At 70.1% G+C, this 107394-nt stretch carries 124 protein-coding genes and 1 pseudogene; 97 read left to right on the forward strand and 28 right to left on the reverse strand.

Annotation, left to right across the window (positions count from 1 at the left end; translation table 11 throughout):
• Nucleotides 1–91: 91 nt before the first annotated feature.
• Complete coding sequence (locus tag DDV73_RS10835; protein ID WP_109507267.1) at nucleotides 92–1600, reverse strand: potassium/proton antiporter; 1509 nt, start codon at nucleotides 1598–1600, stop codon at nucleotides 92–94.
• A gap of 103 nt (nucleotides 1601–1703) precedes the next feature.
• On the opposite strand from DDV73_RS10835, the gene DDV73_RS10840 reads away from it, so the two are divergent.
• Nucleotides 1704–3167 carry an FAD-binding protein gene (locus DDV73_RS10840; RefSeq protein ID WP_240617238.1) on the forward strand — a complete coding sequence of 488 codons (1464 nt, stop codon included), beginning with the start codon at nucleotides 1704–1706 and terminating at the stop codon, nucleotides 3165–3167.
• 53 nt (nucleotides 3168–3220) lie between these two features.
• On the opposite strand, the gene DDV73_RS10845 is transcribed toward DDV73_RS10840, so the two are convergent.
• Nucleotides 3221–3703 carry an ArsR/SmtB family transcription factor gene (locus tag DDV73_RS10845; RefSeq protein ID WP_109507268.1) on the reverse strand — a complete coding sequence of 161 codons (483 nt, stop codon included), beginning with the start codon at nucleotides 3701–3703 and terminating at the stop codon, nucleotides 3221–3223.
• 57 nt (nucleotides 3704–3760) lie between these two features.
• Here DDV73_RS10845 and DDV73_RS10850 point away from each other — a divergent pair, with 57 nt between their 5' ends.
• The gene (locus DDV73_RS10850; RefSeq protein ID WP_109507269.1) at nucleotides 3761–4606 is read left to right on the forward strand and encodes a S41 family peptidase; all 846 of its coding nucleotides are present in this window, start codon (nucleotides 3761–3763) and stop codon (nucleotides 4604–4606) included.
• Between the two features lie 4 nt (nucleotides 4607–4610).
• Here the strand turns inward: DDV73_RS10850 and DDV73_RS10855 are convergent, their stop codons facing one another.
• Nucleotides 4611–5741, reverse strand: a complete 1131-nt coding sequence (locus tag DDV73_RS10855) for an ATP-binding protein (RefSeq protein WP_109507270.1) — start codon at nucleotides 5739–5741, stop codon at nucleotides 4611–4613.
• Nucleotides 5742–5891: 150 nt separating this feature from the next.
• Between DDV73_RS10855 and DDV73_RS10860 the strand changes: the two genes are divergently transcribed.
• On the forward strand, nucleotides 5892–6440 hold the full coding sequence (locus DDV73_RS10860; protein WP_109507271.1) for a hypothetical protein: 549 nt from the start codon (nucleotides 5892–5894) through the stop codon (nucleotides 6438–6440).
• A gap of 57 nt (nucleotides 6441–6497) precedes the next feature.
• On the opposite strand, the gene DDV73_RS10865 is transcribed toward DDV73_RS10860, so the two are convergent.
• Together DDV73_RS10865 and DDV73_RS10870 are read right to left on the reverse strand one after the other, a co-directional pair.
• Nucleotides 6498–8717 (reverse strand): 3-hydroxyacyl-CoA dehydrogenase NAD-binding domain-containing protein, encoded by a 2220-nt coding sequence (locus DDV73_RS10865; protein WP_240617239.1) that lies wholly within the window; start codon nucleotides 8715–8717, stop codon nucleotides 6498–6500.
• A 35-nt stretch (nucleotides 8718–8752) separates the two neighbouring features.
• Entirely contained in the window at nucleotides 8753–9964 is a 1212-nt protein-coding gene (locus DDV73_RS10870) for an acetyl-CoA C-acetyltransferase (protein WP_109507376.1), read from the reverse strand.
• A gap of 109 nt (nucleotides 9965–10073) precedes the next feature.
• On the opposite strand from DDV73_RS10870, the gene DDV73_RS10875 reads away from it, so the two are divergent.
• Together DDV73_RS10875 and DDV73_RS10880 are read left to right on the forward strand one after the other, a co-directional pair.
• Nucleotides 10074–10814 (forward strand): MerR family transcriptional regulator, encoded by a 741-nt coding sequence (locus DDV73_RS10875; protein ID WP_109507272.1) that lies wholly within the window; start codon nucleotides 10074–10076, stop codon nucleotides 10812–10814.
• A 57-nt stretch (nucleotides 10815–10871) separates the two neighbouring features.
• Nucleotides 10872–11624 (forward strand): carbonic anhydrase family protein, encoded by a 753-nt coding sequence (locus DDV73_RS10880; protein ID WP_109507273.1) that lies wholly within the window; start codon nucleotides 10872–10874, stop codon nucleotides 11622–11624.
• Between the two features lie 179 nt (nucleotides 11625–11803).
• Here DDV73_RS10880 and DDV73_RS10885 read toward each other — a convergent pair whose 3' ends face one another.
• Nucleotides 11804–13321 (reverse strand): DEAD/DEAH box helicase, encoded by a 1518-nt coding sequence (locus tag DDV73_RS10885; protein WP_109507274.1) that lies wholly within the window; start codon nucleotides 13319–13321, stop codon nucleotides 11804–11806.
• A gap of 123 nt (nucleotides 13322–13444) precedes the next feature.
• Nucleotides 13445–14380 carry a DMT family transporter gene (locus DDV73_RS10890; protein ID WP_109507275.1) on the reverse strand — a complete coding sequence of 312 codons (936 nt, stop codon included), beginning with the start codon at nucleotides 14378–14380 and terminating at the stop codon, nucleotides 13445–13447.
• Nucleotides 14381–14426: 46 nt separating this feature from the next.
• Here DDV73_RS10890 and pdxR point away from each other — a divergent pair, with 46 nt between their 5' ends.
• Nucleotides 14427–15824 carry a MocR-like pyridoxine biosynthesis transcription factor PdxR gene (gene pdxR, locus DDV73_RS10895; protein ID WP_109507276.1) on the forward strand — a complete coding sequence of 466 codons (1398 nt, stop codon included), beginning with the start codon at nucleotides 14427–14429 and terminating at the stop codon, nucleotides 15822–15824.
• A 1-nt stretch (nucleotide 15825) separates the two neighbouring features.
• On the opposite strand, the gene DDV73_RS10900 is transcribed toward pdxR, so the two are convergent.
• The gene (locus DDV73_RS10900; RefSeq protein WP_109507277.1) at nucleotides 15826–16983 is read right to left on the reverse strand and encodes a CaiB/BaiF CoA transferase family protein; all 1158 of its coding nucleotides are present in this window, start codon (nucleotides 16981–16983) and stop codon (nucleotides 15826–15828) included.
• A 149-nt stretch (nucleotides 16984–17132) separates the two neighbouring features.
• On the opposite strand from DDV73_RS10900, the gene DDV73_RS10905 reads away from it, so the two are divergent.
• From DDV73_RS10905 to DDV73_RS10925, 5 genes are read left to right on the forward strand one after another with little or no spacing between them, the layout of a single operon-like run.
• Nucleotides 17133–17453: a WXG100 family type VII secretion target gene (locus DDV73_RS10905; protein WP_161962357.1), complete on the forward strand. Its 321-nt coding sequence runs from the start codon at nucleotides 17133–17135 to the stop codon at nucleotides 17451–17453.
• 1 nt (nucleotide 17454) lies between these two features.
• Nucleotides 17455–17766 carry a WXG100 family type VII secretion target gene (locus tag DDV73_RS10910; protein ID WP_109507279.1) on the forward strand — a complete coding sequence of 104 codons (312 nt, stop codon included), beginning with the start codon at nucleotides 17455–17457 and terminating at the stop codon, nucleotides 17764–17766.
• Nucleotides 17748–19121: a WXG100-like domain-containing protein gene (locus DDV73_RS10915; RefSeq protein ID WP_154402714.1), complete on the forward strand. Its 1374-nt coding sequence runs from the start codon at nucleotides 17748–17750 to the stop codon at nucleotides 19119–19121. The genes DDV73_RS10910 and DDV73_RS10915 overlap by 19 nt, the downstream gene beginning before the upstream one ends.
• A complete protein-coding gene (locus DDV73_RS10920) occupies nucleotides 19121–19507 on the forward strand; it encodes a DUF6188 family protein (protein WP_109507281.1) in 387 nt (128 codons plus the stop codon). Before DDV73_RS10915 ends, DDV73_RS10920 begins: the two co-directional genes overlap by 1 nt.
• Nucleotides 19504–19821: a hypothetical protein gene (locus DDV73_RS10925; RefSeq protein WP_109507282.1), complete on the forward strand. Its 318-nt coding sequence runs from the start codon at nucleotides 19504–19506 to the stop codon at nucleotides 19819–19821. Before DDV73_RS10920 ends, DDV73_RS10925 begins: the two co-directional genes overlap by 4 nt.
• A gap of 91 nt (nucleotides 19822–19912) precedes the next feature.
• On the opposite strand, the gene DDV73_RS10930 is transcribed toward DDV73_RS10925, so the two are convergent.
• Nucleotides 19913–20101 (reverse strand): DUF4396 domain-containing protein, encoded by a 189-nt coding sequence (locus DDV73_RS10930; protein ID WP_240617240.1) that lies wholly within the window; start codon nucleotides 20099–20101, stop codon nucleotides 19913–19915.
• A gap of 58 nt (nucleotides 20102–20159) precedes the next feature.
• Here DDV73_RS10930 and DDV73_RS10935 point away from each other — a divergent pair, with 58 nt between their 5' ends.
• The 3 genes from DDV73_RS10935 to DDV73_RS29595 are packed head-to-tail and all read left to right on the forward strand — an operon-like array spanning nucleotide 20160 to nucleotide 25424.
• Complete coding sequence (locus DDV73_RS10935) at nucleotides 20160–20714, forward strand: PadR family transcriptional regulator (protein WP_109507284.1); 555 nt, start codon at nucleotides 20160–20162, stop codon at nucleotides 20712–20714.
• The gene (locus DDV73_RS10940) at nucleotides 20711–22711 is read left to right on the forward strand and encodes an NADPH-dependent 2,4-dienoyl-CoA reductase (protein ID WP_109507285.1); all 2001 of its coding nucleotides are present in this window, start codon (nucleotides 20711–20713) and stop codon (nucleotides 22709–22711) included. The genes DDV73_RS10935 and DDV73_RS10940 overlap by 4 nt, the downstream gene beginning before the upstream one ends.
• 49 nt (nucleotides 22712–22760) lie before the next feature.
• Nucleotides 22761–25424, forward strand: a complete 2664-nt coding sequence (locus DDV73_RS29595) for a protein kinase domain-containing protein (RefSeq protein WP_109507286.1) — start codon at nucleotides 22761–22763, stop codon at nucleotides 25422–25424.
• Between the two features lie 14 nt (nucleotides 25425–25438).
• Here the strand turns inward: DDV73_RS29595 and DDV73_RS10950 are convergent, their stop codons facing one another.
• The 6 genes from DDV73_RS10950 to DDV73_RS10975 form a co-directional block, all read right to left on the reverse strand.
• Nucleotides 25439–26338, reverse strand: coding sequence for a dolichol-phosphate mannosyltransferase subunit 1 (locus DDV73_RS10950; protein ID WP_109507287.1), 900 nt, complete (start codon nucleotides 26336–26338; stop codon nucleotides 25439–25441).
• A complete protein-coding gene (locus tag DDV73_RS10955) occupies nucleotides 26335–27270 on the reverse strand; it encodes a glycosyltransferase (protein WP_109507288.1) in 936 nt (311 codons plus the stop codon). Before DDV73_RS10955 ends, DDV73_RS10950 begins: the two co-directional genes overlap by 4 nt.
• A gap of 164 nt (nucleotides 27271–27434) precedes the next feature.
• Nucleotides 27435–28412 (reverse strand): sulfotransferase family protein, encoded by a 978-nt coding sequence (locus tag DDV73_RS10960; protein ID WP_240617241.1) that lies wholly within the window; start codon nucleotides 28410–28412, stop codon nucleotides 27435–27437.
• A gap of 150 nt (nucleotides 28413–28562) precedes the next feature.
• Nucleotides 28563–29648 carry a sulfotransferase family 2 domain-containing protein gene (locus tag DDV73_RS10965; protein ID WP_109507290.1) on the reverse strand — a complete coding sequence of 362 codons (1086 nt, stop codon included), beginning with the start codon at nucleotides 29646–29648 and terminating at the stop codon, nucleotides 28563–28565.
• Nucleotides 29649–29847: 199 nt separating this feature from the next.
• Nucleotides 29848–30759 (reverse strand): diacylglycerol/lipid kinase family protein, encoded by a 912-nt coding sequence (locus DDV73_RS10970; RefSeq protein ID WP_109507291.1) that lies wholly within the window; start codon nucleotides 30757–30759, stop codon nucleotides 29848–29850.
• Nucleotides 30756–32330: an FAD-binding oxidoreductase gene (locus DDV73_RS10975; RefSeq protein ID WP_240617242.1), complete on the reverse strand. Its 1575-nt coding sequence runs from the start codon at nucleotides 32328–32330 to the stop codon at nucleotides 30756–30758. Before DDV73_RS10975 ends, DDV73_RS10970 begins: the two co-directional genes overlap by 4 nt.
• A 52-nt stretch (nucleotides 32331–32382) precedes the next feature.
• Here DDV73_RS10975 and DDV73_RS10980 point away from each other — a divergent pair, with 52 nt between their 5' ends.
• Together DDV73_RS10980 and DDV73_RS10985 are read left to right on the forward strand one after the other, a co-directional pair.
• Nucleotides 32383–32952, forward strand: a complete 570-nt coding sequence (locus DDV73_RS10980) for a TetR/AcrR family transcriptional regulator (protein ID WP_240617243.1) — start codon at nucleotides 32383–32385, stop codon at nucleotides 32950–32952.
• Nucleotides 32949–34508, forward strand: a complete 1560-nt coding sequence (locus DDV73_RS10985) for a glycerol-3-phosphate dehydrogenase/oxidase (RefSeq protein WP_109507293.1) — start codon at nucleotides 32949–32951, stop codon at nucleotides 34506–34508. The genes DDV73_RS10980 and DDV73_RS10985 overlap by 4 nt, the downstream gene beginning before the upstream one ends.
• 82 nt (nucleotides 34509–34590) lie before the next feature.
• Here the strand turns inward: DDV73_RS10985 and DDV73_RS10990 are convergent, their stop codons facing one another.
• Nucleotides 34591–34971, reverse strand: a complete 381-nt coding sequence (locus DDV73_RS10990; protein WP_109507294.1) for a VOC family protein — start codon at nucleotides 34969–34971, stop codon at nucleotides 34591–34593.
• Nucleotides 34972–35147: 176 nt separating this feature from the next.
• Between DDV73_RS10990 and DDV73_RS10995 the strand changes: the two genes are divergently transcribed.
• From DDV73_RS10995 to DDV73_RS11005, 3 genes are all read left to right on the forward strand, one after another.
• The gene (locus DDV73_RS10995) at nucleotides 35148–36128 is read left to right on the forward strand and encodes a sigma-70 family RNA polymerase sigma factor (RefSeq protein ID WP_109507295.1); all 981 of its coding nucleotides are present in this window, start codon (nucleotides 35148–35150) and stop codon (nucleotides 36126–36128) included.
• Nucleotides 36129–36168: 40 nt separating this feature from the next.
• On the forward strand, nucleotides 36169–36744 hold the full coding sequence (locus tag DDV73_RS11000) for a TIGR03086 family metal-binding protein (RefSeq protein WP_109507296.1): 576 nt from the start codon (nucleotides 36169–36171) through the stop codon (nucleotides 36742–36744).
• Between the two features lie 146 nt (nucleotides 36745–36890).
• A complete protein-coding gene (locus tag DDV73_RS11005) occupies nucleotides 36891–39665 on the forward strand; it encodes a helix-turn-helix transcriptional regulator (protein WP_276310113.1) in 2775 nt (924 codons plus the stop codon).
• A gap of 103 nt (nucleotides 39666–39768) precedes the next feature.
• Here the strand turns inward: DDV73_RS11005 and DDV73_RS11010 are convergent, their stop codons facing one another.
• The 3 genes from DDV73_RS11010 to DDV73_RS11020 are packed head-to-tail and all read right to left on the reverse strand — an operon-like array spanning nucleotide 39769 to nucleotide 49177.
• On the reverse strand, nucleotides 39769–40137 hold the full coding sequence (locus tag DDV73_RS11010; protein WP_109507298.1) for a DUF2185 domain-containing protein: 369 nt from the start codon (nucleotides 40135–40137) through the stop codon (nucleotides 39769–39771).
• Nucleotides 40138–40146: 9 nt separating this feature from the next.
• A complete protein-coding gene (locus DDV73_RS11015; RefSeq protein ID WP_154402715.1) occupies nucleotides 40147–40695 on the reverse strand; it encodes a hypothetical protein in 549 nt (182 codons plus the stop codon).
• Between the two features lie 43 nt (nucleotides 40696–40738).
• The gene (locus DDV73_RS11020) at nucleotides 40739–49177 is read right to left on the reverse strand and encodes a SpvB/TcaC N-terminal domain-containing protein (protein WP_109507300.1); all 8439 of its coding nucleotides are present in this window, start codon (nucleotides 49175–49177) and stop codon (nucleotides 40739–40741) included.
• A 232-nt stretch (nucleotides 49178–49409) separates the two neighbouring features.
• Between DDV73_RS11020 and DDV73_RS11025 the strand changes: the two genes are divergently transcribed.
• Together DDV73_RS11025 and DDV73_RS11030 are read left to right on the forward strand one after the other, a co-directional pair.
• A complete protein-coding gene (locus tag DDV73_RS11025) occupies nucleotides 49410–50228 on the forward strand; it encodes an AfsR/SARP family transcriptional regulator (RefSeq protein ID WP_161962358.1) in 819 nt (272 codons plus the stop codon).
• 26 nt (nucleotides 50229–50254) lie between these two features.
• Nucleotides 50255–51490: a low temperature requirement protein A gene (locus DDV73_RS11030; RefSeq protein ID WP_109507302.1), complete on the forward strand. Its 1236-nt coding sequence runs from the start codon at nucleotides 50255–50257 to the stop codon at nucleotides 51488–51490.
• Here the strand turns inward: DDV73_RS11030 and DDV73_RS11035 are convergent.
• Nucleotides 51487–52635 (reverse strand): annotated as a pseudogene (locus DDV73_RS11035) (MFS transporter); the annotation flags it as partial. The gene DDV73_RS11030 and the pseudogene DDV73_RS11035 overlap by 4 nt on opposite strands.
• A 93-nt stretch (nucleotides 52636–52728) precedes the next feature.
• Here DDV73_RS11035 and DDV73_RS11040 point away from each other — a divergent pair.
• The gene (locus tag DDV73_RS11040; RefSeq protein ID WP_109507304.1) at nucleotides 52729–54084 is read left to right on the forward strand and encodes a recombinase family protein; all 1356 of its coding nucleotides are present in this window, start codon (nucleotides 52729–52731) and stop codon (nucleotides 54082–54084) included.
• A gap of 58 nt (nucleotides 54085–54142) precedes the next feature.
• Here DDV73_RS11040 and DDV73_RS11045 read toward each other — a convergent pair whose 3' ends face one another.
• From DDV73_RS11045 to DDV73_RS11055, 3 genes are all read right to left on the reverse strand, one after another.
• Nucleotides 54143–54313, reverse strand: coding sequence for a hypothetical protein (locus DDV73_RS11045; protein ID WP_161962359.1), 171 nt, complete (start codon nucleotides 54311–54313; stop codon nucleotides 54143–54145).
• A gap of 305 nt (nucleotides 54314–54618) precedes the next feature.
• Nucleotides 54619–54801: a hypothetical protein gene (locus DDV73_RS11050; RefSeq protein ID WP_109507306.1), complete on the reverse strand. Its 183-nt coding sequence runs from the start codon at nucleotides 54799–54801 to the stop codon at nucleotides 54619–54621.
• A gap of 127 nt (nucleotides 54802–54928) precedes the next feature.
• The gene (locus DDV73_RS11055) at nucleotides 54929–55300 is read right to left on the reverse strand and encodes a hypothetical protein (protein WP_109507307.1); all 372 of its coding nucleotides are present in this window, start codon (nucleotides 55298–55300) and stop codon (nucleotides 54929–54931) included.
• 268 nt (nucleotides 55301–55568) lie between these two features.
• Here DDV73_RS11055 and DDV73_RS11060 point away from each other — a divergent pair, with 268 nt between their 5' ends.
• The 37 genes from DDV73_RS11060 (at nucleotide 55569) to DDV73_RS11225 (ending at nucleotide 73398) form a co-directional block, all read left to right on the forward strand.
• A complete protein-coding gene (locus DDV73_RS11060; protein ID WP_109507308.1) occupies nucleotides 55569–55826 on the forward strand; it encodes a helix-turn-helix transcriptional regulator in 258 nt (85 codons plus the stop codon).
• Complete coding sequence (locus tag DDV73_RS27895; RefSeq protein ID WP_154402717.1) at nucleotides 55826–55999, forward strand: hypothetical protein; 174 nt, start codon at nucleotides 55826–55828, stop codon at nucleotides 55997–55999. The genes DDV73_RS11060 and DDV73_RS27895 overlap by 1 nt, the downstream gene beginning before the upstream one ends.
• 282 nt (nucleotides 56000–56281) lie before the next feature.
• Nucleotides 56282–56599 carry a hypothetical protein gene (locus DDV73_RS11065; RefSeq protein ID WP_109507309.1) on the forward strand — a complete coding sequence of 106 codons (318 nt, stop codon included), beginning with the start codon at nucleotides 56282–56284 and terminating at the stop codon, nucleotides 56597–56599.
• 5 nt (nucleotides 56600–56604) lie between these two features.
• The gene (locus tag DDV73_RS27900) at nucleotides 56605–56757 is read left to right on the forward strand and encodes a hypothetical protein (RefSeq protein WP_206050818.1); all 153 of its coding nucleotides are present in this window, start codon (nucleotides 56605–56607) and stop codon (nucleotides 56755–56757) included.
• A complete protein-coding gene (locus tag DDV73_RS11070; protein ID WP_109507310.1) occupies nucleotides 56754–57065 on the forward strand; it encodes a hypothetical protein in 312 nt (103 codons plus the stop codon). Before DDV73_RS27900 ends, DDV73_RS11070 begins: the two co-directional genes overlap by 4 nt.
• On the forward strand, nucleotides 57062–57334 hold the full coding sequence (locus DDV73_RS11075) for a hypothetical protein (RefSeq protein WP_154402719.1): 273 nt from the start codon (nucleotides 57062–57064) through the stop codon (nucleotides 57332–57334). The genes DDV73_RS11070 and DDV73_RS11075 overlap by 4 nt, the downstream gene beginning before the upstream one ends.
• Nucleotides 57331–57678, forward strand: coding sequence for a hypothetical protein (locus tag DDV73_RS11080; RefSeq protein ID WP_109507312.1), 348 nt, complete (start codon nucleotides 57331–57333; stop codon nucleotides 57676–57678). The genes DDV73_RS11075 and DDV73_RS11080 overlap by 4 nt, the downstream gene beginning before the upstream one ends.
• On the forward strand, nucleotides 57675–57935 hold the full coding sequence (locus tag DDV73_RS11085) for a hypothetical protein (RefSeq protein WP_109507313.1): 261 nt from the start codon (nucleotides 57675–57677) through the stop codon (nucleotides 57933–57935). Before DDV73_RS11080 ends, DDV73_RS11085 begins: the two co-directional genes overlap by 4 nt.
• Nucleotides 57932–58165, forward strand: coding sequence for a hypothetical protein (locus DDV73_RS11090; protein ID WP_109507314.1), 234 nt, complete (start codon nucleotides 57932–57934; stop codon nucleotides 58163–58165). The genes DDV73_RS11085 and DDV73_RS11090 overlap by 4 nt, the downstream gene beginning before the upstream one ends.
• Nucleotides 58162–59217: a hypothetical protein gene (locus DDV73_RS11095; RefSeq protein ID WP_109507315.1), complete on the forward strand. Its 1056-nt coding sequence runs from the start codon at nucleotides 58162–58164 to the stop codon at nucleotides 59215–59217. Before DDV73_RS11090 ends, DDV73_RS11095 begins: the two co-directional genes overlap by 4 nt.
• Nucleotides 59217–60056, forward strand: a complete 840-nt coding sequence (locus DDV73_RS29155; RefSeq protein WP_240617244.1) for an HNH endonuclease — start codon at nucleotides 59217–59219, stop codon at nucleotides 60054–60056. Before DDV73_RS11095 ends, DDV73_RS29155 begins: the two co-directional genes overlap by 1 nt.
• 2 nt (nucleotides 60057–60058) lie before the next feature.
• Entirely contained in the window at nucleotides 60059–61237 is a 1179-nt protein-coding gene (locus tag DDV73_RS11105; RefSeq protein ID WP_109507316.1) for a recombination directionality factor, read from the forward strand.
• Nucleotides 61234–61491 carry a hypothetical protein gene (locus DDV73_RS28220; RefSeq protein WP_161962360.1) on the forward strand — a complete coding sequence of 86 codons (258 nt, stop codon included), beginning with the start codon at nucleotides 61234–61236 and terminating at the stop codon, nucleotides 61489–61491. The genes DDV73_RS11105 and DDV73_RS28220 overlap by 4 nt, the downstream gene beginning before the upstream one ends.
• Complete coding sequence (locus DDV73_RS11110; protein WP_161962361.1) at nucleotides 61488–62240, forward strand: exonuclease domain-containing protein; 753 nt, start codon at nucleotides 61488–61490, stop codon at nucleotides 62238–62240. Before DDV73_RS28220 ends, DDV73_RS11110 begins: the two co-directional genes overlap by 4 nt.
• Nucleotides 62237–62443 carry a hypothetical protein gene (locus tag DDV73_RS11115; protein ID WP_154402720.1) on the forward strand — a complete coding sequence of 69 codons (207 nt, stop codon included), beginning with the start codon at nucleotides 62237–62239 and terminating at the stop codon, nucleotides 62441–62443. The genes DDV73_RS11110 and DDV73_RS11115 overlap by 4 nt, the downstream gene beginning before the upstream one ends.
• A complete protein-coding gene (locus DDV73_RS11120) occupies nucleotides 62443–62835 on the forward strand; it encodes a hypothetical protein (protein ID WP_109507319.1) in 393 nt (130 codons plus the stop codon). Before DDV73_RS11115 ends, DDV73_RS11120 begins: the two co-directional genes overlap by 1 nt.
• 145 nt (nucleotides 62836–62980) lie before the next feature.
• Nucleotides 62981–63187 (forward strand): hypothetical protein, encoded by a 207-nt coding sequence (locus DDV73_RS11125; protein WP_109507320.1) that lies wholly within the window; start codon nucleotides 62981–62983, stop codon nucleotides 63185–63187.
• Nucleotides 63184–64233: a DUF5131 family protein gene (locus DDV73_RS11130; protein ID WP_109507321.1), complete on the forward strand. Its 1050-nt coding sequence runs from the start codon at nucleotides 63184–63186 to the stop codon at nucleotides 64231–64233. Before DDV73_RS11125 ends, DDV73_RS11130 begins: the two co-directional genes overlap by 4 nt.
• The gene (locus tag DDV73_RS11135) at nucleotides 64230–64448 is read left to right on the forward strand and encodes a hypothetical protein (protein WP_109507322.1); all 219 of its coding nucleotides are present in this window, start codon (nucleotides 64230–64232) and stop codon (nucleotides 64446–64448) included. Before DDV73_RS11130 ends, DDV73_RS11135 begins: the two co-directional genes overlap by 4 nt.
• The gene (locus tag DDV73_RS11140; protein WP_109507323.1) at nucleotides 64445–64684 is read left to right on the forward strand and encodes a hypothetical protein; all 240 of its coding nucleotides are present in this window, start codon (nucleotides 64445–64447) and stop codon (nucleotides 64682–64684) included. Before DDV73_RS11135 ends, DDV73_RS11140 begins: the two co-directional genes overlap by 4 nt.
• Nucleotides 64681–64887 carry a hypothetical protein gene (locus DDV73_RS11145; protein ID WP_109507324.1) on the forward strand — a complete coding sequence of 69 codons (207 nt, stop codon included), beginning with the start codon at nucleotides 64681–64683 and terminating at the stop codon, nucleotides 64885–64887. The genes DDV73_RS11140 and DDV73_RS11145 overlap by 4 nt, the downstream gene beginning before the upstream one ends.
• The gene (locus DDV73_RS11150) at nucleotides 64884–65135 is read left to right on the forward strand and encodes a hypothetical protein (protein WP_109507325.1); all 252 of its coding nucleotides are present in this window, start codon (nucleotides 64884–64886) and stop codon (nucleotides 65133–65135) included. The genes DDV73_RS11145 and DDV73_RS11150 overlap by 4 nt, the downstream gene beginning before the upstream one ends.
• A complete protein-coding gene (locus tag DDV73_RS11155; protein WP_109507326.1) occupies nucleotides 65132–65533 on the forward strand; it encodes a hypothetical protein in 402 nt (133 codons plus the stop codon). The genes DDV73_RS11150 and DDV73_RS11155 overlap by 4 nt, the downstream gene beginning before the upstream one ends.
• A complete protein-coding gene (locus DDV73_RS11160; protein ID WP_109507327.1) occupies nucleotides 65530–65895 on the forward strand; it encodes a hypothetical protein in 366 nt (121 codons plus the stop codon). Before DDV73_RS11155 ends, DDV73_RS11160 begins: the two co-directional genes overlap by 4 nt.
• Nucleotides 65892–66419 carry a DUF1643 domain-containing protein gene (locus DDV73_RS11165; RefSeq protein WP_109507328.1) on the forward strand — a complete coding sequence of 176 codons (528 nt, stop codon included), beginning with the start codon at nucleotides 65892–65894 and terminating at the stop codon, nucleotides 66417–66419. The genes DDV73_RS11160 and DDV73_RS11165 overlap by 4 nt, the downstream gene beginning before the upstream one ends.
• Complete coding sequence (locus tag DDV73_RS11170) at nucleotides 66416–66991, forward strand: hypothetical protein (protein WP_206050819.1); 576 nt, start codon at nucleotides 66416–66418, stop codon at nucleotides 66989–66991. Before DDV73_RS11165 ends, DDV73_RS11170 begins: the two co-directional genes overlap by 4 nt.
• Nucleotides 66991–67176, forward strand: a complete 186-nt coding sequence (locus DDV73_RS11175) for a hypothetical protein (protein WP_109507329.1) — start codon at nucleotides 66991–66993, stop codon at nucleotides 67174–67176. The genes DDV73_RS11170 and DDV73_RS11175 overlap by 1 nt, the downstream gene beginning before the upstream one ends.
• Complete coding sequence (locus tag DDV73_RS11180) at nucleotides 67173–68219, forward strand: hypothetical protein (RefSeq protein WP_154402721.1); 1047 nt, start codon at nucleotides 67173–67175, stop codon at nucleotides 68217–68219. The genes DDV73_RS11175 and DDV73_RS11180 overlap by 4 nt, the downstream gene beginning before the upstream one ends.
• On the forward strand, nucleotides 68216–68782 hold the full coding sequence (locus DDV73_RS11185; RefSeq protein ID WP_109507331.1) for a hypothetical protein: 567 nt from the start codon (nucleotides 68216–68218) through the stop codon (nucleotides 68780–68782). The genes DDV73_RS11180 and DDV73_RS11185 overlap by 4 nt, the downstream gene beginning before the upstream one ends.
• Nucleotides 68779–69009: a hypothetical protein gene (locus tag DDV73_RS11190; RefSeq protein ID WP_109507332.1), complete on the forward strand. Its 231-nt coding sequence runs from the start codon at nucleotides 68779–68781 to the stop codon at nucleotides 69007–69009. Before DDV73_RS11185 ends, DDV73_RS11190 begins: the two co-directional genes overlap by 4 nt.
• Nucleotides 69006–69248 (forward strand): hypothetical protein, encoded by a 243-nt coding sequence (locus DDV73_RS11195; RefSeq protein WP_109507333.1) that lies wholly within the window; start codon nucleotides 69006–69008, stop codon nucleotides 69246–69248. Before DDV73_RS11190 ends, DDV73_RS11195 begins: the two co-directional genes overlap by 4 nt.
• Entirely contained in the window at nucleotides 69245–69475 is a 231-nt protein-coding gene (locus DDV73_RS11200; RefSeq protein WP_109507334.1) for a hypothetical protein, read from the forward strand. Before DDV73_RS11195 ends, DDV73_RS11200 begins: the two co-directional genes overlap by 4 nt.
• Complete coding sequence (locus DDV73_RS27905; RefSeq protein ID WP_154402722.1) at nucleotides 69472–69978, forward strand: hypothetical protein; 507 nt, start codon at nucleotides 69472–69474, stop codon at nucleotides 69976–69978. Before DDV73_RS11200 ends, DDV73_RS27905 begins: the two co-directional genes overlap by 4 nt.
• A gap of 145 nt (nucleotides 69979–70123) precedes the next feature.
• Nucleotides 70124–71746 (forward strand): DnaB-like helicase N-terminal domain-containing protein, encoded by a 1623-nt coding sequence (locus DDV73_RS28225; RefSeq protein ID WP_161962362.1) that lies wholly within the window; start codon nucleotides 70124–70126, stop codon nucleotides 71744–71746.
• A gap of 400 nt (nucleotides 71747–72146) precedes the next feature.
• Nucleotides 72147–72686: a hypothetical protein gene (locus tag DDV73_RS11215; RefSeq protein ID WP_154402723.1), complete on the forward strand. Its 540-nt coding sequence runs from the start codon at nucleotides 72147–72149 to the stop codon at nucleotides 72684–72686.
• Complete coding sequence (locus DDV73_RS11220; RefSeq protein ID WP_109507336.1) at nucleotides 72683–72970, forward strand: hypothetical protein; 288 nt, start codon at nucleotides 72683–72685, stop codon at nucleotides 72968–72970. The genes DDV73_RS11215 and DDV73_RS11220 overlap by 4 nt, the downstream gene beginning before the upstream one ends.
• Nucleotides 72967–73398 (forward strand): SLOG family protein, encoded by a 432-nt coding sequence (locus DDV73_RS11225; protein ID WP_109507337.1) that lies wholly within the window; start codon nucleotides 72967–72969, stop codon nucleotides 73396–73398. Before DDV73_RS11220 ends, DDV73_RS11225 begins: the two co-directional genes overlap by 4 nt.
• Before the next feature lie 22 nt (nucleotides 73399–73420).
• Here DDV73_RS11225 and DDV73_RS11230 read toward each other — a convergent pair whose 3' ends face one another.
• On the reverse strand, nucleotides 73421–73657 hold the full coding sequence (locus tag DDV73_RS11230; RefSeq protein ID WP_109507338.1) for a hypothetical protein: 237 nt from the start codon (nucleotides 73655–73657) through the stop codon (nucleotides 73421–73423).
• Between DDV73_RS11230 and DDV73_RS11235 the strand changes: the two genes are divergently transcribed.
• Entirely contained in the window at nucleotides 73656–74066 is a 411-nt protein-coding gene (locus DDV73_RS11235) for an SLOG family protein (RefSeq protein WP_109507339.1), read from the forward strand. The genes DDV73_RS11230 and DDV73_RS11235 overlap by 2 nt on opposite strands.
• A 22-nt stretch (nucleotides 74067–74088) precedes the next feature.
• Here DDV73_RS11235 and DDV73_RS11240 read toward each other — a convergent pair whose 3' ends face one another.
• On the reverse strand, nucleotides 74089–74547 hold the full coding sequence (locus DDV73_RS11240) for a hypothetical protein (protein WP_109507340.1): 459 nt from the start codon (nucleotides 74545–74547) through the stop codon (nucleotides 74089–74091).
• A 72-nt stretch (nucleotides 74548–74619) separates the two neighbouring features.
• Here DDV73_RS11240 and DDV73_RS11245 point away from each other — a divergent pair, with 72 nt between their 5' ends.
• Nucleotides 74620–75447 carry a hypothetical protein gene (locus DDV73_RS11245; protein WP_109507341.1) on the forward strand — a complete coding sequence of 276 codons (828 nt, stop codon included), beginning with the start codon at nucleotides 74620–74622 and terminating at the stop codon, nucleotides 75445–75447.
• Entirely contained in the window at nucleotides 75444–75689 is a 246-nt protein-coding gene (locus DDV73_RS11250) for a hypothetical protein (RefSeq protein ID WP_109507342.1), read from the forward strand. Before DDV73_RS11245 ends, DDV73_RS11250 begins: the two co-directional genes overlap by 4 nt.
• A 108-nt stretch (nucleotides 75690–75797) precedes the next feature.
• On the opposite strand, the gene DDV73_RS11255 is transcribed toward DDV73_RS11250, so the two are convergent.
• Together DDV73_RS11255 and DDV73_RS11260 are read right to left on the reverse strand one after the other, a co-directional pair.
• Nucleotides 75798–76070 carry a hypothetical protein gene (locus DDV73_RS11255; RefSeq protein ID WP_109507343.1) on the reverse strand — a complete coding sequence of 91 codons (273 nt, stop codon included), beginning with the start codon at nucleotides 76068–76070 and terminating at the stop codon, nucleotides 75798–75800.
• Between the two features lie 49 nt (nucleotides 76071–76119).
• The gene (locus DDV73_RS11260) at nucleotides 76120–76563 is read right to left on the reverse strand and encodes a hypothetical protein (RefSeq protein WP_109507344.1); all 444 of its coding nucleotides are present in this window, start codon (nucleotides 76561–76563) and stop codon (nucleotides 76120–76122) included.
• Between the two features lie 42 nt (nucleotides 76564–76605).
• Here DDV73_RS11260 and DDV73_RS11265 point away from each other — a divergent pair, with 42 nt between their 5' ends.
• The 35 genes from DDV73_RS11265 (at nucleotide 76606) to DDV73_RS11415 (ending at nucleotide 105757) form a co-directional block, all read left to right on the forward strand.
• Entirely contained in the window at nucleotides 76606–78057 is a 1452-nt protein-coding gene (locus DDV73_RS11265; protein WP_109507345.1) for a hypothetical protein, read from the forward strand.
• Between the two features lie 28 nt (nucleotides 78058–78085).
• A complete protein-coding gene (locus DDV73_RS11270) occupies nucleotides 78086–79672 on the forward strand; it encodes a hypothetical protein (RefSeq protein WP_109507346.1) in 1587 nt (528 codons plus the stop codon).
• Nucleotides 79672–79887, forward strand: a complete 216-nt coding sequence (locus DDV73_RS11275) for a hypothetical protein (protein ID WP_109507347.1) — start codon at nucleotides 79672–79674, stop codon at nucleotides 79885–79887. The genes DDV73_RS11270 and DDV73_RS11275 overlap by 1 nt, the downstream gene beginning before the upstream one ends.
• On the forward strand, nucleotides 79871–81700 hold the full coding sequence (locus DDV73_RS11280) for a phage minor head protein (RefSeq protein ID WP_109507348.1): 1830 nt from the start codon (nucleotides 79871–79873) through the stop codon (nucleotides 81698–81700). The genes DDV73_RS11275 and DDV73_RS11280 overlap by 17 nt, the downstream gene beginning before the upstream one ends.
• Nucleotides 81697–81900, forward strand: a complete 204-nt coding sequence (locus DDV73_RS27910; RefSeq protein ID WP_154402724.1) for a hypothetical protein — start codon at nucleotides 81697–81699, stop codon at nucleotides 81898–81900. Before DDV73_RS11280 ends, DDV73_RS27910 begins: the two co-directional genes overlap by 4 nt.
• A gap of 180 nt (nucleotides 81901–82080) precedes the next feature.
• The gene (locus DDV73_RS27915; protein ID WP_154402725.1) at nucleotides 82081–83310 is read left to right on the forward strand and encodes a hypothetical protein; all 1230 of its coding nucleotides are present in this window, start codon (nucleotides 82081–82083) and stop codon (nucleotides 83308–83310) included.
• A 6-nt stretch (nucleotides 83311–83316) separates the two neighbouring features.
• Nucleotides 83317–83694 carry a DUF2190 family protein gene (locus DDV73_RS11290; RefSeq protein ID WP_109507349.1) on the forward strand — a complete coding sequence of 126 codons (378 nt, stop codon included), beginning with the start codon at nucleotides 83317–83319 and terminating at the stop codon, nucleotides 83692–83694.
• Nucleotides 83695–83713: 19 nt separating this feature from the next.
• Nucleotides 83714–84874 (forward strand): phage major capsid protein, encoded by a 1161-nt coding sequence (locus DDV73_RS11295; protein ID WP_109507350.1) that lies wholly within the window; start codon nucleotides 83714–83716, stop codon nucleotides 84872–84874.
• Nucleotides 84875–84880: 6 nt separating this feature from the next.
• Nucleotides 84881–85081, forward strand: coding sequence for a hypothetical protein (locus DDV73_RS11300; protein ID WP_109507351.1), 201 nt, complete (start codon nucleotides 84881–84883; stop codon nucleotides 85079–85081).
• A gap of 83 nt (nucleotides 85082–85164) precedes the next feature.
• Complete coding sequence (locus DDV73_RS11305) at nucleotides 85165–85512, forward strand: hypothetical protein (protein ID WP_109507352.1); 348 nt, start codon at nucleotides 85165–85167, stop codon at nucleotides 85510–85512.
• Complete coding sequence (locus tag DDV73_RS11310) at nucleotides 85512–85955, forward strand: DUF6093 family protein (protein WP_109507353.1); 444 nt, start codon at nucleotides 85512–85514, stop codon at nucleotides 85953–85955. The genes DDV73_RS11305 and DDV73_RS11310 overlap by 1 nt, the downstream gene beginning before the upstream one ends.
• A gap of 19 nt (nucleotides 85956–85974) precedes the next feature.
• The gene (locus tag DDV73_RS11315) at nucleotides 85975–86319 is read left to right on the forward strand and encodes an HK97-gp10 family putative phage morphogenesis protein (RefSeq protein ID WP_206050820.1); all 345 of its coding nucleotides are present in this window, start codon (nucleotides 85975–85977) and stop codon (nucleotides 86317–86319) included.
• Nucleotides 86319–86777, forward strand: a complete 459-nt coding sequence (locus DDV73_RS11320) for a hypothetical protein (RefSeq protein ID WP_154402727.1) — start codon at nucleotides 86319–86321, stop codon at nucleotides 86775–86777. Before DDV73_RS11315 ends, DDV73_RS11320 begins: the two co-directional genes overlap by 1 nt.
• Before the next feature lie 11 nt (nucleotides 86778–86788).
• Nucleotides 86789–87121 carry a hypothetical protein gene (locus DDV73_RS11325; RefSeq protein WP_109507355.1) on the forward strand — a complete coding sequence of 111 codons (333 nt, stop codon included), beginning with the start codon at nucleotides 86789–86791 and terminating at the stop codon, nucleotides 87119–87121.
• Entirely contained in the window at nucleotides 87121–87414 is a 294-nt protein-coding gene (locus DDV73_RS11330) for a hypothetical protein (protein WP_109507356.1), read from the forward strand. Before DDV73_RS11325 ends, DDV73_RS11330 begins: the two co-directional genes overlap by 1 nt.
• Before the next feature lie 3 nt (nucleotides 87415–87417).
• On the forward strand, nucleotides 87418–87921 hold the full coding sequence (locus DDV73_RS11335; RefSeq protein ID WP_109507357.1) for a phage tail tube protein: 504 nt from the start codon (nucleotides 87418–87420) through the stop codon (nucleotides 87919–87921).
• A gap of 107 nt (nucleotides 87922–88028) precedes the next feature.
• Complete coding sequence (locus tag DDV73_RS11340; protein WP_109507358.1) at nucleotides 88029–88646, forward strand: hypothetical protein; 618 nt, start codon at nucleotides 88029–88031, stop codon at nucleotides 88644–88646.
• Between the two features lie 137 nt (nucleotides 88647–88783).
• The gene (locus tag DDV73_RS11345; RefSeq protein ID WP_109507359.1) at nucleotides 88784–89041 is read left to right on the forward strand and encodes a hypothetical protein; all 258 of its coding nucleotides are present in this window, start codon (nucleotides 88784–88786) and stop codon (nucleotides 89039–89041) included.
• Nucleotides 89042–89044: 3 nt separating this feature from the next.
• Nucleotides 89045–91885: a hypothetical protein gene (locus tag DDV73_RS11350; RefSeq protein ID WP_109507360.1), complete on the forward strand. Its 2841-nt coding sequence runs from the start codon at nucleotides 89045–89047 to the stop codon at nucleotides 91883–91885.
• Entirely contained in the window at nucleotides 91882–93735 is a 1854-nt protein-coding gene (locus DDV73_RS11355) for a DNRLRE domain-containing protein (RefSeq protein ID WP_109507361.1), read from the forward strand. Before DDV73_RS11350 ends, DDV73_RS11355 begins: the two co-directional genes overlap by 4 nt.
• Nucleotides 93732–94928, forward strand: coding sequence for a hypothetical protein (locus DDV73_RS11360; protein ID WP_109507362.1), 1197 nt, complete (start codon nucleotides 93732–93734; stop codon nucleotides 94926–94928). Before DDV73_RS11355 ends, DDV73_RS11360 begins: the two co-directional genes overlap by 4 nt.
• On the forward strand, nucleotides 94925–97492 hold the full coding sequence (locus DDV73_RS11365) for an RHS repeat domain-containing protein (RefSeq protein ID WP_109507363.1): 2568 nt from the start codon (nucleotides 94925–94927) through the stop codon (nucleotides 97490–97492). The genes DDV73_RS11360 and DDV73_RS11365 overlap by 4 nt, the downstream gene beginning before the upstream one ends.
• 13 nt (nucleotides 97493–97505) lie before the next feature.
• Entirely contained in the window at nucleotides 97506–97823 is a 318-nt protein-coding gene (locus DDV73_RS11370; RefSeq protein ID WP_109507364.1) for a hypothetical protein, read from the forward strand.
• Nucleotides 97824–97975: 152 nt separating this feature from the next.
• A complete protein-coding gene (locus DDV73_RS11375; RefSeq protein WP_109507365.1) occupies nucleotides 97976–99019 on the forward strand; it encodes a hypothetical protein in 1044 nt (347 codons plus the stop codon).
• Between the two features lie 38 nt (nucleotides 99020–99057).
• Nucleotides 99058–99678, forward strand: coding sequence for an endonuclease/exonuclease/phosphatase family protein (locus DDV73_RS11380; RefSeq protein WP_109507366.1), 621 nt, complete (start codon nucleotides 99058–99060; stop codon nucleotides 99676–99678).
• Complete coding sequence (locus DDV73_RS11385) at nucleotides 99678–99890, forward strand: hypothetical protein (RefSeq protein ID WP_109507367.1); 213 nt, start codon at nucleotides 99678–99680, stop codon at nucleotides 99888–99890. Before DDV73_RS11380 ends, DDV73_RS11385 begins: the two co-directional genes overlap by 1 nt.
• A gap of 2 nt (nucleotides 99891–99892) precedes the next feature.
• A complete protein-coding gene (locus tag DDV73_RS11390) occupies nucleotides 99893–100123 on the forward strand; it encodes a hypothetical protein (RefSeq protein ID WP_109507368.1) in 231 nt (76 codons plus the stop codon).
• Entirely contained in the window at nucleotides 100123–100284 is a 162-nt protein-coding gene (locus DDV73_RS27920) for a hypothetical protein (RefSeq protein WP_154402728.1), read from the forward strand. Before DDV73_RS11390 ends, DDV73_RS27920 begins: the two co-directional genes overlap by 1 nt.
• Nucleotides 100285–100296: 12 nt before the next feature.
• On the forward strand, nucleotides 100297–100422 hold the full coding sequence (locus tag DDV73_RS29475; protein WP_276310114.1) for a hypothetical protein: 126 nt from the start codon (nucleotides 100297–100299) through the stop codon (nucleotides 100420–100422).
• A 1-nt stretch (nucleotide 100423) separates the two neighbouring features.
• Complete coding sequence (locus DDV73_RS11395; protein ID WP_109507369.1) at nucleotides 100424–100837, forward strand: hypothetical protein; 414 nt, start codon at nucleotides 100424–100426, stop codon at nucleotides 100835–100837.
• A 108-nt stretch (nucleotides 100838–100945) separates the two neighbouring features.
• The gene (locus DDV73_RS11400; RefSeq protein ID WP_109507370.1) at nucleotides 100946–101224 is read left to right on the forward strand and encodes a hypothetical protein; all 279 of its coding nucleotides are present in this window, start codon (nucleotides 100946–100948) and stop codon (nucleotides 101222–101224) included.
• A gap of 4 nt (nucleotides 101225–101228) precedes the next feature.
• The gene (locus tag DDV73_RS27925) at nucleotides 101229–101366 is read left to right on the forward strand and encodes a hypothetical protein (RefSeq protein WP_154402729.1); all 138 of its coding nucleotides are present in this window, start codon (nucleotides 101229–101231) and stop codon (nucleotides 101364–101366) included.
• Nucleotides 101366–102673 (forward strand): hypothetical protein, encoded by a 1308-nt coding sequence (locus DDV73_RS11405; protein WP_109507371.1) that lies wholly within the window; start codon nucleotides 101366–101368, stop codon nucleotides 102671–102673. Before DDV73_RS27925 ends, DDV73_RS11405 begins: the two co-directional genes overlap by 1 nt.
• Before the next feature lie 23 nt (nucleotides 102674–102696).
• Nucleotides 102697–104115, forward strand: coding sequence for a hypothetical protein (locus DDV73_RS11410; RefSeq protein WP_109507372.1), 1419 nt, complete (start codon nucleotides 102697–102699; stop codon nucleotides 104113–104115).
• Nucleotides 104116–104572: 457 nt separating this feature from the next.
• Nucleotides 104573–105757, forward strand: coding sequence for a helix-turn-helix domain-containing protein (locus tag DDV73_RS11415; protein WP_109507373.1), 1185 nt, complete (start codon nucleotides 104573–104575; stop codon nucleotides 105755–105757).
• A gap of 70 nt (nucleotides 105758–105827) precedes the next feature.
• Here the strand turns inward: DDV73_RS11415 and DDV73_RS11420 are convergent, their stop codons facing one another.
• Nucleotides 105828–107324, reverse strand: a complete 1497-nt coding sequence (locus DDV73_RS11420; protein ID WP_154402730.1) for an NHL repeat-containing protein — start codon at nucleotides 107322–107324, stop codon at nucleotides 105828–105830.
• Nucleotides 107325–107394: the final 70 nt, after the last annotated feature.

Consider the following 107394-nt stretch of genomic DNA (forward strand, 5'->3'; position numbering starts at 1 on the left):
CAGAGCTTGAGTTGGTTCGCAACACCGACTCTTGGACACCCTCGACCTACATCACCGCCGCCACACCGCCGTACCCCTTGGAATCAGTCATCTAGTCGCCGGGAGGCCGGTTGGTTCGCAGCCACTGCGCCAACCGGCCACCGGCCGACACCTCCCGCAACCGTGCCTCGGCGGCCAGCCGGGCGCGACGTGGTGAGACCAGGAGTACGTCGTCCCCGCGGCGGAGCGCGGTCCGCTGGTCCGGCACCAGCGTGTGGCCGTCGCGGATCACCAGCGACACCGAGACCCCCTTCGGCAGCCGCAGCTCGCCGACCTCGACGCCGTGCAGCTTCGACTCCGGCCCGATCGTGATCTGCAGCAGGTCGGCGGCGATCCGCTCCAGCGGCGCCGCCTCCACATCGAGGTCGCGGGCCTCGCTCCGGGTGACGCCGAGCAGCCGGGCCACCCAGGGCAGCGTCGGCCCGGTCAGCAGCGTAAATACGACCACCATCACGAAGACCAGGTCGAACAGCCGCTCCGAGCCGTCCACTCCTTCGGCGAGCGGGATCGTGGTGAGCACGACCGGGACCGCGCCGCGCAGCCCGGCCCAGGAGACGAAGGCGAGCTCACGCCACGGCCTCGGCTGCGCGAGCGAGCTCACCAGCACCGACACCGGCCGGGCCACGAAGGTCAGCAGCAGCCCGGCGGCCAGCGCCAGCCCGACGGTGGTCAGCGAGATCCGGCCGGGCCAGGCAAGCAGGCCGAGCATCACGAACAGCCCGATCTGGGCCAGCCAGGCCGAGCCCTCGGCGAATGATCGGGTGGTCGAGCGGTGTGGCAGCTCGGAGTTGCCCAGCACCAGCGCCGCGACGTACACCGCGGCGAAGCCGGACGCGTGCGCCGCCGCGCCGACGGCGTACGCCAGGAGGGTCAGCGAGATCACCGCAATCGGGTACAGACCGGACGACGGCAGCGCCACCCGCCGCATCAGCCACGCCCCGCCGGCCCCGATCGCCAGTCCGATCAGCACGCCGGCGGCGAGCTCGAACACCATCAGCCCGATCGCGCCGAGGATGCCGTGCTCGAGCGCGTGTCCCGACGAGATGAGTACGACGAGCACGACGGTCGGCGCGTCGTTGAGGCCGGACTCGGCCTCCAGAGTGCCGGCCAGCCGCCGCGAGATAGGCACCACCCGGAGCACCGAGAAGACCGCGGCCGCGTCGGTCGGCGAGGTGACCGCACCGAGGAGGATCGCCAGCTCCCATGGCAGGCCGAGCAGATAGTGGCCGCCCAGAGCCATCAGCGTCACCGAGACCGCTACCCCCACGGTCGCCAGCGAGGTGCCGAGCCGCATCGACGGCTTGATCTGGGACCAGTTCGTGGTCAGGCCGCCTTCGGCGAGGATCACCACCAGCCCGAGGAAGCCGAGCGCGTGTGCCAGCTGGGCGTCGTCGAACGGGATCCCGAGCCCGCGCTCGCCGAGGGCGACGCCCATCAGCAGGTAGAGGAGCAGGCTCGGCAGCCCGGCGCGGGTGGAGACCCGGACCGCCAGGATCGCAAGCAGGGTGACGACCGAGCCCACCAGCAGGAACTGATCGAGCTGGTGCACGTCGAAGGTCAAGTTCACCTCGTGGGGGCCGTCGGACGGTGGCCCTGAGTCTAATGGTCACCGTCACTTGCCAGGCCCCTTCTCGCCGGAGTGGAACACGTTCTACTCTTGGCGGGTGACTGCCGACGGCCTCGCCTTGCCCGCGCTCCTGCCCACCTCCGCGCTCGACGGCGTGGTCGACTCGGCCGACGTCGTCGTGGTCGGCTTCGGCATCGCGGGCGGCTGTGCGGCCCTGGAGGCGGCACGCGCGGGCGCTCGCGTCGTACTCCTGGAGCGGGCCGCCGTCCCCGGCGGCACCTCGGCGATGAGCGGCGGCCACTTCTATCTCGGCGGCGGTACGCCGGTCCAGCAGGCCACCGGCCAGGACGACAGCGCCGAGGAGATGTTCGGCTACCTGATGGCGGTCTCGGCCGACCCGGACGAGGCGAAGATCCGCGCCTACTGCGACGGCAGCGTCGAGCACTTCGGCTGGCTGGAGGCGCTCGGGTTCGAGTTCGAGCGCAGCTTCCTGCCCGAGAAGATGGTGATCCAGCCCGGAACCGAGTGCCTGATCTACTCCGGCAACGAGAAGGTCTGGCCGTTCCGCGACCGGGCTCGCCCGGCGCCGCGCGGCCACAAGGTGCCGGTGCCCGGCGACACCGAGGGCACCAAGCTGGTCATCGACCTGCTGCGCGAGGCGGTCGAGAAGGCCGGGGTCGAGGTGCGCTACGAGACCGGCGCAACCGCCCTGGTGCGCGACGAGGACGGCGCCGTCATCGGCGTCGGCTGGCGACGCTTCGCCGAGTCCGGCGTGATCGCGGCGCGGGCCGTGGTGCTCGCCGCCGGCGGCTTCGTGATGAACCGCGACATGGTCGCGGCGTACACCCCGGAGCTGGCAGAGAAGCCGTTCGTGCTCGGCTCGACGTACGACGACGGGCTGGGCATCCGGCTCGGCGAGTCGGCCGGCGGCGCGACTCGGTTCATGGACGAGGCCTTCATCACCGCGCCGTTCTACCCGCCGTCCTCGCTGGTGAAGGGGATCGTCGTCAACAAGCTCGGGCAGCGGTTCGTGGCCGAGGACTCCTACCACTCCCGCACCTCCGGCTTCGTGATGGAGCAGCCCGGCCACGCGGCGTACCTGATCGTCGACAGCGCCCACATCGAGCACCCGGCGTTCCCGCTGGCACCGTTCATCGACGGCTGGGAGACGGTCGCCGAGATGGAGGCCGCGCTCGAGCTGCCCGAGGGTTCATTGAGCGCCACCCTCGACCGCTACAACGAGTACGCCGCCCGCGGCGAGGACCCCGACTTCCACAAGCACCCCGACTGGCTGGCGCCGCAGGACACCGGGCCGTGGGGCGCGTTCGACCTGACCCTCGGCAAGGCGCTCTACGCCGGCTTCACCCTCGGCGGCCTGGCCACCTCCGTCGACGGCGAGGTGCTGCGCGAGGACGGCTCGACAATCGGTGGCCTGTACGCCGCCGGCGCCTGCGCCTCCAACATCGCCCAGGACGGCAAGGGCTACGCCTCCGGCACCCAGCTCGGCGAGGGCTCCTTCTTCGGCCGCCGCGCCGGCCGACACGCCGCAACACCTCGATAGTCCAGATCGTTTGACATCATTTCTCGGCCGAAAGTGATGACAAACGTTCTGGACTATCGCCGGTAGAGGCTGACCAGCACGCCGTACTCCTGCTCGCGCGGACCGGCCGGCTCGAGCCGGTTGAGCAGCTCGTCCAGGTGCGCGGAGAGGGCCTCGGCCTGGCGGCGGGTGAGCCGGATCGTGCGGTGGTTGAGCAGCGGCCGGCGCGCGCGGACGATCTCCTCGCCGATCGAGGTCAGCATTGCGGCGGTCGCCTCGTCGGGGACGTCGGGAGCGAACCGGATCCGGCGCGAGGTGCGCAGGTAGTACTGCTCGGTCCCGCCGCGCACCGTCCGGGTCGGGCCCTTGGTGACCAGCCCGGCCTTGACGAGTACGCCGAGGTGGTGGGCGATGTTGCCCTTGTTGGTCATGAGCCGGTTGCCGAGCTGGCTGATCGTGGCGCCGTCGCCGCCGAGCTCGCGCCAGATCCGGTGCCGCAGCGGGTGCGAGAACGCCCGGATCTGGTCGGGCCCGCTGGCATCGAGGAGGTCGGTCATAGGTCTAAGCGTTAAGAGAAGTAGACGCTTAGGTCAACCCCCGACTTCACTGCTCCCATGACCGACTCGCTGATCGACCGCATCCAGACCCTCGTCCGCGACCACTACGTCTTCGCCGACCGCGGGGAGTCGATCGCGGCCGCGCTGAACGGGATCACCCTGCCCGCCGACGAGCCCGCGCTCGCGACCGCCGTGACCGAGGCACTGCTGGCCGCGAGCGCCGACAAGCACCTCCGGGTACGCCACTACCCGGACGGGGTTCCGACCGACCAGGACGAGGCCGCCGCTCGCGCACACTGGGCAGCCGAGATGCGTCGTACCTCCGGCGGGGTCGCCGAGGTACTCCGCCTGGACGCGGCCACCGGACTCCTGGCACTGGGTCCCGTGATCGGCCCGCGGGAGCCCGCCGCGCCCTACCTCGCCGCCGCGTTCGCGCTCCTGGCCGACGTCGAGCGGCTGGTGATCGACCTCCGCGCCTGCGTCGGCGGCGTACCGGAGACAGTTGCCTACATCGTCAGCCACCTCACCGGGCCGGAGCCGGTCCACCTGCAGGACGTCGTACGCCGCGACGGCACCGCCGACTCCTACTGGACGACCAGCGACGTGGACGCGCTGCCGCCGACCGTCGAGGTCGCCGTACTCACCAGCAGCGCGACGTTCTCCGGCGGCGAGGAGCTCGCCTACGACCTGCAGGCGCTCGGCCGGGCCACCGTGGTGGGCGAGGTGACCGGCGGCGGCGCGCACCCGCGCGAGGCCTTCGACCTGAGCCCGACCCTGCAGGTGCACGTGCCGGTCGCGCGCAGCGTCAACGCCGTCACCGGCACCAACTGGGAAGGCAAGGGCGTCCTCCCCGACCACCCCTGCCCCGCCGACCAGGCACTCGAGGTCGCCCTGGCCGGGTGACCGGTCACAGCCCCAGGCTGGTGGCGTTCTCGCGGAGGTACTCGCGCAGGTAGGGCAGCGCGAAGGCGACCAGGCCACGGCCGGCGGGCTGGATCATGTCGGCGCCGATCAGGCGCAGCCGGTACTGCGAGGCGTACGACGAGCCGACGTTCATCCTGGTGGCGATGTCGCCGATCCGGCTGGGCCCGTTGTCCTCGGCCATCGCGGCGAGGAACTGGCGGTCGGTCGGCGACAGGTCGAAGAGGGCCGGCTCGTGGACCAGCGCGCCCATCCGCCGGCGCGCGGCCGCCACCCCCTCCCGTGCCTGTACGACGTCGATCGTCGGCGCATCCGGCTTGACCCGCCACACCCAGTGGCCGATCAGCTGGATCAGGAACGGGTAGCCGCCGGTACCCTCGGCCGCGACCTGCAGCGCGCGGTCGGTGATGGTGCGGCCGGCCGCCTCGATCGGCATCCGCAGCGCGTCGGCGACGTCGGCCAGGTCGACCACGCCGAGGTGGTGCCGGTCGGCGCGGCGCAGGAAGGTCAGCACCTGGTCGTTCAGGAGGTCCTGGACGGTCGCCGGCAGCCCCGCCGCGACGAAGGCGACGGGCCGCTCCTCGCGGATGCAGTGCTGGATCACGATCCCGAGCGCCTGCAACTCCTCGCGGACGCCGGCATGGATCTCGTCGACGGTGATCATCAGCCCGGTGCCCTGCCCGGCGAGGTGGTCGGTCAGGGAGTTGACCATGGTGCGCAGCCCGGTCGGCGGGCGGTTCAGCGGCACCATGTCGATGTCCACGCCACCGAGGTTCATCGGCAGGTGTACGCCGGAGATGTGCCGCTCGAAGTCCGGGAACTCCAGCAGGTCCGCCGCCTGCGGCAGCCCCTCGCTCACCAGCCGGGTGATCAGTCCGCGGGTCGCGGTCTCGGAGATCACGACCCAGCCGCGCTGCCGGGCCTGCGCCTCAGCCTCGTTGAGCATCACGGTCTTCCCGACGCCACGGGCACCCGTGTAGAGCGTGGCCCGGCCCGGGGAGCCGGGGCCGTCGTCGAGCGCATCGCCGATCGCAGCAGCAACCTGGTCGCGGCCGGCGAGCACGGGCGGGTTGGTGCCGAACGACGGACGGAACGGGCTGACGTTGCCGGCAATCATCGCGGAGGGACCACCTTTGCCAACGGATTTAGCGATGTTTAGACCTTACCACTCTTCTTTAGCAAGTTTTAGTAATCTCTAGACAAATCAGACAGGGGCTTGACTCGCCCGCCATCATGGGACGGCACCCGAAAACGGGAGGAACCACCTATGCGGACGCCCCGCCCGGCAGCCGCCGTACTCACCGTCGCCACCCTGCTGGCCCTCGGCACCCTCCAGGCCTGCGGCGGCGACGACGGGTCCGACCGCTCGGACCAGGAGCAGAAGGCGATCGACAGCCTCACCGCGCGGATGAAGCGCGAGTCGGAGGCGGAGTTCACCCAGCAGATCTCCGGCTGCTTCGCCGAGCACCTGGTCGACGACGTCGGCCTCGAGCAGCTGGTCAAGGACCAGCTGCTCACCGAGGACTACGAGGCGAGCAGCGGCGCCGGCGCGAAGGGCGTCTCCGCCAAGACCGCGGAGGCGTACGGCGACGCTACGGTCGCCTGCATCGACTGGGAGGAGTTCGGCGAGCTGCTCAAGAAGGACAAGGCGACCACGCTCACCGACGCCCAGATCGACGCCGCTGTCACCTGCCTCGACAACATCGGCGACCAGACCATCCACGACTCCACTCGCGACCAGGCGCTGCGCCAGCAGACCGCCGCGACCCAGACGTTCACCACCGAGTTCACCAAGTGCTTCGCCCAGGAGAAATGAGTCGTGGGCCCCAGCGAGCGCCGTAGCGCACGCTGAGACCCACGACCTCGCGACTGGCTAGGCGGGGAAGGTCTCACCCTTCGCCGCCAGGTCGCGCAGGTACTGCGTCGGGGCAAACCGCTCGCCGTACTTCTCGGCCAGCTCCTCGGCCCGCTTGATGAACGCGCCGAGACCGACCTCACCGTCCTTGCCGACGTAGCCGGTCATGAACTGCGCGGCGCCACCGGTGTTGGCCGGGAAGCCGATGCCCATGATCGAGCCGATGTTGGCGGCCGCGGCGGAGGTGATCACTTCCTCCTCGAAGCACTTCGCGGTCTCGATCGCCTCGACGAACATCAGGCGGTCCTTGACGTCGCCGAACGGCACCTGGTCGTCCTGCGCGGCGACCGGGTACTGAGCGGCCAGACCCGGCCACAGACCGGCGCGCTTGCCGTCGACGTACTCGTAGAAGCCCTTGCCCATCCACTTGCCGACGCGGCCGTCTTCGATCATCGAGTCGATAACGTCGTTGGCGGGGTCGGCGGGCAGCTCCTTGCCCTCCGCCTGCAGCGCCTCCTGGCTGGCCAGGCGGATGTTCTTCATGGTCTGGAAGTTGAGCTCGTCGGAGATCTGCAGCGGGCCGACCGGGTAGCCGTCCTGCGCCGCCGCCCGCTCGATCGACATCGGCGCGACGCCCTCGGTGAGCAGCCGGAGGCCCTCGTTGATGGTCGTGCCGATCACCCGCGAGGTGTAGAAGCCGCGCGAGTCGTTGACCACGATCGGCGTCTTCTTGATCGCGAGTACGACGTCGTACGCCTTGGCCAGCGCCTCGTCGGAGGTCTCCTTGCCGCGGATGATCTCGACCAGCGGCATCTTGTCCACAGGCGAGAAGAAGTGCAGGCCGATGAAGTCCTTCGGCCGGTCGATGCCCTCGGCCAGGCCGGTGATCGGCAGCGACGACGTGTTGGAGCACAGCAGCGCGTCGGGGTTGACGTGCGCCGCGATCTCGCCGAACACCTGGTGCTTGAGCTCGGCCTTCTCGAAGACCGCCTCGATCACCAGGTCGACGCCGGCGAAGTCGGCCGGGTCGGCGGTCGGCTTGATCTTGGCGAGCAGCGCCGCCTTCTTCTCCTCGGTGGACTTGCCACGCGAGATCGCCTTGTCGAGCAGCGCCTCGCTGTAGGCCTTGCCCTTCTCGGCGTTCTCGGCCGACACGTCCTTGAGTACGATTTCCATCCCGGCCTTCGCGCAGACGTAGGCGATGCCGGCGCCCATCATGCCCGCACCGAGCACGCCGACCTTGGTGGGCGTGTACTTCTCGATGCCGTCGGGGCGCAGCGAGCCGGAGTTGATCGCCTGCAGGTCGAAGAAGAACGCCTGGATCATGTTCTTCGAGTTCTGGTTGACGATCAGGTTGGTCAGGTAGCGCGACTCGATCCGCGAGGCGGTCTCGAAGTCGACCTGCGCGCCCTCGATGGCCGCGGACAGGATCGCCTTCTGCGCCGGGTAGTCGGCACCCTTGAGCTGCTTGCGCAGCAGCGCCGGGAACGCCGGCAGGAACATCGCGAGCTTCGGGTTGGACGGCAGACCGCCCGGCATCCGGTAGCCCGCGCGGTCCCACGGGTTCAGGGCGGCGTCGGCGTCGTCCTTGTGGTCGAGCACCCACTTCTTGGCGGCCGGGACCAGCTCGTCGAGACTGCCGACCAGCTCGTCGACCAGGCCCTTGGCCTTGGCGTCCGCCGGGCGGTAGCGCGGGCCCTGCAGGAGCACGTTCATCAGCGCGTCCTGGATGCCGAGCATCCGCACGGTGCGGGTGACGCCGCCGCCGCCCGGCAGCAGGCCGAGCGACGCCTCGGGCAGGCCGATCTGCACCGACGGGTGGTCGTAGGCGACGCGGTGGTTGGTGGCCAGCGCGATCTCGAGGCCACCGCCGAGCGCGGCGCCGTTGATCGCCGCGGCGACCGGCTTCGGGAAGGTCTCCAGGCGGCGCAGGTCGGCCTTCAGGCCCTCGGCCATCGCGAAGATGTCGGCCGCGTTCTCCTTGGTGGCCTTGCTCATGTCGTCGAGGTTGCCGCCGGCGAAGAAGGTCTTCTTCGCGCTGGCGATCACCACGCCGGTGATGTCGTCGACCTCGGCGTACAGCCGGTCGACGGCGGCCTTCATCGACTCGACGTACAGCTGGTTCATAGTGTTGGCGCTGGCGGTCGGGTCGTCGATGGTGAGTACGACGATGCCGTCGGCGTCCTTGTCGTAGCGGACGGCGCTCTGGGTCCCGGTGTCAGTCACAGTCTCGGTCACGGTTTCTTTGTCCTGTTCTCAGAGGTTCCGGGCGCTCAGACGAGCTCGACGACGGTGGCGACGCCCATACCGGCGCCGATGCAGAGGGTGATCAGGCCGCGCTTGAGCTCGCGGCGCTCCAGCTCGTCGATCATGGTGCCGAGCAGCATCGCGCCGGTGGCGCCGAGCGGGTGGCCGAGCGCGATCGCGCCGCCGTTCACGTTGGTGACGTCGTGGGTGATCCCCATGTCCTTCATGAAGCGCATGGCGACAGCGGCGAACGCCTCGTTCATCTCCCACAGGTCGATGTCCTCGACCTTGAGGCCGGCCTTGGCCAGTGCCTTGCGGGAGGCCGGGGCGGGCGCGGTCAGCATGATCGTCGGGTCGGCGCCGGACACGGCGGCGCTCACGATCCGGGCGCGCGGGGTGAGGCCGAGGTCCTGGCCGGCCTTCTCGGTGCCGATGGCGACCAGCGCGGCGCCGTCGACGATGCCGGAGCTGTTGCCGGCGTGGTGGACGTGGTTGATCTTCTCGACCCAGTGGTACTTCTCCAGCGCCACGTCGTCGAAGCCGGCCTGCTCACCCTGGTCGGCGAACGACGGCCGGAGGCCGGAGAGGCTCTCGACCGTGGTGCCGGGGCGGATGAACTCGTCCTTCTCCAGGACGGTCAGGCCGTTGAGGTCCTTCACCGGGATCACGGAGTTGTCGAAGTAGCCGTTGGCCTGCGCCTTCGCGGCACGCGCCTGCGACTCGGCGGCGAACGCGTCGACGTCCTGACGAGAGAAGCCCTCGATGGTCGCGATCAGGTCGGCGCCGATGCCCTGCGGCACGAAGCCGGTACCGAGCGCGGTCTGCGGGTCCATCGCCCAGGCGCCGCCGTCGGAGGCCATCGGGACCCGGCTCATCGACTCCACACCACCGGCGAAGATCAGCTCCTCGAAGCCGCCGCGCACCCGCGAGGCGGCCTGGTTCACGGCCTCCAGGCCGGAGCCGCAGAAGCGGTTGAGCTGGACGCCGGCCACCGTCTCCGGGTAGCCCGCCTTGAGCGCTGCCACCTTCGGCAGCACCGAGCCCTGGTCACCGATCGGGCTGACGATGCCCATCACCACGTCGTCGACGTACGCCGGGTCGAGGGAGGGGTTGCGGACCTTGATCTCGTCGAGCAGGCCGACGGCCAGGTCGATCGGCTTGATCTCGTGCAGCGAGCCGTTCTTCTTGCCCTTGCCGCGCGGCGTACGAATGTGGTCGTACACGAATGCTTCTGCCATGACCATCCCTTGATTCGGTGTGAAGTCGGTGTTCTACGATTGTGACACTATTACTGTCAGGGTCAACTGTGAGCCGCGCTACACGAAGCAACTAGCTGAGGAGCCTCGGATGGACGACGCTGTGGAGTCGGCCGTGGAGTCGGCGCATGAGCTGATGACCCTTGAGCAGCTCACCAGCCGGGTCGGCATGAGCGTGCGCAACGTGCGGTTCTACACCACGCGTGGCCTGGTCCCGCCGCCGATCAGGCGCGGTCGCTCGGGCTACTACTCACCCGACCACGTGGCGCGCCTGGAGCTGGTGCAGGAGCTGCAGGCCCACGGCTTCACGCTAGCGGCGATCGAGAAGTACGTCAGCGCGATCCCCGACGACGCCACCACCGAGGACATCGCGCTGCACCGGATCCTGCTCGCGCCATGGGGCACCGAGCTGCCCGAGTCGATGAGCCGCCGCGAGCTGATGCAGCGGGCGGGCCGCGAGCTGACCGACGAGGACCTGGACAGCCTGCGCGCGCTCGGGATCCTGAAGACTCCCGAGCGCGGCCACTACGAGGTCGCGGTCGCACACCTCTCGGTCGGCGTCTCGCTGATCGACCTCGGCTTCCCACGCGAGGCGGCGCTGGCCGCCGCGAAGGTATACGCCGAGCACGGCCGGGCCGTCGCGCAGGAGCTGACCCAGGTGTTCAACACGATGGTGTGGCCGGCGTACCGCGCCTCCAACATCTCCTCCGAGCAGCTCCAGCAGATCGTCGAGCGGCTGAAGCCGCTGTCCATCGCCGCGCTGGTGACCGCCTACGAGGACGCGATGACCGAGGAGAAGCGGGCCGAGATCACCCGGCGCGCGAACAAGTAGCGAGCGGCGAGGCGTGCCAGACTGCCTCGTCCGAATTGTCGTGCCTCTGGAGCATCCATGAAGAACCGGCTGGCGCTCGCTGCCGCCACCCTCCCACTCGCTGTCGCTGCCTTCGTCCCCGGCCACGCGGTCACCGCCGAGCCGGATCCCGGCAAGGAGCAGAGCCCCATCGACATCCGGCACCGCGACCTCGACCACGCCCTGCTACCGGTGCTGGACTTCGACTATCCCGACGACTCCGAAGTGACCATGACCTACATCCGCGAGGACGCCGACGACCCGGACGGCTGTGAGGTGCGTGGTGAGGAGGAGACGGTCCGCGCGGAGGTGCCGCCGGGGACGGCCTCGCTGACCGTGGGGGGCGACGAGTACGAGCTGCTCCAGGTCCACTGGCACACCCCGAGCGAGCACCACCTCGACGGCCGGAGCTATCCGCTCGAGCAGCACCTGGTGCACCGCAACTCCGACGGCGAGCTGCTCGTGGTCGGCGTGTGGGTACGGCGGGGCGCGGCGCACAACACGCTCGGCCGGCTCTTCGACCACCTGGCCGAGGAGTGCGAGCCGAACATCGCCGTGACCGACATCAGCCTCCGCAAGCTGCTGCCGGACCGGATCACGTCGTACCGCTATCCCGGCTCGCTGACGACCGCGCCGTACTCCGAGGATGTGTCGTGGGTGATGCTCACCGACCCGGTCTCCGCGTCCGCGCGCCAGGTCGCGCTGTTCCGGGACGCGTTCCCGGACGGCAACAGCCGCGACGTGCAGCCGCTCGGCGACCGGACCGTGCTGACCGACCGCTGGTTGCACTGAGGCGTTTGAACGGGCGTTTGAACGCGCCCGCATCGGGCACCGCACGAAACAGGACGAGCCACTGACCCCTCCCAGGGGCCGGTCGCGCGGGACGTAGGGACCCGGGAACAGTTCCTGCGTATCCCGCGCGCTCGGTAAAACCTCCGCTGTCCTGGGACCCGCTGCGGGCTTAGCGGCGGTCAGCGACGGCCGGCGCTGAAGGAGGCCGCGCTGTGGCTGCCACCTGACGACGACGTGTGCCGTACGGTGCTGCCGCCTGCGCGACCGCCCTGGCGCTGGCGTGCCTGGCCGCCACCGTTGCCCTGACCACCGCTGCCGCCGCTGCCACCCTGGCCACCGCGACCGCGCCGGCCCCGCTTGCTCGCGCCGCCGGACGGCTGGCCACCGGCTTGCTGTCCGCCGGCCCGTCCGCCGGCCTGCTTGCCCTGCTTGGCGCGGGCGGGCTGGCCGGACTGGTTCGTCGACTTGGCCTTCTTCGGCGTGCTCTGCCGCACCGGCGCGGCGACGGTGACGCCGCCAGCGACCAGGGTGCGCTCACCGGGGGCGAGCTCCTTCAGGATCGGGTGGTCGGTGTCGCGGAGCTTGGTGGTGACCGGTTTGATGCCGGCCGCGCGGGTCAGCGACCGGACGTCGCGCACCTGGTCGTCGGTCATCAGCGTGATCACGGTGCCGGCGGAGCCGGCGCGCGCCGTACGGCCGGAGCGGTGCAGGTAAGCCTTGTGCTCGCTCGGCGGGTCGGCGTGGACGACCAGCGCCACGTCGTCGACGTGGATGCCGCGGGCCGCGATGTCGGTAGCGACCAGCGTCGTCGCGTCGCCGGCGTGGAAGGCGTCCATGTTGCGGGTACGGGCGTTCTGGCCGAGGTTGCCGTGCAGCTCGACGGTCGGCACGCCGTGCCGGTTGAGCTGCCGGGCCAGCGCCTTCGCGCCGTGCTTGGTCCGGGTGAAGACCACGGTCCGCCCGGGCGCCGACGTCAGGTCGACCAGCACCGGCACCCGGTGCTCACGCGACACGTGCAGCACGTGGTGGCTCATGGTGGCGACCGGCGACTGCGCCGAGTCGGCCTCATGGGTGATCGGGTTGCTCAGGAACTGCTTGACCAGCACGTTGACCGCGGCGTCAAGGGTCGCGGAGAACAGCAGCCGCTGGCCGTCGCGGGGAGTCTGCTTGAGCAGTCGGCGTACGGCCGGCAGGAAGCCGAGGTCGGCCATGTGGTCTGCCTCGTCGAGGACGGTGATCTCGACCGCGTCCAGGCTGCAGTGGCCCTGGCCGATCAGGTCCTCAAGGCGGCCCGGGCAGGCGACGAGTACGTCGACGCCGTCGCGGAGGCGGCGTACCTGCGGGTTCTGGCCGACGCCGCCGAAGATCGCCAGCGTGGTCAGGCCCGCGGCCTTGGCCAGCGGCGCGAGCGCGGTCTCGATCTGGCCGGCGAGCTCACGCGTCGGCGCCAGGATCAGCGCCCGCGGCTTCTTGGCGGTACGCCGGCGGCCGGACGCGGCCAGCCGGGTGACGACCGGCAGCAGGAATGCGTAGGTCTTGCCGGAGCCGGTGCGGCCACGGCCGAGTACGTCGCGGCCCGCGAGCGAGTCGGGCAGGGTCGCGGACTGGATGGGAGTAGGGGTGTCGATGCCGAGGTCGGTGAGTACGCGCGCCAGGTCGGCGGGCACACCGAAGTGGCCGAAGTTCTGTGCAGACAAGTGAATGTGACTCTTCTGTGGGGTGTCTCACCACAGCCAAGATCCGAGAAGGCCCATGCGGAGCATCGGAGCTGCGACGCATGCTCAGTTCGAGGTAAGACTGAACGAACTGGTGAGTAGAGACTACGGCACCGCGTCCGGAAAGCGGGAATCGCGGCTTGGCGACGGCCAGAGTCCGACCATGCAGCCGAGGGCGACCAGCGCCGCTCCGGCCACCGCCACCACGGTCAGCGCTTGGGCGCCGAGCAGCACCGAGCCGGCCAGGCCGGCCACCGGCATCAGGCCCACAAGCGTGCCGGCCCGGTCCGCCTGCAGGACGCCGACGGCGAAGAACCACAGCAGGAAGGCACCGCTCAGGCACCAGCCGAGCACGAGCAGCGCGACCGCCTCCCGTGCCGTCGGCACCCGCCAGCCGTCGCCGAGCGCGGCCAGCACCGCAGCCATCCCGGCCGCGATCAGGCAGCTCCACGTCGAGACCGCGAGCCCGCCCATTCTCTCGATCACGCCGATCGCCAGCAGCGTGAAGCCGACCTCGCACAGCATCGTGAGTACAGCGAGCGCCAGGCCCGGCCCGTGCCAGGAGCCGCCGCCGCTGAGGGTGACGATGCCGGCGACAACGATGGTGGCGCCCAGCAGCGCTACGGTCCCCGGCCGCCTGCGGGCCAGCAGCGGCGCGAGCACGACGAGCACGAGCGGCGTGCCGCCGAGGACCGCGGCCACCAGGCCGGGTTCGGCGTACCGCTGCGAGATCAGAAGGAAGGCGTTGAACCCGAGCTGACCGACCAGCACCACCGCGACCAGCGCCCGCAGGTCGCGCGGTGTCGGGACCGGCAGCGACTGCCGCCGGATCCTGACGACGGTCAGGAGAAGCAGTGCGCCGAGCCCGTAGCGCAGCGCCTGGCCGCCCATGAGCGGGTAGTCGTCGAGCATCCCGGTCACCGGCACCGAGGCACCCACGAGCGCGCAGGCGACGGCGCCGGCCGCGATGGCGAGGACGGTCCGCCGGGCGGGCTCGGCGGGGGCGGTCGTGGCCTCCAGGTGCGGTTCGGTCGCGCTCATGGATCGAGCATGAAGTCAGATCGGTCCAGACGTAAGATCCACTCTTGTGGGCAAAGAATGGACCACCTTGCGCGAGCTGCTGCTCCCCGGCGCCGCCGCGACCAGTCGCGGCCGGCACGAAAGGCCGATCGAGGGCGCGCTGCGCGACGCGATCCGTGGCGGCCAGCTGACACCGGGCACCCGGCTGCCGTCGAGCCGGGACCTCGCCGGCCAGCTCGGGGTCTCGCGGGGCACGATCACCGCGACGTACGGCCAGCTGGTCGCCGAGGGCTACCTCGTCAGCCGGCCGGGGTCGGGCACCTCGGTGGCCAGGGCGCTGGCCGGCTCGACCGCGCCCGCGGCACCCGCGCCGAGCCCGGCGCCGCGTTGGCGGTTCGACCTCAGACCGGGCCTGCCGTCACTGCAGGCGTTCCCGCGCGCCGAGTGGGTCGCGGCCACCCGCGCCTCCCTCGGCGAGCTACCGGACGAGGCCCTCGGCTATCCGGACCCGGCCGGCCTGCCGCAGCTGCGTGCCGAGCTCGCCGGCTATCTCGGCCGGGTACGGGCGGTCAGCACCACCGCCGACGACATCGTGATCACCCACGGCGCGGCGGAGGCGTTCTCGCTGCTCAGCGCCGCGCTGGTCGCCGCCGGGCACCGGGATGTCGCGGTCGAGGACCCCGGCCACCCGGGCGCTGCCGAGGTCGCCGCCGCGGCCGGCCTGCGGCCCCGGCCGGTGCCGGTCGACTGCGACGGGATCCGGGTGGACGACCTGACCGAGACGGGCTGCCGGGCCGTGGTCGTCACCGCCGCCCACCAGTTCCCGCTCGGCACCGCCCTGCAGCCGGAACGCCGCCATGCGCTGCTCGCCTGGGCCCGCGAGCGCGACGCCGTGATCATCGAGGACGACTACGACGCCGAGCACCGCTACGACCGGCCGGCGCTGCGGGCCATGCAGGCGATGGAGCCCTGCCGGGTGGCGTACGTCGGGAGCGTGAGCAAGACCCTCGCTCCGGCACTGCGACTCGGCTGGCTGGTCCCGCCGGCGCCGCTGCGGGCCGCGGTGATCGAGCGCAAGCGGCTCACCGATCTCGGCTGCTCCCCGCTGCCGCAGGCGGCGTTCGTCCGGATGCTGCGCACCGGTGGCTACGACCGGCACCTGCGCCGCACCCGCTCGCTCTACCGCCGGCGCCGCGACGCGCTCCTCGAGGCGCTGGCCGAGCGACTGCCGGTCTGGCGGCCGGTCGGGATCGCGGCCGGGCTGCACGTCGTACTCCAGCTGCCGGACGGGGTCGACGACGCCGCGGTCCGCGACCTGCTCGCCGGCCGCGGGATCCAGGTGCCCGCACTGTCGGACTACTCCGGCGACCCGCCGTACCCCGGCCTGGTGATCGGGTACGCCGCAACCCCGCCCGACCGGCTCCGCTCGGCGGTCGCGGAGATCGCCGAGCTCGTCGGAGCCTGATCTACGACTGGACAGCCGCGCCTGACTCCAGGAGCGCGTCGACTCCTGCCACGCCCCAGGCCGCCAGCGCCTCGCGGGTGTCGCCGCCGGAGACGCTCGGGCCGGTGGTCAGCGTGGCGGCGGTCCGGGAGAAGCGCGGCGCCGGCGCCGGCTGCAGGATGCCGCCGCGGTCGACATAGGTCTCGCGTGCCGCGAGATGCGGGTGCCGGGCGGCCTCGGTCATCGGCAGGATCGGCGCGACGCACGCGTCTGTGCCCTCGAAGACCTCGGTCCACTCGGCCTGCGTGCGGCTGGCGATCCGCTCGGCGATCAGCTTCTTGAGCTCGGCGTACTCGCCGATGTCGAACTGCCCGGGCGCGTCCTCCGGCAGCCCCAGCAGCCGCGCGAACTCGTCGTAGAACTGCGGCTCGATCGCGCCGACCGACAGGTGCTTACCGTCGGAGGTCTCGTAGACGTCGTAGAACGGCGCCCCGCCGTCGAGCAGGTTGGCGGCCCGCTGCTCGCGGGCGAAGCCGGACGCCAGCATGCTGGCCCACATCAGGTTGAGGTGGGCGGTGCCGTCCACGATCGCGGCGTCCACGACCTGGCCCTCGCTCGAGGTCTTCGACTCCAGCAGCGCGGCCAGGATGCCGACCACCAGGTAGAGCGAGCCGCCGCCGAAGTCGCCGAGCAGGTTGGACGGGTAGTGCGGCCGGCCGGGGTCCTGGCCGAGGTCCCAGAGCGCGCCGGAGATCGCGATGTAGTTGATGTCGTGGCCGGCGGCATGGGCCAGCGGGCCGTCCTGGCCCCACCCGGTCATCCGCGCGTAGACCAGCCGCGGGTTGCGCTCCAGGCAGACGTCCGGACCGAGCCCGAGCCTTTCGAGTACGCCGGGGCGCAGGCCCTCGACCAGCACGTCGGCCGACTCGACCAGGTCGAGGATCGCGGCGACGGCGTCCGGGTTCTTGAGGTCCATCGCCACACTCGGCCGGCCGCGGGTGCTCAGGTCCTTCTCCCGGTTGCCGGGGCTGAGCGGCCCGCCCGGGCGCTCGATCCGGATCACGTCGGCGCCGAGGTCGGCCAGGTGGGTGCACGCGAACGGCCCCGGCCCGATCCCCGCGATCTCGACGACCTTGACCCCGCGCAGCGGGCCGCTTCCCTGACCGAGTGTGTGGCTCATGCCGCCGATCCTGACAGATCTACTGTCACAGTTGGAAGGGCAACGTCGGGTCGACGTGAGCGACGCCACACCTCGACAGACCCGGGTTTCCGGCCGGCCAGCGCTGGGCAAACATCGTCGTACCGCCGTACGACGTGAGGGGAGTGTCGGTGACCATCGAGCTGATCCACCAGGCCTTCAACAAGGGCAAGTCTGATGTCCGCGAGGCGGCCGGGCGGCTGACCAAGGACCGCGACAACATCGACCGCCGGGTGTCCGGCTACCTGGGGCAGGGCTGGACCGGCGTCGCCGCCGACTCGTTCGTCGACGCCTGGGACGACTGGAAGCTCGCCGCGACCGACGTACTCGAGGGCCTGGTCGCGATGGGCGAGCTGCTGGAAGCAGCACACAAGGACTTCATCGAGCAGGACGAGGGCTCGCAGCAGAAGCTCGACGCCATCTCCGCACGGATCATCGAAAGGCTGGGCTGACATGGGACACGGAGACCCCGGCAGGTTCACCATCGACGCAGACGAGCTCGACGACATCGTGGGCGACCTGGTCAAGACCGAGACCGCGCTCTCCACGCTGACCTCCGACCTGGAAAAGCAGATCAGGGCGCTGCAGTCGGTGTGGGAGGGGCTCGCCGCCGGCGCGCAGCAGGAGGCCCACGAGGAGTGGACGACGGGTATGCGCGACATGCGGACCGCGCTCAAGGATCTCCGCGCCGCCGCCAAGCTTGCCCACGGCAACTACACCGGCGCCGCGAAGACCAACCTCACCATGTGGCAGCAGGTCCGCTGATGGTCCGGCTCGACATCGACGGCGGCGGCTTCGACTGGGCGGCCCAGGCGCTGTCCAGCGGCAACCAGCTCGCAGCCCGCTACTACACGACGCTCACCGGCAAGCTGAGCGGGTACGGCGCGATGGCCGGCGACGACACGACCTCGGAAGAGTTCGCCAAGGAGTACGACGTCGCCGCCAAGGAGAGCGTCGACGCCCTCAACGATCTGGTCGACTCGTTCGCGACGCTCGCCATCCTCACCGCGACCTCGATCGAGAACCACCGAGCGGCCAACGCCAACTCTGTCTACAACAAGCCGGTGCCGGTCTGGGACGGCCAGAGCGGGCTTCCCGCGGAAGGCCCGGTCGACATCCAACCGTTCACGCCGCCGTCCAGTCTCGGCGGCGACAACGAGGATCTCCCCGATTTCTGGAACGAGATCATGGACCACCTCGAGGGCTTCGCCTGGCCGAACGCGAACGTCGGCAAGCTGCGCGAGGCGGCAGCGGCCTGGCGCAGCGCTGGGGATTCCGTCGGCGGGCTGACGTCGTACCCAGAACGCGCCATTGGCCTGTTCAGCGGCCAGAAGTCGCCCGAGATCCCGGTGGCGACCGAGGCGCTCAACGAGTTCAAGACCCAGATCACCGACCTCGCGGACTCGCTGCGCTCGATCGGGCAGTCGTGCGACGACTATGCCAAGCAGGTCGAGGACACCCGCCAGGTCATCAAGGACATCGTCCGCGACATGGCGATCGAGGCGGGCGTCAGCATCGTCGCCGGCGCGATCGTCGGCTTCTTCACCTTCGGCGGCGGCGCCGCGGCCGGTACGGCGATCGCCGGCTGGCGAATCGTGTCGGCGGCTCGGAAGATCTTGAAGGCACTGCGTGCCCTGAAGGCCGTCGCCAAGGCGGGCGCGGTCGCCAAGCTGACTGCCGCAGTCAGCAAGGTGAAGCCGCTGCGCGCCATCTTGGGCAAGTTCAAGAACGCCAAGAAGATGGACAACGCCGCCGACGCCAGCACCCCGCCGACGCCTCCGAAGCCGCCGAAGAAGCCTGGCGACCCGGTTCCCGGCGACCAGCGCCCCTCGTCCGCCGGAGAGAACTGGGAGGGACGGGTCTCCGACAACGGCAAGGGCGAGGTCTGGCAGCGGCCCGGCGCAACGGGCAACAAGGACTCGGTCCGGGTGATGGAGCCCACCGCGCAGTACCCGAACGGCTACGTCCGGTACTACAACGAGCACGGCCAGCCGATCGGGCTGGACGGCAAACCGAACATCCCGGGCGCGACGAAGGCCGAGAACGCCGCCCACACGCACATCCCGATGAATCCGGACGGCACCTATCCTGTGCCCAAGGGCTGGAAGCCGACCGGCTGATGAACGACGACACGAAGGCAGCGATGATCACCGACTTCGCAGGACAGCGCCTCACCACGGTCACGGTGACCGAGGCGCTCGAGCTGACCACCGAGGACGGCTGGCTGATCACGATCGAGAACGACTACGAGCTCACGCGTCCCGGCCAGCCCAGCCTGCGGACGACCGACGGGCAGGAGCCGGCCATCCAGGCCCTCCTGGATGCCATGGTCGGCCGTCCCCTCGTCGGACTGGCCTACACCAGCCGCGGCGACCTCACCGTGCACCTTCCGGACGGCTCGTTGTCGGTCAGCTCGACACCTGCCTTCGAGGCCTGGTCGATCGTCGGGCCGAACCAGGAGCGCGTGATCGCGATGCCGGGCGGCGAGCTGGCGATCTGGTCATGACAGACCAGCAGACCGACCCGTTCGAGGAGTTCACCGGCGACCGCGCGGGCGCCGTACAGCTGCGGCGGTCGCTGACGGTCCTGCGGGACAAGTACGCCGGCACCCCGCTCGGCCACCAGCTCCAGCTCACCCTCGAGGGCCGGATGACGATGCGGGACCTGGCCGGCGACCCCGAGTTCGCCTCGCTGGCCCAGGCCGGGATGCGGGAGTACGCCGAGCAGTGGGCCGCCATGTCGCCCGAGGAGAAGCAGGCGCTGGTCCGCGAGAGCGAGGCCGCCGAGCGCGCCGCGAACGAGGAGCTCGGCGACCCTTAGGGCGGTTTCGCCAGGTACCTGGCGGAACGGTCTCCGCCCTGCCGAAACTTCGGCAGGGCGGAGTCAGGAACGGCAGGGCAGTCGGTGTCCGTCAGTGGTGACCGTGGCTGTGGCCGTGCAGCTCGTGGACGACGGCGTGCCCGCGGCCGCGGCCGATCATCCAGTGGTTCACCGGCAGCGTGACCACGAAGGCCACGGCGAGGGCGAAGGCCAGTGCACCCCAGAAGACGACATCGGCCAGCCCGGCCTCCATCGCACCCGGCCCGGGGGGTACATGCAAGTGATCTGCGTCGCACACCTCTTGCAACTCGTTGCATAGGTCCCGCAGACTTGCCGGCATGGCCCTCGAGCACGCGATCCTGGTCTCGCTCAGCGAGCGCGCCGCGTCCGGCCTCGACCTGACCCGCCGCTTCGACAAGTCGATCGGCTACTTCTGGACCGCCTCCCACCAGCAGATCTACCGGACCCTGAGCCGGATGGAGAAGGACGGCTGGGTGCGCTCGGAGGTGGTCGCCCAGCAGGGCCGGCCCGACAAGAAGGTGTACGACGTGACCGCGGCCGGCCGCGAGGAGCTGGGCCGCTGGCTGGCCGCCCCGACGCCCGCGCAGCCGCTGCGCTCGGAGCTGATGGTGAAGTTCCGGGCGGCGTCGTACGGCGACCGCGAGCAGGTCCTCGACCTCGCTCGCGCCAAGCTCGCCGAGCACCGCGACCTGCTCGCCCTCTACGAGGGCATCGAGCAGCGCGACTTCCCCAAGCCGGACGGGCTCGCCGGCCGCGAGCTCGACATGTACCTCGTGCTCCGCGGCGGCGTCCGCATGGAGCAGTTCTGGATCGACTGGCTGACCGAGTACCTCGACGCCCACACCCGCGCACACACGAAGGACGAGCGATGACCTACGACCACCTGCTCTCCCCGCTGACCATCGGCGACCTCACCCTGCGCAACCGGGTGGTGATGGGCTCGATGCACACCGGCCTGGAGGACCGGCGGCACGACCTGCCCAAGCTGGCGGCGTACTTCGCCGAGCGGGCCCGCGGCGGCACCGGGCTGATCATCACCGGCGGCTACGCGCCCAACAAGCGCGGCTGGCTGAAGCCGTTCGCCAGCGAGCTGACCACCCGGCTGCAGGCGATGCGGCACCGCGAGGTGACCGACGCCGTACACGCCGAGGACGGGGCGATCGCGCTGCAGGTGCTGCACGCCGGCCGCTACGGCTACACGCCGTTCAGCGTCAGCGCCTCGGCGAAGAAGAGCCCGATCACGCCGTTCAAGCCCTCGGCGCTGTCGACCCGCGGCGTGGACCGGACCGCCACCGACTTCGCGGAGTCGGTCGCGCTGGCCAAGAAGGCGGGGTACGACGCGGTCGAGATCATGGGCTCGGAGGGTTACCTGATCAACCAGTTCCTCGCCTCGCGCACCAACGACCGGACCGACCGCTGGGGCGGCACGGCCGAGAAGCGGATGCGGTTCCCGCTGGAGATCGTGCGCAGGTCGCGCGAACTGGTCGGCGACGGCTTCCCGATCGTCTACCGGATCTCGCTCCTCGACCTGGTCGAGGACGGCCAGACCTGGGACGAGGTCACCACGCTGGCGCTGGCCCTGCAGGACGCCGGCGTCACCGTCTTCAACACCGGCATCGGCTGGCACGAGGCGCGGGTCCCCACGATCATCACCCAGGTGCCGCGCGGCGCCTGGCGGTCGGCCACGGCCCGGCTCAAGGGCGTCGTCGACGTGCCGGTCTGCGCGTCCAACCGGATCAACACCCCGTCGCTCGCGGAGGACATCCTGGCCGCCGGCGAGGCGGACCTGGTCTCGATGGCGCGGCCGCTGCTGGCCGACCCCGAGTTCGTGGCGAAGGCCGCGGCCGGGCGGGCCGACGAGATCAACACCTGCATCGCCTGCAACCAGGCCTGCCTGGACCATGTCTTCAAGAACAAGAAGGCCTCCTGCCTGCTCAACCCGCGCGCCTGCAACGAGACCACGCTGGTGCTCGCCCCGACCCGGACCCGAAAGACGGTCGCGGTGGTCGGTGGCGGGCCGGCCGGGCTTGCCGCGGCCGTCAGCGCGGCCGAGCGTGGGCTGGCGGTGACGCTGTTCGAGAAGTCGGCGGAGCTCGGCGGCCAGTTCCGGCTGGCGATGCAGATCCCCGGCAAGGAGGACTTCGCGGAGACGCTGCGCTACTACCGGCGCCGGCTGGAGGTGCTCGGGGTCGAGGTCCGGCTTGGCGTCGAAGCAAGCGCGGCCGACCTGGCGTCGTACGACGACGTGGTGGTGGCCACCGGCGTCGCGCCCCGCGTCCCGGCCCTGGACGGGATCGACCACCCGAAGGTGGTCAGCTACCCGGACGCGATCAACGGCACCGTGCCGGTCGGCAAGAAGGTCGCGGTGATCGGCGCCGGCGGCATCGGCGTCGACGTGTCCCACTTCCTCACCCACGACCCGAGCGACACTGACTACGACTGGATGGCGCACTGGGGCGTCGGCGACCCGACCCTGCACCCCGGCGGCCTCACCGAGCCGAAGCCGCGGACGCCGATCCGCGAGGTCACCCTGCTCCAGCGCAAGACCACCCCGATCGGGATCGGCCTCGGCAAGACCTCCGGCTGGGCACACCGCTCGGTGCTGAAGCAGTCCGGGGTGAAGCTGATCAGCGGGGTCACCTATGACCGCGTCGACGACGCCGGCCTGCACATCACCGTCGACGGCACTCCGCAGGTGCTCCACGTCGACCACGTGGTGATCTGCGCCGGCCAGGAGTCGGTACGCGACCTGTACGACGTCCTCGGCGAGGCGGGCAACGCCCACCTCATCGGCGGTGCCGACATCGCCGCCGAGCTGGACGCCAAGCGCGCCATCGACCAGGGCACCCGGCTGGCGGCCGCCCTTTAGGTACCGCGGAAACCCGACCGGCGGGAGTCATGCTCTGGGAGCATGAACCATGGCTGAAGGGCCACCCGGTCGACTCATCGCAGACCGCTACGAGCTCGTCGATCTCGTCGCTCGTGGCGGGATGGCCGACGTTTACGAGGGCCGGGACACCCTTCTCGAGCGGGTAGTCGCGATCAAGTTCCAGCGCGTGGACCTCACGGGCGAGCCGGACTACCGGGCCCGGTACACGCGCGAGGCCAGGGTGGCGGTCGGCCTCAACCACCCTGCGATCGTGGCGACCTACGACTACGGCGAGGCGAGGCTTCCCGGCGGATCCGGTCCCTCTCAGCAGTACCTGGTCCAGGAGTACGTCGACGGCGAGACCCTGCGCACCGTCATCCGCGAGGACGGCCAGGTTCCGCCGGACCGGGCGCTGGAGATCGTTGCCGGCGTCCTGGACGCTCTCGCGTACGCCCATGGCGCGGGGATCGTCCATCGCGACATCAAGCCCGGGAACGTGATGCTGACGAAGGACGGCGCGGTGAAGGTGATGGACTTTGGCATCGCCGTCGCGATGTCCGACGCCGTGTCGACGGCGACGACGGCCGTCGTCGGCACCGCGCAGTATCTTTCGCCGGAGCAGGCCGTCGGCGAGTCCGTCGACTCGCGGTCCGACCTGTACTCCGCCGGTTGCGTCCTCTACGAACTGCTCACCGGCCGGCCGCCGTTCGTCGGCGACAGCCCGGTGGCGGTGGCCTACCAGCATGTTCGCGAGCCCGCGGCCCCGCCGTCGGCCTATCGCCCCGAGCTCACCCCCGAGGTCGACGCCATCGTGATGAAGAGCCTGGCGAAGCGGGTCGAGGACCGCTACCAGACGGCCTCGGAGATGCGCAGCGACATCGAGCGTCTGCTGGCTGGGGAGGAGGTTCAAGCCGAGCAGCCGGCGGCTGCACCCGAGCCAACGACGCGGGTCCGGGAGACGAGCCACGCACTCTCGCTGGTCGACGGCATCTACGACGTCGACGCGATCGGTCGCGGCCCGCTCACCGAGCACCTCGCGGACGTCATCGTTCGGATGATCAACCGGTGCCGGATCGACCCCACCGCTCCGGAGTCGCTGGTCGTCGGCGTGGATGCACCCTGGGGCACGGGCAAGACCACGCTCGTGCACCTGTTGAGGCACGGGCTGGCCGGCCGCTCGGCGGTCGTCGGGAAGCCGCTCGTCGTGAACTTCGACGCCTGGCGGGAGTCCAAGGTCGGGCCCGAGTGGTGGGCCTTGGGAGCCACGCTCTACCGCGGCGTACGAAAGGAGCGAGCCCTCGCCGCCCAGGCAGCCATGATCGTGTGGAGTGCCTTGGGACGGCTGGCGCGTTCGAAGGTGTTCGTCGGCGCAGTGGCACTCCTGGCTGTGTACGCCGTCTTCCTGTCGGACTCGGGCAACCAGGCATGGGTCGAGAAGTGGCAGACGGTGATCTCGGCGGTGACCGCCGCCGTCGCCGGTGCGTTCGGGCTGAGCCGACTGCTGTTCTGGTCGTCCCCCGCGCTGGGTGCCCTCTACCAGAAGTCGGACGATGCGCCGCTGGCGGAGATCGCGGGCATGATCTCCAGGCAGCGTCGCTGGTCGCCACGGTCGACAAGGAGCCAGCTGGTCGCCGACTCGCTCTTGGGAGTCTGGGTTCTCCTGCTCCTCGGCTGGGGGCTGTGGCTCGCGTGGGCCGACGACCGGAGCGGATCGACGTTCGCCCTCCTCGGCGGCCTCGCGCTGCTCGGTGTCGGGGCCTACGGACTGTACGTCGGCCGCGTGCTCTCAGTCCCGAAACGGCCCATCATCTTCGTGGTCGACGACCTCGACCGCTGCACCGACGAGAAGACCGTCGCCTATCTGGAGACGATCCACACGCTGGTCCGACACCATGAGCGGCCCCGCTGGTTCCCGCGCTGGCGTCAGCCGGCACCGCTGATCATCCTCGTGCTGGCTGATGGACGCTGGGTCAGGAACGCCTTCGCCAAGGCCTACGAGACCTTCGCGGACGTGAGCGGCGACGAGACCCGAGGACTGGGCGCCGACTTCATCCAGAAGCTCTTCGACCACACGGTCATCATTCCTGAGCTCACGCTCCCGCAGGCGTCGGAGTACGTCCGCTTGCTCACCGAGTCCGACGTGGCTGGAGATCCGACCGAGGAGGCGGACGGGGCCGAGTCCCAGAAGCCGGGCGCGCGGACCGGCACGGAGGAGACCGCAAGAGCGGCCCAGGGAATCGCGGAGGCCACAGGCGCGGCGCACCTCGACCAGCTCGAGCGGTCTGCCAGTCAGTTCCCGGACGCGGAGGCCGACGCGCTGCGCAGCGCCATCTCGGTCGAGCGGTCGAGCGAGGAGTACGTGCTGGAGCTGACGCGTCATCTCATGACCAAGTACTCGCGGCACATGCCGCAGAACCCCCGGATGATCAAGCGGGTCGCGAACGCCTGGTCCATGCTGCAGGCGGTTCAGCTGTCGATCGGTAGCCGCAAGTCGGAGCAGGAGCTGGTGGCCGCGGCGATCTTCATGACCAAGTACCCGAACCTGGTGGACCAGCTGCTGCATCACCCCACGGTCCCGGAGGACGAAGGGCCGTGGCAGCGCGTCGACGTCATGGAGACCAGGAGCCTGGTCAGCGACCCGGCGCCGGGCCTCATCGACCTGGCGGCCTGCTACGGCAAGGCCCTGCTCGCCGACGACGCAGCCGACCGGTAGGGCAGGCGGCGAACTCAGGCCTGGAGCGGGCGCGGGGCCTCGGGGAGCCAGGTGTCGGTGACGTAGTCGACGACGTGGATGCCCTCGGGGGCCTCGATCCGGACCACGCCGTCGACCGAGTCCCAGCGGCCCTCGCGGCAGGCGGTGAAGACCTCGTACTCGCGCTTCTTGCGGGGCGTGCGGGCGGTGTCGAAGGCGTCGACGTTGGTCCAGTGGGCGAACTCGTCGGAGTCCAGCCACTTGATCTCGATGCACATGCCCTCGGGCAGGTGCAGCCGCTCGGTGGTGTCCTCGGGGAAGTCGCGCAGCTCCCACTCGAAGGCCTTCAGGAACGTGTAGTCCGGGCCCATCGGGTAGATCCACGGCTCGCGGCCGCGCATCCCGAGGTCGAGGTAGGCGACCCGCTCGGACTCCACGTTCAGCGGGTGCCGCGGGATCAGGACGATCGCGCCGGAGCCCTCGAGCTGCCAGCCCAGGTCCGCGATCGTGGCCACGCCCTCCTTGGTGAGCACCATGTCGCCGTCCCACTTCATCGAGTACGACGTCTTCACGTGCGAGAAGGACCAGTTGTAGAAGTGGGTCAGGGAGTGCACCGACGCGGCCGGCGTACCGAGGTGCTCGGGGCCGCAGCGCGAGACGTCGAAGGGGTACGACGCGAGCGTGAACCGGTCGGCCGCGCCGACCTTCTCCGCCACCTGCGTGGCGACCTCCGGCGTACCGTCGTCGGACTGGTTGTCGACCAGCACGATGTGGTCGACCGCGGCGAACATCGGGGGCAGCACCCACGGCAGGTTGCGGGCCTCGTTGCGGACCCGGAACACCGCAGTGAGCCCGGCCGTCAGCGGCGCCCGCCGCCAGGGCCAGGTGATGTCGTAGTCGCCGAGGCCCTCGACGGTGGTGATGTCCGGCTTCACGACCGGGCGCCCGTCTGTACGGCGTTGCGGTCGACGAGCGGGCGCGGCGCGCGTGGCAGCCACTCCTGGGTGACGTACTCGACGATGTGCCGGCCGGCCGGCGCCTCGATCCGGTGGATACCGGGCTGGCCCTCCCAGCGGCCGGCGCCGAGGTCGGTGAACAGCTGGTACTCGCGCCGCTTCCGCTTGGTGCGGGCGCTGGTCTCGAACGCCTCCGGGCTGGTCCAGTGCGCGAACTCGTCGGAGTCCAGCCACTTCAGCTCCACCGAGCTGCCCTCCGGCATCCGCACCGACCGGGCGTGGTCGGGGTAGATCCGCAGCTCCCACTCGAACGCTTTCACGTGCGGGTAGTCCGGGTGCATCGGATAGCCGAACGGCTCGGCGTTGGCCAGGCCGAGGTCGAGGTAGCCGACGGTGTCGGACTCGACGTACAGCGAGTGCCGCGGGACGTAGAGGACCACGTCCTTGCCGGGCAGCTGCCAGGACAGGTCGGCCAGCAGCTTCTCGCCGTCCTCAGTCAGCACCATGTCGCCGTCCCACTTCACCGAGTACGACGTACGCACGTGCGAGAACGACCAGTTGTAGAAGTAGGTCAGGCTGTGCACCGAGTCGGCCGGGGTGGCGAGGTGCTCGGGGCCGCAGCGGCTCACCTTGAACGGGTACGACGTCACAAGCAGCCGGTCGGCCGCGTCGTGCTCCTCGGCGGTACGGCGGGCGACGTCCGGCGTACCGTCGTCGGACTCGTTGTCGACCAGCACCACCGCCTGGGTGGCCCGCAGCAGCGGCGGCAGCACCCACGGCAGCGACCGCGCCTCGTTCTTGACCCGCAGCACCATCGTGGTGCCAGGCAGGAGCTGGCCGCCTTCGGCCTTGGTCCACGGCCAGTCGATGTCGAAGTCGCGGATCTCCTCGATGTTGCCCAGATCGGGCACTAGTGGTCACTCCCGGAGGTTCGTCGAGGGCATGAGTGGTCAGGGTGCGCGCAGCGCAAGGCGGAGGAGGGAGGCGGGCCGGCGGCCCGTCGACCGACGACAACGCAGCGATGTGCGTGCCCTGGCCGCTCAGGCGCCGATGAACCTCCGGGAGTGACCACTGGCTAGCGTCCCCTGGCCTTGTTGAGGGCCTTGCGGGCGCCGCGCCGGGCCTTCGGCGGGATCGCGGCGCGCACGCCGTGCGGGACCTTGCGGGCGATCCGGTCGGCAGTGCCGAGGCCCGGGTCACCGCCGGCCGCGCCACCGCCACCGTTGCCGCCGCCGGCCGCATCCCGGCGAGCCGCGGCGGCGGACGACTGGGTGATCGCCTCGGCCTCTTCGTAGAGCAGGGTGTACTCGGCACGGAGCTCGTCGAGGACCTTGTGGGTGTCGGGCTTGTCGCCGCCCTCGTCGGCCAGCCGGTTGAGCGCCTGCCAGCTCTCCTCCGCGACGTCGCGCAGCCGCTTCGGCACGTCCACGTCGTCCCAGGTCAGCTGCACCCGGCGCAGCGACGGGTCGATGAAGTTGTGGACCTGGCGGATGTCGTTGGCGGTCGCGGTCTTCACGGACTTGAGGTCGAGCTTCTCGCCGAGCGCGTGCACCGGGACGGTCCAGTCCGACAGCATGTCGTGGTAGCGGACGAACGCGCGGTCCGAGTCACGGGTGGCGCGCTCGGTGTGCAGCATCATGTTGACCCAGGCGGCCGTGCGGTTCAGCTCGCCGAAGCGCTGGGTGTAGTACTTCTGCTTGCTGCCGACCACCTCGGTGACCGGGCGCAGCATGGTGACGTACGACGGGGTCGCGCCGCAGCGCAGCGCCGCGGACCGCCACAGGCCGATGAACCAGGCCAGCCGCGGGTCCTTCACCACCAGCTCGTCGCCACCCTCGCGGAACTGGCCCTCCAGCCACTTGCCGAGCTCCTCGCGGACCTGCTCGTTGGTGCTCAGCTTGCCGGCTTCGAACCAGGCCTGCGGCCGGGCGTCGGAGACCTGGACGCTGCAGCGGCGCAGCAGCCGGTCGTGGAAGTCGACCACCCACTGCGGCTCGCCGAAGCCCTTCGGGTTGGTGTCGTCCGCGGCGACCTCGGGCTGCGGAACATGCATGCCCAGGGTCTGCAGGGTTCCGGACATGGTGCTTGTGCCACTTCGTCCCGATCCGACCACGAAGACGACACGACGAGATGACGCAGGCAGCGGGGGGTTCGACATGGCCGACATGCTACCGGGGTGCGGCGGTGGCCAAACCTCGGCCGTCTAGCCCTCTTCTTGATCTCCTTGGTTTCGAGACGGTCGCTGCGCGACCTCCTCAACCGGCGGAGCCTCCGACTCTGGTTCGGGTTCGGGCTCCGGCTCGGGCTCCGGCTCAGGCTGGAGCTCGCGGAGCTCGGCACCCAGCTCCCAGGTCCGCTGCCGCAGCCGCTTGGCGCGATCGTTGAGTACGCCGATCCGCTCGTGCCGCTCGATCAGCTCGGCCAGGGCAGGCAGCACCGGCTTCACGTCGCCGCGCCAGGTGGCCAGCCGGCCGACCTGGTCGCCGTCCACGGGCTGGTAGCCGTACGCCTCGAGGTCCGCGGCGTACAGCTTGTTGACGACGGCGGCGGTCTCCTCGTCGTACAGGCCGGGCGAGTAACCGAGGAGCGTGCGGTTCTCCCGGCGCCGCTTGACCTTGTCGACGGCGGGGCCGACGTGGTTGCGCAGCCGGCGCAGCGTGAGGTCCATCTGCTCGGTGTGGCCGACGTGGTTGAGGTTGGGCGCGTCGGTGAGTACCTCGGTCTGCGGGGCCCAGTGGACGTCGAGCGGGAACCGCTCGTCCGGCTCGCCGAGCGACAGCACGAACCGGCGGAAGTCCTCGACGATCTCGGCCGGCCAGCGCGGGATCCGCGGGAACCAGTCGGCCTCGGCGTACCGCTTGACGTACTGCGGCTCGCGCATCAGCAGCTTGGACTGCCACGCGGAGAAGAGCCGCCGCGCCGGGTCGCGGACCACGGTGAACCGCAGCCAGGAGTCGTCGGCCTCGATCTCCGCGCGCTCGTCGTCGCCGAGCTCGGACCATCGCAGCCGCTCCGGCCAGAGGCTGACGTCGTGGATCGTCATCACCTGGGAGATCTGCGGGGTCAGGCTGGTGCCGAGGTAGTCGGGATTGACGCCACCGAGCTGGCCGAGCGTCCACAGGATCGACGTACACCCGCCCTTGGGCATCGGTACGAAGACGACCTTGCGCTTCGGCAGCACCATGCTCCGCGCGCGGGCATGGCTGACCGGCTGCTCGACCTCATCAGCAGTGGTCTGCTCCAGCGTGTCCAACTCGCCTCCAGTGTCCAGGCACCCCGTCGTTTGCATGATCCTAGGCTTCGCCGCAAGGTAAAGGGACAGAAGGCGACATTGTGGCGAGAATGTCGCGTGACCAGCACCGTCGGCTGGGGTGGGACGTCATACGGAGCGGTCGCAACAGCCCCCAGTTCGTATGACGTCCGGCGCGACGTCATACGGAGCGGTCGCCATAACCGCGGGCTCGTATGACGTCGCCCGCGACCGACTCTCAGCCGAGCAGGTTGAGGGCGCCGGGGAGCAGGGTGACGGTGGCGGGATCGTCGCCACGCCGAGGGAGTACGCCGAGCGGCTCGCCGTCGCCGCCGACCGGGATCGGGCCGCGGGCAGTGGCGCCGCGCAGGGTGACCTCGCGGCCGCGGAGGACGGTCACCTCGGGCAGCGCGACGTGCTCGCCGTCGTACACCTTGGGCATCGAGCGGATCAGCCCGAGCTTGGACGCCGCCTCGATCACCACCACGTCGATCAGGCCGTCGTCGAGGACCGCGCCAGGCGCGATCTTCATCCCCTTGCCATAGTACGCCGAGTTGGCGGCCACGACCGTCGCGGCCCGAAACGTCTGAGCGGCGCCGTCGACGACCACCTCGACCTCCGCCGGCCGGTACGCCGCGAGCGCGCGGACCGCTGCCAGCGGGTACTGCAGGCTCTTCGGGACGAACCGCGACCGGTCCACGATCTCGGCGGCGACCGCGTCCACCCCGCCGTAGACCGAGCCCGCGACCACGCGCGACGTGCCGCCCGGGCCGGTGTAGCGGAGCAGGTCCACCTTCCTCGGCTCAGCCTCGAGGAGCACCCGGACCGCACCCTCGGTGTCGTCGCGGGAGATCCCGACCATCCGTGCGAAGTCGTTGCCGCGGCCGGCCGGCAGCAGCCCGAGCACGCCGCCGCGCGCGGACACCTCGCCGGCGAGCGAGGAGAGCATCCCGTCGCCGCCGACCGAGACCACCACGTCGCCGCGGTCCACGGCGGCCGCGACCAGTGCGACCGTCGCCTTCGGGCCGGGCGAGTAGGTCACCTCGACCTCGGCGCCGGCGTCCCGGAGCAGCCGCGAGGCCGGCACCACGGCCTCAGGCGCCGCGCCGCCGCCTGACCGCGGGTTGACCAGGAAGGTGTAGGACCTCACGGGATCAGCACTCCCGGGTTGAGGATGCCGACCGGGTCGAGCTCGGCCTTGACCGCCCGCAGGATCGCGACGCCGACCGGCCCGATCTCCTCGGCGTACCACTGCTTGTGGTCGGTGCCGACCGCGTGGTGGTGGGTGATCGTGGCGCCGGCGGCGATCATCGCGTCGCTGGCCGCGGCCTTGGCGGCGCGCCACTGGGCGACGGGGTCCTCGCCCTCCTTCGCCGCGACGGTGAAGTAGAGCGAGCAGCCGGTCTCATAGACGTGCGAGATGTGACAGAGCACCAGCGTGCCCTCGCCCAGCGAGGTGGTCAGCGCGGCCGAGACGTCGGCGTACAGCCGCTCCATCCCTCCCCAGAAGGTGGCCGTCTCCAGCGTCTCCACGAGGACGCCGACGTCGAGCAGCGAGTCGCGCAGGTACGGCGCGTTGAAGCGGCCATGCGCCCACGCCTCACCGCGCTCGGTCCCCAGCGGCTTGCCGCCGAGCTCGGTCAGCAGCGCCGCCACCGCCGCCCGCCGGGCCTCGACGGCGGCAGGGGTGCCCTCGAAGCCGGCGATCATCAGGCAGCCGCCCTCGCTCGCGCCGCCGATCTCGTCGGGACGGGCCAGGTTGATCGCGGTCTCGGCCTCGTCGGAGAGCCGGAGCACGGTCGGCTGCAGCCCGGCCTGGACGACGCCGCGCATCGCCGCGGCACCCTCGGTGAAGGACCCGAACGACCAGGCCTCGTAGACCTTGGTCTCCGGCACCGGCCGCACCCGCACGGTCACCGACGTGATCACGCCGAGCGTGCCCTCCGAGCCGAGCACCAGCTGGCGCAGGTCCGGGCCGGCGGCGTTGGCGGGCGCGGTGCCGAGGTCGAGCCGCCCGGACGGGGTGGCCAGGGTCAGCCCGACCACCATCGCGTCGAACCGGCCGAAGCCGGCGCTCGACTGGCCGCTGGACCGGGTCGCGGCGAACCCGCCGATGCTCGCGAACTCGAACGACTGCGGAAAGTGGCCGAGCGTCACGCCGTGCTCAGCGAGCAGCGCCTCCGCCTCCGGGCCGCGCAGGCCTGGCTCGAGGGTCGCGGTCATCGAGACCTTGTCGACGCTGATCAGCCGCTTCATCCGGATCAGATCCAGGCTCACCACGCCGGCATACGCCGCCCGCGCGGCGACCAGGCCGCCCGTGACCGACGTACCGCCGCCGAACGGGACCACCGCCACCCGCTGCTCGACGGCGATCGCGAGCACCGCGGCCACCTCGTCGTACGAGCCGGGCCGGACCACCGCGTCCGGCGCGTCAGAGAGGTCGCCGGCCCGGGCGCGCAGCAGGTCGGGCGTGGACTTGCCACGGGTGCGCAGCCGCCGGAACGCGTCGTCGGTGAGCACGTGCGCGTCGCCGACCACCTCCCGGAACGCGGCGAGCACCGGGTCGCTCAGCACCGGCGCCGGCAACTGTGGGTCGGCCACCACCGGCTGCTCGGTGAGCGCGCCGAAGGCCAGCTCCACCAACCCGCGCGCGGAGTCCGGCAGCGGCGTGGCGGCGGTCGGGTCTCCCCACCGGCTGGGGTGCATCTCGGGGGTCGTCATGTGCCATAATGTGACACATGAACGTAGATTGTCACAACGTGGCGGCCAGCGCGTGACCCAGCGCGACAGCTACCTCGACGCCGCCCGGGACTGCATCCTCGACCTCGGCTGGCGGCGGACCACGCTGACCGAGGTCGCCCGCCGTGCCGGCGTCTCCCGGATGACGATCTACCGCACCTGGGCCGACATGCCGGCCCTCCTCGGCGACCTGCTGACCCGCGAGCTGGGCGCGCTGATGATCACGCTCACCGATGAGCCTGACCCGACCGCGCCCTGGGCCGACCGGCTCGCCGACCTGGTCGTCAACGCGATCATGGCGCTGCGCGCGAACCCGCTGTTCCGCAGGATCCTCGACCTGGACGCCGAACTGCTGCTGCCCTACCTGCTGGAGCGGCGCGGCCGGACCCAGGAGGCGATGCTCGGCATCCTGGTCGCGCAGATCGCCGAGGCGCAGGCAGCGGGCTCGGCCCGCGCGGGCGACCCGGTGCTGATCGCCCGCAGCCTGGTGCTGACCACCCACGGCTTCACCTTCTCGATGCCGACCATGGCCGACGACGCGATCACCGAGGAAGCGATGCTCGGCGAGCTTCGGCTCCTCCTCGCGCGCGGGCTCGCACCGTGAGCCCGCACAAGCCTGTGCCGGCCAGCGACCGGGGCCGGCTCGCTGCCGGGCTCGACGGCGTACCCGACCGCACCGACCTGCTGGTCATCGGCCTTGGAGTGACCGGCGCCGGCGTGGCCCTCGATGCCGCCTCGCGCGGGCTGGACGTGGTCGCGGTCGACGCCCACGACGTCGCCTTCGGTACGTCGCGCTGGTCGTCGAAGCTTGTCCACGGCGGCCTGCGCTACCTGGCCAAGCTCCAGCTCGGCGTGGCCCATGAGAGCGCGGTCGAGCGCGGCATCCTGATGGCGGTCACCGCGCCGCACCTCAGCCACCCGATGCCGATGCTGATCCCGCTGACCTCCGGTACGTCGAAGGTCCAGGCCGCGGTCACCACCGCCGGGCTGCGCGCTGGCGACCTGCTCCGGCGCAGCGCCCACACCAGCGCCGACCTGCTCCCGAAGCCGCGCCGGATCTCCCGGGCCGAGGCGCTCACGCTGGCGCCCGGCCTCCGCTCCGAGGGGCTCCGCGGCGCACTGCTGTCCTGGGACGGGCAGCTCGAGGACGACGCCCGGCTGACGCTCGGCATCGCCCGCACCGCCGCGGCGCACGGCGCCCGGGTGCGGACCCGCGTTCGGGTGGTGTCCGCGACCGGGACCAGCGCCGTACTCCGCGACGAGCTGACCGGCGAGACCCGCACCATCGAGGCCGGCGCGGTCGTCAGCGCCACCGGCGTCTGGGCCGGTGACCTGGTCCCCGAGGTGCGGCTGCGGCCGAGCCGTGGCACTCACCTGGTGCTGCGGGCGTCGACGTTCCCTGGGCTCCGGGTGGCGGTGACCGCGCCGGTGCCGGGCGAGAGCAACCGCTTCGTGTTCGTGCTGCCCCAGGCCGACGGCACCGTGTACGCCGGCCTCACCGACGAGCCCGTGTCCGGCGAGATCCCGGACGTGCCGGAGCCGTCGGAGGCCGAGGTCGGCTTCCTGATCGACGTGGTCGCGGCGGCGTTCACGCGGCCGCTGCGGCGAGACGACGTGGTCGGGATGTACGCCGGGCTGCGGCCGCTGCTGGACACCGGCGACGGCAGCACCGCCGATCTGTCCCGCTCCCACGCGGTGCTCACGTCGGAGACCGGCGTGGTCACCATCGTCGGCGGCAAGCTCACGACGTACCGGCAGATGGCCGAGGACGCGGTCGACGCCGCGATCGCCGCGGCCGGGCTTCGGGCGAAGGCGTGCCGTACCCGGAACCTGCCGCTGCTCGGCGCCGCGCCGCGTTCGCTGCTGGCGGCGCTGGAGGACCCCGAGCGGCTGGTCCGCCGCTACGGCACCGAGGCGGCGCTGGTCCTGGAGAACGCCCGCGCTGTGACTGGGCTTGCCGACGACGAGCTGCTGGCACCCGTCGCGCCCGGCGTACCCGTCACCCTCGCCGAGCTCGTCTTCGGCGTCACCCACGAGGGCGCGGTTGACGCCGGCGACCTGCTGGACCGCCGTACCCGGATCGGCCTGGTCCCTGCGGATCGGGAGGCGGCCCTGCCCGCCGCCGAGCGGGCGTTGGAGCTGGCGCGACCGTCCTTGTAACGCGGAGTTATGCGCACTGACCCTCGGTAATTACTGCGGGTCAGTGCGCATAACTCCGCGTTACAAGGCTGGCCTGCCCTGGCTAGGTCGCCATCCAGAGCACTTCCCAGATGTGACCGTCGGGATCGATGAAGGAGCGGGCGTACATGCCGTCGCACTCCATCGGCTTTCCGGACTCCTCGGCCCCGCTCAGCACCGCGAGCGTCAGCAGCTGGTCGACCTCCTCGCGGCTGATCGCCTGGATCGACATGGTCAGCTCGGTGCCCAGCGACTGCACGGTGCCGTGGAAGCCGTGGAAGAACGGCTCGTGCAGGAACATCACGCAGGCCAGCGGGCTGAGCACCATGCAGGCGGTGTTGCCGTCGCCGTACCCGTCGTTGAACCGGAAACCCAGGCCCTTCCAGAACGACACCGTAGCCACGACGTCGGCCACGGGGAGGTTCACGAACACCTGGCGGTTCACAGGGGCAGCCTTTCGTTCTGGCGAGAGGGTTGGACGGGGTCGGCAAAGGGTGTACGACGGGGTAGACCGCCGAGATGTCCGTTTCTCATCGGTGTTGCGGAATACCGATGAGGTTTCTGGTCGACGCCGGTCTACACGCATGGGCACACTGGATGAGGACCCCAGGAGGACGACCAATGTCAACGACGACATCGAGCGAGACACTCAGCACCGACGACGACTTCCAGGGAGTCGCCAACAAGTACCGGCGCGAGCTGCTCGCCCACTGCTACCGGATGTCCGGATCGGTCTACGAGGCCGAGGACCTGGTGCAGGAGACCTACCTGCGGGCGTGGCGCGGCTACCACGACTTCGAGGGCCGCTCGTCGGTGCGGACCTGGCTCTACCGGATCGCCACCAACGTCTGCCTGACCAACCTCGAAGGACGTGACCGCCGGCCGATGCCCACCGGCCTCGGCACCTCCGACTCCCCCGCTGAGCAGAAGCTCGAGGCCGACAACGAGATCACCTGGCTGGAGCCGGTGCCCGACGCCGCCGTCGTGGTCGCCGAGAAGGACACCATCCGGCTGGCCTTCGTCGCCGCGCTCCAGCACCTGCCGGCCCGGCAGCGCGCGGTCCTCATCCTGCGCGACGTACTCCGGTGGAAGGCGGCCGAGGTCGCCGAGGCGCTGGAGACCACCACCGCGGCCGTCAACTCCGCCCTCCAGCGTGCCCACGCCCAGATGGAGTCGGCGGCGCTCACCGCGGACACCGTCGAGGAGGACCTCACCGTCCCCCAGAAGCAGATGCTCGACAAGTACGTCGACGCGTTCTGGCGCAAGGACATCGACGCGATCGTCGGCATGCTGACCGAGGAGGCGGTGTGGGAGATGCCGCCGTTCCCGGGCTGGTACAAGGGCGCCGAGACCATCGGCAAGCTCATCGACATCAACTGCCCCGGCGGCGCCAACGACATGCCGATGGTCGCGACCATGGCCAACGGCGAGCCGGCCTTCGGCCTCTACATGCGCACGCCCGAGGGCGACTTCGTGCCGTTCCAGCTGCAGGTGCTGGAGCTGGCCGGCGACAAGGTCCGGCACGTCCGGGTCTTCTTCGAGCTGGAGCTGTTCAAGACCTTCGGCCTGCCGGACAGGCTGCCCGCCGACCACGCCAGCTGACCAGGCCGGCTGACCAGGCAAGATCCAGGCTGATCTCGGGATGACCAGCGAGCACCTGCTTCCTGAGCTCGACGTCGGCGTCGAGCTGGTGGAGCGGGCGATCAGCTACACGCGTCTGCGGCTGGACGACGTCACCGACGCGGACCTCGATAACCCCACGCCGTGCGCGGAGTGGTGGCTGCGCGACCTGCTGGAGCACATGGCCGACGGCCTGGACGCCTTCATCGAGGCGAGCGGCGGGCGGATCGCGGTCGGCCTGCCGGGCACGGTCACCGGCAGCGACCCGGAGGACCTGAAGGCTCGGGCCTGCGCCCTGCTCGACGCCTGGGTGGAGCCACCGGTGGAGCTGGTAACCCTCGGCGCGCGGAGCGTGCTGCCGAGCGGGCTGCTGCTCGCGACCGCGGCGCTGGAGATCGGCGTACACGGTTGGGACGTCGGGATGGCCGTCGGCCGGCCCGAGCCACTGCCCGCCGATTTCGCGGCCGACCTGCTCGAGTTGACGCAGGTGGTGGTCGATCCTCGGGATCGCCCCAGTCGGTTCGGTCCCCAGAAAGCGACATCCCCTAGTGACGATCCATCTGCGAGACTGGTCACTTTCCTGGGTCGCGGATCGTAATGCACAGAGGTAAATTCGGACAATACGGATTGTTCAAACCGCCCAAATGGACTATGTGGCATAGTTCCAACTAACTAAATAGGCTGGGAACAGGTGCATGACCGTCCTGGGGTTCCTAGCCTCGTTCCACGAAGAGGGGGACTCCTGTGCTTGAAAGAGACAAGGAGATCGCCGCCCTCGGGGGGTTGATGACGAGGACTGCAGCAGGTCGTGGGGGCCTAGTTGCAGTCGAAGGTTCAGCTGGAATAGGCAAGTCGAGGTTCCTGGCACACGCCAGGCGCCAGGCGACCCTTTCCGGCTGGAAGGTTGTAGAGACTCGTTGCACACCCCTGAGCAGCGCGATCGACTACTGCTTGCTTCGCGACTGGTTCGGTGTCCTGGCACACCGAGGTGCTGGGACGCGCCCGTTCGACGGGCCTGGGCTGATCCTCGCCGATCTGATGGCCGGCGAGAGCAGACCGCTCGGCGACCTGGTGTACGGCGTTCGCTGGGTGCTCGAGGACATGGCCGGCGACCAGCCGGTGATGCTCGTCGTCGATGACCTGCAGTGGGCCGACGAGGACTCCCTCCATGCCCTGGACCTCCTGGTCAACACGCTGCAGCACCAGCCCTGCCTGGTCGTGTACGCCGTACGCTCGGGCGAGCAGGTCAGTGCGCCCGAGTCGCTGAGCCGGGTCCGCCGGGCCAGCACCACTCTGGCGCTGGAGCCGCTCACCCGCGCGGCCGTCGCCGAGCAGGTGCGGGCCAGCCGCGCAGACGCCGACGAGCGGCTCGTGGACGAGGTGTTCGCGGCGAGCGGCGGCGTGCCCTTCTTCCTCTCCGAGCTGCTGACGGCGCCGGTCGGCACCTCCGACGCCGTGGTCGCCTCCGTGGTCGGTCGGGTCAACCGCGTCGGCAAGACGGCCGAGTTCACCGCGCAGGCCGCCTGCCTGCTCGACGGACAGGCCAGCGTCGGCACCGTCGCCGAGCTCACCCAGCAGCCCGTCGACGTCGTCGCCGACGACATCTCCGGGCTGGTCAGCGCGCAGATCCTGGACCTGGACGGCGGCACCATCCACCCGCGGCTGCCGATGATCTCCGACGCGATCATGGCGGGCATGAGCGCGTCCGACGCGTCAGCGATGCATGCCACCGCGGCCCGGATCCTGGCTAGCCGCGGCGCGGCCCGGGCCACCGTCGCCCGGCATCTCGTGCACACGATGGCCGGCTCCGACCCCGACGTCCGCAAGCGGCTGCACGAGCGTGGCGAGCAGGCCATGCAGGACGGCGAGTCCGATCAGGCGATCCGGTTCCTCGATCGGGCGCTCGCCGAGGGGCCGGTGACCGCCGACCACGTCGGCCTGCTGGGCTCCGCCGCGCGCGCCCAGGCCGCCAACGGCCGGCTCGACGACGCGATCACCCTCTGGGAGCGCGCGGTCGACCTGACCGACGAGGAGTCGGTCCGCGACCAGCTCCGCGGCGAGATCGGTGACGCACTGGTCCAGGCCGGCCGCCACCACGACGCTCTGGAGGCCTTCGGCTCGCTGCTGGAGAACGCCGACACCGGCCCCGCCCGGCAGCGGCTCGTGGTCCGGATGGTGATGGCCGGGCTGATCTCCGGCGCCAGCATCACCCACCTGCGCGACCAGGTCACCGACGTACTCGCTCACGACCGGGGTGCGGACAGCCCGGAGGACCGGCTCTCGCTGGCCGCCGGCGCCGTGCTCCAGGTGTTCGAAGGCCGGCCCGCGGCCGAGGTCCACGAGCTGGTCGCCCGCGCCATCTCCGGCGGCCGGCTGCTGGAGGAGGAGACCGCCGACGGTGCCGCGATCTACCTCGCCACCGGCGTGCTCGGCTGGCTCTCGGCGTACGCCGAGGCGGACGTGCTGCTGACCGGCGCGGTCGAGGACGCGCGCAGCCGTGGCTCAGCGCTCGGCCTGGCCAACGCGTCGGCCTGCCGCGGCACGATCCGGATGCGGATGGGCATGGTCACCGAGGCGGTCGCCGACCTCGAGATCGCGATGGAGCAGCGCACGACCGGGTGGAACACCTTCCTCGGTCAGGCCGCTGCCGCGCTCGTCGAGTGCCGGGTCGCTCGTGGCGAGCTCGACCAGCTGGCTCCGCTCCACGACGAGCTGGAAGGGCTGTCGCACGTCCCCGGCATGACCGGTGCCTACGCGACGTACGCGCTCGCCGACCTGGCCGCCGCCAACGGCGACCACGACCGGGCCGCGCAGATGTACGCCGGCGTCGGCCGGCTGGTCGGCAGCCGGATGGACAACCCGGCGATCCTGCCGTGGCGAGCCGGCGAGTCGCTGGCCCGGATCCGGCTCGGCCAGCACCGCGAGGCGGTGGCGCTCTCAACCGAGAACCTGCGCCGGGCGCGCGAGTTCGGTGCTCCGTTCGCGCTCGCCCAGGCGCTGCGCACCCAGTCCGCGGTCGACCCGACCGGGGACAGGGTGGCGCTCCTGCGCGAGGCGATGGACCTGCTCCGCGAGACGCAGGCACCACGGCTCGAGGCCCAGGTCGCCACCGACCTGGCCGGGATGCTGATCCTGACCCAGGGCAACGCCGACCACAGCGAGATCGTGGGTCTGCTGCGCCGGGCCGAGTCGTTCGCCGGCTTCCAGGAGCTGCGGCCGCTCGCCGAGCGGGTGCACCGACTGCTGGAGCGGGTCGGCGAGCCGGTCAAGCGGTCGGTGTCCGACGCGGTGTCGGCGCTGACGGTCTCCGAGCGGCGGGTCGCGGACCTCGCGGCCAGCGGCCTGTCGAACCGGCAGATCGCGCAGCAGCTGTTCGTCACCGTCAAGGCCGTCGAGTGGCACCTGTCCAACGTCTACCGAAAGCTCGGCATCCGCTCGCGGACCCGGCTCCCCGCCGTACTCTCCGCACCCGCGCAGCGCCCAGCGCCCAAGCAGGAAGGCCTCCCGGTCCCCCGCTGACCCGGCCCGTCTTCACGCCAGAACCCGCTGACCCGGCCCGTCTTCACCTCTCGCGTGTGAAGAAGGGCCGGGTCGGCGCATTCTCAGGTCAACACGGGCCGGGTCAGCTGCGCGGCGGGGGGACGTACAGGCTCTCGCGCGGTACGACGCGGCCGGTGTCTGTGTCGACGATCTGGATGCCTCGGCCCTCGTCGACGATCTGCAGGTCGGAGCCGACCGGGAGGTCCCAGATCCCGATCAGCGCGGGCTCGATGGCGCAGAGCTGGTTGAAGTCGGCGATCTGCAGGTTGTTGGCGTCGGCGAGGTACTCGTCGGTGTCGACGTGGCTGAAGATCCGCCAGCCGTTGTCGGCGCGCGCCTTCGACTCCTCCCGCACCATCCACCGGACGCGGCCGGCCCCGGAGAGCACGTTCTTCGAGACCAGGCAGGCACCCGCCTTGGGGATGAACTCCGGATAGTCGAACTCAGGCACGTGGTCTCCTCACGAGGGGTCGGGAGCCGGGACCGCGACTCCCCGGGCGCGAAGGTACTCCTCCAGCCGCTCGGTGAGCTCCGGGCGACCCCAGCCCCGGACGTTGTCCAGCACCGTACGGCCGTAGACGCTCACCTGGAGCAGGTCCAGGTCCGGCCGGGCCAGGAGCACGTCGTAGAACGGTGTCAGCTCCGGCTCGCCGAACTTGAAGACCGCGGCGAGGGTCTCCAGCGGCGTACCGAACTTCCTGTGTACGGCGTTCGGGTCCGCGCCGCCATCGAGCAGCCGCCCGAGGAGCGGAGCCTCGGCCTCGAAGTCGTGACTGCGCGAACCGAGGAGCACGTGGAGCAGGTTGGTGCCGTCGTCGTCGGTCGCCGCCGGGTCGGCCCCGTCGTCCAGCAGCCGCGACGCGATGGAGATCCGCGCACCAGGATCGTCGTTGGTGAGGGCGAGCTCGACGAGCCGGTGGCCATCCACGCCCACCGCGTCTGCCGGCCGGTAGCCGGCCAGGAACTCCTCGGCCGTGCCCATGCTCGCCGCGTGGCTGGTCGAGCTCACGGTTGCGACCTCCTCATGGTCGGACTCATGGTCGGATCCCACGTCATGGTGCCTCATCGACGTGTGATCGGTTCCGGCCGGCATGCTCCACCTGGTAGTTCTTCGGATCCCGGTACCGCTTCAAGAACTCACTCTCGGTGATCCGGCCGCTCTTGAGATCGTCGAGGAGCTTGCGGTACTCGCGTCCCGGCAGGTGACCCATGTCCCAGATGCCCTTCCGTGGCTGCCCAGGCTTCCAGTCGAGCTTCACCCGCTTGCCGGCCTTGTCGAGCACCCACACGTCACCGTTCGCGTCCTTGGCCGCCTCCCAGACCTTGTCGACCTGGTCCTTGCCGTACTTCGGGCGGCTCTTCGCATACTTTAGCCACGCGTCGCTGCCTGCTTTGGCCGTGCCCTCGGCCGCCTGGCCGGCCCCCTTCGCGGACCCGGCCGCGGCGCCAGGCGCCTTCTTCGCGGCCTGTGCGCCGGCAGCGGCCTGCTTCGCCGTCTGTGCGGTGTTGAGTGCCTTGTCGGCGCGGCGGGCGACCTTGGCGCCCGTGCCGAACCAGCCGGCGACCGGGATGGCGGAGGCTGCCGACAGCCCGGCGTCGACGTAGTTGCCCTCGGCGGCGTACCACCCTGCGTTGGCGAGGTCGGCCACCTCGCCGACCACCGGCACCAGGCCGACCACGTCGAGCACGGTGTGGCCAATGTCGGAGAGGCTCCAGGCCATGCCGGTCGGGTCGGTGTACCGCACCGGGTTGTTCGCGCCGTAGGTGTACGTCGCGAGGTTCACCGGGTTGTGAACACCGTCGTTGGGCTCGCCGTCGAGGTAGGAGCTGAGGATCGGGTCCGGACTGACCCACAGCTGGGTGCGCGGGTTGTAGTAGCGCGCGCCGTAGTAGTAGTAGCCGGTCTCGTCGTCCAGCTCCTTGCCGCCGTACTGGTACGGCATGGCCGTCGGCTGGGCTGGATGCTCGTTGACCCAGGTCTCACCGAAGGCGAAGTACTCCAGGTGCTCGGTCAGCCGGCCGTGCTCGTCGGACACGAAGCTGGACGAGCCGAGATGGTCGGCGTGGAAGTAGAACTGGTGATTCTCGTACGTCGAGTCCGGCTTGACGGTCTTGGTGGCCAGACGCGTGTCGCCGACGTATACGTGCTTGAAGCTGGTGCCGTTGCGCTCGCTGTAGGTCCGGTTGGGGTAGATCGAGACCTGGCCGGAGTCCTTGACCACCCGGTTGCCGTCGGCGTCGTACACATAGCGCACGGTCGGCGGCTGCTTGGGCGTCGTGCAGGTCTCCGGGGCCTGGGCGACCGTGGAGTTGCGCCGGTGGTCCTGGTTGCAGGCGAGCCGGTTGTCCTCGTCCCACACCAGCTGCCGCCGCTTGCCCGGCGCCGGCGGCAGGGTGTTGACCTCGTCGATCAGGTTGCCGTTGGCGTCGAACGCCTGGTTGTTCGGCCCGACCTTGGTGGGCGCGTGCGGCCGGCCGGCGTACTGGTAGGTGTAGTCGTACGTCGTGTCCCGCTGGACCTGCGGCTTCGGGGCGCCGCTGGCGTCCGTCACCGGGGCCTCGGTCGCCACCTGCTCCGGCTCCTCGATGACGCCGAGCGGCGGCAGATACGTCGTGCCGTCCTCGAGGACGATCGGCTCCGGCTCCGGCGCGACCGGCGCCTCCTCGGTAGTCGGGTCGAAGGTCTCGCCGACCGTGATCTGGTGCGCCTGGTTCTTGGTCAGCACGTTGTGGATCGAGTCGTAGGTCAGCGACATCGAGTAGCTGTCGACCTTGTTGTCGGACTTCTGGTACTTCCCGTCGGCGCCGACAAGCTGGTACAGGTCGTCGTACCGGTAGGTCTGCCGCGACCCGCCACCGATCGGCTTGCCCTCCTGCTGGGTCACCGCGTTGGTGAGCGAGAGGACGTTGCCGACCTTGTCGTAGGCGTACTTCAGGTTCTGGAACTGGTAGCCGTCGGGCAGCTTCGACGACAGGTTCAGCAGGCTCCGGTCGGCGGCATCGTAGGCGTACGTCGTGCGCACGCCGGTGCCGGTCTCCTGCAGCACCCGCTGGCCGAACTTGTCGTAGTCCATCCGCGCCAGGTAGGTGTACGAGTCGTCGCCCTTGACGCCGGTCGCCCGCTTCACCGTGCCGCCGGAGTCGTAGTCATAGGTGAGCACCTCACCGTCGGCGTAGGTCATGTCGAGCACCCGGTTGAAGGCGTCGAACTGCCACTCCGTGGTGTAGGTGCGATCTGGCGTCTGGATCGCGGTCACGGTCCGGGTCTCGCTCACGACCTCGCCCAGCGGGCCGTACTTCTTGGTCATCGTGCCGGCCGCGTCGGTCACCTTCGACACCCGGTTGGCGGTGTTGTCCGCCGCTCCCGGCGCGCCGTACTCGTAGGTGACGTTGTTGTCGGTGAAGACCGGGTACCGGACCGCGGCCAGCCGGTCGAAGTCGTAGTCGTACGCCACCGACTTGCCGAGCGGCCGCAGCTTCGCGGTCTGCTTGGCGACCATGTTGCCCGCCAGGTCGAACTCCGACTCGGTGCGGCCCGAGTCCGGGCTGACGATCGCGGTCCGCCGGCCAAGATTGTCGTACTCCGACCTGGTCAGGTTGCCCTTGTCGTCGGTCACCGTGGTGATCTGGCGCAGCGCGTCGTAGTCGTAGCTGGTCCAGATCACCGGCTGCCCGCCGGCCGGGTTGAACTGCTTGACCGAGCGGGTCAGGCCGCGCACGTCGGTGAACGAGCGCTGCTGCTTGCCGTTGGCATCGGTGTCGATGGCCTGGAACTGGGTGGTCCCGGCGCGGTCCGGCCCGAAGCCGAAGGCTCGAGTCGAGGTGGTGTCGTCCGGCAGCGTGGTGCTGACCGCCCGGTCCAGGACGTCGTAGCTGGTCCGGGTGGGCTGCACGGTGTCGACGCCGCTGTTGAACGTCGTGTTCGCGCCGCCCTTGGGCTCGGTGATCGGGTAGAACTGCTCGACCACCCGGCCGGCGAAGTCGTAGACGACCCGGCCCGACACCGTCATCACGTCTTGGGCGTCGGCACCCGCCGTCGCGGCCACCGCCGCGTCGGCCTTGGTCTGCACGACCCGGTTGACGCCGTCGATGAAGGTGACGGTGTCGATCGTGTCGTCGCGGACGCCGCCGGCGGTCCGGTCGACATGCCGGGTCACGGCGTACGGCGTGCTGGCGTCGGAGTGGTACTCGAAGTCGATCGTGTACCGGTCCTCGGCGAGCTCGTACGGCCCGGTGACCTGGTCGGTCCGGCCGAAGTGGTCGTACGTCGTCTTGATCTGCTGGCCGTTCTCGTCGGTCCTGACCGTCGGCAGGCCGTACTTGAAGTCGTGCGCGGTGGTCGAGCGGTAGCCGAAGTGGTCGACCACCGAGGTGATGTGCACGCCCACCTCGGCGTCGTACTCGTAGCTGAAGCTGGACCGCTGACCGGCCTTGTTGACCGGGTCGGTGACCGACTTGAGGTTGCCGTTGGCGAAGTAGGTCAGGTCGGTGACCGCGGCCCGGCCGTCGGCGAGGTACTGACGGACCTGGGTGGCGTCGCCGTTGGTGCAGTCGATCGTCGCCTCGCTGCGCCGCAGCGGGGTGGTGCCGTTGCGCACATGGCTGGACGTCGCCATCGACACGATGTGGCGGGAGCGGCAGGCGTCGCTGGTGTTGTAGACGTTGACCGTCTCGGTGTCGTCGCCGGCTCCGGCATCGCCGGCATCGAAGGTGCGCGCGAGGTTGCCGAACTCGTCGTACGACATCTCGGTGTACGTCGTCTTGCCCGGCGTCGCCTCTCCCTCGTAGAAGCGCGAGTCGGTCCGGGTCAGCATCGGGAACACCGTGGCCCGGTCCGACCTGGGCGAGGCCGGGGCACCGGTCGCGACGTCGCGCAGCTGGTACTCATAGGCCGTCTCGACGAACGGCCGGCCGGCCGCGTCCGTGGTCAGGGTCCGCTTGATCAGCCCACGGGTGTAGACGCCGTCGGTGCGGTACTCCGCGATCGTGGCCCGGTAGGGCGCACCGCCGTTGCCGGTGTCGCGGGTGGTGGTGACGACCTTGCCGTAGCCGAGGAACTCCCGCTCCAGCCGGTCGTGCACGCCGTTCTCATAGGTGTACGTCGTGGCCTGGGCGTCCGCACCGTCACCGGTGTGGCCGTCCTGGATGGTCGTCCGGGACATCACCCACCGGGTGTCCGGCTGGTCGTAGGTGTTGCCGGACCGGGCGTAGTCGAGCTCGAGCTTCGCCCCGAGCGGCCGGTCGACGGTCCGCAGCAGGTTGGTGCGGCCGATCTTGTTGGCCGACACCACGAGCTCGTCGTCCGAGGTGGACTTGAGGTGGTCGACGTAGCCGTCACCGTTGACGTCGCGCAGCGCCACCTCGCTCCGGCCCACACCGAACGAGGTGTCCGCGCCCGGGTTGAACACGAAGCACCCGGCCACGACCGTGCAGAAGCCCCAGGTGAAGTAGAGACCGCCGCCGAGTGAGGCGTTCTTGTCCTCGGCGACCTCGCCGCGAGCGCCGTAGAACGGCTTGGTCGCGGCGAAGCCGTTGCCGGTGTTGACCGCCACCCCGACCGGGCTGCCGTCGCGGGTCACCACCTTGTCGGTCAGGCCGTCGCCGTTCATGTCCATCAGTGACGCGTCGGTGAGCGAGGTGCCGAGCTCCGCGCTCAGGCCACCGGCGAACTCGTAGAAGTTGCGGTTGTAGCCGATGCTGCCGCTGATGCTGACGTTGCGGGTCTTGCCGTCGTTGACCGGCCCGGCTCCCCACGGCTCGCGGGCCGCGAACGAGTAGCCGAGGTTGAGCGCGGCGTCGCCGCCCTCGAAGACCTTGTCGGGCAGGCCGTCGCCGTTGACGTCCACCAGGTCGTACTCGGTGTCGGACTCACCGCCGCCGAGGCTGCCGCCGATGCTCAGGGCCGGCATCTCCGAGCCGGACTTCGCGGAGTTGGCGTTCTTGCCGGCCGACGGTGCGGCGTTGCCGCGGGCGGTGGACAGGGTCCGCGCCGGGCTGCCGGCGCTGGCCGACACGGTGCCCGCGATGGAGTCGGACTTGCGGACCTGGCTACCCAGCTGGCCGCGGGTCGAGCCCAGGCCACCGGCCATGTCGGAGTACTGGATGCCGCCGGAGCCGACGACGTCGGGGAACCGGTCACCATTGAGGTCGAGGAAGTCGACCTTGCCCTCGCTGGTGCCCTTGGCGATGCTGGCGCCGGCCACGCTCGCGCCGAAGGTCGCCGAGAGCTGGGTGGTGCGAGACCGGCGGTCCACCGCCGAGGCGCCGGCGTACGAGTCGGGGTCGGCGATGTCGATGGTGTCCAGGCCGAGCCGGGAGCTCGACGCCGTACCGGCCGCCACCCAGGTGTTCTCGTCGGCGCCGCCCCAGCGGTTCTCCGCCGGCTCCGGCCCGAAGACCACGATCTTCGGCTGCTCGGTCTCGGGCACCTCGCCCGGCCCGGGAAGGTCGTCCTCGGTCGGCGGCGTCTGCCGGGTCGGCTCGGTCAGGACCAGGTCGCCCTCGGCGATCGGGGCGGTGGCGCGCTGCTTGTTGCCCTGGTACCCGATCGCGCCCCAGCCCCGGTAGGGCTGGGCGAACGCGCCGGACTCGGCCGCGGCGTGCAGCGCGGACGGCACCTCGGCGTCGTTGACGGTGACCCGCTGGCTGGTGAGCGCGGCCAGCAGGGTCGGGTCGAGGGTGGAGAAGTCGAAGAACAGCTCGTCGGCCAGGGTGGCGGCCACCGTGAGCTCGGGGATCGCCGGCACCACTCCGTCGACGATCCGGATCGCGTGCTTGGCCAGCAGCTCGCCGCGCCGCTTGACGGTGAAGTTGACCGTGGCGTCCGGGGCCCGGGCGCCGAAGTCGAAGGCCAGGCTGGGCTGGACCCGCAGGCTGTCGGTGTCAGCAGTCCAGGCGGCCTGCGGACCGGTCAGCGTGGAGGCGGGGTACATGTCGACGTCGTACGGCGCGGACAGCGCGACGGTCGGGTTGCCCTGCTCGTCCACGACGGAGTCCAGGCCGTCCGCCGCGGTGTAGTGCGCGGCCGGCACCCACGAGAGCTTGCCGAGGTCGACCGGGGAGTCGGACCGCAGCCGGAAGGACAGGGTGTCGCCTTGCGTCACCGGGATGTCCTGGTCGAGTACGGCGGTCCCGGCCGTGCCGGCGGCGAGCACCTCGCTGAAGACCGAGTCGCCGTTGCGGGTGACCTCGACCGTGACGTCGTCGGTGGTCGGGCCGCTCTTGGTGGCGTTGCCGGACAGGTGCAGGGTGCCGGTCAGCGGCGCCTGCACGGTCGACGGCCGGCCGCCGAGGGTGAAGTCGGACGACGCCTGGTAGACGTTGTTGTCCAGGCCGTTCACGTCGGTGCTGGCCGCGACGCCGGTGTAGCTGATCCGCGGGTCCCAGGCGACGGTGTCGTACATCCCGTCGAGCACCGACTGCACCCGGAAGTAGAGCGCCTCGCCCTTGCGGACCTGGATCGCGTCGACGCCGGTCGGCGCGAACTCGATGTGGTCCTCGGGACCGATCCGCTGCGCCCAGAGCTCGGTGCCGCCGTGCTGGATGGTGACCCGGACCCCGTCGGCATGGTCGTAGTCGGCCCGCTCCGGCGAGGTGTCCTCGACCAGCCGGACCCGGCCGTCGACCCGCACCGTGCCGTCGTACGGCGCCACCCACCGGCGGACGCCGTCCAGCAGCGGGAACGCGTTCACCAGCTGCTCGAACTCGCCGGTCTGGTCGCCGACCACGTCACCGGAGACCCCGCCGGGACCGACCGGGACGGGGGTGTCGTTGCTGTTCGCGCTGTACGCCGGGCGGCCGTCGGCGCCGACGTACCCGAAGAGCACGCCGCCGTTGTTGACCAGGTCGCTGATGCCGTCGCCGTTCACGTCGGACAGGTACCGGTCCGAGGTCGTGGTGGTGGAGACGTGGTTGATCTGCGCGGCGACGCCGAAGTAGGCCTCCGCGCCGATCGTGCCCGACCTGCTCCGCTCCCGGGAGATGCCCGGCAGCCCGGGCAGCGGCGCCGCCTCGCCGAACCTCGGCTCGCCACCGGGGCCGGACAGGTTCGGCCGGTACCGGATCTCGCCGCCGGACCGGAACACCTTGTCCGGCAGGTTGTCGCCGTCGACGTCGGCGAGCGCGAGCAGCCCGTCGCTCTTGCCGGAGCTGTGGCCGACCTTCACGCCGACCGAGCCGTTCTTGGACGCGGTCGCCGGGTTCCAGCCGACGTAGAGGTGGCCGCCGACGCTGTTCGACGTGCTCGCCGACAGCGCACCCGCCTCGCCGTGCCGGCCGCCGACGCTCCGGCCCAGGCCGTCGTCCGGCACCGTCCACGGCGCCGCCGCCGCGAAGGCCTGGTAGTCGCCCGCCTCGTCGCGGACCTCGTCGAAGTAGCCGAACGTGTGGGTGTTGAAGTGGTCGTTGTCCTCGCCGAACTGGGAGATCGACTTCAGCAGGGTCTTGCCGAAGGCCCCGGTCTGGTAGTCCAGCTCGTAGGCGCGCACCAGCTCGTCGTCGTACCGCACCTCGACCCGGCGCAGCAGGTCGGCGGTGACCCGCTTGAAGCCGAGGCGCGCGTCGATGTTGACATCGGTACGGCGCTGCTCGTCGCGCTCCCGGTCGCGGTCGAAGGTGACCGTGTAGCGGCCCTCGGTGCTGCCGCTGCCGGTGTAGCTGATCTTCTCGACGTAGATCTCGCGGCCGGCCACCGACGAGCCGGCGACGCCGCTGTCGGTCACGACCGTGTGGTGGTAGCGCACGAAGTTGCCGTGGGTGTCGCGGATCTCGCGGAGCGCCCACACGCCGATGTTGCCGCGGTCGTCGGCGAGCGTGGTCGCCTCGGCACCGCCGTACAGCAGCCGGGTGCCGTCGGTCGTGGTGACCTCCCACGAGTAGTTCGAGGGGCTGTCGCCGTGCCGGACGATCTTGCTGAAGCCGCCCTCGACCCGGGTGTGGAACACCTTCTCGGCGCTGCGCGGCTTGAGCTCGCCGCGGTGCGCCACCGGCGTGAGCTGCTCGCCGTTGAGCAGGTAGGTCTCGGTCTCGAGCCCGCCGGCGTACCGCGGCACGCCCCAGCGGGTGTCGATCGTGATCGTCGGGGTGGTCAGGTTCCACCCGAGACCGGTCCAGGAGCCGCCGGCCGCGGAGTTGTAGCCCACCGCCAGCTCGGGCTCGAGGCCGGCCCGGCCCGGCGGCACCTCCAGCGGGTAGCTCAGCTCGGCGTCACCGCGGTTGTTCGCGGTCGGCGCCTTGATCAGGTTGACCCCCGCTCCCGGGTTGGCCGCCTGGATGTCCTTGATCTGGTTGGGGTTGAACGACTCGCCCTCAGGGTGCTCCGGCACCGTGATCGGGCCCTCGGCTCCGGCCGCCGCAACCGGCCGGAGCTCGGCCTCGATCTCGGGCTGGGTCACGGTCAGCCCGGAGGCGACCATGGCCAGGAGGGCTCCGAGCGCGAGCCGTCGTAGGACTACGTTGCGGCGGCGATCGCCGCGGGCACCGGTTGCAGACATCGGACCAGACCTCCCCAGGGACACACGGCGCCGCGGCAGTACGGCGTCGGCGCCACTGTCGCCGGTCCCGCTGGACTGTCACTGGACGACGACTGGACGAAGGTCCTCCCGATTTTGCCGGGTTTGCCAGGAAACCTGCCCGCCGCGGCGAGCCGCGCGTTAGCCTCCGGGAGAAGCAGCTTTTCGCGCCGCATCCGGGTTGTCGCGCATACGTGGGAGGGGGCGCAAACTCGTGGTGAAGGTACAGCTGCTCGGACCTGTCCGCGCATGGCAGGAGGACGACGAGATAGCGCTCGGATCGGTCCAGCAACGCACCGTCTTCGCCATCCTCGCCGCCTCGGCCGGCCGGCCGATCGCGCGGGCAGAGCTGATCGACGCGCTCTGGCCTGCAGGCCCACCACCGTCGGCTACCAACGTCGTCCAGACCTACATCAAGCGGCTCCGGCGCGCCCTCGAACCCGGCCGGCCGGCCCGCGCGCCAAGCGCCGTCCTGCCGGGCGTGGCCGACGGCTACTGCCTGCGTGCCGATGCCGTCGACCTCGTCGAGTTCCGCGATCTGGTCCGCGATGCCCGGCGCTCCGCGAGCCCGACCCGCCGGGCCCGGCTGCTGGCGGCCGGCGTCCGGCTCTGGGAGGGCGACCCGCTTGCGGCCACCCAGCTGGCCGGCGGCCCCCTCGCGCAGGGGTTGCAGGGCGAGCTGGACCAGGCCGGCTGCTGGTACGCCGAGTCCGCGCTGATGGCGGGCCTCGCCGCGGACGCCGTACCACTGCTGGAGCGGGCGGTCCGCACCCAGCCGCTGCACGAAGGTCTGCACGCGGCGCTGATGAGGCTCTATCAGGCGGTCGGTCGCCGGTCGGCTGCCTTCGACCTCTTCCTCCGGGTCCGCACCCGGCTGGTGGACGACCTCGGTATCGACCCCGGGCCGGAGCTCGCCGCCGCTCACGCCGCACTGCTCGCCGACGTACCGCTCGCGCCGGCCCGCGTGCGAATCCATGTGCGCCCCCGACGGGTGCAGAGCACTTGGCCACACTGCCGACGCCCTGCCCACTGAGAGTCATCGTCCTTAGACTGCGGGCCATGAGCGAGACCATGGACCACCGCAAGGTCCGGATGACTGGTCGCGACCCGCACGAGATCGGGCGGGCGGCGACTCCACTGGAGCTCCTGTTCGACCTGACGTTCGTGGTCGCGTACGGCGTGGCCGCCAACGAGCTGGCGCATGCGCTCACCGACAAGCACATCGCCGACGGGCTGCTCGGGTTCGCGTTCGCGGGGTTCGCGATCACCTGGGCCTGGATCAACTTCTCGTGGTTCGCCTCGGCGTACGACACCGACGACTGGATCTATCGAGTCACCACGATGGTCCAGATGATCGGCGTGCTGATCCTGGCCCTCGGCCTGTCCGACATGTTCGCCGGTCTTGAGAAGGACAAGGTCGACAACGACATCATGGTGCTCGGGTACGTCGTGATGCGGATCCCGATGGTCGCGCAGTGGCTGCGAATGGCCAAGGAGGACCCGGACCGGCGGCCGGTCTCGATGGTCTACGTCAGCACCATCGTGGTCTCCCAGATCGGCTGGGTGCTGCTGCTGATCCCCGACCTGAGCGTCGGCGCGTTCTTCCTGATCGCCGCGGTCCCGCTGCTGATCGAGCTGGCCGGTCCGATCGTCGCCGAGCGGCGGTACGGCGGCCCGCCGTGGCACGCCCACCACATCGCCGAGCGGTACGGGCTGCTGATCATCATCGCGCTCGGCGAGGGCATGATCGGCACCATGGCGACGCTGTCGGCGATCGTCGGACCCGACGGTCCCGGCTGGTCGCTGGATGTCGCGGTCGTCGGCGTCGCGGGTGTGGCGCTGACCTTCGGCGTGTGGTGGACCTACTTCGTGGTCCCCTGTGGCGACCTGCTGCACGCTCACCGCGAGCGCTCGTTCGGCTGGGGCTACGGCCAGATCCCGCTGATCGTGGCGGTGGTGGCGGTCGGCGCCGGCCTGCACGTCGCGGCGTACTACCTGGAGCACCACAGCAAACTCGACACGACCGGCACCGTGCTCTGCGTGACCATCCCGGTCGCGGTCTACATCGCCGGGCTCTTCCTGCTGTACGCCGCACTCACCCGCACCTTCGACCCGTTCCACATGATCCTGCTCGCCGGCTCGGCGGCACTGCTCGTCGCGCCGGTGCTGATGGCGGCCGGCGGCGTGTCACTGGAGTGGTGCCTGGCCGTGCTCGCGCTGGTCCCGTGGGTGACGATCGTCGGCTACGAGACCGTCGGCCACCGGCACAACGAGCGAGTGCTCGCCGAGCTCTAGTCCAGCGGGTGGGCCAGCTCGTCCTGCGGCAGCCTGGCCCAGATGATCGCCACGATCGCGACGATGCCCGGAACGATGCCGGCGATCAGGAAGGTGTTGCGCAGCCCGATCGCCTCCGAGACCGGGCCGGCCAGTGCCATCGACACCGGCATCAGGCTGACCGAGACGAAGAAGTCCAGGCTGGCCACCCGGCCCAGCAGCTCCGGCGGCACCCGCCGCTGCAGCAGCGTGCCCCAGATGACCATCGGCGCCGAGAACGTCGCGCCGAGCACGAACGCCGCGACCACGATGATCCAGATCGCGTTGGCCACGCCCATCAGCGCGAGCGGCAGGCAGCCGACCCCCCAGAGCAGGTTCATCCAGGTGAGGTAGCGGCGCGGCATCCTCAGCGACGCCATCGCCATCGAGCCGACCGCACCGCCGAGGCCGAACGCCGCCAGCACCCAGGCGTGGTCGCTCGGCCCACCGCCGAGCTTGTCCTTGACCAGGAACGGGACCAGCACCTCCAGCGGACCCATCATCACCAGGATCATCAGGCTCGCGAACAGCAGCGTGGCCAGCAGCCACGGCGTCCTGACCATGTAGACGAAGCCCTCGCGCATGTCGCTGAACGCCGAGCGGATCGGGTGCTTGGCCGCATCGTCCTCGGTCTGCTCACGGCGTACCGGCGTCTTCGGCACCGTGCTGAGTACGGCGAGACCGGCGGCCGAGGCGATGGCCGCGACCAGGATCGCCGAGCCGGGGTTGACCGCACCCACGATGGCGCCGGCGACAGCGGGGCCGATCGCCTGGCCGATGGTCGGCCGGACCATGCCCTCGAAGCCGTTGACCGCCAGCAGGTCCTCCTCGGGGACCAGCGCGGGCAGCCACGCTGAGTAGGCGGGGTAGTAGAACGCGAAGCCGACGCCGGTCATCGCGGCGATCGCCGCGAGGTGCCACAGGGCGGTGAGGTCGCTCAGGCTCAGGAAGGCGACGATGCCCATGCCGGCCAGCTCCACGGCCGCCACGCAGAGCAGGATCGACTTCTGCGGAACCCGGTCGGCGACCACGCCACCGAGCAGCGCGGGCAGCAGGATCCCGAGTGCGCTCGCGGTCGAGACCACCGACAGCTGAGCCGGGCCGCCGCCGATCCGGATCACCTCCCAGACCTGGCCGACGGGACAAACGGCTAGGTCTCATGCAAAGATAGTAGGGTGCCACAGTCAGAAACGGAAGTCCGCGCCGGGATCTACGAGCGCATGAGCAAGGACAAGACCGGGAAACGCGCCGGGGTCAAGCGACAGGACGGAGAGAGCCGAGCTCTCGGCGAGAGCCTCGGCTGGCCGATCGTCGACATCTACGTCGACAACGACATCTCCGCCACCAACCGGAAGAAGGAGCGGCCCGAATACAAACGGATGCTCGGCGACATCAAGTCCGGCCGGATCAACGCGATCATCACCTGGCACCCCGACCGGCTCTACCGGACCGTCCGCGACCTAGGGCCCCTCACCGACATCTGCAAGCAGCAGAACACCCAGATCGCGACCTGCAAGGCCGGCGACATCGACCTCACCACACCCACCGGCCGGTACTTCGCCGGCCAGCTCGCGCTGATGGGGACCTACGAGGTCGAGCACGCCGCCGAGCGGTGGCAGCTGTCCCTCCAGCAGCAGCGCGAAGACGGCACCTTCCCGAAGACCGGGTCCCGGCTGTTCGGGTACACCAAGAAAGGGAAGGTCGACAAGGACGAAGCAGAGATCGCCCGCCGCATGGCGGCCGACCTGATCGCCGGCGTACCCATCACCACGATCGCCCGGTGGCTCGACGAAGAGGGCATCACCTCCACGAAAGGCACCCCTTGGAACCACACGACGATCCGCCGATACCTCGCCAACCCCCGCATCGCCGGCTGGTCGACGCTCCGCGGTGAGATCGTCGGCGATGGCAACTGGAAGCCGATCTTCGACCGCGAACAGTGGGAGGTGATCCGGGCGCACGCCGCTGAGGTGCAGCTGACAACGCCGGCTCCCCCGCCGCGCGTCGCAGTGCTCAACGGGATGATCTTCTGCGGGCTCTGCAAGTCGCCGTTGGTCACCGGCGGCCGCGCACAGAGACGGACCGGCGGGCGCGTGCGGATCTACCGGTGCCACACCCGGCCGGGCTACCAGTGGTGCGGAAAGATCGGGATCGACGCCGTGCCGACCGAGGAGGTTGTCGAGGCGTACGCCCGCAAGGTGATCCGAGACGAGCCCGCCGTGGCACAACGCCGCCAGCAGATCGAAGCCGAACCCGGACCAGCCGCGGCCGAGCTGGTGCAGACCCAGGAGCGGATCCTCGAACTCGAGCAGCAGCTCTCGCGGCCTGGTGTTTCGGTCGAGATGCTGCTGCAGGCGATCACCCGGGCGCGGGAGCGACAGGAAGACCTGATGGCTCAGATCGCGGCGCGGCCGTTGAGCAGCTTCGCGGAGCGTGATCGGGCTGCGTGGCCGCCGCAGCTGCGTGCCCGTCGTACGTTGATCGAGCAGGCGGTACGGCGGGTCGAGGTGCTGCCGGCGTCGAAGCCGTCGCGGCTTGGTTTCGACCCGGAGCGCATCGTCATCGACGACCGGTAGGGGATGCGAAGAGTGGCCGGCCCCTGGGCCACTCCACGCTTACATCGATTCTAAGTTGCTAGCGGCGCTTACTGAGCTCATCGTCGTCCTCCCGCCGGCGACGCTCGTTGCGGACGATGCGCCGAGTTCGCGCGTTGTCCTGCATCAGCGTCAGCACCGCCGCGAACGCCGTTACCGCCAGCCCAGCCTGCCCGAGCTGCGTGGAGTCGAAGATGAAGCTCAACGCCATCAACGTCCCCATCGCCAGCCAGCTGACCGCTGTGGCTAGTCCTCCGAAGCTCAATCCGGAATCCCACATGGGACCCCCCACCCGGGTGTCATGAGGTAACAACCCTCCCCTTCTGTCGTTGGTAAAGATGGCGACACCTGGGCTTCGCTTAGAGGTGGGGTCCGGGTGTCGTCCGTCCACTGTGCCCGGAGTCACACATCGCCCAAAAGGGGGCGGCGCAGTAATGCGCCGAACGTGTTCTGGCCCTGACACAAGTAGGCCACCCGTCTGGGGCCCGTCTTAACTATCCTGGCCGATCAGATGCGTCAGCGGCCGCGAAGTAGGCCGTACGCCAGCACGCCAAGCCCGCCGGCGGCGCAGGCAAACAGCGGGGCCCCGAGGACGATGTCCTTCCACGGGTTCGTCCACCCCTGGAGCAGCAGCAGCGCGAGGAACAGCAGTGCCGCTATCGCCAGCAGCCCGAGGCCCTGCCGTACTCGGTTCGTCATGCGTCCTCCTGCCTTTCCCGGTCGGGAGCTCGATGCTGAGCTAGCGTGTAGAGCTTGGTGCCCCTCGACCGCTGGTTCCTACGCCTCCTGGCCGAGGGGCACCGCATTGGCGGCGGGACTTCGCGTGTCATGCCCCTCGCCTCCTCTCGGTCGCGGTCTTCAAGATCGACAGCAGCGCAGCCTTGGTGTCCTCACTGAGGTGTGGGTCCCGTGCAATCGCCTCCGCCGGCGTGATGCCGTCGGCCGACACGCGGAACCCCATCGACTGGACAACTGCCACCGCAACGCGGTCGGCAGAGACTCCGAGCCCGTCCGCGAGGTCGTAGATCACCTCGGCCCGGATCGACTCCAGCGGGTTCGCGTTCACCAGGTCGTTGATGCGGGACCGCTTCAGTGATCCGCCGACTTTCGCGATCCGAGCCTCCACGTCACGCAGCGACCAATCGTTGGCGCGCGTGACAGCGTCGTACAGCTCGCCAAGTGCGCTGCGTTGGTCCATGGTCCCCATAGTCGGTCACTCCGTCCGGTCTAGGCCAGCCCGCTTGGGCACCAGATCGCCGGACCCTGTCCACCCGACGTGGGCACCAACCTAGCGGCGGCTGTGGCTTGTGTTTCCGCAGGTCAGGGCCGACCTGGCGAAATACACGGTTGGAACTTCTTGACGCGTGGGCACCTTGTGATCCACTCTTGACCAGTATCAGTGGACACTATGACCGGTTGGAGGTACCGTGAGATCTAAGCCCGCAACGTCGAACGGAGAGCTCTGGATGTACCTCAGGGACCGGAAGAAGCTCGCCACGCTCATGGTCATCCAGGAGCGCAGCCAGCGAGACGTCGCCCAGGCAGCGGGTTGGCGGACGCACTCCTACGTCGGCCGGCTGCTCCGCGGGGAAGTCCGAACCCTCACTCCCACGGCCGCGCTCCTGATCGCGAGGTACTTCGGCGTGCCCGTCGAGGATCTCTTCGTGCTCAGAGTGTCCGGTGACGCCGGTCGTTCCGACCAGTCGCGAGAGAAGGTGGCGTGATGGCCGCCGACGAGCAGACCGAGGCCGTGTCGTGGCTGGGCCGTCCGCGGGAGTACGGCGAGTACCTCGCCTCCCTGCGGACGACGCCGCTGACCGAGGAGCAGGTCGAGACGGCCGCGCGGATCCTCGCCGCGGTCCCCCGCACGAGCGAGGAGGACTCCCCCGCTGCATAGACCTCCCGGTCCGTCGCGTCTGTGCGCGGCGGGGCGGGATCGGCGCCCGGTCCCCGGTGGGGAAGCCGGACCAGAAGGGCCGGGCGCCTTCCAACTTCATCAGTCAGAGAAAGCCGGAGCCCCGGCCAACCACCAAAGACGGACCAGGGCATCCGGCTCCAACAGAAAGCAGTGTCTCATGACCAACACCACCAAGCCCCACGTCGACACCATCGAAGACCTCGTGACCGACGAGTACTCACCCGACTGCATCGCCCTCGACTACTTCCCGGGCGAGCTGTCATGAGCGTCGCATCGATCACCATCCTCCGCGACCAGGTCGCCAAGCCGGCAGGCCTCGTCTGGGAGGACCCCCCGGCCAAGGACTCCAAGCCCGGCCGCTACGCCGCCATCGCAGCCGCCCTCCGCGAGCGCCCCAACAGCTGGGCCGTCATCCGGACCTACCCGGCCGACCAGGGCAAGAAGGGCTGGGGCTTCGCCTCCAGCATCCGCAACGGGAAGTACCTCGACTTCCGCCACGGCTTCGAGGCGTCGGCCCGCACAGTCGACGGCCAGGTCCGCGTGTACGTCCGCTACGTCGGTGAGGGGGCGGACCGATGATCCACATGACGATGACGCAGCCGACCGGCTCCGGGTGGGTCCCGGTGTGCCGCTGCGGGTGGAAGGGCGCCGAGCACCCGGTCAAGGTCGAGGCCTGGCACGAGGGTGACGCGCACCTCGCGGAGACGAACGGCCGCACCGAGGCGGTGTCGACATGAACGCGCCGGCCCACATCAACGCCGCGATGCTCGCCCTCGCGCAGCACGCCGTGGCCTACGACCTCCCGGTCCCCCTCAACATCACCCCGCCACTCACGGTGATCGAGTCGTTCGACGTCCGGATCCGGTGGGAGGACCGCACCGCCTGGCTGGGCTCTCTGACCACCGGCGTCCACGTCGTCGACAACCGCGACAGCGGCTACGCCCACCACCTGTGGTCGTGCACCCTCCCCGACACCGGCGTCCGAGTCGCCCTCACCGCGCTACGCCTGGACGTGGTGCCCGCGCTGCAGGCGGTGGGGTCATGATGCGCAACCTCCTGACCTTCGCCCTCGACATGGTCACCCCGGACAAGCCACTCCCCGGGGAGCCGCACGTCGACTCCGCCGCCGAGCCGACCGCCGAGCAGCCCGCCGCTCCGGTGCTGACGCCGGCCCAGGTCGCGGCCGCCGCGCTGGAGCGGCAGATCGAGAAGTCCGAGGCGATCTGGGACGCCGCCGTCGCCCGCCGCGAACGCCTCGGCGACTACGACTTCACCCGCTGGGAACTCCACCAGAACGCGAGCGACGAGTCATGAGCACCCCGACCACGGTCCTCGACCACGCCCCCTGCGAAGGCGACTGCGGCGCCACCATCTGCGCCGACGACACCCTCTGCCCCGACACCGTCGAGCAGGCCTGCCAGCACCACGAGCTGCTCTGTGAGGACTGCCGTGCTGCGTGCGCGGACTGCCGGGAGGACGCCGAGTACGACGGCGTCGGCACCGGCCCCGCCCCCTGGGTCACCTGCAAGGCCTGCGACGGCCGCGGGTCGGTGCGTGTGGTCACCGACGGGGTGGTCGAGGTCGACATCTGCCAGGTGTGCGAGCCCTACCGCAGCGGGTCGGTGCCGCTGGCTGCGGTCCTGGACGGTGCGGCATGAGCGCCCTGTGCACGGTCGTCGTGACCAGGACGTGGACCACCGGCGAGGTCGACACCGAAACCCACAACAACGTCTGGGGCGGGACCGCAGCCGAGGGCCGCAAGCTCCGGCTCGAAAGACTCCGCAAGGCGCGCGCCGACGTCAAGCTCGACCGAGACGCCCTGGTCGTACGCGGCCCGCGGACCGTGGTCGGGAACGACGAGTGGGACACCGTCGAACGGATCACCTTCACCGACCTCCCGGACGGTGCGGCATGACCGCGGCGACCGTGCAGAGCGCCACCGACTGGCTGGCCGCCAAGCAGCGCTCCTACTTCGCCGACGCCCGGCGTCTGCGTGAGATGCACGAGGACGACGCCCCGTCCGACGACATGACGTGGGAGCAGTGGTCGATCGTCTACCGCACGGTAGCCGACGAGCTCGCCAAATGCGCCGCCCAGATCACCCACCCGCGGCCCGAGGCGACCTCGCCGGAGGTCCTCTCATGACGAGCACCGACGAGGACTACGAAGGCCCCAGCCCCCTGGACAACCCGACCCTCCCCGAGGTCGACGGCCGGCCCATGGACCACCGCCGGCAGCCGAAGAAGAAGGACCGCGGCACGATCCCCGACCGCCAGAAGAACGGCTACTACGCCGACCACCTCACCGGCGACCGACTCCGATCCGTCACCACCATCCTCGAAGGCGGCGTACCGAAAAAGGCCCTCATCTTCTGGGCAGCCAACACCTGCACCGACTGCGCCATCGACAGCCTCCCCGCACTGGTCGCCGCATCTAGGTTCCCCGACCAGCTCGCCGAGCTGACCGCGTGGATCAAGCGGGCCCACACCCGGAAGAAGGACGAGCGCGCCGAGGTAGGCGGCGCGGTCCACAAGATCATCGAGGCCCGGCTCCTCGGGATCGAGCCGCCCGCGTCGGTGAAGGTCGGCGACGAGGAGTGGGCGCTCGACGGCCCGGAGCTGGCGCCGTACATCGAGAACTTCCGCCGCTTCGAAGCCGAGTGGAAGCCGGCCTGGACCGCCTCGGAGATGGTGGTCGCGAACCCGGAGCACGGGTACGCCGGGACGCTGGACTACACCCTCGGCGCCGACGGCCCGATCGGTGACGCACTCCGCGCTCAGGGGTACGCCGTACCGGCAGGCGTCGACCTGATGGGCGACACCAAGACCGGTGGCGACTGGATCACCCCGGACGACGGCGGCGAGCCGTACCCGAAGATCCTCGGCTCCGGCCACGTCCACGGGGTTTATCCGGAGGCCGGACTGCAGATGTCGGCGTACCGCGCCGCGGCGTGGTGCTGGCTGCGAGACGGATCCAGGGTCCCGATGCCGACGACCGCACCGGTCGGGATCGTGCTGCACCTGCGACCCGAGGGCTACCGGCTCTACCCGGCGCGCTGCGGGGACCGGGAGTACTCCTACTTCCGGTACGCCCAGGTCGTCGACGAATGGTCCTCGCGGATCTCGTCCGCGAAGGTCGACGACCCGGTCATCGGCGGCGCGCTCGAACTGCCGGCACCGGATCAGGCGGTGGCGTGATGGGCGTCTGCATCGTCGAGCACTGCGAACGAACGCACTGGGGCCGCGGGTACTGCCAGGGGCACTACGCGCGCCTGCTGCGGACCGGTGACGTCCAGGCGGCCAAGCCGCTACAGGTGAAGGGGAGGAACGGCGACCGCTGCCGCGTAGAGGGATGCACGCACAAGCCGCACGCGCGGAATCTGTGCGGCACCCACCTGAGCCGCCTTAGGCAACACGGCGACGTGCTCGCCGACGTTCCGATCGGTGTTGCGAAGTACGACGGGCTCTGCCCAGTCGATGGATGCGACCGGCCCCTCTGCGCCAACGGCCACTGCCGACTCCACGACCGCCGGCTCCGGGCGTACGGCCAGCCTGACCTCCCGGTGATCACGCCCGCCAACTGTGCGGTCGCGCGCTGCGACCGGGCCGCGAAGGCGGGCGGCTACTGCAACTCCCACTACGAGCGCCTCCGTCTCTACGGAGACGTCCGAGCGGACCAGCCCTTCAAGGTCTACCGCCCCGACCTGCCGTGCGACCTCGATGGCTGTGAGCGGCCCCACTACTGCCTCGGGTTCTGCTCCAACCACTACCAGCAGCGGATCTCCAAGCCACGCCGGAAGGCGCTCGAGGAGGCCGCGCTCGGTGACGTGGACGCCCGTCGTCTGCAGGCCCGCATCGACTTCTACGGCGGCTGCTGCTGGATGTGCCGGGCGCCGTGGACCTGCATCGACCCCGTCAAGCCGCTCTCTCGTGGCGGCTCGAACTGGCCAGCCAACCTGCGCCCGGCCTGCACCTCCTGCAACGCCAGCAAGCACAACCGCTGGCCCTTCGACACCTCGACCAGAAAGGCCGCCTGACCATGGCGATTCTCACCCTCCAAAAGCGCGCTCGCTCGCTCGGCCGGATCCGCATTGGACAGGTCGTCCCGACTCAGTCGGGCAAGACCCGACCCGCCAAGCTCGACCGGTTCCGCCTCACCTCTCCGTCGAAGCCGCTGCTCGACAAGGCGGCGTCGCTGTACGGCGGCACAGTCCAGGAGTGGACACCCCAAGGCGGCGGCGCCAAGCAGTGGGAGGTGCTCACCGACTCCAAGCGCATCCCGATCATGGTGCCCCCGCAGCCGGTCTCGCAGTTTCTAGAGACGTGGGCCGGTGGAATCTGCGTCCACCGCTGTGATGGCTACACGGAGATGCTCAGCGGCGAGACTTGCGATCCCGACGACCCGCGTCACATCGAGGCCCGGCCGACCACCCGCCTGAACGTCGTCCTGCGCGACGTCGAGGGCATCGGCGTGTGGAGGCTGGAAACCAAGGGCTGGAATGCCGCGATGGAACTGCCCGACGCCGCGGAGTTCCTGGCGCAGGCCGGCGGCTACGTCAACGGCTGGCTGTCCCTTGAGGAGCGTGTCTCCAAGACGGTGGTCGACGGGAAGCCGCAGACGCGTCGGTTCATGGTGCCGATCATCGAGATCGACGTGACTCCGGCCGAGCTGATGGCCGGCCGCGGCCGGGTCGCCACACCGGAGCTCGCCGGGCCGGTCCCGCAGACTCCGGCGATCGCGGGTCCGCAAGGGGAAGGCAGACCCGCGATCGCCGGACCCGACCCGTACGCCCCGTGGTTCGAGCGGCTTGAGGACGCCGCCTCACTCGACGACTGCACCGTGATCTGGGGCGAGATGGTGCAGGCGGTGTTGGTCGGCCCGAAGGCGACGCCGTCGCCGAGGGCTGATGAGTTCGTTGCGGCGTTCAAGGAGCGCGCGCACCAGATCCAGGCCGCAAAGGCGCCGCAGCCGGATGCGGAGGGCGTGTACGAGGCCGACGTCGTCCCCGACTCCACTGCGCCGACCGCGGGCGAGGAGGAAGCGACTGTGGTCTGGACCAAGGTCCTCGAGGCTGCCGCCGAGCACGGCATGTCGCTCCCGCAGGTGCAGGACGACTTTGTCGCACGGATGGGTGACCTCACCCCCGAGTCGGCGTCTGCCTCGGAGCTCAAGGCGTACCTGCAGCTGTTGGTTACGGGCGAGGAGCCGGCGGCATGAACGGCCCGGAGCACTACCGGGAAGCCGAGCGGCTCCTAGCCCTGGCAGTCGCCGAACTCGACCAGTTCAAGGCCGGCGTACCCCACCCCACGGACGTCTCGCGGGCATGCTCACAGCGCGCGGCCGCGGTCGCTGCGGTCGCCGACGTACATGCGACCCTCGCGCTCGCCGCGGCGACGGCGTACCCCGCCGTCAAGGACTACTGCGGCGACGAGAGCAACGACTCCCGCAACTGGGCGGGAGTCACGTCATGACCGCCTCGAAGTGGCAGGGTATGCGCCTCCTGGGCTTCGACACCGAGACAACCGGCACCGACGTCTACAACGACCGCATCGTCACCGTCGCACTCGTCGACATCGCCTACGGCGTACGCCCCACGGTGCGGACCTGGCTGGCCAACCCCGGCATCGACATCCCCGCCGAAGCCACCAACGTCCACGGCATCACCACCGAGCACGCCGCCGAGCACGGCGCCCCGCCCGAGATCGTCCTCCACGAAGTCACAGGCCGGCTCGCCCTCGCGCTGCAGCACAACATCCCGATCGTCGCGTTCAACGCCGCGTTCGACCTGACCTTGTTGGAGCAGGAGAACCAGCGGTACGGCGTACCCACGCTGATGGAGCGGCGCCGTTCGGTGAACGGACAGATCGCGCCGGTCATCGACCCTCGGGTGTTGGACAAGTACGCGCACCCGTTCCGCAAGGGCGGCCGGACGCTGGTCGATGTGTGCCGCCCCTACGGGGTGGTGCACACCGGGGCGCACGCCGCTGATGGTGACGCGTTGGCGGCGTGCCGGTTGGTCCCGAAGATCCTGGATCGGCACGCGAGGAAGTTCGTCGGGCAGACCGTGGACGGGTTGCATCAGTCGCAGATCGGGTGGGCGAAGGCGCAGGCGGACGGGCTGCGGGAGTACTTCGACAAGAACAACAAACCGCACGATGGGGTGGACCCGGGGTGGCCCCTGTACGTCGGTGTGCGCCGACCGGTCGGCGGTGCGTCGTGAGCGTGTGGTCTGACAACGCCTCCGCCTTCGCCACCCACCCCGAGGAAGCGATCGACCAGGAGCGCCGCTCCGCGGTCCGCGACGCGCTGGCGCTGATCGGCGAGGGCGACCCGGGCCGCGCCGAGTGGCGCCTCGTGCGGTCGTTCCGGCGGCAGGCGCGTCTGGCCGGGATCAACGTCGGCGCGCACGAGCGGAGCGCGTGATGGGGTTCATGGCTCACCACGCGGTCGTGGTGCACATCAGCGGTTACGTCTACAGCGACAACTACCCCAGCGGCAGGGCGCCAGCACCTGACATCGCTGCGTTCCGCGAGACCTTGCCTGGTCGCTTCCAGCGGCTGGTGGTCGGCCCGATCGTCACGGCGATCAACGGCGACCTGGTTGCCGCGTTCCTCCCGGACGGCAGCAAGGAGGGCTGGCCGGACAGCGACGAGGGCGACGACTACCGGCGGCAGTTCATCGAGCTGTTCTCGTGGTGCTACGACGACGGGTCGTCGCCGTTCGAGGTCGTGCACCTGAGGTTCGGGGGCGACGAGCCCCAGGACGGCTGGATGGTCCAGCCGAACGTCGGCCACACGCTCGGAGTCGTGTCATGACGGCCCCGGACCGTCCGCAGACGGCGAGCCCAGGGAGGCCGCGGCCGCCGGAGACGTGGGACCGGCTGGCGAAGATCGTCGAGGCGCGGCCTGATCTGGCTGGTCTCGGGTTGACGGTGCTGACCGAATCGGCTGCGTGGTCGGCATGAGGTACACCACGACCGCCGTCATCGAAGACGCCACCTACATGGCCAAGCACGGCGAGTCCCTCACCCGAGCCGCCCACCGCCTCGACATGACGGCGAAGGCGCTGGAGAAGCTGCTGGTCCGTCACGGCCAGCACGACGTCGCCCTGGTGCTCCGCAAGAACGACTCCCACCTCCCCGCCACGCAGAAGGTCTACCAGCCATGACCGACCACACCAAGATCGAATGGGCAGACGCCACCTGGAACCCCGTCACCGGCTGCGACGAGGTCTCCCCCGGGTGTGACCACTGCTACGCCAAGACGTTCGCCGAGCGGTTCCGCGGCGTACCGGGCCACTACTTCGAGGACGGCTTCGACGTCCAGCTGCGACCCGACAAGCTCGACCTGCCGCTGCGCTGGACGAAGCCGCGGCGGGTGTTCGTCAACTCGATGAGCGACCTGTTCCACAAGGACATCCCCGACGAGTACATCGCCCGGGTCTTCGCGGTCATGGCGATCGCGCGCGCACACACGTTCCAGGTCTTGACGAAGCGGCACGGCCGGATGCGGTCGCTGCTCAGCAGTCTTCGGTTCTGGATCCAGGTGGAAACGCTCGCGTACCTCATGGCGTGCGGTGAGGACGACGACGTCGACGGCGGCCGCGCGCTGCAAGTGAGGGAGGCCCAGCGGCTCCCTGACGGGAGCATCCCGCAGGTGTGGCCGCTGCCGAACGTGTGGCTTGGCGTCTCGGTCGAGGACCAGCAGCGCGCTGACCTCCGGATCCCGGCGCTGCTCGACACCCCGGCCGCGGTCCGGTTCCTCAGCTGTGAGCCGCTGCTCGGCCGCGTGGACCTGCTGGAGGCCATCAACCAGGAACCGCTTGCGGCGTACCAGTTCCGCCCCGGCGGCATCGACTGGGTGATCGTCGGTGGCGAGTCTGGCCACGGCGCCCGGCCGATGCACCCCGACTGGGCCCGCTCGCTGCGGGACCAGTGCACGAAAGCCGGCGTCCCGTTCCACTTCAAGCAGCGCGGCGAGTGGACCTGGATCGAGCCCGACCGGTTCCGGATCCCGACGAAGCCGTACAGCGACCGCGTTGCGGTGATGCACCCGGCCGGGATGACGGCGATGACCAAGCGCAACCCGTTCAACCCGTTCGAGCGGGGCCACCCGGACTGGCATACCCGGATCGAGCGGGTCGGGAAGTTGCGCGCTGGCCGTGAGCTCGACGGCCGCACCTGGGACGAGTTCCCCGAGGCGGTGGCCCGGTGACCAGACACAACGACCCTGGGCTGCTCGCGATCGACGACGAGATCCTCGGCATGCTCCGCGACCGGCCCGCGATGACCACGACCGAGATCACGCAGTCGGTGGGCGACTACTACACGCGCGTGTATCCGCGTCTGCGTCGGTTCGAGCGGCGTGGCGAGGTCATCGCGTACCGCGGCAGCCACCGTGGCGCCGGCACTCTCTGGAGCCTCGCATGAGCGCCCCCGCCAAGCCCGCGCGCAGCGACGTCGAGCGGTTCCTCGACCACCTCGACTATCTCGAAAAGGTGATCAACGCGGCCGCCGTCCAGGTGCGCCCGGCGTACGCCGAGACCTGCTCCTGCGGCGGGACCGTCGAGATCAGCCGCGAGATCCCCGCGACCGAGCGCCGCCGGATGTACCGCGAGTTCTACGGCCGCCACCTCCGCTGCACCACCCGGGAGGTGACCCAGTGAGCCCGGCCGAGCGGGAGCTGTGCCGGCTCCTGGTCCTCGACTTCACCGACTGGGCATGGGGCCCCGGCCTGCCCTACCTCATCGCCGGATCCACGGTCCTCGGCGCGGCGTACGGCGCCGGGCTCTACCTGTTCTGCCGCCGCTGCGAACGCGGCAACTGGGCCAACACCACCCACCAACCACTCAACGGAGACGACCAGTGACCACCGACGACGCACGCAGACTCTGCGACCCCAGCATCCCCGAACCCCACAGCGACACGGTCAGGCAGGCCGTCGCCCGCTACGACCTCAACGCCAAGGACGCCGACTTCTACCTCGACCTCGCCAACCGCCACCAGGACACCAACCTCGGGCACCTCCTGGAGGAACAGGCCGCCAAGGCCTGGCGGCGTGCTGGCGACGCCATCCTCGACGCCGCCCGCGCCGTCCGCGAGGAGCGCGCATCATGAGCGCCAATGACCCGCTCGACCGGCCCCCGATCCTCGGCAGCGTGCGCGGTGACACCCGCAAGAAGCTCGCCGCCTTGCCCCTTGGGCACGAGTACCGGGGCGGCAAGTACGGAGGGGACTACTGCCGCGTGCAGCTCGCCCGGTACCCCTGCGGCCGGACCGAAGCTGAGCACGCACCCCGTGAGGTGGTCGCACCCGTCAACGCCGACGACACCTTCACCGTCACCCTCACCTCCGCCTGGGGCGACACCTGGACCTGGATCGGCGTCTCCGCCCACCCCGCGACCGACGTCTACACCAGCCTCGGCACACCCAACGACGTCCACATCGTCACCGCACCCAGCCGCCACAGCGCCGGCGGACGGCTCCCGGACGAGCAGGAAGAAGAGCCCTCGTGAGCACTACCCCGACCAGCGCCGAGCACGACCACAGCGGCCCCGACTGGGCCTGCCCCGCCTGCAAGCCGCTCGCCGACGTGCTACGGCAGCGGATGACCTGGCGGTCGGCCCACTGGGGAAACCTCCACGACGACGCCTACCCCTCGCTCGCCCGGGCCATCATCGACGCTGGCTGGGCCCCGCCCGAGCGCGTAGCCGAGGCGCGGGCCGAGGAGCGACGACAGACCCGCTTCGACTGGGCCGACCACATCGAGGTCTGGGCGATGACCCCGGGGGCCCTGCGGCCGACCGTGGAACTCATGGTCGAGCAGCTGCGCCTCGACTACCAGCCGTTCGCGATCGCACGGGGTGACGACTCGTGAGCGACCTACTCACCAGATCCGCCGCCCGGATCTCGTCGTGCGGCCAGTTCCGCTACAGCCTGCACCGCGACTGGAGGGACGAGTACGAACGCCCGCGGTGGGTCACGTTCGTGATGCTCAACCCGTCCACCGCCGACGCCGACCAGGACGACCCAACCATCCGGCGCTGCATCGGCTACGCCCGGGCCCTAGGAGGGACGGGCCTCGCGGTCGTCAACCTCTACGCCTTCCGGGCCACCTCGCCCGCGGACCTGTGGCGGGCAAAGGACCCGGTCGGGCCGGACAACGACGAGACCCTCGCGATGTTCCTCGACATGGCCCGCCGGTACGACCACCCGGTCATTGCCGCCTGGGGTGCGAACGCCCGGCTCGACCGCGTCGAGCAGGCCCTGGCACTGCCTGGCGCCGACCGGCTCACCGCACTCGGTACCACGAAGGCCGGTGCCCCGAAGCACCCGCTGGCCCGCGGCCTCCACCAGATCCCCGACGACGCGCGACCGGTGCCCTGGAAGGCGGCGTCATGAGCACCATCCTCGCGATCGACCCCGGCAACACCGAGTCCGCGTACGCCCTCATCGGCCCCGAATGCCGACCGCTCTACCACGAGAAGATCCCCAACGACGAGCTGCTGCGGGGACTCCAGCGCGCCGCCATCGGTACCGCCGCCGACCACGTCGCGATCGAGATGATCGCCTCCTACGGCATGCCCGTCGGCGCCGACGTCTTCGAGACCTGCGTCTGGATCGGCCGCTTCGCCGAAGCCATCGAACACCGCACCGGCATCGCCCCCGACCTGATCAAGCGACACCCGGTGAAACTGCACCACTGCCACAGCTCGAAGGCCAAGGACTCCAACATCACCCGCGCCCTGGTCGACCGGTTCGCCCACGGCCAGCCGAACTACGGGAAGGGGACCAAAGCCGCGCCCGGCTGGTTCCACGGCTTCAAGGAAGACGTCTGGCAGGCCTACGCCCTCGCGGTGTACGTCGCCGACAACATCCCCACCGCCCTCACCACTCCCACCCCTGACCCCGTGCCGGCGGCTGCACCCTCCGCGGCCGCCGGCACGGCACGACCAGACCAGGGGCTGTTCTGATGAACATCGGGGAGGCCAACGCCGTCAACGTCGTACTCGGGTTCGTGCTCGACGACACCGACGACTCAGACGGCCAACTGCAAGGAGCCTGCGAGCTGCTCGCCGAGAAGGCGAACAAGGCCCTCGGCGCCGGGTTACGGCCCGAGCAGGTCCGCGCTGCGTTCGAGAAGGGCACCAACCCGTGAGCGCCCGCGCAGTGTGCCGGTGCGGCTGGTCCGGGACGTACTCGAGCCGAGCCCGGGCCGAGGCGATGGGCGCCAAGCACGTCTGCAAGATGGATGACGGCGTACGCCGGGCCACCCGCCGGCACCGCTGCGCCCGGTGCGGCCTCGAGGCGGTCTACGAGAACGCCGGCGCCACTGAGGCCCGCTACTGGTTCAACAAGCACTCCTGCCGCAAGCGCGAGCTCGCGATGCTCCGAGCGGCCGAGGCCGCGCTACGCGAGGCACTGATCGACCGCACGCCGAAGCCGTGCCTGCACAAGGCCGCGAACCACCAGCACAGCACCCGGGCCTGCTACGTGCTCGACAAGTGTCGGTGCAAGCCGTGTAGCCGGGCCAACTGCGAGGCCGAGACCTGGCGCGAGCGGCAGAAGGCCTACGGGCGCTACAACAAGTACGTGCCGGCCGGTCCGGTCCGGGAGCACGTCCGCACGCTGGCCGACGCCGGTATGGGGCTCAAGCAGGTCGCCAAGATCTCCGGCGTGCCAAACGGCACGCTCTGGAAGCTGATGTACGGCAAGCGGCAGCCCGACGGCAGCCAGATCCCGTCGCGCCGCGCTCTGCGGGAGACCGCCGAGAAGCTGTTCGCGCTCGACCCCGACTGGAACGGCCCGCTGCAGCTGGCTGACGGCGCGGTGCTCAGCGCGAGCGACTCGTCGGCAGCCAGCCGCAAGCTTCAGGCGCTGATCGCACTCGGCTGGTCGATGTCCCAGATCGGCCGGCGGCTCGGCATGGAGTGGTCCCGCAACGCACACCCGGTCATCAAGGGCGAGCGGTGCATCACCGTAGCCACGGCGCGGAAGGCGGACGCGCTGTACGCCGAGCTGTGGGAGACCCCGCCGCCTGAGACCAACCAGCGCGAGCGGATCGCAGCGTCGAGGTCGCGGAACTACGCCGAGCAGCACGGCTGGGGGCCGCTCATCGTTCCCGAGGTAGACGAGGTCGAGAGCGGCGCCGGCCGCTGGGTTACCCGCCGCGGCGTGCAGGTGTGGGAGCGCGCCTCATGACCGGTCAGCACATCCGCGCCCGCAGACCAACCGCGGCCCCAGGGCCGGTCGTGGTGCACGGGGACACGGCCTGCTGCCGCTGGTGCCACCAGGAAGAGACCGTCTTCCTGCTGACGAACAACCACGGCTCCGAGTTCGGCATCCACTGGGGGATGTGTATGGCGCAGTCCCTGACCCGCAACCACGTCCGCTACTACGTCGAGCAGCTGACGCTCGGGACAACGATCCCCACCGACAAGCGCACCGGCCTTCGGCTCCGGTACGTCGAGTCCCGCGGTCAGTGGCTGTTCGCAGACGGGACACCCGTAGGCCGCGAGAGCTCCCGGCACGTCGACTATCAAGCCAAGCACCGGCTCGCCCCCGACGCTCGCGAGAACGCACGCAGGCACCTCGCCGAGCGGATCGAGGTGGCCGCCGGCTACTGGGCTCCCATGGACGACACCGACTGGCTCGACCACGCCCGCACCGTCTATGCCGAGTCCGCTCCGCTCGAAGCACCTGAACACCACGCCGTACAGGCGGCCGACCAGGGCGGTCTCTTCGACATCGGAGCCGCATCATGAGCGAGCGCCGCCGCGTCTGGGCCGACTCCCCACCGTGCTCCTGCCGCTTCTGCCAGACCCTGACCACCGCGACCGGCATCGAGACGCGCGGCCACGGGCCCGACTCAGAGACGTGCGCTCGCATGCTCCGGTACGTCGAGCAGGAGGAAGCAGGGCAGCGGGTCGCGCACCGTACAGCGGGTGCCACTGAGCAGGTCAGCCTCTTCGAGATCGGAGCGGCGTCGTGATCTTCCGCGCCGTCTGGCCCATCACCAACCCCCACGCCGCGATCAGCACCCTGATGCGTGAAGCCGGCCAGGACCTCCCCGCCCTCAAAGCCCAAGCCCACGCCACCACCATCGGCCCCGGCCGCTACAGCATCGCCCACTCCGCCAACATCCCCGGCTCCGGCCGCATCACCGAGTGGTGCCTCCTCTACGAAGCCCCCGCACGACCCGCCCACACCGCGCACCGAGGAGCCGCATGAGTAGGACCACCAGGAAGACCAAGACACCAGCCGAGCGAGCCCAGGAGGCGCTCGAGGTCGTCCAGCGCCACGTCGACCGCCTCACTACCAAGGTCACGGCCCTCCGCGCCGAGCTCGAGACCACCGAGACCGAGTGGAACCAGGCCATCGTGCGCCGCGACTACCTCGCCAAACACCCCGACCTCCCCAACAACACCAACCGCGCACCCAACCAGGAGAACCAGTGACCGACACCACCGCCAAGATCCGCGCCAAAGGCCTCGAATCCACCGGCGTCACCGAAGAGATCGCCAACCAGATGTTCACCCAAGTCGGCCGCCACTTCATGGCAATCGTCGAGATGCGGGTCGAAGAGCCCCACGGCCCCAACGCCGAAGGCAAGCGCCGCGTCGACCTGATCCTCACCCAGGTCGAGCCATGCAACGACGACAACCTCGACAGCCACCTCCGCGAGCTCTGCCGCGGACTCCACTACAACCGCAAGCTCCACGACGCCGACCAGCAGCTCGAGATCGACACCCAAGACGACATCGAGCCCAAGGTCGCCGACGTCATCGCCGCCGGCAAAGCCCAGCACGCCGACCTCTTCGCCGTACCCGAGCCGCCCGCCGACGAAGACGAGCCGGACGAGCCCGACGACGAGGAGCCGGCCGACGAGCCCGACGAGGAGGGCGCGGTCTGGGTGGAACGGCCCGACGAGCCGGAGGAGGAAGACCCCGCGGCCGGCTAAACCCCCAGACCCGTCCGGGGAGTCAACGGCGCAGCAGACACCGCCGAAGGACGCCCACGACCGCGCTCCCTGTTCCTCGCGGAGGCGTACCTGCTCCCCGGACGCACCCCCACCGACAGCACTCGCAACGACGACGAGGACCAACGTGACGGCAGACGACGGGCCACCACCAACCCCGCCCACACGGCACCTCCACCCAGTAGAGGACGAGCCGCCGTACGACCCTGAGTACGACCAGCCCACCGACCGCCGCACACCACCCCAAGACAACGCCGCCGAACAAGCCGTCCTCGGCGCCATGCTCATCGCCGCACACACCATCCCCGACGTCACCGCACTCATCACCGGCACCGACTACTACAGGCCCGCCCACGAAACCATCCACGACGCGATCGTCGCGCTCGCCCAAGCCGGAAAACCCGTCGACCCGGTCCTGGTCGCCGAGGAGCTGCAGCGCCGCGGCGAACTCCAACGCGTAGGCGGCGCACCCTACCTCCACACCCTCACCGCCAACGTCCCCACCGCAGCCAACGCCACCTACTACGCCGAGACCGTCCGCGACAAAGCCCGCCTCCGCGCCGTCATCGACGCCGGCAACCGCCTCGTCCAACACGGCTACAACGGCACCCCAGACACACTCGACACCACCCTCGGCGACGCCCTCCAAGCCGTCGAAGACGCCGCACTCCGCTACACCATCGGCAGCGGCCCCACCCACTGGGCCGCACTCAACCTCGACGCCGTGCTCGCCGGCCAAGAGATCGACCCACCACCCGCGCTCCTCGCCCGCGACGACGGCCAGCTCCTCCTCTACGAAGGCGCCGTCCACTCACTGTCCGGCGAACCCGGATCCGGAAAAACCTGGGTCGCCCTCATCGCCTGCGCGCAGCAGCTGATCGAGGGCCAAACCGTCACCATGGTCGACTTCGAAGACCGCGCCTCCCGCGTCGTAGGCCGCCTCATGGCCCTCGGCGTACACCCCGACACCATCCGCACCCACTTCCGCTACGTACGCCCCCACACCGCCCTCGACCACACCAGCAGACCCGACCTCGAGCACGCCGTCCACGGCGCCCGCCTCGTCATCCTCGACGGCGTCACCGAAGCGATGACCCTCCACGGCCTCGACCTCAACGGCAACGCAGACGTCGCCGCGTTCTACGCCCTCCTCCCCCGCTGGATCGCCGACCAGGGCCCCGCCGTCGTGATGATCGACCACGTCGTCAAGGACGGCGAGAAGCAAGGCCGCTGGGCCCTCGGCGGACAGCACAAGCTCGCCGGTCTCGACGGCGTCGGCTACCTCGTCAAGGCCATCGAACCGTTCGGCCGCGGCAAGACCGGCCACGCCCGCATCACCGTGTCCAAGGACCGGCCCGGGTACGTCGAAGAGATCGCCCTCGGCCGCACCGTCGCCGAGCTCTGGCTCGACGCCACCGATATCAACTGCCTGCGCTACCAGCTCCGCGCACCCACCGAAGTCCCCACCGACCAGGCCGGAAACATGCGCCCAACCCACCTGATGGAACGCGTCTCCCGCTACATCGAGATCACCCCCGGCCTCGGCAAGAACGAGCTCGTCGACGGCCGCATCTCCGGCACCGGCGCCTACCTGAAACGGGCCATCGACCGCCTCGTCCAAGAGGGCTACATCGAGGTCGAAACCGGGCCCAACCGCAAGCAGATCCACCGCTCCGTCACGCCGTACCGAGAGGACGAAGACGCCATGCACGTCAACCCAGAATGGGCCCGACAGGAGCCCCTCTCATGACTCCGCCAAGTGAGGTCGGCGGTGAGGTCGGCGGTGAGGTCGGCGGCCGGATCACTCCGGTCCGTCAAGCAGGTGGGGTCACGGGGTCACTCTCCTACGGAGTGACCCCACTTGCTCGACCGGTGATGACAGACCCCACCACCGAGGTCACCGGTGGGGTCGGTACCCCAATCTGCGGGCACCCCAACGGCCCCTGGACCTGCGTCATCCAAGGCCCCCACCAAACCGGCCACCACTACTACCAAAAGAGGGCCGCAGCATGACCACCAGCTGCACCAACCAAGCCCACGCACCAGCACCACCCGGCCACGGACCATGCCCCACCTGCGACCGACCACGCTGCAACGGCTCCACCACCCCAACCAGCCGTTGTCGCAAGCAGCCCATCAAGGGGGCGACGGTGTGCCGAACGCATGGAGGGAGCGCCGGCCAGGTCAAGGCCGCGGCCGAGCGTCGGCAGGACCAGGCCCGCGCCGCGGCCGCGGTGGTGACGTTCGGGCTGCCGCGGGAGGTTGACCCGCACGGCGCGCTGCTGGAGGAGCTGCACCGCACCGCCGGGGCTGTCGCCTGGTTGGAGTACGTCGTACGAGATCTCGAGCAGGGCGAGGTGGTGTGGGGTGTGACGGAGAAGGTGCGGAAGGGCTCGGGTGAGCACCCGGGGACGGACACGACGAAGGCGGCGCGGCCGAACGTGTGGGTGCAGCTTTACCAGCAGGAGCGTAAGCACCTGGTCGAGGTGGCGAAGGCGTGCGTGTCGGCGGGGATTGAGGAGCGGCGGGTGCGGTTGGCGGAGTCGCAGGGTGTGATGTTGGCGGCGGTGGTGCGGGGTGTGTTGGACCGGCTTGATCTGGATGACCGGCAGCGGGGTTTGGTGTCGGAGGTGGTGCCTGCGGTGTTCCGGGCGCATGCGATTGAAGCTGGTGCTGGGGGTGCGGCGTGAAGGCGCGGACGTGGCCTGAGGGCTGCTACCCGACCGCCGAGCAGTGGCTCGACTGGCTGCTGGCCAACGACCGCGGCGACCAGCTGCTGATCGCGGTGCGGGTGCTCGACGTGCTCGACATCGCGCTGCAATGCGTGGCCTGCGACCACGCCGGCCACCTGGAGTCCGCAGCTCGTGAGCGGTGGCTGACGCGGATCGAGCGTGAGCGTCAGGCGGGGCTCCGGTACGTCGCGGCGGCTGCGGACCGGGTACGGCGCGAGATCGGCCTGGAGCGTGCGTCGTGAGGCTGCTGATCACTGGGTCCCGCGAGTGGACCGACGAGGAGAAGCTCCGCGAGGAGCTTCAGGCGGCCTGGGTCGAGCTCGCGTGGCCTCTCCCCGTCAGCCCCTTCATCCCGGGCGACGTCACCCTCGTGCACGGCGACTGCCGCGAAGGTGCCGACCGGCTGGCCGACGAGACGTGGGCCCACAACGTCGGCCCAGACAGCATCGAGCGCCACCCTGCCGACTGGAAGCGCCACGACGAAGGCTGCCCTCCGTCGCACGACGGCGCGCGGATCTGCAAGCGAGCCGGGTTCCGCCGCAACGCCGAGATGGTCGCGCTCGGCGCCGACCTCTGCCTCGCGTTCATCCGCGACGGCTCCCGCGGCGCCACCCACTGCGCCGTCCTCGCTGAAAAGGCGGGCATCCCCACGAGGAGGTACCTGGCGTGATGTGCCGCCAACGGGCCGACCGTCAGCTCTCGCTGTCCCTAGCTGCCGCCGCCTCGAGCTCGGACATCGGGATGAACCGGCCCTCAGACTCGATCCACGCGCACCAAACGCTGCCGTCGATGTTGATCGTCCGGTCCTGCCCGCCGAGCTCCTCCTCGGTCCCATCGGCGCCGAGGATCGTCTCGGTGTTCACGATCGTGCCGGGCGACAGCACGAATCGTCCGAGGTCGGCCCACTTGCTGCGTGGGTACTCGAGCATGCCGGAGTGGACCGACGAGGAGAAGCTCCGCGAGGAGCTTCAGGCGGCCTGGGTCGAGCTCGCGTGGCCTCTCCCCGTCAGCCCCTTCATCCCGGGCGACGTCACCCTCGTGCACGGCGACTGCCGCGAAGGTGCCGACCGGCTGGCCGACGAGACGTGGGCCCACAACGTCGGCCCAGACAGCATCGAGCGCCACCCTGCCGACTGGAAGCGCCACGACGAAGGCTGCCCTCCGTCGCACGACGGCGCGCGGATCTGCAAGCGAGCCGGGTTCCGCCGCAACGCCGAGATGGTCGCGCTCGGCGCCGACCTCTGCCTCGCGTTCATCCGCGACGGCTCCCGCGGCGCCACCCACTGCGCCGTCCTCGCTGAAAAGGCGGGCATCCCCACGAGGAGGTACCTGGCGTGATGTGCCGCCAACGGGCCGACCGTCAGCTCTCGCTGTCCCTAGCTGCCGCCGCCTCGAGCTCGGACATCGGGATGAACCGGCCCTCAGACTCGATCCACGCGCACCAAACGCTGCCGTCGATGTTGATCGTCCGGTCCTGCCCGCCGAGCTCCTCCTCGGTCCCATCGGCGCCGAGGATCGTCTCGGTGTTCACGATCGTGCCGGGCGACAGCACGAATCGTCCGAGGTCGGCCCACTTGCTGCGTGGGTACTCGAGCATGCCGCCCACCAGCACGATGCCGAGGTTCTGCACAGCCGCCGGCACGAAGGTGCCGTACACAGTCAGCGCCGCGCCGTCACCAAGTTCGATGACGCCGTCGACATGCCCGTTCACGGCGAGGCTCGCGCCGGCTTGCACCGTGGCGCCCTTCACCTGGCCGTTGACTGTGGTGTTTCCCGCGATCACGAGATCGGTGAACTCGCCCGTACGCACGTCCTTCATTGGTTCCTCCCAGTTGCTTACTGCTGTCGATCAGACGCTACGCCGCCCCACGGACATTCTTGGAGGAGCCGAGTGACCAAGCCGCTGAGGATGGAGCTCGCCGACTACATCCGCGAACTCACCGCCCCGCACCAGCACGCCGAGCACTACACCATCCGCGACAGCACCGGCTGGGCTGGCCGGGACCATCGCATAAAGGCGCCCGCCCTGGTCACCCAGCTCTGGTACGGCGACCTGCCGTCCGCCGCAGTCGAGGACGGGCTACGACCGGGCTACCAGTCGAAGCCGGCCGCCAGGCTCGAAGCGTACGACGCTGCTGTCCGGATCGACCTTGAGGCGGCACGGTGGGTGCGGGACCTCGGCGAGGACGATCCGGGCGACCGGCTGGAGAAGAAGGCGGGCGGCCGCAAGGAGGTCGTGCGTGGGTCCGGGACGATCGCGTGCATCCGGCTGCTCGGCGCGCTGGCGGCCTCCGCCGACGAAGTCACCCGCCGCGCGGTCGAGCGCGACGTACGCCGCTGGTGGACCCAGGCCCGCGTCGTCACCGGTTGGGACTCGCCGGCCTGGACCCCGGATAACACCTGCCCGCAGTGCGGGGTCCGCGGCACCCTGAAGGTCAAGCTGGGCGACGCGGTCGCGATGTGCACCAACGATCCGTGTCGGGTGACGTGGGATCAGGACAACATCGGGCTGCTGGCGGACCACATCCGCGCGGAATCGGAGGCGGAGAAGGTGCCGCGGGTGGGGCCGGGGCCGTGCTACTGCCCGTTGCCGAAGCCGATCGTGCCGGACCTGTCGCGGACGTGCGGGCGGTGCGGGTCGGCGCGGTGTACGCACGCGTTGCAGTCGAGGTTGTTGGACACGATCCGGGCTGGCCGGGATGGGAGACTGGGTGCATGATCCATGTGACGGTCCGCGACGGACGCATCGGTAGAGATCCTGCCCGGGTGACGGACGAAGGTGGCGAGATCCTCATGGAGTTCGAAACAAGCGAACCGCTCGATGTCGGTCACCGGCTGAATCTGCCTGACGACACCGAGGTCGTGGTCATCGGCCTCACCGAGCGACTCGGCGCTGGCTGGAGCCAGGTAGTGACCGTGGGCAACTCGTTCGATCCGCCGCAAGACACGCCGGGTGTTTGACTTCCCGCCCGTCTCAGGCGCACCATGTGCCTCGGCAGGTGAAGTGTCTCTACACCTAGCCAATGATGTGACTAGCTCCCCACCGTCCCCCGGGACTGGTGGGGTTCGTCATCTCACCCGCACCGGCCCGAGCCGCGGCTTGTCCAGGACGTTCGGGTCCACCTCGATTGGCAGCAACGTGTCTGCTGGCAGCCACCGCATCACCATCGCCCCGTCGTCGTCCACGAACGCGACCAGGGCGAACCACCTGTAGGAATGGCGCCGCCACTCGACCAGCAGCCCCTGGTAGGGCCGCTCCCAGCGCATGCGGCGTCGGATCAGCACGAACCTGACTGGCTTGTAGTCGGGCCAGCGGTCGCGTTTCGACGGGTTGGCAGCCACACCCCAGACTAGAACACCCGTTCGATCGTCGGAGCGGGTCGCCGGCCTACTACTTGACGACTCCGAGAGACCAGCCATCGACCGACTGCAGGCGGCCACGCCAGAACATTCCGCCCTGTGCGGGGACGAAGCTACCGCCGACGACGTATCGGGCATTCACCAAGTGCACGTAGCGTTCCACGAACACTTCGCCCTCGGCGTCGCGCTCGCCATCAGCCGGCCGCCGCAGCCCTTCACGCAGCTGCGCGGCGATCTCACCGACCGCCTTATCAAGGTCGGCGAACTGCCTGTGCTGCTGATCGAGCCAGGTGTTCCGCCCAACCAAGTCCCCGGTCACCAGGCTGCCACTGACGCTGAGGGTCACAGTCAGGCTGGCTCCGTCGTGCCGCTGCATCAGGTTTGCTAGCGCGCTGAGCCCGGCGTCTGCTGTGAGTTCGACGCCGGTGGGTTCGGTGTCGATCGGAGTCAGGGTCAGAGACTCGCTGGTTTCCATGTTCCGACCCTAGTGGTCGTGCGTCGAGGTCGGAGGCGGAACGTGACGATCACTGACCCCTTCGAGTACGCCGCACGCCAGTTCGAACCCCTCCGACCCGACCCGCACCTCACCGACCCCGCCGGCTGGATCCGCGACCGCCTCGGTGAACACCCCTGGTCCAAGCAACGCGACATCGCCGCGTCCATCGTCGAGCACAGGCGCACCGCCGTCCGGTCCTGCCACGACTCCGGGAAGTCCTACATCGCCTCCCGGATCGCTGACTGGTGGATCGATACCCACCCGCCCGGCGAAGCGTTCGTCGTGTCCACCGCGCCGACCTACAAGCAGGTCCACGCGATCCTGTGGGAAGAGATCCGCGCCGCCGCGAAGCGCGCAGCCGCCAACGGCAACCCGCTGCCTGGCCGGGTCCTGCAGTCCGACGAGTGGAAGCTCGACGACGGCACCCTGGTCGGGTTCGGCCGCAAGCCCGCCGACACCGACGAGCACGGCTTCCAAGGCATCCACCGCCGCTTCGTCCTGGTCATCATCGACGAGGCGTGCGGCGTACCCGAGCAGCTGTGGACCGCGGTCGAGGCGATCACCACCAACGCCGACTGCCGGATCCTCGCGATCGGGAACCCTGACGACCCGAACACCGAGTTCGGGAAGGTCTGCAAACCCGGGTCGGGGTGGAACGTGATCGGGATCTCCGCGTTCGATACCCCGAACTTCACCGACGAGCTGGTGCCCGAAGTGTTGCGGCCGCTGCTGCTGTCCGAGGAGTGGGTGGAGGACAAGAAGCGGCGGTGGGGCGAGGAGTCCCCGCGGTACATCTCAAAGGTCCTCGGGGAGTTCCCCGACGTCGGCGACGACACCCTGATCCCGCCGTCGTGGATCGAGGCCGCCCAGCAGCGGTCGCTACAGCCGACCGAGGATCAGCGGCTCGGTGTGGACGTCGCCCGGTTCGGCACCGACCAGACCATCGTGGTCCAGACGGCCGGCCCGGTCGCCCGGATCGTCGGCAGTTGGTCGAAGCAGGCCACCACCGAGACGACCGGCAGGGTCGTGGAGATCGCCCGGGCCATGGTCGCGTCGTATGTGATCCACGTCGACGGCGTCGGTGTAGGCGGTGGCGTGGTCGACCAGTTGATAGCGCTCGGCTGGCCCGCCCTCGACCTGCAGGCCGGCGCCGCGGCGGCCGACAACGAGCGGTTCGCGAACGCCCGCGCGGAGTGGTACTGGGGGTTGCGGGAGCGGTTCGAGGACGGCGACATCGACCTGGACCCGGACGACGACGAGCTCGCGGCGCAGCTGGGGTCGATGAAGTACAAGTTCACCGCGCGTGGCCAGATCCAGATCGAGTCGAAGGACGACATGCGGAAGCGGGGGCTGCCGTCGCCGGACCGCGCGGACGGGCTGATGCTCGCGTTCGCGCACGTCGCGCCGGACCAGGTCGTGACCGCTGAGGATCTCGAGCCCGAGCTCGCCGACTACTCGATCAGCCCCTACTGACATCAACGACGATTCGAGGCGGTGGACTGTGGGACTGCTCGACCGCATCACCGGCGCCAACCGACTCGTAGAGTCCACGCACCAGATCACCGAGCAGCTCCACACCCAGTCGGTGTCTGAGGAGCTCGGCCAGGCGAACGACACCATCGAGCTCCTGCAGGAGTCGATGGCCGAGCTCGAGCTGGCCCTGGAGGACCAGGACTGGCGTCGCATGGCGGCGTACGCCGAGCAGGAGTTCACCCGCGTCGGGCTGCACCGGATCTCGGTGCTGGCCCGGATCATGTCGGTGGCGAACCCGCTGGTGAAGCGGGGCCTGTCGCTGCGGACCGGGTACGTGTGGGGCGGCGGGGTGTCGATCGCCGCGCGTGCGGTCGGCGACGACGGCGACCAGGACGTCAACGCCGTCGTGCAGGGGTTCCTCGACGACCCGGCGAACCGGAAGGTCCTCACAGGCCCCGGTGCCCGGGAGCGGAACGAACGGACCCTCGGCACGGACGGGAACCTGCTGTTCGCGTGCTTCACCGAGCGGCTCTCCGGTGGGGTGCAGGTCCGGCCGCTGCCGTTCGACCAGGTGACCGACGTGCTGTGCAACCCGCAGGACGCCTCGGAGGCGTGGTACTACAAGCGCGAGTACGTCGAGGACGGGCAGACCCTCACCACGTACTACCCGGACATCGCCTACCGCCCGAGGGGCGCGCGGCCGGTCAGGGTCAACGGCGTGCCGGTGATGTGGGACGCCCCGGTCATCCACCTGAAGGTCAACGACCTGCAGGGCTGGAAGTTCGGGCTCGGCGACGCGTACGCCGTGCTGCCGTGGGCGCGGGCCTATAAGGACTTCCTGACCGACTGGGCGCTGCTCACCAAGTCGCTGGCGAAGTTCGCGTGGCGGGCGACCGGCGACACCAAGTCGCGGGCGTCGCGGGCGGTCACCGCGATCAAGGGCGCGGCCGAGGCGCTGCGTGCACCGCTGACCTCGGAGCCCGCTGGGCAGGTCGCCGCGATGGGGCCGGGCCACAGCCTAGAGGCGATCCCGAAGTCGGGCGCCACCATCGACGCCGAGTCCGGGAAGCCGCTCGCCGGGATGGTCGCTGCCGGCCTCGACGTGCCGGTCACGATGCTGCTCACCGACCCCGGCACCACCGGTGCCCGTGCGGTCGCCGAGACGCTGGACCAGCCGACCGAGAACATGGCGCGGATGCGCCGCGACGTGCACCAGGACTTTCTGACCCAGCTGCTCGGGTACGTGATCGACCAGGCGGTGATCGCGCCGGCCGGGCCACTGAAGGGCACCGTCGGGTGGGATCCCTGGGGGCGGCAGCAGATCACGCTGGCCTCCGACACCGACCGGACCGTGGACTTCACGTGGCCGGACCTGACCGAGGACTCGGTGCTGGAACGCGTGTCCGCGATCGTGGACGCCGACAGCACCGCGAAGATGCCGGCGACCACCACGATGCGGCTGCTGCTCGAGGTCCTCGGTGTGCGCGACGTCGACGAGCTCATCGAGGAGAACACCGACGCCGAGGGGAACTGGGTCGACCCGAACGCGGACGCCGGCGACGAGGCCGTCCGGTCGCACCGCCGCGGCGAGGATCCGGCAGCGCTGGTGCGCTGATGGCTGCGATGCACCGGACGGTCCATGTCCGGACCGAACAGGTTGACCACGAGCACGGCCACTGGTGCAACGACTGCATGCTCAGCACCGGGCTCCGCTGGTGGGACGTCCTGATCATCGGCGGCCGCTGGATCTTCCGCACCATCTGGTGGTGTCACGAGTGCGGCGGCCGGAACATCACGCCGGCGGCCGACGGCGATGCCTACCACTGCTGAGACCCTCCGCCTCGAGTGGCAACTCCGCGCCGAGCTCGCCGGCGTACTCGACTCCCAGACCCGGGACCTGGTCCGAGCGTGGGCGGTCGCGTGGGACGAGGTCGCACCTGACCTGCACCAGGCGATCCTGCTGCTCGCGCAAGACGCCGAGGGCGGCCGGATCCGCCGCGGCACCCTCGCGCGGAACCGGCTGCTCCGGGCCGCGCTGACCACCATCGGGGACCAGCTGCAGGACCTCGCAGCCCGGTCGGGTGTGCGGATCAACGCCGACGTCGGCGACGTCGTCGACCAGGCCGGCCGCACGCAGGCGCTGATCATCGCGTCGATGCTGCCGCCGAACCGGCCCATGATCGACCTCGGCTCCTGGTCGCGGATCCACCCGCTGCGAGTCGAGGCGATGGTGCGGCGCACGACGCAGCAGATCACCGCCTCCCACATCCCGCTCGCCCCGCAGGCATCCGCAGCGGTACGCCGCGAGCTGGTCCGTGGCATCAGCGTGGGGTCGAACCCGCGGCACACCGCCGACCGGATCGTCGCCCGGGCGGAGCGGCCGTTCAACGGTGGCCTGAGCCGGGCGCTGACGATCTCCCGGACCGAGACCCTCGACGCACACCGGGCTGCCGCCCAGCTCGGCCAGTCGCAGCACGCCAGCGTGCTGACCGGGTGGGTGTGGCTGACAAACCTGGACCCTCGTACCTGCCGTGCGTGCATCGGGATGCACGGCACCATGTTCCCGCTCGACGCGCCCGGCCCCGAGGGGCACCAGCAGTGCCGCTGCGCACGGTCCCCGCAGACCCGGTCGTGGGCGGACCTCGGGATCGACCTTCCCGAGCTCGACGTCATGCCGGACGCAGACGCCTGGTTCGCTCGGCTGCCGGAGCGAGAGCAGCGCGACATCCTCGGCGACGACGGGTACGACGCCTGGCGGGCCGGGGACTTCCCGCGCGAGCAGTGGGCGGAGCTGCGGGACAACCCGAAGTGGCGGCAGTCGTACGTCGCAGCCAAGCCACCACCTCGTGGCGCGGGCGGACAGAGCGGTGGCGGGGGTATGCCGCCCCCGGCCGCGCCCCCGACTGGCCCGGACCCGGAGCCGTGGGAGTTCGGGCCAGTCCTCGGTACGCCGGAACAACAGGCCTACGTCCACGGCGGCGAACCACTGCCACCGAGCCGCGACGAGCGAGGCCTGCCGCGACTCCGGGACGAGGACAACGCGAACCACTTCCACACCTACATCCCCGACGCGGACGCCCGCGCGACCGCGCTACTGCAGTACCTCGGGGAGACCCAACGGCTGGTCAAGCAGACCGCCCGCGACCTCGCCGCCGGCGAACCCCGGTCCGACGCGGACGAGCTGCTGCTCGACGCGATGATCGAGGGGCTCGCCGAGCTCCCCGAGACCGGCGTCACCGACACGACGTACACCAGGGCCGACCTGGCCACCGACATCGACGCAGCCGCCCGGTGGCTGCTCGCCCAGCCGGTCCAGTCGGTCGGCACGGTCTGGCGGGGCCTCAACGTTGACGGCGTCGATCTGCTCGCTCCCGACTTCGCCGAGCAGGTGGTCGCTGCCGTGCGGCTCGCCGGCTGGTCGTACGCGTCGACCTCGCCAGACTTCGACACCGCCTCGCGGTACGCCGCCCGTGGCGCCGGCGCGGTGGTGATCATCGAGCTCAACGGCGCGTCCGGGATCGTGCTCGACTCGGTCGGCCGGATGTCGGTGGCACCGGAAGTTCTGGTCTCCGGGTCGGTGACCTCGGCGGCATACACTCAAGTCGGGACAGTCATCGTGATCCAGGGAAGGTGGGCGCCGTGAGCAGTCCGTTCGCGCTACCCCCTGGACCGGAGCGCCGGGCAGCGATGCGGGAGCACCCGCTGGAGTTCAACATCGGCCCCGACGACTACACCGAAGACGAGCTCGCGGCCATGAAGGACGAGGGCGACGAGCTCAGGGCCGCGCTTGAGGGCGCGTCCTTCACTCGGATCAGTCCCGAATCTCCGGGAGCTCCGGCCTAACGCCCTGCCCGCCGGGCTCGTAGGCAACGGCGCCGCATCGCCTGCAGGTCGACACGACGTCCGCGCCCTCCGCGGTCAGATTCAGCTCCTCGACTAGCCACTCGTGCTCACCGCACGCAGGGGGCCGGTCCGCTGCGCCACTCACCCCATCACGCTACCCCGCGACCGGGAGGTACGACCATGCCCAACGGGCCGAAGGAACTGCGGGAGACCGCCGTCATCAGCGAGGCCGCAGCGGCCGCAGCGAAGACGTCCGGGCGGATGCTCGTGCAGCTGATCTCCCCCGGCTGGGGATCGTCTGGCTACTACGCGCCTAAGGTCCTCGCCGAGGCCGCAAAGAACCGGATCATCCCGGCCGGCACCCACATGTACGCCGACCACCCCACCGAGGTCGACGTGCAGCTCCGGCCGGAGCGGTCCATCCGCGACCTGATGGGCGTGACCACCACAGACGCCCGCCTCTCTGCTGATGGCGCGCTGGTCGCCGAGGTGCGGGTCGCCGCGCCGTACCGCGAGTTCGTCAGCGACATCGTGGAGTCGATCGGGGTGTCCATCCGCGGGGACGCCACCGACATCACCGAGGGCGAGGCCGAGGGCCGCCGCGGCCGGATCATCGAGGGCCTAGCGCACGTCCAGTCGGTCGACTTCGTGACCCGCGCTGGCCGTGGCGGGAAGGTCCTCGCCGTTCTCGAAGCCGCGCGGACGATCGCGGAGGCCCGCGGCCAGATCACCGAAAACGTCCCGGTCAACCCGGCCGGGCAGTCCACACCCAAGGAGAACACCATGGGCAACATCCAGATCGAGGAGGGCGAGCACAAGGCCCTCGTCGAGAAGGCCGGCCGGGTGGACACGCTCGAGTCGGAGCGTGACACCCAGAAGGCCCGCGCCGACAAGGCGGAGGCCGCGCTCGCCGAGGCGACCAAGGCCACCGAGGAGGCGGCCAAGACCGCTGAGGAGGCCAAGAAGGTCGCCGAGGCCGCCGGCAAGCCGCGCACCCCGCGGGAGCTGCTCGGCGACGAGGTCGCCTCGATGCGCCGCGAGCTCGCCGAGGTCAAGGCCCGCGATGCCGCCCGCGACATCGTCACGGCCGTCCTCGCCGAGTCGTACGTCGCTGACGAGACCCGCGCCCGCCTGGCCGCCGAGCTCATCCACAACGTGCCGCTGACTGAGGCCGGTGCGCTCGACGAGAACGAGCTGCAGCGCCTCGCCGAGAACGCACGCGACGTCGCCGAGACCGAGACCGCCGCGGTCCTCAAGGCTGCCGGGATCGGCACGCCGCGCGGACTCGGCGCACTCACGGCCCCGGTCGCGGAGGCCGCGGCCGAGAAGGACTCCGCCGACCTGGTGGAGAAGTTCCAGGCGCTCGGGCTGTCCGAGTCCGCCGCCAAGACCGCCGCGAAGGGGCGCTGATCCACCATGGCAAAGAACCGCGAGTACGAGCGCGGGACTCAGATCCCGCTCAACGTGTCGGCCGTCAACGGCTCCGGCGTCGGCGACCTGGTCAAGTCCGGCGACCCGGGCGCTGTCGGGCAGCTCCCGTTCGTGGCCCTCATCGACGAGGGCACCGATGGCATCGCCACCTGCCAGACCGACGGTGTGTTCCGCCTGGCCGTGTTCGGCCACGACGGCACTGCCAACGCCGCGATCGCGGTCGGCGACCTCGTCGTGTGGGACAACACCGGCGGGACGCTGGAGAAGACCCCCGGGTCGGCCAGCTCGGTCCGGTTCGGCTACGCCCTCGGGGCGGTCGCCAGCGGTGCCACCACCACCATCCCCGTCAAGCTCGGCTACTGAGTCCAAGGAGACCCACATCATGAGCGAGTTCCTGGAGCTCCTGGAGACCATCCGGTCCGAGGACGCCAGCACACAGCGGCTGTTCGGTGACGCCGGCCGCGGCATCCGCAGCATGCGGAAGGACGACCCCCGCTACCAGCGGTCCCTCAACGAGGCGATCACCCTGGTCGAGGGCGTCGTGTCCGGCCGCGTCCCGATGCACCGACTGCAGGAGGCGATGTCCACCTCGGACTTCCCGCTGCTGTTCGGCGACATCCTCGACCGGTCGATGCTCGGCACCTACAACGAGTGGCCCTCGATCTGGCGCAAGCTGGCCAAGAAGGGCACGGTCCGCGACTTCCGCACGGTGAAGAAGTTCTTCACCGACGGCGCCGAGGCGATCCTGCCGGCGGTCAAGCAGGGCAGCGAGTACAAGGAAGCCGCTCTGTCCGAGGGCAAGTACGAGTACTCGGTCGGCAAGTACGGCCGCCGCCTCGGCTTCCTCTGGGAGGCCATGATCAACGACGACCTCGACGCCCTGCGGGACGCCCCGCAGCGACTGGCCAAGGCCGCCCGCATGTCGGAGGAGCGGTTCGCCACCGAGCTGTACGCCGACGGTACCGGCCCAGATGCCGCGTTCTTCTCGGTGGGCAACAACAACCGGCTCACGGCCAACCCGCTGACCGTGGCGGGCCTCCAGACGGGCATCACCCGGCTGAAGGGTTTCAAGGACGTCGATGGCAACCCGATCTTCACCGGTCTGGTCCGCCTCGAGGTACCGCCGGCCCTGGAGATCACGGCGAAGAACATCATCAACGCCACCGAGATCCGCGTCGCGGCCGGTTCCGGATCGGCCACCACCGACCAGCTGGTCGCGAAGAACTGGATGGACAACGAGGTCGTCGAGCTCGTCGTCAACCCGTGGCTGCCGATCGTCGACGAGAGCGCGAACAAGGACAACACCTGGTACCTGTTCGCCGACCCGGACGTCGGCCGCCCGGCCATGGAGGTCGGCTTCCTCCGTGGCCACGAGTCGCCGCAGCTGTTCATGAAGGCGCCGAACGCGATCCGGATCGGTGGCGGCATGGTCGGCGCCGAGGAGGGCTCGTTCGAGACCGACGGCCTCGACTACAAGGTGCGGCACGTGTTCGGAGGCTCCCTGATGGAGCCGAAGGCCGCGCTCGCGTCGATCGGGGCGTGACCGGAGATGGCTCGCTACTACCTGCCCCCGACGGTCGTGGAGAAGCCCGTGCGGGCGCCGCGAAAGGCCGCTGCGCCGAGCAAGGACAAGGGCAAGGACGCCGACAAGGGCACGGACCCGAAAGTCGACCTCGAGAAGCCGGACGCCACCGGCTCCGGCGAGCCGGCCAAGCCGCCCGCCAAGAAGGCCGCGTCCCCGGCCAAGTGAAGCCGGTGAACGGGGTGGGCGACGTCAGCGCCCACCCCGTCCGCCACACACCGTCTGACCACCATGTCTGATCGGAGGCCCTGATGGCGTACGACCCGACCACACCCGCCGGTCAGGTGCGGCTCCTGATCAACGACACCGACGACAGCGACCCGGTGTTCTCCGACGAGGACATCACCGCGTTCCTCACGCTCGAAGGCGACCGGGTGAAGCGGGCCGCCGCGCAGGCGATCGACACGATCGCCGACGACGAGGTCCTCACCTCCAAGGTCATCAGGGACCACAACCTCTCCACGAACGGCGCAGCCGTCGCCAAGGAGCTCAAGGAGCGCGCGAAGTCGCTTCGTGAGCAGGCCGACGAGGACGACGAATCGGTCTTCGAGATCATCGACCTCGTCGGGAACGACTTCCCCTCGACGGCGTGGTTTTGATGCGGCGCCACCACACGGGGTCCGGGAAGCGCCGCGTGATCCCGGCCGACTGGCAGCACCACCACGCCCCCACGATCGAGGCCACCCTCGCGTCCACCGTGGCCATCGGCCCGGCCGCCGGCACACCCGCCTGGAACCCGGCCACCAAGCAGACCGAGACCGCCGCTGTGCCGCCGGTCTACGACGGCCCCGCAGCCGTGCAGGCGGTCGCAGCGGGGCTCGGCGGCAACACCTCCAAGCGGGTCGCCGAGGAGCTCGTCCCGCACCGCAGCTACGAGGTCACCCTGCCGTGGGACGCGACCACCGAGGTCACCACCGACCACGTCGTCACGGTCACCGCTGACGAGGACCCGGACATGGTCGGGCGGCGGTTCACGATCAACACCATCGAGCGCGGCACGCGCCGGTTCTCCCGCGTCCTTCAGGCGACGCTCATCTACTAGCCCCGAAGGGCGGTGCGTCGTGTTCACGATCGACCTGTCCGAGGTTCACGCGCTGGCCGGGCACATGCTCGCCCACGCCGAGCAGACCGAGCCGATTGCCGAGCAGATCGTCGGGAAGGTGGCCTTCGACATCGAGGCCGCCGCGAAGGTCCTGGTGCCGGTCGACACCGGCAACCTGAAGAACTCGATCGCCGCCGATCTGAACGGCCTGGAAGCCACGGTCACCGCGGACACCGAGTACGCCGACTACGTCGAGTTCGGCACCTCCAGGATGGCGGCCCAGCCGTACATGGGCCCCGCGTTCGACCTGCGCAGCCCGGACCTCGAGTCCGCGCTGGCCCAACTCGGGGAGCAGTGCATCTGATGCCGATCTCGCGTGAGGAACTGTACGCCGCGGCCGTGGACCGGGTGACGCTGCTGCCCGGGATCACGGTCTACCAGGGCGAGGTCCCGGCACAGCCGCCGGTCACCCTCGACAGCGGCGGCGAACCAGACCCGGCTGGCCGGGTCGCGCCATACGCCGTGCTCTACGGGTCCGCCGGCGCCCCCACTGCTGGAGGTGCGTCGCTCAACGACTGCGGTGACCACCTCGACTGGACCCTGCCGGTCACGGTCGCCGCGGGCTACCAGCGGGACCTCCTGGACGCCATCGACCTGGTCCACAACCAGCTGTACCGCTGGCACCCGACCGGGCTGACCGGGTTCGTCACCGACGGGTTCCGGCCTGTCCCCGGGTTCAACCCGAGCACTCGGCGCGACGACGACGTCGACCCGCCGCGGCACTTCCTGCCCCTGCTGTACCGGCTCATCGCCACCACCTGAGGAGAACCATCATGGCAACACTCGCCTACCGCCAGGCCAAGATCGGCGGCACCAACCTCGTCCTGCCGGCAGCGTCGGTGGGCGGCGACAAGGTGTCTCCGTCCCAACACGGCGTCGTGCTGTTCCGCAACGGGGACGCCGCGTCGAAGACCGTCACCGTCGCCACACCCGGGGTCGACAAGTACGGCCAGGCCCGCCCGGACATCGCGATCACGGTGCCGGCGAACACGACCGCGGTGATCGGGCCGTTCCCGGCCGACCTCGGCGACACCGTCGGCGACGGCCTGGTGGCGCTGACCTACAGCGCGGTCACCAACTGCACCGTCGACGCGGTGTCGCTCTGATGGCCGGTCGGCTGGTGAAGGTCGTCCACGAGAACGGCCGCGTGGGGTACGTCGCGGAGACGTATCCGCCGCTGGTCGCGGGGCTGCTGCGGGTCGCTCCGTCCGAGGAGGCGGCGATCAACCTGCCTCCCGACGAACAACCCGTGGACCCAGGCGACCCCGAGGACGAGCAGCCCGCCGACGAGCCCAACGACAAGGCCCCGCCCCCTCCCGAACGCCCGGATCCGCTCCCCGACCCGGTCGTACCGGACACACCCACCCGCAAGCGCAACACCAAGTCCAAGGAGGACTGACGCATGCCGAAGATGCTGGCTGACGCCAACGAGAAGCTGGTGTGGGTGCCCGACGGCGGCCTCGCCAACGACCTCGTCCCCACCCCCGCCGAGCTCAACGCCGGCACCGTGCTCGACATGTCGTGCCTGGTCACGAAGGCGAACTACGCGCTCGGTGCCACCGGCGACGAGTCCATCAACGACCCCGCCCTGTGCGCGTCCGGCAACTCGTCCGCGCCGGGCAACACCAACTACGAGGCCGGGATGGACTTCTTCCGGTGGACCATCGTCGCGGAGGACGACGCCTGGACCACGTTCACCCAGAAGGGCATCGCTGGGACTCTGGTCCGCCGGATCGGTCTCCCGTACACGACCGCGTTCGCCGCCGGCCAGGAGGTCGGCGTGTACGGCGCCCTGACCGGCACACCGTTCCTGCTGGTGCCCGACGCCAACGGCGGGTTCCGGAAGTTCCGGCAGAACTTCTTCATCCAGTCCGAGCTCGTCGACGAGCGCGTGACCCTTGCCTAACCCTCCGCCTGACCCAGTCCGGGTGGCGGGCGTCCCTGGTCGAGCGCCCGCCACCCTCTGCCCCACCCCATCGACCAGATCGACCACTTCGACCAAAGGACCCACCCATGAGCGACCACCCCCTCGGCGACATCGACGGCACGAGCGGCACCGACGCACCTTCCCCGGTATCGGAACCGTCGATCGTCGACCAGATCCTCGACCTCGACAAGCTGCTATCGGCCGACGTACGCCGCGCCGAGCGCACCGCACGGTTCTGCACCGCTCCGCACCTCCAGGCCGACATCGAGGCACTCGAGGCCGAGCTGGAGACCCTCACTGACGACCGCGGCAACCCGCTCGACGAAGAGGGCATGAACGACAGCGGTCGCACGGCCACCGGTGTGGCGCTGGAGATCCGCGCGAAGCGGCAGGAGATGGCTGACGCCATGGTGTCGGTGCGGATGAGGCAGCTCGAGCTGGACCAGTGGGAAGCGTTCCTCACCAAGCACCGCGCGACATCCGGTGAGGAGCGGCCGATGGAGTTCTGGTTCGAGCTGATCTCGCTATCCGCCTGCGCTCCGGTGATGACCCAGGACCAGGCCGCTCGCCTGACGAAGAAGTACGGCCGGCCCGTGCTGACCGAGCTGTCCACCAAGGCGTGGCAGGTGAACACCGAGTCAGGTGTCTCGGTCCCAAAATCGTCGCGCTCCTCGGCCGTCCTGAGGCGCGCGGCGCGCGGATAGAGCTCGCCCTCTGCGAGCGGCTGCAGGTCCCCCCGTCGCAGCTTCGGGGCCGGCCGACGATCACCACCTACGAGTACGACGCCGACGGCAAGATCCTCCGCACCGTCACGGCGTCGCCGTGGACCCCTGAGGACCGCGTGCTGATGGTCGCGTGGCGGCTCTACAACGAGTCGCTGTGCCCCGGCTGCGGCCACCCGAAGGCGACCGCCTGGCACCCGGACAACGGCGGCGGCTGGTTCGAGGTGGGTCACCGGGTCGTGTGCCACGCGTGCACCGCAAGGTCCGCGCCGGACAAGGACGGGATCCAGCACGACGTCGAGTACCTCGGCGTGGTGGACACCCGCGACTACGACGCCAAGCCGCTCCCGATCATCGACCCCCCGGAGGAGGAGTGACCTGTGGCCGACGAAGCGCGCTCTGTCACTGTCCGCCTCAACGCGATGGTCGACGGGTACATCCGAGACATCCGTCGCGCCGGGCAGGCGACCGAGTCCGCGTTCCGTGGAGCCAACGTCCAGATAGGGCAGCTCAACGACGGGATCACCCAGCTCAACCAGAACACCTCGCAGCTCAACACGAACACACACACACTCACCCAGCAGATCACCAACGGCGACAACTCGCTCGACCGGTACTCCGGCCGGCTGAAGCTGCTGGCAAAGATCCTCGGAACCATCGGTCCGGGGCTGATCCCGATCGGCGCCGTCGGAATCCCCGCCGTGACAGGCCTCGCGTCCGCGCTGACCCTGACCGCCATTGGTGCCGGCGCGACGGTGCTCGCGTTCCAGGGTGTCGGAGACGCACTCGACGCGATCGAGAAGGCGCGCCTCGAGCCGACCGTTGAGAACATCGAGGCCGCGCAGATCGCCATGGGTCGGCTGTCACCGGCGACCCAGCAGTTCGTGCAGCAACTGCGGTCTCTCGCACCCCTCGGCCGGCAACTGCGGTTCTCCGCGGCTGAGGGACTGTTCCCAGGCTTCACCGAGGCACTCGACACCATCGAGTCCCGCGGCCCTGAGGCGGCCGCGATCCTGGAGGAGATCACCGACACCATCGGTGACCTCGGCGCCCGGGCGGCGGACTCGCTGGCCGGCGACGAGTGGGACGAGTTCTTCGACTTCCTCCAGACCGACTCCCGGCAGACCCTCACCGACATGGGTGTCGCGGTCGGCAACCTGACCCGGGCGTTCACCGAGCTGCTGATGGCGTTCGACCCCCTCAACGACGACTTCACCGGCTGGCTGGTCGACTCCACAGACGACCTCGCCGAGTGGGCCGACGGCCTGTCGCAGACCGAGGGCTTCAAGGACTTCGTGGCCTACGTCCGCACCAACGGCCCCCAGGTCGCCGCGACGTTCGGCGCGATCGCCGAGGCAGCCGTCGACATCGTCCAGGCCGCTGCCCCGATCGGCGGCCCTGTCCTCAAGGGCATCGAGGCCCTCGCTCGCGGCCTGTCGGCGATCGCAGACTCCGACGCCGCGACCCCGCTCATCGCGATGTACGCCGCCTCGGTGCTGGTCGGCCGCGGCGCCAAGGCCGTGACCGCACTCCGGGCCGCTGTCGCAGCCGTAGGCATCACCGCGGCGAGCACGCGAACCGCACTGCTCAGCCTCAACACGGTCCAGTTCGGCGCTGCACTCGCCGGCATCTACGGAATCAACGCCGCCTTCGAGAAGCTCACGGACAACAACCTCACAGAGACAGACCTGACCCGCGGCCTTGAGGCACTGTCCGATGGGCGCTGGACGGGCAACCTGGAGGACGTCGGCGGCCATCTGGTCAACATCAACGCCGCGATGGGCAAGGTCAACGATGTCATGTCGGACATCTTCACCCTCGGCATCGACCGGAGCAGCCTTGAGGACGCCGAGGACTTCGTTAGCCAGCTCGACGAGGCCCTGGCTGCGCTGGTCGAGGGCGGCAGGGCCGAGGAGGCCGCCGCGGCGTTCGACAAGATCGTCAAGAAGGGCACCGACGCCGGAGTCAGCGCGGAGGACGCCGAGAAGCACTTCACCCAGTACGCCCTGGCGTTGGACAACGCCAAGGCCGCCGGCGAGGACTTCGAGGGCCCCGACGCCGACGGCGCCGCACGGAGCCTGTCGGACGCAGCGCGCGCAGCTGAGGACTTCCGCCGCGCGGTGGAGAGCGTAAACCGGGTACTGGCCGGGCGTGCGTCGTGGCGAGACTACGAAGCCGCTGTCGACGCCGCCGCAGCGTCGCTGCGTGAGCACGGCCGGACCCTGAACATCGACACCGCGGCCGGCCGGGCAAACGAGCAGGCGTTGGACGACATGGCCTCGACCGCGGTGAAGCTCGCCGAGAACCTGAGGGGCCCGGGCCGCGCCCGGTTCCTCATCCGTGCGCGCGAGGACATCATCGACGCGGCTCGTGCGTTCGGGAAGGGCCGCAGCGAGGCCCGCGCACTCGCCGATGAGCTGCTGGATCTGGACAGCCTCAGTGCGGAGGCGACGCTCGAGTTGCGGGACCGTGCGTCGGCGAAGCTCGCGCGGGTCCAGGCCGCGCTGGAGAAGTACGGCCTCACCGAGGGCGAGGCGTCCGCGGCGCTGCGTGACGTGGCGTCCGGGCGGATCAAGACGGTCCAGGGCCTGATCGACAAGTACGGGCTCTCGGAGCGCGAGGCGACCGCGCTGCTGAAGGACCTCGCGGCTGGGAAGCTGCGGAACATCATCAGCCTGCAGAACCAGGCGGACCGAGACATCACCTCGACCATCACCATCAACACGATCCGCAACGAGTACTTCAACCAGAAGCGCCGCGACATTGCCAACCTCCAGGCGACCGGCGGCATGTGGTCCGGCAACGTGCAGACGTACGCATCCGGCGGCATGGACGTCCCGAACGGTCACCAGCCGGAGATCGCGGGCGCGGGCGCGTGGCGGGTGTGGGCGGAGCCGGAGACCGGTGGGGAGTCGTACATCCCCCACGCCAACGACCACCGCCGCCCGCGCGCGAAGGAGATCTTGTCGCGCACCGCCGACATGTTCGGCGGCCGGGTCGAGTGGTACGCCGACGGCGGCTGGGCACGCGCTGCCGGCCCTGACCTGCGGCGCATGGAGTCATCCCGGAGCCAGGCCGCCAACTGGCCTACCCACTTCACCATGTCCGGCCGCCTCGACTCGGAGTTCGGGCCGGCGTACGTCGAAGGCGTCGCGTCTGTCGCGGCCCGCGCGGAGATCGACGAGGAGCGTCGGTTCGATGAGGTGAGGAGCGGCCGATGACCACGATCACCGTCCGCAAGGGCTACGACACCTACGTCACCTCGACCCTGCCCAACAAGGAGTCCGGGGACGCGAAGTACCCCCGCATGATCACCGCGGTCGCCCGGACGCTGCTGTTCATCAACCCCGGCCGGATCAAGGGCCGCACCGTGCTGTCCGCCACCCTGATCGGCCGCGCCGCCGGGAACCCCGCGTGGATCGCGAACACCGTGTCGGTGCAGCGGCTGACCGCCTCGTGGTCGGCGAAGACCGCGAACTGGACCAACCAGCCCGGCGTCACTGGGACCATCGCCACCGAAGCCACCGGCGCGCTCGCCCCGGGTGACGTCGTCGAGATCGACGTGACGACGCTGATCCAGCAGATCGCGAACGGCAACCCGAACTACGGGTGGAGGATCACCACCGACTCCGCGACCACCCACCAGTGGCGCGGGTTCGACCAGCCGTTCGACTCCTGGGAGCTCGTCACCGTCCTGTCGGACGCACCCGAGCAGCCGGTCCAGCTGAACCCCGGCGGCGGCGTGGTCGCCAAGGACAAGCCCACGCTGTCGTGGGACTTCATCGACTTCGGCGGGAACACCGAGCAAGCGGCGTTCCAGGTCCAGATCGACCCGGCACAGAACGGCACGACGCCGGCGTTCGCGTCCGGCACCGTCACGTCACCGGACCCCGAGTACAACCTGGCGACCTCGGCGTACCTCGGGATCGGCGCTGGGAACACGACATGGTGGCGGGTCCGCGTCCAGGACGGCGCCGGGCTGTGGTCGGCGTGGTCCGACTGGGTGTCGATGAAGTTCGTCGCGAAGCCGACACTGATCATCGACAACCCCGGCATCGCCGGCGTGCTGTTCGACCCGACCAGCGACATCCTCGCCCACATCGCGTCCGGGGTCCTGACGCAGTACCGGATCAAGATCACCGGGCCCAGCAAGGCAGGTGTCCGGTACGACACCGGGTGGCGGCCCGCCACCCACGCCACCAACATCGCCCACACCCTCCCGCTACGGAACGCCAACGGCCTGCTGATCCTGAAGGACGACTCCAACTACCAGGTCGGCGTGTTCGCCCGCGACAGCCAGGCCGACCGCGAAGGGTCGATCGGGGACTTCCCGCACATGGAGGAGTGGCGGACCTTCACCTTCGACGACGACGACCTGCTGACCGCGCCGAACTCACTGACCGCCGTACAGGTCGGGAAGAGCCCCCAGGTCAAGCTCACCTGGAACCGCGCGGCCGCGCCGGACGCGTGGGTCGTACGGCGCGACGGTGTGGTGATCGCACGGCCCGACCCGTCCGACGTCATCGCGCCGGGCGGTGGGGTGTACGAGTGGACTGACGACGGGTACGCCGCGCCGCACCAGCAGCACTCCTACACCGTCCGCGCCGTGGTGAACCAGAAGCAGTCGCCGCCGTCGAACACGGCGAACGTGACCACCAAGGTCGAGGGCGTGTGGCTGATCACCGAGGCCCACCAGGCGGTGAAGCTCCGCGGCGTCGGTGTCGAGGAGTGGGCGATGCGGGAGCGGCGGGCCACCTATGCGCCGTTGGGGTCGCCGGTGCCGGTGGACATCATCTACGCCCAGGAGGGTCTGTCCGGGCCGTTCAAGGGTTGGGTGCACACTGAGCCGGTCGAGGACATCTCGCTGACCGTGGCGCTCGCGCGGCTGCAGGACATCAAGGACGCGCCGACCGATCCGGTGTGGCTGGTCGCCGCGGACATGGCCATCAAGGTGCGGTTGCGGAACCTGACGTTCTCCCCGCACCCGGACACGAACCCGAAGATGCTGCGGCACCAGGTGGCGTTCGAGTTCTGGCAGGTCGACCACACCGAGATCGGGTTCCAGGCGTGAGACGCCTCGGCCTCAACGCAGCCGAGCTGCGGCTCTACCACCAGACCCTCCGCAGCACGCACTGGCGGCGCCGCGAGGTCGTCATCACCAACCTCAACGGCATCGTGCAGCGCGAGCTCACCCCGCGGATCCTCGACGGCCAGGTCATGGTCGACTCCACCGCCGAGGTCACCAGGATCCTCGACCTCCGGTTCCTCGACCCCGGCCGCACACTCGGGTTCGAACCGGACTCCCCGTCCGAGGCCTCCATGCACCGGTCGCGCGCGATCTCGGTGATCGACTCCGTGCTGGTCCCGGAACTCGACGCCTGGATCGACTGCCCGGTGTTCTACGGCCCGATCTGGGACTTCGACCGGCAGGGCCCCGTGGTGTCGGTCGTCGCGCACGGCTGGGACCGGCAGGCACTCGGCCAGCAGTGGTCGCCGCGGACCTTCCCGAAGAAGATGCGGAAAACCAGCGTGATCCGCGCGCTGCTGGCCGGCGTCGGCGAGACCCGGCTCGGCGGGGTCCCGGACCTGCCGATCACCATGCCGAACCGCCTCACCATCGGCCGGATGGACTCACCGCTGCCGAAGGCGAAGAACCTGGCGCGGTCGATGGACCGCCACCTGTTCTACGACGGCGCCGGCGTACCCCAGCTCCGCGGCTACTCCGGCCGTCCGGTGTTCACCTTCGGCGACCGGATGCTCCTCGACGAGCCGCTGATCCACCGCTCCACTCAGGGCTACAACGCGTGGGAGGTCCTCGGCGCGAAGCCGAAGGGCTCGAAGATCCGGGTCCGCGGCCAGGCGTACCTGCCCGAGGCGCACCCGATGTCGCGGCAGTCGCTCGCCAGGAACGGCGCGCTGCACACCATCGCGCGGCGCGAGGAGAACGACCAGATCAAGACCAGGGCCGAAGCCGAGAAGAAGGCGCTGCGACTGAGGGACGACCAGGCCCGCACGATCACCGAGTACACCGTCGACGTCATCCCGGTCCCCCACCTAGACGAAGGCGACATGGTCGCCGTCGACTGCGCCGACGGCCGGTTCCTGCTCCGCATGCAGAAGTGGGCGTACCCGCTCGCCGGCGCGCCCGATGGGATCGAGGAGGGGCAGCCGATGACGATCAGCGTCGTACGCCGCCTCACCCGTGCTCGCCGTAGCCGGCCGGGCCGCGGCCGGGGCGGGCTGCAGGCGGTCCCGGTCCGATGACCCAGGAACGCGGCCACCTGAGCGCGGTCGATCAGCGGTGGGACGGCGACGAGCTCACCGCCGCCGCCCTGGTCAACGCCACGGTGCTCACGGTCGGCGACGTCGCGGACTTCGATGAGGAGGGCGGGTGGCTGCGCCTGAACGGCGTGATCATGCCGTACCTCACGATCGACGACACCCTCGCGACCATCACCCTCGCGAACCCGCTCGCCGCGGCGGCCGCTGTCGAGGACCGGGTGGAGGTGTGGGACGCCGACAACAGCCAGCCCGTCACCGAGTACGTCGGGCACGTCATCCTCGACGGCCAGGAGGACGGCGACCCTGTCGAGGCGTCGATCGACCACGCCCTGGTCCCGCTGCTCACGCAGACGATCCGCACCGAGGGCGGCGAGTCCGTTGTACTCGACTGGGACGGCGATGACCTGCGGATCGTGAAGGTCGACGGGAAGCAGCCGATCGGCGACGCCACCTACATCGACCCGGACACCCTGCCGGACATCACCCTGCCAACCGCGCCGCCGGCCACGTCGCCGGCGCTGACCGTGACCGGCGCGCCGAACGCCCTGATCATCCGTGCCGACGAGGTCGCGGCGTCCACCGAGATCGAGTACCACATCTCCACCACCGACGGGTTCATCCCCAGCGGCGCCACCCTCAGCGTGACGACACGCGCCACGGTGTACGTACTCGAGAAGCTGCCCGACGGGTCCCCGCTCCAGCTCGACACGACGTACTACCTCCGCGCGGTCGCGAAGAACATCATTGGTTCCGCCGCGGCGGGCACCCAGGCGTTCGCCCAGCTCGACGTTGACGCCGTACGCACCGTTGTCGCCGCCGAGGTCGTCGCCGGGTTCATCCTCGCCGGCCGCATCCAGGTCGGCGTGGCCTACATCGACGCCGAAGAGGGCCTCGTCATCCCGCAACCCGGCGGCGGCACGATCACCCTGCCCGTCGACGGCGTCACCCCGGCACAGATCACCGCACACCTGATCGCCCGGTCCCTCACCGTCGAGGACAACGCCAACTTCTACGGCCTCACCCAACTGTTCGGCACCGTGCGCCTCGCAAACGGCGTCACCAACCCCACCCAGCCCGCCGGAGTCTCCCGCACCTGGCCGAACCTGGTGATCGGCTTGGTCAGCGGCCAGGACATCCTCTACGGCCTCACCGACAACTCGGCCGGCACCAGCTGGCTCTCGACGTTCGCGTTCGGCGGACTATGGATCCTGGCCGCCGACAAGACCACCGGCGGGGTCCTGAACACCCAGGTCACCGGCACCAACCTCAACCTGTTCCAGCCGTCCGGGATCACCAGGCTCTCCTCGACGTACTACGTCCTCGGCCAAGACCTCGCCCGTGACGGCCGCTGGTTCGTCTACATCATCGACGGCGGCACCTTCGCGAAGACCGGCGAGTGGGAGTACACACAGGAATCCACCGGCAAGCGACCCGCGATCGGCAACGACGGCACCAACGTCGCGATCGCCCGCTGGAACACCGTGTCCGGGACCGACCGGATCGTCGTACGAACCTTCACCCCGGCGACCGGTGCGATCCAAACGACCACGACCTGCAACTCGCCGACCCCGAAGGACCTGACCGGCCTGTTCGTCGGGACCGCGGACTTCGGCGCCACCCGCATCATCGCGACCTGGAGCCAGGCCGTCTTGGCGTTCAACTCCAGCGGCGGGTCACAGCCCACCCACGCGTGGGCGCGCGCCGCAGCTGCTCCAGTCCGGGGGCTCTACTGGGACGGCACCCGGTTCCACCACCTCGACACCGAGGGCAACGTCTGGCACTACTCGCGCCGGCCGACCACAGCGACGGTAGACGTCGCGTACACCTGGTACGACGGAGACGCCGGCGGCACCGGCACCCACGAGACGATGGCCAGCCCGCTCACGTCGTTCTCGTGGTCCAACCGGTCCTGGCTGTCGGTGGAGCACCCCCCGGCCCCACAGGTCGCGGAGACCAGCAACCCGGATGCCGCTGACCAGTCCCGCGGCTACGTCGCCGCAACGGGCAGCGCCGTCCGGCTGCAGGCGACACCGGCGGTTGGGACCCGGACCTACACGATCGACATCCTCGACACCTTGTCGGCGACCGCGCCGGCGAGCAACAACTTCCCGCCGTCGGCGGTGCCCGGCACCTTCGAGTCGGCGGCCACCGACGCCGAAGGCGCGCTAACCAAGCTCGACGGCGCCGGGTTCGCCCGTATCAAGGGCACCGACGGCTGGGACAACCTGACGATCTCGGGGCTGTACACCGCTGGGTCACCGACCCCGCAGTACCGCAAGGACCCGGTCGGCAACGTCCACCTGCGTGGGCAGATCAACGTGAACACCGCCGCCGACGGCGACACAGCGTTCACCCTGCCCACCGGCTATCGACCAACCGGCACGACCCGCCGCATCAATGACACGCTGCCGCTGACCTCCCAAGGACGGTTCCTCATCAACTCCGACGGCACCGTGACGCTCCACCGGCGCGGCCAGACCACCGGCTCGCCGTCGGACCCGGCTCCGACCCAGTTCTTCATCGACTGCGTGTTCTCCACCTACTAGTGAGGAGCCGTTCATGACCGACGAGCAGGTGCCGCCGGGGTCGGTGGTCATCACGCCCGAGACGATGTACCGGGAGTCGCACGAGCGCTACGGGCGCATCGAGGCGGCGCTGACAGGGATCCGCACCGAGTTGCACCCGCTCCCCGCGCAGCTTGCCGAGCACGACGCGTACATCAACTCTCTCCGCCAGGCTGGGCTCCCGGAGCGGTTCAGCGTCGTCGAGGCCGACGTCCAGGTGCTCAAGGGCCGATGGATGTGGGCGGTCGGAGCCGCCACTGCTGCGGCGTTCCTCGCGGGCATCCTCGGCAGTCTCCTGCCCAAGGCCTTCTAGCGCAGGCAGCAATGCCCGCCGAGCCGCCCGTCTCCCGGCAGATGAGCTGCACGGCCTGCCCGCACGAACACCACCTACTTCCCTGCGACGCCGACGGCTGCGACTGCCACGACGTCCCCCTGCCCGGAATCGACCTGTAGGAGACCACCACCATGGCCGACACCCTCCTCGACCCCGACGGCCCGCCGAGCAACGGCCGCTGGGTCGACGTGTGCGACCTCCTCGGCACGGTCACCATCGAGGAGGCCGAGGAAGGCCGCCGCCTCGGCGAGACCATCGACACCGCCGACGACGAAAGCAACGGCTTCCGCGTCGCCCGGTTCGCCATGGGCAACGACCGTCTCACGGCGCTGGAGAAGGCGCAGGTCCTGAAAGCCGTGATGCTCGCGCACGGCGTCCCCGAGGTGTCGATCGAGCTGCAGCCCGGCCGGCCGAACACCCACGGCATGTGGCATGCCCTGTTCGTGGTCGGCGAGATGTCTCACCACACCGTCTCGCGGTTCGGCTCGAACCTGACCCCGGTCCTCGCGCTCTGCAAGTCGGGCCGCTCCGACGTCCCGGGGCCGCTGTGCAACGGGTACGGCGGGTACGACCTGTGCTACCGGATCATCACGTTCGGGTACGCCAACCACCCCGGAGCAGGCGGCCCCTTGACTGTGAAGGCCAAGACGGCCGGCACCTTCACCATCCCCCGCGACTCGGCGCGCCGCTACGTGTGGGGCACCGAGTGGGAAGGCGGCCTCAACGCCGCCGACTGGGACCGCAAGCTCACCAACCCCCGCAACGGCAAGTCGATGACGATGCGGGAGTTCATGGGCCGCTCGAACGCCGCCCTGCGTGAGTACCACCAGATCGTCGCGCACCTGGAGCACTCCACGTGGGCGCCCAACCGGAAGATCGACCGTCTCGGATACACCGCAGCCGAAGGTGAAGCCGAGCTTCGCCGATTCATCAAGGAGGACGACGACATGACCCCCGAGGAACTGCGCGCCATCCTGCGCGCCGAGGTGCCCGCCCTGGTGCGCAAGGAGCTGGCCGCCGCCCGCGAAGAGCAGACCGAGTCCGTGTGGGCTCACCAGGTCCCGAATCGCGTGCTGGAGGGCAAGACCATCGGCACAGGTTCGCTGCTGTCCTTCATGCACGAGGACCTGCACGGGATGAGCAAGGGCGAGGTCGAGCCGGACCCAAAAGCCTGACGCTCACCTTCGCCACCCACAACACCCACCGCGGTGACGTGCTGTGGAAGCCGATTGGCGACGTCATCTGCTGGCAGGAGTGCATCAACGCCGAGGTCCGCGCCGACCTCGCCAGGACGCTGCCCTACCACCACGTGACGTTCAACGACGACGACTTCGGGCCGGGCATGAACTCCATCAGCTACCGGCCCGACCTGTTCCGCCTCGTGGCGTTCGACTCGGAGAAGGCCTCCGAGGCCAGGGCCGGGGTAAGCCCGGCACGGTTCGTCTGCTGGGTGATCCTGGAGCACATCGCCACCGGCGTCCGGTTCGCCGTCGTGAACGTCCACTTCATCTCCGGCGCGTTCCGGATCCCGCCACCGCTCAACGTGGTGTGGCGCCTGGCGCAGTGGTTCAACAACCGCCGCGTCCTCCGCCGCGTCGTCGGCGACCTCCGCGCGCGCGGCCTCCCGGTGCTGGTCGGGGGTGACCCGAACCGGAAGCGGTGGGACATCCTCGGCGCCGGCCTGGTCGAGCCGCGGTACACCGACGCCGGACCGACCGTCGACCGCATCGCAGTCTCAGCCGACGTCACCGTCGAATCCGCTCGTCTCGGGCCCAAGAACGGTAGCGACCACTTCGCGGTGATCGCCCGGCTTCACCTACCCGAGGAGAACTGATGAACCTGCTCGACAAGCTCCGCCGCGTCGCCAAGGGCCTCGTGGCCTTCGCCGCACCTGGCGCCGTACTCATCGGCGCGGCCGTCACCGAGGCATCACCCGGCGGCAGCTCGATCACGACCGCCGAGTGGGTGACCGCCGCAGTGACCTGCGTCGTCACATCGGCCGCGGTCTGGCGCACCCCCAACATCGACACCCGCAACTGGAGCTGACCATGCGCCGCTTCCAGGTTGTCCGCGACGAGGACGTGACCGGTATCTCCGGGACGGGCGTCGTGGCCGAGGGTGTCGAGTTCTCCGACGGCACCGTCGCCATGCGCTGGCACGGGCCGATCGAGCACCCGTGGGGCACCGTCTACCCGACCACCGTCCTACACCCGCACGCCGAGAACGTGGAGAACCTTCACGGTCACAACGGGGCGACCCGGATCGTGTGGGTCGACTGATGCGGGTCGTGACCGTCGTCATCATGGTGGCGATCGGGTTCCTCTTCACCGCCACCACGGAGGACCGGGCCGAGGCTGTCGCGCCGTGCGGAATCGTCGCGTGCGACCCGCCCGACTGCCCGCCCCGCACCGGCTGCTGGAAGCCGCCCCCAGGGTACTGAGGCAGGCACCTGATGCGCGCTCGTACGGCGTTCGCGGCCTGGGTGTGTGCGCTCGTGCTCGCGTACGCCGTCGGCACGTTCATCGCCCGCATCATCTTCAACCGCTACGTGCTCCACCCGCACCCCAAGGAGAGCTGACATGGCAATCACCCGCCTGTCCACCGCAGCCCGCAACGCGTCCGCCAACTCGGTGGCCGCGCTGGTCGACGCCGATGCCGGTGCCGGCACGCTCAAGATCTACACCGGCGCGACGCCGGCCAACGGCGACACCGAGGGCTCGGGCACGCTGCTCGCCACCGTGGCGTTCGCTGTGACCTCGTTCGGCGCCGCCTCCGGTGGCGTCGTCACTGCCACCGACCCGGCGGCCGTGACGGGCGTCGCCGCGGGCACCGCTGCGTCGTACGTCGTGGAGGACGCTTCCGGCGACAACGTGTTCGTCGGCGACGTCACAGCAACCGGAGGCGGCGGCTCGCTGGAGCTGGCCACGACCACGATCAGCGTGGGCGTCACGGTGGATATCACCAGCTTCACGTACACCCAGCCTGCGGGCTGACCGCGACGGCCTCCCGGGCAGCAAAACCCGAGAGGCCGCCTGACCCGCGCGCTCCACACGCACGGGCTACCCCAAGCACTAGCAGCACCCGAGCCACTGGAGCAAACCATGGCCGCACCCGTCATCACCCAGAACACCCTGACCCCAGGCACCGTCCAGCCGGGCGGAAGCTCCGAGTGGCGAACCATCGCCCAGGACCCCGACTCGCAGACCGAAACCATCCGGCGCACCGTCACCGACTCGCAGGGCAACGTCACCACCTTCGAGTCCCAGCTGATCGTGTCCGACCCCCTGACCTACGGGCCACCGTCGTGCGACGACCCGCGCGTGTCGTTCGTGGTCGACTCGAACGACCCGACTCTCGTACACGTCTCCGTCGCCTCCTGAGCCGATGGCCCAGGTCACGCTGACCCGGCCCGTTGTCGATGCGGCCGGGCATGAGGCGATCTTCACCACGACGCTGACGATCAACACCGCCCCGTCGCTCACGTTGCCCGCCACTCTCCCCGCGACGTTCGGGGGTCAGTGATGCCGTACATACCCGAGAACTGGGCCACGCGGAACACGGTCGACGCCGCGCTGATGGCGAAGATCGAGGCCGGCGTACGCGACTCGCATGCACACCTCGGCGTTGTTGCTCTGGACTCCTACCCGACGTCTGTCCCGGGCGACCCGTCGTACACCGGGGACGACGCGCGGCTCAAGAACGCGATGGTCCATCTCGGCGCTGACACCTACAAGCGGGTCATCCGGCCGACCGCCCGCGAGCACACCTTCACCCGCGGCATCGGGAAGCCGTTCGACCACTTCGCAATCTGTGCGCCGCCCAACTCGATGACCTTCGACGAGCTCGGCGTGTCACTGACCACGAAGTTCAACATCAACGTCCCCGGGCCATGGATCGACATCTCCTCCGGCACGTCGCGCGGCATCGCCGTGGACTATATCGCGTCCACGTCCAACCGCAGCGACACCGTGTTCATCCGCACCGCACCGAGCGCGGTGCTCTGGGGGTTCACCGGCGACACCCTCCAGTTCCGCGGCTTCTACGGCGTACTCGGCACGGCGGCCGAGAAGTGCCGCACGAACTTCTGCGTCACCAAGGGCCCGTGGCAGGTCAACGGATTCCACAACACGCCGTTCAACATCGGCGGCTCCGACTCGCTGTGGTGGTGCGGCGCTTCGTCGCTGAACATCGGCTCCGGAGGTCTCGGCCCGGGCGCTGGCGGCTCCGGCGACCAGGCTTACATGATGATCTTCGCCGACTGCGCGAACACCAACGTCGGACCCATCTACCTGTCCTGCAACAACCACTGGCGGGGGATCTTGGTCACCGGCAGCCGCATCAACAACCGCGGCCTGTTCTTCCACGGCATCCGCACCGAGGGACAGACCGGCACTGCCGCCAGCGACGGCACCGTGCTGCAGATCAACGGCGGGGCGGTCGGCTTCTCCCAGATCGTCGTCGCGCAAGGCATGACCGACCCGGCCGCCACCACAGCCAAGAACTCGTGGGGCGCTCCGGACGGCGGCCTGATCGGCGTACGCGGTTCCGACACGCAGGTGTCGATCGACCAGATGTGCGTATGGCACGCGGTCGACGCGCAGACGGTTGGCGGCGCGGTCGACTCCGCGGTCCCGATCCTGCACGTCACGAAGAGCACCTCCCCGGCCGCTCCGCTGCCCGTCTCGCCGCGCGTGCGCCTGACGAACGTCCTCATGGGCGGCAAGCAGGGGACGCCGCCGTGGACCACGCTCCCCGTCGCGCAGCAGACCGGCGCCGGCTGCATCACCGGGGACGAGGACGGCTCGTACACGATCACCACAGCGGCGTGACCACGGGTTGAACGGAGGAGCGCATGGCGATACTCCGCGACCACCCCATCACCGGCACGGTCGGCAACACCGTCGCCGACAGCTTCGACACGATCTCCGGCACCCCGACCTACGCGACCGGCGGCATCGGCGGAGGCCTGTGCGCGGAGATCACCGCCGATGTCACCGAGTACATGCAGGACAACCTCACCGCCGAGTACGACGCCTTCTACCTGCGGTTCGAAGCCCTCCCCGGCAGCGACAGCACCGTCGCCACGGTCCTGGTCGGAGCCACACACACTGCCGCGCTGCGGGTGCACTCCAACGGCACCGTGGGCATCTTCTCGGGGCTCACCACCGAAGTCGACACCAGCTCGACGGTTCTGTCCACCGGCACCTGGTACCGGATCGAGCGACGTACCGGCACCGCGACGCAGGAAGTCCGGATCTACACCGAGACCGGCGCCACGCCGCTGGAAACCCTCACCGGGGCGACCGCGGTTGCGACACTGCCGAGCATCTACCGGTGGGGCCACCCGCACACCGGCGCCCGCGCGGGCACGCAGAAGATCGACCGCGTCGTCCTCGCCGACGACTGGCCCAACCTCGGAACCATCACAGGCACTGGCGCGCCAGCTGCCGCCGCGGGTACGGCGGCGGGATCCGGGACTGTCGCCCTCACGGGCGCCGGCGCGGCGACGGCGCCCGCGGGTGACGCAGACGGTGCTGGCACGCTGACCGTCACCGGCGCCGGTACGGCGGCAGCCGCAGCGGGTGAGGCATCCGGCTCCGGCACGGTCGGCTCGACCGTCACCGGCTCGGGAGCAGCCACCGCGCCAGCCGGCCAGACTGCCGGAGCAGGCGCCGTATCCCTCACCGGCACAGGTGCCGCGGCCGCACCAGCTGCCGACGTCGACGGGTCCGGGTCACTGGCGATCGCAGGCGCCGGGGCACCGTCCGCGCCGGCCGCACAGGCGGACGGCGACGGCGCCGTGACGGTCACCGGGACCGGGCAGGCAGTAGCGCCGGCCGGTGTCGCCGCCGGAAGTAGCACCCCGACGTTGAGCGACGTCACCGGCGGCGTAGCGCGCCGCCGGTGGCAGCCAGGCCACCTCGTCCGCCCCTTCACGACGAACGGGAGCACCATGCACACGAGCAAGCGGCACGTCACCATCTCCCGCGGCAGCCTCGAGGAGATCGAAGCCGCCGACATCGTCGGCGACGTCAACCTCACCATGGGCGTCGAGATATCCGTCACCGACGTCGTCGACGGCGTACCCATCTACAGCTGGCGGCCGGCCGAGTGGGTTGGCGCCGTCGGCACGAAGCGCACCGCCCGCACGACGTTGCCGGTGGACTTCTCGGCCGCCGCTCTGCCCGGCAGCCTCTACCAGGTACACGCCAAGCTCACTGCGACGCCGAGCGTGCCGATCCTGCACGTCGGGACCATCACGATCGTCTAACCGCGCCACCACAGAGAGCCGCCCCCTCCACACAGAGGGGGCGGCTCTTTCGCGTCTACAGCCGGGTCACCGCCGCCAGCGGTCGTTGAACACCACCCACACCACCATGCCGACTGATCCCGCGACCACGGCCGCGATGATGACCGCCGTGGCGATCGTCGACCCGACGTCGCTCATCGGAGCATGAACGAGATCATCAGCCCGAAGTACAGTGCGACGCCGAGCTCCAACGCTGACCAGGCCATCGATCGCACGCTGATCAGCAGCACCTGCAACGCGGTCGCGATCATCGGTCTCAACTCCCAGCCCGAGCCTGCGCTTTCGTGGAAGGCCAGACCGGCGACGGGCTCGGGAGGTCCAGCATCGCCGGTCCGGCCACACCCACCGTGCCTAGGGCAATTCGGACAGCGCCATATGCTGGGTGTTGTCGTTGCGTCGAGCGCGAAGGTGAAAACAGGTGAGTGAGTTCGGATCTGCGCTGCGCACTGCTCGCGCACGACGCGGTCTCTCCCTGTCTGAGCTGGGCCGTGCGACCACGTACGACCGCTCCGCAGTCGCCAACATCGAGGCCGGCCGTCGCACCCCCGACCGGCGGTTCGCCGAAGACGCCGACACGTACCTCGACGCAGCCGGCGAGGTAGTCGCTGCCTGGGATCGCGACACGGCCGAGCGTGACGCTCGACTCGAGCAGCGACGGCTCGAGCGGCTGGCCAACGCGGAGTCACTCGCCCTGGCAGCCGACACCGCGGACGTCGACGGGATCGGGGAACAGGCAGCTAGCCTCGCTGTGGCCTACTTGGCAGAGACGCCGTCAGTGATGCTGCGCGAGGCCGCGACCGCCCGCCACGCCGCTCTCGCATTGCTGAGCCGCGGTGGCCTCTCGGCGGAGAGCTACGCAGACCTCCTCCTCGCAACCGGACGCATGTCCGGCGTGCTGGCGTACGCCGCGCTCGACCTCGGGCAACCCGACCAGGCCCTGCAGCACACGGAGGCGGCCTGGCGGTGCGCCGTACTCGCCGGTGACGACGAGTTGCGGGCGTGGGTCCGCGGCACGCAGTCGTTGATCACGCGGTTCACCGAGGACTTCCCCCGCGCACTGGCCTACGCGATCGATGGGCAGCAGTACGTGCACGGCGGACCCGCACTGGCCCGGCTCCTCTGTGGCCAGGCCCAGACCATGGCAGGGCTCGGCGCGTCGGCGAGCGTGGCCGCCGTCCTCAACGACGCCGAGCGCGCCCGTGAGGTCCCCGGCCCGGATGGCGCCGGGATCTTCGCGTTCCGGGAGACCAAGCAGCGCTACTACGCAGGCTCGTCGCTGGTGTTCGGGGAGGAGAGCAAAGAGTGGCATCTGGCCGAACGGGAGGCCGTGGCCGCCGTCCTCGACTGGGAAACAGGGCCGGTCGTAGACCGGTCCCTGAGCGACGAAGCGTTGTGCCGGGTGTACGCCGCTACTGCGCGCGTCCAGCTCGGCGAGCTCGAAGGCACGCGCGACGCCCTCGCGCCGATCCTGGATCTCCCGGAGGACCGTCGTATCTCGTGGATCAAGAAGCGCATGGGCAGGATCGTGACGATCCTCGACGAGCCGCCGTACAACGGGTCGCCACAGGCGAAGAACCTGCGGGCGGAGTTGAGCGCGTACTAGCGCCCAAGCCACCGCCGCGTCCAGCGGACGAGCGCGACCGCGAGCCACTGCCGCCACGTCTGCCTGCCGTTCACGCTCCACCCCCGCACTCGATGATCCCAGGCGAGCACTTCGCGGGTGCAGGAATCCGTGGAGTCAGCAGCAGCGTCGCCCCGTCCGGGGCGTCAGCCAGGGCCACGGCGCCGGTCGGGCTGACGTCGACCCCACGGAACGAGTGACCCTCACCCCAGCCGCTGTAGAGCACACCGTGCGGCGTACCGGCCGCCCAGCCGCTCACGCTGACCCGGCCGACCGCCGTCGCGACGCCGTGCTCCTCGTCGGCCACGGTGAACCACAGGCTGTCCCCGGACAGTGTCAGCGAGTGCGTCTGCACGTCCAATCCATCGACGCCGAGGAGGTCGAGCGGAGTCTCGATCGCCGACCAGGTGCCGGTCGCCTTCTCGAAGGAGAGCAGCCGGTGACCGTTGTACTCGGTCATGAAGACGTGGGTGGCGTTGGCGGCGATCTGCCAGGGCGTCGCGCCGAAGAGCGCGGGGCCCGTGTACGGCGACTCCGGCGCGGTGTGCGTGAGTAGCGTCCTACTCGCCAGCTCGTACTGCCGCAGCACCCGGTCGGCCCAGTTCGTCGACCACAGCGAGTCGCTGGCGGCGTCGTACGCCAGGTGCGCGGCACCGGTCGGCATCGACACCGGCTCGACGTGCACGCAGTTCCCGGTCGCAGTGGCGTCCTGAGCCGACGTGCACCTCAGGCCGTCGATCGTCTGCTGCGCGGCCACCGCGAGCGCCGCGTTCTGCGTGGCGGTCAGCGCCGGGTTCCCGCCGTAGTCCAGCCCGTTCTGGCACCGCGGGCCCAGCCCGCCGGCCTTGACCCAGCCGAGGTTCGACCCGTCCGGGCCCTCGCTGGTGGCGAAGTACACGCGGTTCCGCTTGGTGTCGTGGGCGAGCCCGATCAGGTGCTGGTTGTCACCCGGGATCGGGATCTGGCAGGCCGTGTACGGCGCGGTCGTGGAGATCCGGGTGAGGATCGAGTGGTTCTGTGTGAGGCCCGCGTCCTGCCCGCCTCCTTGGGCGATCCACACGGCGCCGGCAGCGTAGATGACCGACTCGCCGAGGTCGGACGACTCGGAGCGCTGCCCACCGTTGAGGAGTGAGCGGAACGGCTTGGTCCACTGCCAGTTGCCGTACGCCTTGATCGGGAGCTGGTGCGTGGTGGCCGCGTCACCCTTGGCGCGTGTGGCCTGCATGGCGAACTCGCCGATCCCCCACGCCGCGCCCATCTGGTCGAAGGCGACGTCGAGGCCCTGCCCGGCGAAGAACCCGTTGGCCGGGCGCACCGGGGTCGCGGTGAAGTCGGCCGACCAGTCGCGCTCGGTCCAGGTCGCCGGGGCGACTGCGACGGGGGCTGTCGGTACGGTGGCGGCCGGGGCTTGCGCGGACGCACAACCCGCACCGAACAGGCCGGCCGACGTCAGCGCCGCGAACGACCCTCCGACTGCGGCGTATCGGCCCCACGAACGTTTGCACGAGGCGCGGGCGTGTGGGTGACGGGACAAACGGCTAGGTCTCATGCAAAGATAGTAGGGTGCCACAGTCAGAAACGGAAGTCCGCGCCGGGATCTACGAGCGCATGAGCAAGGA

The organism is Nocardioides speluncae, assembly GCF_003121585.1.
GTDB classification, from domain to species: domain Bacteria; phylum Actinomycetota; class Actinomycetes; order Propionibacteriales; family Nocardioidaceae; genus Nocardioides; species Nocardioides speluncae.

Coding starts and splice junctions, on each gene's coding strand:
- DDV73_RS10845 (WP_109507268.1), bottom strand. CDS start 3,703: ATGACCGACCTCCTCGATGCCAGCGGGCCCGACCAGATCCGGGCGTTC.
- DDV73_RS10850 (WP_109507269.1), top strand. CDS start 3,761: ATGACCGACTCGCTGATCGACCGCATCCAGACCCTCGTCCGCGACCAC.
- DDV73_RS10855 (WP_109507270.1), bottom strand. CDS start 5,741: ATGATTGCCGGCAACGTCAGCCCGTTCCGTCCGTCGTTCGGCACCAAC.
- DDV73_RS10860 (WP_109507271.1), top strand. CDS start 5,892: ATGCGGACGCCCCGCCCGGCAGCCGCCGTACTCACCGTCGCCACCCTG.
- DDV73_RS10870 (WP_109507376.1), bottom strand. CDS start 9,964: ATGGCAGAAGCATTCGTGTACGACCACATTCGTACGCCGCGCGGCAAG.
- DDV73_RS10875 (WP_109507272.1), top strand. CDS start 10,074: ATGGACGACGCTGTGGAGTCGGCCGTGGAGTCGGCGCATGAGCTGATG.
- DDV73_RS10880 (WP_109507273.1), top strand. CDS start 10,872: ATGAAGAACCGGCTGGCGCTCGCTGCCGCCACCCTCCCACTCGCTGTC.
- DDV73_RS10890 (WP_109507275.1), bottom strand. CDS start 14,380: ATGAGCGCGACCGAACCGCACCTGGAGGCCACGACCGCCCCCGCCGAG.
- DDV73_RS10900 (WP_109507277.1), bottom strand. CDS start 16,983: ATGAGCCACACACTCGGTCAGGGAAGCGGCCCGCTGCGCGGGGTCAAG.
- DDV73_RS10910 (WP_109507279.1), top strand. CDS start 17,455: ATGGGACACGGAGACCCCGGCAGGTTCACCATCGACGCAGACGAGCTC.
- DDV73_RS10920 (WP_109507281.1), top strand. CDS start 19,121: ATGAACGACGACACGAAGGCAGCGATGATCACCGACTTCGCAGGACAG.
- DDV73_RS10925 (WP_109507282.1), top strand. CDS start 19,504: ATGACAGACCAGCAGACCGACCCGTTCGAGGAGTTCACCGGCGACCGC.
- DDV73_RS10935 (WP_109507284.1), top strand. CDS start 20,160: ATGGCCCTCGAGCACGCGATCCTGGTCTCGCTCAGCGAGCGCGCCGCG.
- DDV73_RS10940 (WP_109507285.1), top strand. CDS start 20,711: ATGACCTACGACCACCTGCTCTCCCCGCTGACCATCGGCGACCTCACC.
- DDV73_RS29595 (WP_109507286.1), top strand. CDS start 22,761: ATGGCTGAAGGGCCACCCGGTCGACTCATCGCAGACCGCTACGAGCTC.
- DDV73_RS10960 (WP_240617241.1), bottom strand. CDS start 28,412: ATGCATGTTCCGCAGCCCGAGGTCGCCGCGGACGACACCAACCCGAAG.
- DDV73_RS10965 (WP_109507290.1), bottom strand. CDS start 29,648: ATGCAAACGACGGGGTGCCTGGACACTGGAGGCGAGTTGGACACGCTG.
- DDV73_RS10975 (WP_240617242.1), bottom strand. CDS start 32,330: ATGACGACCCCCGAGATGCACCCCAGCCGGTGGGGAGACCCGACCGCC.
- DDV73_RS10995 (WP_109507295.1), top strand. CDS start 35,148: ATGTCAACGACGACATCGAGCGAGACACTCAGCACCGACGACGACTTC.
- DDV73_RS11000 (WP_109507296.1), top strand. CDS start 36,169: ATGACCAGCGAGCACCTGCTTCCTGAGCTCGACGTCGGCGTCGAGCTG.
- DDV73_RS11020 (WP_109507300.1), bottom strand. CDS start 49,177: ATGTCTGCAACCGGTGCCCGCGGCGATCGCCGCCGCAACGTAGTCCTA.
- DDV73_RS11030 (WP_109507302.1), top strand. CDS start 50,255: ATGAGCGAGACCATGGACCACCGCAAGGTCCGGATGACTGGTCGCGAC.
- DDV73_RS11040 (WP_109507304.1), top strand. CDS start 52,729: ATGAGCAAGGACAAGACCGGGAAACGCGCCGGGGTCAAGCGACAGGAC.
- DDV73_RS11045 (WP_161962359.1), bottom strand. CDS start 54,313: ATGGCGTTGAGCTTCATCTTCGACTCCACGCAGCTCGGGCAGGCTGGG.
- DDV73_RS11050 (WP_109507306.1), bottom strand. CDS start 54,801: ATGACGAACCGAGTACGGCAGGGCCTCGGGCTGCTGGCGATAGCGGCA.
- DDV73_RS11055 (WP_109507307.1), bottom strand. CDS start 55,300: ATGGACCAACGCAGCGCACTTGGCGAGCTGTACGACGCTGTCACGCGC.
- DDV73_RS11060 (WP_109507308.1), top strand. CDS start 55,569: ATGTACCTCAGGGACCGGAAGAAGCTCGCCACGCTCATGGTCATCCAG.
- DDV73_RS27895 (WP_154402717.1), top strand. CDS start 55,826: ATGGCCGCCGACGAGCAGACCGAGGCCGTGTCGTGGCTGGGCCGTCCG.
- DDV73_RS11065 (WP_109507309.1), top strand. CDS start 56,282: ATGAGCGTCGCATCGATCACCATCCTCCGCGACCAGGTCGCCAAGCCG.
- DDV73_RS27900 (WP_206050818.1), top strand. CDS start 56,605: ATGACGATGACGCAGCCGACCGGCTCCGGGTGGGTCCCGGTGTGCCGC.
- DDV73_RS11070 (WP_109507310.1), top strand. CDS start 56,754: ATGAACGCGCCGGCCCACATCAACGCCGCGATGCTCGCCCTCGCGCAG.
- DDV73_RS11075 (WP_154402719.1), top strand. CDS start 57,062: ATGATGCGCAACCTCCTGACCTTCGCCCTCGACATGGTCACCCCGGAC.
- DDV73_RS11080 (WP_109507312.1), top strand. CDS start 57,331: ATGAGCACCCCGACCACGGTCCTCGACCACGCCCCCTGCGAAGGCGAC.
- DDV73_RS11085 (WP_109507313.1), top strand. CDS start 57,675: ATGAGCGCCCTGTGCACGGTCGTCGTGACCAGGACGTGGACCACCGGC.
- DDV73_RS11090 (WP_109507314.1), top strand. CDS start 57,932: ATGACCGCGGCGACCGTGCAGAGCGCCACCGACTGGCTGGCCGCCAAG.
- DDV73_RS11095 (WP_109507315.1), top strand. CDS start 58,162: ATGACGAGCACCGACGAGGACTACGAAGGCCCCAGCCCCCTGGACAAC.
- DDV73_RS29155 (WP_240617244.1), top strand. CDS start 59,217: ATGGGCGTCTGCATCGTCGAGCACTGCGAACGAACGCACTGGGGCCGC.
- DDV73_RS11105 (WP_109507316.1), top strand. CDS start 60,059: ATGGCGATTCTCACCCTCCAAAAGCGCGCTCGCTCGCTCGGCCGGATC.
- DDV73_RS28220 (WP_161962360.1), top strand. CDS start 61,234: ATGAACGGCCCGGAGCACTACCGGGAAGCCGAGCGGCTCCTAGCCCTG.
- DDV73_RS11110 (WP_161962361.1), top strand. CDS start 61,488: ATGACCGCCTCGAAGTGGCAGGGTATGCGCCTCCTGGGCTTCGACACC.
- DDV73_RS11120 (WP_109507319.1), top strand. CDS start 62,443: ATGGGGTTCATGGCTCACCACGCGGTCGTGGTGCACATCAGCGGTTAC.
- DDV73_RS11125 (WP_109507320.1), top strand. CDS start 62,981: ATGAGGTACACCACGACCGCCGTCATCGAAGACGCCACCTACATGGCC.
- DDV73_RS11130 (WP_109507321.1), top strand. CDS start 63,184: ATGACCGACCACACCAAGATCGAATGGGCAGACGCCACCTGGAACCCC.
- DDV73_RS11140 (WP_109507323.1), top strand. CDS start 64,445: ATGAGCGCCCCCGCCAAGCCCGCGCGCAGCGACGTCGAGCGGTTCCTC.
- DDV73_RS11155 (WP_109507326.1), top strand. CDS start 65,132: ATGAGCGCCAATGACCCGCTCGACCGGCCCCCGATCCTCGGCAGCGTG.
- DDV73_RS11170 (WP_206050819.1), top strand. CDS start 66,416: ATGAGCACCATCCTCGCGATCGACCCCGGCAACACCGAGTCCGCGTAC.
- DDV73_RS11175 (WP_109507329.1), top strand. CDS start 66,991: ATGAACATCGGGGAGGCCAACGCCGTCAACGTCGTACTCGGGTTCGTG.
- DDV73_RS11185 (WP_109507331.1), top strand. CDS start 68,216: ATGACCGGTCAGCACATCCGCGCCCGCAGACCAACCGCGGCCCCAGGG.
- DDV73_RS11190 (WP_109507332.1), top strand. CDS start 68,779: ATGAGCGAGCGCCGCCGCGTCTGGGCCGACTCCCCACCGTGCTCCTGC.
- DDV73_RS11200 (WP_109507334.1), top strand. CDS start 69,245: ATGAGTAGGACCACCAGGAAGACCAAGACACCAGCCGAGCGAGCCCAG.
- DDV73_RS11235 (WP_109507339.1), top strand. CDS start 73,656: ATGCCGGAGTGGACCGACGAGGAGAAGCTCCGCGAGGAGCTTCAGGCG.
- DDV73_RS11230 (WP_109507338.1), bottom strand. CDS start 73,657: ATGCTCGAGTACCCACGCAGCAAGTGGGCCGACCTCGGACGATTCGTG.
- DDV73_RS11240 (WP_109507340.1), bottom strand. CDS start 74,547: ATGAAGGACGTGCGTACGGGCGAGTTCACCGATCTCGTGATCGCGGGA.
- DDV73_RS11250 (WP_109507342.1), top strand. CDS start 75,444: ATGATCCATGTGACGGTCCGCGACGGACGCATCGGTAGAGATCCTGCC.
- DDV73_RS11260 (WP_109507344.1), bottom strand. CDS start 76,563: ATGGAAACCAGCGAGTCTCTGACCCTGACTCCGATCGACACCGAACCC.
- DDV73_RS11275 (WP_109507347.1), top strand. CDS start 79,672: ATGGCTGCGATGCACCGGACGGTCCATGTCCGGACCGAACAGGTTGAC.
- DDV73_RS11280 (WP_109507348.1), top strand. CDS start 79,871: ATGCCTACCACTGCTGAGACCCTCCGCCTCGAGTGGCAACTCCGCGCC.
- DDV73_RS27915 (WP_154402725.1), top strand. CDS start 82,081: ATGCCCAACGGGCCGAAGGAACTGCGGGAGACCGCCGTCATCAGCGAG.
- DDV73_RS11290 (WP_109507349.1), top strand. CDS start 83,317: ATGGCAAAGAACCGCGAGTACGAGCGCGGGACTCAGATCCCGCTCAAC.
- DDV73_RS11295 (WP_109507350.1), top strand. CDS start 83,714: ATGAGCGAGTTCCTGGAGCTCCTGGAGACCATCCGGTCCGAGGACGCC.
- DDV73_RS11300 (WP_109507351.1), top strand. CDS start 84,881: ATGGCTCGCTACTACCTGCCCCCGACGGTCGTGGAGAAGCCCGTGCGG.
- DDV73_RS11305 (WP_109507352.1), top strand. CDS start 85,165: ATGGCGTACGACCCGACCACACCCGCCGGTCAGGTGCGGCTCCTGATC.
- DDV73_RS11310 (WP_109507353.1), top strand. CDS start 85,512: ATGCGGCGCCACCACACGGGGTCCGGGAAGCGCCGCGTGATCCCGGCC.
- DDV73_RS11320 (WP_154402727.1), top strand. CDS start 86,319: ATGCCGATCTCGCGTGAGGAACTGTACGCCGCGGCCGTGGACCGGGTG.
- DDV73_RS11325 (WP_109507355.1), top strand. CDS start 86,789: ATGGCAACACTCGCCTACCGCCAGGCCAAGATCGGCGGCACCAACCTC.
- DDV73_RS11330 (WP_109507356.1), top strand. CDS start 87,121: ATGGCCGGTCGGCTGGTGAAGGTCGTCCACGAGAACGGCCGCGTGGGG.
- DDV73_RS11335 (WP_109507357.1), top strand. CDS start 87,418: ATGCCGAAGATGCTGGCTGACGCCAACGAGAAGCTGGTGTGGGTGCCC.
- DDV73_RS11340 (WP_109507358.1), top strand. CDS start 88,029: ATGAGCGACCACCCCCTCGGCGACATCGACGGCACGAGCGGCACCGAC.
- DDV73_RS11355 (WP_109507361.1), top strand. CDS start 91,882: ATGACCACGATCACCGTCCGCAAGGGCTACGACACCTACGTCACCTCG.
- DDV73_RS11365 (WP_109507363.1), top strand. CDS start 94,925: ATGACCCAGGAACGCGGCCACCTGAGCGCGGTCGATCAGCGGTGGGAC.
- DDV73_RS11370 (WP_109507364.1), top strand. CDS start 97,506: ATGACCGACGAGCAGGTGCCGCCGGGGTCGGTGGTCATCACGCCCGAG.
- DDV73_RS11375 (WP_109507365.1), top strand. CDS start 97,976: ATGGCCGACACCCTCCTCGACCCCGACGGCCCGCCGAGCAACGGCCGC.
- DDV73_RS11385 (WP_109507367.1), top strand. CDS start 99,678: ATGAACCTGCTCGACAAGCTCCGCCGCGTCGCCAAGGGCCTCGTGGCC.
- DDV73_RS11390 (WP_109507368.1), top strand. CDS start 99,893: ATGCGCCGCTTCCAGGTTGTCCGCGACGAGGACGTGACCGGTATCTCC.
- DDV73_RS27920 (WP_154402728.1), top strand. CDS start 100,123: ATGCGGGTCGTGACCGTCGTCATCATGGTGGCGATCGGGTTCCTCTTC.
- DDV73_RS29475 (WP_276310114.1), top strand. CDS start 100,297: ATGCGCGCTCGTACGGCGTTCGCGGCCTGGGTGTGTGCGCTCGTGCTC.
- DDV73_RS11395 (WP_109507369.1), top strand. CDS start 100,424: ATGGCAATCACCCGCCTGTCCACCGCAGCCCGCAACGCGTCCGCCAAC.
- DDV73_RS11400 (WP_109507370.1), top strand. CDS start 100,946: ATGGCCGCACCCGTCATCACCCAGAACACCCTGACCCCAGGCACCGTC.
- DDV73_RS27925 (WP_154402729.1), top strand. CDS start 101,229: ATGGCCCAGGTCACGCTGACCCGGCCCGTTGTCGATGCGGCCGGGCAT.
- DDV73_RS11405 (WP_109507371.1), top strand. CDS start 101,366: ATGCCGTACATACCCGAGAACTGGGCCACGCGGAACACGGTCGACGCC.
- DDV73_RS11410 (WP_109507372.1), top strand. CDS start 102,697: ATGGCGATACTCCGCGACCACCCCATCACCGGCACGGTCGGCAACACC.
- DDV73_RS11420 (WP_154402730.1), bottom strand. CDS start 107,324: ATGAGACCTAGCCGTTTGTCCCGTCACCCACACGCCCGCGCCTCGTGC.